General features: G+C 56.9%; 110 protein-coding genes and 1 other RNA gene (2 of these 111 running past the window's edge). 47 read left to right on the top strand and 64 right to left on the bottom strand.

Annotated elements, in window-relative coordinates:
* The 4 genes from ACIQT8_RS08370 to ACIQT8_RS08355 form a co-directional block, all read right to left on the bottom strand.
* Positions 1-957, bottom strand: partial view of a HAMP domain-containing sensor histidine kinase gene (locus tag ACIQT8_RS08370; protein ID WP_138791980.1) — the 5' portion only. Its footprint begins 378 nt before the window's first position; 957 of the gene's 1335 nt are visible here — the first part of the coding sequence; it begins with the start codon at positions 955-957; its stop codon lies beyond the left edge, outside the window.
* A 6-nt stretch (positions 958-963) separates the two neighbouring features.
* Positions 964-1617: a response regulator transcription factor gene (locus tag ACIQT8_RS08365; protein WP_400964707.1), complete on the bottom strand. Its 654-nt coding sequence runs from the start codon at positions 1615-1617 to the stop codon at positions 964-966.
* Between the two features lie 66 nt (positions 1618-1683).
* Entirely contained in the window at positions 1684-3351 is a 1668-nt protein-coding gene (locus ACIQT8_RS08360) for a phosphoethanolamine transferase (protein ID WP_400964706.1), read from the bottom strand.
* Positions 3352-3531: 180 nt separating this feature from the next.
* Entirely contained in the window at positions 3532-4443 is a 912-nt protein-coding gene (locus ACIQT8_RS08355) for a LysR family transcriptional regulator (RefSeq protein WP_138791983.1), read from the bottom strand.
* Between the two features lie 184 nt (positions 4444-4627).
* Here ACIQT8_RS08355 and ACIQT8_RS08350 point away from each other — a divergent pair, with 184 nt between their 5' ends.
* From ACIQT8_RS08350 to ACIQT8_RS08325, 6 genes are all read left to right on the top strand, one after another.
* Positions 4628-6754 carry a TonB-dependent siderophore receptor gene (locus ACIQT8_RS08350; RefSeq protein WP_400964705.1) on the top strand — a complete coding sequence of 709 codons (2127 nt, stop codon included), beginning with the start codon at positions 4628-4630 and terminating at the stop codon, positions 6752-6754.
* 31 nt (positions 6755-6785) lie between these two features.
* Positions 6786-7688 carry an iron-siderophore ABC transporter substrate-binding protein gene (locus tag ACIQT8_RS08345; protein WP_400964704.1) on the top strand — a complete coding sequence of 301 codons (903 nt, stop codon included), beginning with the start codon at positions 6786-6788 and terminating at the stop codon, positions 7686-7688.
* Positions 7685-9652, top strand: a complete 1968-nt coding sequence (fhuB, locus tag ACIQT8_RS08340; RefSeq protein WP_400964703.1) for a Fe(3+)-hydroxamate ABC transporter permease FhuB — start codon at positions 7685-7687, stop codon at positions 9650-9652. The genes ACIQT8_RS08345 and fhuB overlap by 4 nt, the downstream gene beginning before the upstream one ends.
* A 30-nt stretch (positions 9653-9682) precedes the next feature.
* Entirely contained in the window at positions 9683-10492 is an 810-nt protein-coding gene (locus ACIQT8_RS08335; protein ID WP_262527661.1) for an ATP-binding cassette domain-containing protein, read from the top strand.
* A 236-nt stretch (positions 10493-10728) separates the two neighbouring features.
* Positions 10729-11256: a DUF992 domain-containing protein gene (locus ACIQT8_RS08330; RefSeq protein WP_138791988.1), complete on the top strand. Its 528-nt coding sequence runs from the start codon at positions 10729-10731 to the stop codon at positions 11254-11256.
* A gap of 99 nt (positions 11257-11355) precedes the next feature.
* Entirely contained in the window at positions 11356-11760 is a 405-nt protein-coding gene (locus ACIQT8_RS08325; RefSeq protein WP_138792262.1) for a cytochrome c family protein, read from the top strand.
* Positions 11761-11767: 7 nt separating this feature from the next.
* Here ACIQT8_RS08325 and recX read toward each other — a convergent pair whose 3' ends face one another.
* Both recX and ACIQT8_RS08315 read right to left on the bottom strand, forming a co-directional pair.
* Positions 11768-12331, bottom strand: a complete 564-nt coding sequence (gene recX / locus ACIQT8_RS08320) for a recombination regulator RecX (RefSeq protein WP_400964855.1) — start codon at positions 12329-12331, stop codon at positions 11768-11770.
* Positions 12332-12466: 135 nt separating this feature from the next.
* Positions 12467-13696: a PQQ-dependent sugar dehydrogenase gene (locus tag ACIQT8_RS08315; RefSeq protein ID WP_400964702.1), complete on the bottom strand. Its 1230-nt coding sequence runs from the start codon at positions 13694-13696 to the stop codon at positions 12467-12469.
* A 204-nt stretch (positions 13697-13900) separates the two neighbouring features.
* On the opposite strand from ACIQT8_RS08315, the gene ACIQT8_RS08310 reads away from it, so the two are divergent.
* The gene (locus ACIQT8_RS08310; protein ID WP_138791991.1) at positions 13901-14086 is read left to right on the top strand and encodes a hypothetical protein; all 186 of its coding nucleotides are present in this window, start codon (positions 13901-13903) and stop codon (positions 14084-14086) included.
* Here ACIQT8_RS08310 and ACIQT8_RS08305 read toward each other — a convergent pair whose 3' ends face one another.
* From ACIQT8_RS08305 to ACIQT8_RS08295, 3 genes are read right to left on the bottom strand one after another with little or no spacing between them, the layout of a single operon-like run.
* Complete coding sequence (locus tag ACIQT8_RS08305) at positions 14087-14713, bottom strand: class I SAM-dependent methyltransferase (RefSeq protein ID WP_400964701.1); 627 nt, start codon at positions 14711-14713, stop codon at positions 14087-14089. It lies immediately after the preceding gene.
* A 9-nt stretch (positions 14714-14722) separates the two neighbouring features.
* Complete coding sequence (locus ACIQT8_RS08300) at positions 14723-15391, bottom strand: pseudouridine synthase (protein WP_400964700.1); 669 nt, start codon at positions 15389-15391, stop codon at positions 14723-14725.
* 40 nt (positions 15392-15431) lie between these two features.
* A complete protein-coding gene (locus ACIQT8_RS08295; protein ID WP_400964854.1) occupies positions 15432-16019 on the bottom strand; it encodes an IMPACT family protein in 588 nt (195 codons plus the stop codon).
* A 54-nt stretch (positions 16020-16073) separates the two neighbouring features.
* On the opposite strand from ACIQT8_RS08295, the gene ACIQT8_RS08290 reads away from it, so the two are divergent.
* Positions 16074-17333: a TIGR03862 family flavoprotein gene (locus tag ACIQT8_RS08290; RefSeq protein ID WP_400964853.1), complete on the top strand. Its 1260-nt coding sequence runs from the start codon at positions 16074-16076 to the stop codon at positions 17331-17333.
* Here the strand turns inward: ACIQT8_RS08290 and ACIQT8_RS08285 are convergent.
* The 10 genes from ACIQT8_RS08285 to ACIQT8_RS08240 all read right to left on the bottom strand — a co-directional run bounded on the left by ACIQT8_RS08285 (position 17327) and on the right by ACIQT8_RS08240 (position 29824).
* On the bottom strand, positions 17327-18271 hold the full coding sequence (locus ACIQT8_RS08285) for a 2-hydroxyacid dehydrogenase (RefSeq protein WP_400964699.1): 945 nt from the start codon (positions 18269-18271) through the stop codon (positions 17327-17329). The two genes, ACIQT8_RS08290 and ACIQT8_RS08285, sit on opposite strands and share 7 nt — an antisense overlap.
* Positions 18272-18403: 132 nt before the next feature.
* Positions 18404-20752, bottom strand: a complete 2349-nt coding sequence (locus ACIQT8_RS08280) for a polysaccharide biosynthesis tyrosine autokinase (protein WP_400964698.1) — start codon at positions 20750-20752, stop codon at positions 18404-18406.
* Between the two features lie 113 nt (positions 20753-20865).
* Entirely contained in the window at positions 20866-21771 is a 906-nt protein-coding gene (locus tag ACIQT8_RS08275; RefSeq protein WP_400964697.1) for a UTP--glucose-1-phosphate uridylyltransferase, read from the bottom strand.
* A gap of 50 nt (positions 21772-21821) precedes the next feature.
* Complete coding sequence (locus ACIQT8_RS08270; RefSeq protein WP_400964696.1) at positions 21822-22817, bottom strand: glycosyltransferase family 2 protein; 996 nt, start codon at positions 22815-22817, stop codon at positions 21822-21824.
* Positions 22817-23761 carry a glycosyltransferase gene (locus ACIQT8_RS08265; RefSeq protein ID WP_400964695.1) on the bottom strand — a complete coding sequence of 315 codons (945 nt, stop codon included), beginning with the start codon at positions 23759-23761 and terminating at the stop codon, positions 22817-22819. Before ACIQT8_RS08265 ends, ACIQT8_RS08270 begins: the two co-directional genes overlap by 1 nt.
* Complete coding sequence (locus ACIQT8_RS08260; RefSeq protein WP_400964694.1) at positions 23761-24756, bottom strand: glycosyltransferase family 2 protein; 996 nt, start codon at positions 24754-24756, stop codon at positions 23761-23763. The genes ACIQT8_RS08265 and ACIQT8_RS08260 overlap by 1 nt, the downstream gene beginning before the upstream one ends.
* Positions 24757-24772: 16 nt before the next feature.
* Positions 24773-25954: a glycosyl transferase family 1 gene (locus ACIQT8_RS08255; protein WP_400964693.1), complete on the bottom strand. Its 1182-nt coding sequence runs from the start codon at positions 25952-25954 to the stop codon at positions 24773-24775.
* 73 nt (positions 25955-26027) lie between these two features.
* Complete coding sequence (locus ACIQT8_RS08250; protein WP_400964692.1) at positions 26028-26819, bottom strand: glycoside hydrolase family 16 protein; 792 nt, start codon at positions 26817-26819, stop codon at positions 26028-26030.
* A gap of 4 nt (positions 26820-26823) precedes the next feature.
* The gene (locus tag ACIQT8_RS08245; RefSeq protein WP_400964852.1) at positions 26824-27972 is read right to left on the bottom strand and encodes an acyltransferase; all 1149 of its coding nucleotides are present in this window, start codon (positions 27970-27972) and stop codon (positions 26824-26826) included.
* A 373-nt stretch (positions 27973-28345) separates the two neighbouring features.
* Positions 28346-29824, bottom strand: coding sequence for a lipopolysaccharide biosynthesis protein (locus tag ACIQT8_RS08240; protein ID WP_400964691.1), 1479 nt, complete (start codon positions 29822-29824; stop codon positions 28346-28348).
* A 119-nt stretch (positions 29825-29943) separates the two neighbouring features.
* On the opposite strand from ACIQT8_RS08240, the gene ACIQT8_RS08235 reads away from it, so the two are divergent.
* Positions 29944-30909 (top strand): glycosyltransferase family 2 protein, encoded by a 966-nt coding sequence (locus tag ACIQT8_RS08235; RefSeq protein ID WP_138792004.1) that lies wholly within the window; start codon positions 29944-29946, stop codon positions 30907-30909.
* Between the two features lie 51 nt (positions 30910-30960).
* Positions 30961-31911 (top strand): polysaccharide pyruvyl transferase family protein, encoded by a 951-nt coding sequence (locus tag ACIQT8_RS08230; RefSeq protein ID WP_400964690.1) that lies wholly within the window; start codon positions 30961-30963, stop codon positions 31909-31911.
* 56 nt (positions 31912-31967) lie between these two features.
* Here ACIQT8_RS08230 and ACIQT8_RS08225 read toward each other — a convergent pair whose 3' ends face one another.
* Together ACIQT8_RS08225 and ACIQT8_RS08220 are read right to left on the bottom strand one after the other, a co-directional pair.
* Entirely contained in the window at positions 31968-32960 is a 993-nt protein-coding gene (locus tag ACIQT8_RS08225; RefSeq protein ID WP_400964689.1) for a glycosyltransferase family 2 protein, read from the bottom strand.
* 125 nt (positions 32961-33085) lie between these two features.
* Positions 33086-33370: an exopolysaccharide production repressor protein gene (locus ACIQT8_RS08220; protein WP_262528527.1), complete on the bottom strand. Its 285-nt coding sequence runs from the start codon at positions 33368-33370 to the stop codon at positions 33086-33088.
* Positions 33371-33517: 147 nt separating this feature from the next.
* On the opposite strand from ACIQT8_RS08220, the gene ACIQT8_RS08215 reads away from it, so the two are divergent.
* On the top strand, positions 33518-34009 hold the full coding sequence (locus ACIQT8_RS08215) for a DUF6074 family protein (protein WP_400964688.1): 492 nt from the start codon (positions 33518-33520) through the stop codon (positions 34007-34009).
* A gap of 101 nt (positions 34010-34110) precedes the next feature.
* On the opposite strand, the gene ACIQT8_RS08210 is transcribed toward ACIQT8_RS08215, so the two are convergent.
* Both ACIQT8_RS08210 and rpsU read right to left on the bottom strand, forming a co-directional pair.
* Positions 34111-35001: a tetratricopeptide repeat protein gene (locus tag ACIQT8_RS08210; protein WP_138792008.1), complete on the bottom strand. Its 891-nt coding sequence runs from the start codon at positions 34999-35001 to the stop codon at positions 34111-34113.
* 121 nt (positions 35002-35122) lie between these two features.
* Positions 35123-35338 carry a 30S ribosomal protein S21 gene (rpsU, locus tag ACIQT8_RS08205; RefSeq protein ID WP_138792009.1) on the bottom strand — a complete coding sequence of 72 codons (216 nt, stop codon included), beginning with the start codon at positions 35336-35338 and terminating at the stop codon, positions 35123-35125.
* 317 nt (positions 35339-35655) lie between these two features.
* Between rpsU and ACIQT8_RS08200 the strand changes: the two genes are divergently transcribed.
* From ACIQT8_RS08200 to ACIQT8_RS08185, 4 genes are read left to right on the top strand one after another with little or no spacing between them, the layout of a single operon-like run.
* Complete coding sequence (locus tag ACIQT8_RS08200; RefSeq protein ID WP_138792010.1) at positions 35656-36909, top strand: sarcosine oxidase subunit beta family protein; 1254 nt, start codon at positions 35656-35658, stop codon at positions 36907-36909.
* Between the two features lie 18 nt (positions 36910-36927).
* A complete protein-coding gene (locus tag ACIQT8_RS08195; protein WP_400964687.1) occupies positions 36928-37242 on the top strand; it encodes a sarcosine oxidase subunit delta in 315 nt (104 codons plus the stop codon).
* Positions 37239-40199 (top strand): sarcosine oxidase subunit alpha, encoded by a 2961-nt coding sequence (locus tag ACIQT8_RS08190; RefSeq protein WP_400964686.1) that lies wholly within the window; start codon positions 37239-37241, stop codon positions 40197-40199. The genes ACIQT8_RS08195 and ACIQT8_RS08190 overlap by 4 nt, the downstream gene beginning before the upstream one ends.
* Positions 40192-40746, top strand: a complete 555-nt coding sequence (locus ACIQT8_RS08185) for a sarcosine oxidase subunit gamma (protein ID WP_400964685.1) — start codon at positions 40192-40194, stop codon at positions 40744-40746. Before ACIQT8_RS08190 ends, ACIQT8_RS08185 begins: the two co-directional genes overlap by 8 nt.
* 10 nt (positions 40747-40756) lie before the next feature.
* Here ACIQT8_RS08185 and ACIQT8_RS08180 read toward each other — a convergent pair whose 3' ends face one another.
* From ACIQT8_RS08180 to ACIQT8_RS08130, 11 genes are all read right to left on the bottom strand, one after another.
* Positions 40757-41797 carry a DUF2332 domain-containing protein gene (locus ACIQT8_RS08180; RefSeq protein WP_400964684.1) on the bottom strand — a complete coding sequence of 347 codons (1041 nt, stop codon included), beginning with the start codon at positions 41795-41797 and terminating at the stop codon, positions 40757-40759.
* A 35-nt stretch (positions 41798-41832) separates the two neighbouring features.
* Entirely contained in the window at positions 41833-42558 is a 726-nt protein-coding gene (locus ACIQT8_RS08175) for a transporter substrate-binding domain-containing protein (RefSeq protein ID WP_400964683.1), read from the bottom strand.
* 37 nt (positions 42559-42595) lie between these two features.
* Positions 42596-43084: a MaoC family dehydratase gene (locus ACIQT8_RS08170; protein WP_138792015.1), complete on the bottom strand. Its 489-nt coding sequence runs from the start codon at positions 43082-43084 to the stop codon at positions 42596-42598.
* A 57-nt stretch (positions 43085-43141) separates the two neighbouring features.
* Positions 43142-45097: a glycogen debranching protein GlgX gene (gene glgX, locus ACIQT8_RS08165; RefSeq protein WP_400964682.1), complete on the bottom strand. Its 1956-nt coding sequence runs from the start codon at positions 45095-45097 to the stop codon at positions 43142-43144.
* Positions 45098-45175: 78 nt separating this feature from the next.
* Positions 45176-46804 carry an alpha-D-glucose phosphate-specific phosphoglucomutase gene (locus tag ACIQT8_RS08160; RefSeq protein WP_400964681.1) on the bottom strand — a complete coding sequence of 543 codons (1629 nt, stop codon included), beginning with the start codon at positions 46802-46804 and terminating at the stop codon, positions 45176-45178.
* A 3-nt stretch (positions 46805-46807) separates the two neighbouring features.
* The gene (gene glgA / locus ACIQT8_RS08155) at positions 46808-48250 is read right to left on the bottom strand and encodes a glycogen synthase GlgA (RefSeq protein WP_400964680.1); all 1443 of its coding nucleotides are present in this window, start codon (positions 48248-48250) and stop codon (positions 46808-46810) included.
* A gap of 5 nt (positions 48251-48255) precedes the next feature.
* Positions 48256-49518 (bottom strand): glucose-1-phosphate adenylyltransferase, encoded by a 1263-nt coding sequence (glgC, locus tag ACIQT8_RS08150; protein ID WP_138792019.1) that lies wholly within the window; start codon positions 49516-49518, stop codon positions 48256-48258.
* A gap of 27 nt (positions 49519-49545) precedes the next feature.
* The gene (glgB, locus tag ACIQT8_RS08145; protein WP_400964679.1) at positions 49546-51753 is read right to left on the bottom strand and encodes a 1,4-alpha-glucan branching protein GlgB; all 2208 of its coding nucleotides are present in this window, start codon (positions 51751-51753) and stop codon (positions 49546-49548) included.
* Positions 51753-54215 carry a glycogen/starch/alpha-glucan phosphorylase gene (locus tag ACIQT8_RS08140; protein WP_138792021.1) on the bottom strand — a complete coding sequence of 821 codons (2463 nt, stop codon included), beginning with the start codon at positions 54213-54215 and terminating at the stop codon, positions 51753-51755. Before ACIQT8_RS08140 ends, glgB begins: the two co-directional genes overlap by 1 nt.
* 324 nt (positions 54216-54539) lie before the next feature.
* The gene (locus ACIQT8_RS08135; protein ID WP_138792022.1) at positions 54540-55310 is read right to left on the bottom strand and encodes a class II glutamine amidotransferase; all 771 of its coding nucleotides are present in this window, start codon (positions 55308-55310) and stop codon (positions 54540-54542) included.
* 1 nt (position 55311) lies between these two features.
* Complete coding sequence (locus ACIQT8_RS08130) at positions 55312-56025, bottom strand: aspartate/glutamate racemase family protein (protein WP_400964678.1); 714 nt, start codon at positions 56023-56025, stop codon at positions 55312-55314.
* Between the two features lie 171 nt (positions 56026-56196).
* Between ACIQT8_RS08130 and ACIQT8_RS08125 the strand changes: the two genes are divergently transcribed.
* The gene (locus tag ACIQT8_RS08125; RefSeq protein WP_138792024.1) at positions 56197-56658 is read left to right on the top strand and encodes an Lrp/AsnC family transcriptional regulator; all 462 of its coding nucleotides are present in this window, start codon (positions 56197-56199) and stop codon (positions 56656-56658) included.
* 52 nt (positions 56659-56710) lie between these two features.
* Here the strand turns inward: ACIQT8_RS08125 and ACIQT8_RS08120 are convergent, their stop codons facing one another.
* Together ACIQT8_RS08120 and ACIQT8_RS08115 are read right to left on the bottom strand one after the other, a co-directional pair.
* The gene (locus ACIQT8_RS08120; protein ID WP_400964677.1) at positions 56711-57613 is read right to left on the bottom strand and encodes an NAD(P)-dependent oxidoreductase; all 903 of its coding nucleotides are present in this window, start codon (positions 57611-57613) and stop codon (positions 56711-56713) included.
* Positions 57614-57692: 79 nt separating this feature from the next.
* Positions 57693-58448, bottom strand: coding sequence for an SDR family oxidoreductase (locus ACIQT8_RS08115; RefSeq protein ID WP_262527702.1), 756 nt, complete (start codon positions 58446-58448; stop codon positions 57693-57695).
* A gap of 210 nt (positions 58449-58658) precedes the next feature.
* On the opposite strand from ACIQT8_RS08115, the gene ACIQT8_RS08110 reads away from it, so the two are divergent.
* From ACIQT8_RS08110 to cydX, 7 genes are all read left to right on the top strand, one after another.
* The gene (locus ACIQT8_RS08110) at positions 58659-58841 is read left to right on the top strand and encodes a hypothetical protein (protein ID WP_400964676.1); all 183 of its coding nucleotides are present in this window, start codon (positions 58659-58661) and stop codon (positions 58839-58841) included.
* Positions 58842-58851: 10 nt separating this feature from the next.
* Positions 58852-59424 carry a GbsR/MarR family transcriptional regulator gene (locus ACIQT8_RS08105; protein WP_400964675.1) on the top strand — a complete coding sequence of 191 codons (573 nt, stop codon included), beginning with the start codon at positions 58852-58854 and terminating at the stop codon, positions 59422-59424.
* A gap of 8 nt (positions 59425-59432) precedes the next feature.
* Positions 59433-61223, top strand: coding sequence for a thiol reductant ABC exporter subunit CydD (gene cydD, locus ACIQT8_RS08100; protein WP_400964674.1), 1791 nt, complete (start codon positions 59433-59435; stop codon positions 61221-61223).
* Positions 61220-62911 (top strand): thiol reductant ABC exporter subunit CydC, encoded by a 1692-nt coding sequence (cydC, locus tag ACIQT8_RS08095; protein ID WP_400964673.1) that lies wholly within the window; start codon positions 61220-61222, stop codon positions 62909-62911. The genes cydD and cydC overlap by 4 nt, the downstream gene beginning before the upstream one ends.
* Positions 62912-62986: 75 nt before the next feature.
* Positions 62987-64564, top strand: a complete 1578-nt coding sequence (locus ACIQT8_RS08090; RefSeq protein WP_400964672.1) for a cytochrome ubiquinol oxidase subunit I — start codon at positions 62987-62989, stop codon at positions 64562-64564.
* A 5-nt stretch (positions 64565-64569) separates the two neighbouring features.
* On the top strand, positions 64570-65727 hold the full coding sequence (gene cydB / locus ACIQT8_RS08085; protein ID WP_400964671.1) for a cytochrome d ubiquinol oxidase subunit II: 1158 nt from the start codon (positions 64570-64572) through the stop codon (positions 65725-65727).
* A gap of 21 nt (positions 65728-65748) precedes the next feature.
* Positions 65749-65871 (top strand): cytochrome bd-I oxidase subunit CydX, encoded by a 123-nt coding sequence (gene cydX, locus ACIQT8_RS08080; RefSeq protein WP_400964670.1) that lies wholly within the window; start codon positions 65749-65751, stop codon positions 65869-65871.
* Positions 65872-65929: 58 nt separating this feature from the next.
* Here the strand turns inward: cydX and ACIQT8_RS08075 are convergent, their stop codons facing one another.
* The 8 genes from ACIQT8_RS08075 to ACIQT8_RS08040 all read right to left on the bottom strand — a co-directional run bounded on the left by ACIQT8_RS08075 (position 65930) and on the right by ACIQT8_RS08040 (position 72392).
* Positions 65930-66889, bottom strand: a complete 960-nt coding sequence (locus ACIQT8_RS08075) for an asparaginase (RefSeq protein WP_400964669.1) — start codon at positions 66887-66889, stop codon at positions 65930-65932.
* Positions 66890-66967: 78 nt separating this feature from the next.
* Positions 66968-67156, bottom strand: coding sequence for a hypothetical protein (locus tag ACIQT8_RS08070; protein ID WP_262527718.1), 189 nt, complete (start codon positions 67154-67156; stop codon positions 66968-66970).
* Positions 67157-67236: 80 nt separating this feature from the next.
* Entirely contained in the window at positions 67237-67653 is a 417-nt protein-coding gene (locus ACIQT8_RS08065; RefSeq protein ID WP_400964668.1) for a DUF3597 domain-containing protein, read from the bottom strand.
* Positions 67654-67665: 12 nt separating this feature from the next.
* Positions 67666-67917, bottom strand: coding sequence for a GlsB/YeaQ/YmgE family stress response membrane protein (locus ACIQT8_RS08060; RefSeq protein WP_138792035.1), 252 nt, complete (start codon positions 67915-67917; stop codon positions 67666-67668).
* A 134-nt stretch (positions 67918-68051) separates the two neighbouring features.
* A complete protein-coding gene (gene nadC / locus ACIQT8_RS08055) occupies positions 68052-68909 on the bottom strand; it encodes a carboxylating nicotinate-nucleotide diphosphorylase (protein ID WP_262527720.1) in 858 nt (285 codons plus the stop codon).
* A 1-nt stretch (position 68910) separates the two neighbouring features.
* A complete protein-coding gene (locus ACIQT8_RS08050; RefSeq protein ID WP_400964667.1) occupies positions 68911-70452 on the bottom strand; it encodes an L-aspartate oxidase in 1542 nt (513 codons plus the stop codon).
* Positions 70449-71420: a quinolinate synthase NadA gene (gene nadA / locus ACIQT8_RS08045; protein ID WP_400964666.1), complete on the bottom strand. Its 972-nt coding sequence runs from the start codon at positions 71418-71420 to the stop codon at positions 70449-70451. The genes ACIQT8_RS08050 and nadA overlap by 4 nt, the downstream gene beginning before the upstream one ends.
* A gap of 69 nt (positions 71421-71489) precedes the next feature.
* On the bottom strand, positions 71490-72392 hold the full coding sequence (locus ACIQT8_RS08040; protein ID WP_400964665.1) for an NrtR DNA-binding winged helix domain-containing protein: 903 nt from the start codon (positions 72390-72392) through the stop codon (positions 71490-71492).
* A 188-nt stretch (positions 72393-72580) separates the two neighbouring features.
* Between ACIQT8_RS08040 and ACIQT8_RS08035 the strand changes: the two genes are divergently transcribed.
* On the top strand, positions 72581-73078 hold the full coding sequence (locus ACIQT8_RS08035; protein WP_138792040.1) for a thermonuclease family protein: 498 nt from the start codon (positions 72581-72583) through the stop codon (positions 73076-73078).
* 66 nt (positions 73079-73144) lie between these two features.
* On the opposite strand, the gene pyk is transcribed toward ACIQT8_RS08035, so the two are convergent.
* On the bottom strand, positions 73145-74584 hold the full coding sequence (gene pyk / locus ACIQT8_RS08030) for a pyruvate kinase (protein WP_138792041.1): 1440 nt from the start codon (positions 74582-74584) through the stop codon (positions 73145-73147).
* The gene (locus ACIQT8_RS08025; protein ID WP_178340659.1) at positions 74584-75066 is read right to left on the bottom strand and encodes a DUF1036 domain-containing protein; all 483 of its coding nucleotides are present in this window, start codon (positions 75064-75066) and stop codon (positions 74584-74586) included. The genes pyk and ACIQT8_RS08025 overlap by 1 nt, the downstream gene beginning before the upstream one ends.
* A 194-nt stretch (positions 75067-75260) precedes the next feature.
* Between ACIQT8_RS08025 and ACIQT8_RS08020 the strand changes: the two genes are divergently transcribed.
* The 3 genes from ACIQT8_RS08020 (at position 75261) to ACIQT8_RS08010 (ending at position 76781) form a co-directional block, all read left to right on the top strand.
* Positions 75261-76049: an N-formylglutamate amidohydrolase gene (locus tag ACIQT8_RS08020; protein ID WP_400964664.1), complete on the top strand. Its 789-nt coding sequence runs from the start codon at positions 75261-75263 to the stop codon at positions 76047-76049.
* Between the two features lie 18 nt (positions 76050-76067).
* The gene (locus ACIQT8_RS08015; protein ID WP_400964663.1) at positions 76068-76373 is read left to right on the top strand and encodes a DUF1244 domain-containing protein; all 306 of its coding nucleotides are present in this window, start codon (positions 76068-76070) and stop codon (positions 76371-76373) included.
* A 150-nt stretch (positions 76374-76523) separates the two neighbouring features.
* Entirely contained in the window at positions 76524-76781 is a 258-nt protein-coding gene (locus ACIQT8_RS08010) for a DUF2312 domain-containing protein (protein ID WP_138792045.1), read from the top strand.
* A gap of 57 nt (positions 76782-76838) precedes the next feature.
* Here the strand turns inward: ACIQT8_RS08010 and ACIQT8_RS08005 are convergent, their stop codons facing one another.
* From ACIQT8_RS08005 to ACIQT8_RS07985, 5 genes are all read right to left on the bottom strand, one after another.
* Positions 76839-77459 carry a hypothetical protein gene (locus ACIQT8_RS08005; RefSeq protein WP_400964662.1) on the bottom strand — a complete coding sequence of 207 codons (621 nt, stop codon included), beginning with the start codon at positions 77457-77459 and terminating at the stop codon, positions 76839-76841.
* Positions 77460-77557: 98 nt separating this feature from the next.
* Positions 77558-77683, bottom strand: coding sequence for a type B 50S ribosomal protein L36 (gene ykgO / locus ACIQT8_RS08000; protein ID WP_003497670.1), 126 nt, complete (start codon positions 77681-77683; stop codon positions 77558-77560).
* Positions 77684-77807: 124 nt separating this feature from the next.
* Positions 77808-78899 carry a 5-(carboxyamino)imidazole ribonucleotide synthase gene (locus ACIQT8_RS07995; RefSeq protein WP_400964661.1) on the bottom strand — a complete coding sequence of 364 codons (1092 nt, stop codon included), beginning with the start codon at positions 78897-78899 and terminating at the stop codon, positions 77808-77810.
* 8 nt (positions 78900-78907) lie between these two features.
* A complete protein-coding gene (purE, locus tag ACIQT8_RS07990; protein ID WP_178340680.1) occupies positions 78908-79375 on the bottom strand; it encodes a 5-(carboxyamino)imidazole ribonucleotide mutase in 468 nt (155 codons plus the stop codon).
* Between the two features lie 48 nt (positions 79376-79423).
* Complete coding sequence (locus ACIQT8_RS07985; protein WP_138792049.1) at positions 79424-79627, bottom strand: YdcH family protein; 204 nt, start codon at positions 79625-79627, stop codon at positions 79424-79426.
* 233 nt (positions 79628-79860) lie between these two features.
* On the opposite strand from ACIQT8_RS07985, the gene ACIQT8_RS07980 reads away from it, so the two are divergent.
* Positions 79861-80037 carry a YdcH family protein gene (locus ACIQT8_RS07980; RefSeq protein WP_138792050.1) on the top strand — a complete coding sequence of 59 codons (177 nt, stop codon included), beginning with the start codon at positions 79861-79863 and terminating at the stop codon, positions 80035-80037.
* Between the two features lie 118 nt (positions 80038-80155).
* On the opposite strand, the gene ACIQT8_RS07975 is transcribed toward ACIQT8_RS07980, so the two are convergent.
* Complete coding sequence (locus ACIQT8_RS07975; protein WP_400964660.1) at positions 80156-80920, bottom strand: sulfite exporter TauE/SafE family protein; 765 nt, start codon at positions 80918-80920, stop codon at positions 80156-80158.
* Between the two features lie 104 nt (positions 80921-81024).
* Here ACIQT8_RS07975 and ACIQT8_RS07970 point away from each other — a divergent pair, with 104 nt between their 5' ends.
* The 6 genes from ACIQT8_RS07970 to ACIQT8_RS07945 all read left to right on the top strand — a co-directional run bounded on the left by ACIQT8_RS07970 (position 81025) and on the right by ACIQT8_RS07945 (position 87741).
* Complete coding sequence (locus ACIQT8_RS07970; RefSeq protein WP_400964659.1) at positions 81025-81678, top strand: thiamine phosphate synthase; 654 nt, start codon at positions 81025-81027, stop codon at positions 81676-81678.
* Between the two features lie 8 nt (positions 81679-81686).
* Positions 81687-82787, top strand: a complete 1101-nt coding sequence (locus ACIQT8_RS07965) for a tetratricopeptide repeat protein (RefSeq protein WP_400964658.1) — start codon at positions 81687-81689, stop codon at positions 82785-82787.
* Between the two features lie 163 nt (positions 82788-82950).
* Entirely contained in the window at positions 82951-83751 is an 801-nt protein-coding gene (locus tag ACIQT8_RS07960) for an inositol monophosphatase family protein (protein ID WP_262527739.1), read from the top strand.
* Positions 83752-83952: 201 nt separating this feature from the next.
* Complete coding sequence (locus ACIQT8_RS07955) at positions 83953-84975, top strand: flagellar motor protein MotA (RefSeq protein WP_400964657.1); 1023 nt, start codon at positions 83953-83955, stop codon at positions 84973-84975.
* Positions 84976-84977: 2 nt separating this feature from the next.
* On the top strand, positions 84978-86009 hold the full coding sequence (locus tag ACIQT8_RS07950; protein WP_400964656.1) for a peptidoglycan -binding protein: 1032 nt from the start codon (positions 84978-84980) through the stop codon (positions 86007-86009).
* A gap of 85 nt (positions 86010-86094) precedes the next feature.
* A complete protein-coding gene (locus tag ACIQT8_RS07945; RefSeq protein ID WP_400964655.1) occupies positions 86095-87741 on the top strand; it encodes an FAD-binding dehydrogenase in 1647 nt (548 codons plus the stop codon).
* A 3-nt stretch (positions 87742-87744) separates the two neighbouring features.
* Here the strand turns inward: ACIQT8_RS07945 and ACIQT8_RS07940 are convergent, their stop codons facing one another.
* Positions 87745-89544: an ABC transporter transmembrane domain-containing protein gene (locus tag ACIQT8_RS07940; RefSeq protein ID WP_400964654.1), complete on the bottom strand. Its 1800-nt coding sequence runs from the start codon at positions 89542-89544 to the stop codon at positions 87745-87747.
* Between the two features lie 261 nt (positions 89545-89805).
* Here ACIQT8_RS07940 and rpmE point away from each other — a divergent pair, with 261 nt between their 5' ends.
* A complete protein-coding gene (gene rpmE / locus ACIQT8_RS07935; protein WP_003497640.1) occupies positions 89806-90027 on the top strand; it encodes a 50S ribosomal protein L31 in 222 nt (73 codons plus the stop codon).
* A gap of 142 nt (positions 90028-90169) precedes the next feature.
* Here rpmE and ACIQT8_RS07930 read toward each other — a convergent pair whose 3' ends face one another.
* The 3 genes from ACIQT8_RS07930 to ACIQT8_RS07920 form a co-directional block, all read right to left on the bottom strand.
* Positions 90170-90685 carry a DUF1465 family protein gene (locus ACIQT8_RS07930; protein ID WP_400964653.1) on the bottom strand — a complete coding sequence of 172 codons (516 nt, stop codon included), beginning with the start codon at positions 90683-90685 and terminating at the stop codon, positions 90170-90172.
* A 416-nt stretch (positions 90686-91101) separates the two neighbouring features.
* Entirely contained in the window at positions 91102-91293 is a 192-nt protein-coding gene (locus ACIQT8_RS07925) for a DUF1192 domain-containing protein (RefSeq protein ID WP_138792060.1), read from the bottom strand.
* Complete coding sequence (locus ACIQT8_RS07920) at positions 91290-92573, bottom strand: MFS transporter (protein ID WP_400964652.1); 1284 nt, start codon at positions 92571-92573, stop codon at positions 91290-91292. The genes ACIQT8_RS07925 and ACIQT8_RS07920 overlap by 4 nt, the downstream gene beginning before the upstream one ends.
* Before the next feature lie 134 nt (positions 92574-92707).
* Between ACIQT8_RS07920 and ACIQT8_RS07915 the strand changes: the two genes are divergently transcribed.
* On the top strand, positions 92708-92863 hold the full coding sequence (locus tag ACIQT8_RS07915) for a hypothetical protein (protein WP_178340657.1): 156 nt from the start codon (positions 92708-92710) through the stop codon (positions 92861-92863).
* Positions 92864-92934: 71 nt separating this feature from the next.
* On the opposite strand, the gene ACIQT8_RS07910 is transcribed toward ACIQT8_RS07915, so the two are convergent.
* From ACIQT8_RS07910 to tkt, 5 genes are all read right to left on the bottom strand, one after another.
* The gene (locus tag ACIQT8_RS07910; RefSeq protein ID WP_400964651.1) at positions 92935-93960 is read right to left on the bottom strand and encodes a class I fructose-bisphosphate aldolase; all 1026 of its coding nucleotides are present in this window, start codon (positions 93958-93960) and stop codon (positions 92935-92937) included.
* Between the two features lie 192 nt (positions 93961-94152).
* The gene (locus ACIQT8_RS07905; protein ID WP_400964650.1) at positions 94153-95355 is read right to left on the bottom strand and encodes a phosphoglycerate kinase; all 1203 of its coding nucleotides are present in this window, start codon (positions 95353-95355) and stop codon (positions 94153-94155) included.
* 74 nt (positions 95356-95429) lie between these two features.
* Positions 95430-97310: a potassium/proton antiporter gene (locus ACIQT8_RS07900; protein WP_400964649.1), complete on the bottom strand. Its 1881-nt coding sequence runs from the start codon at positions 97308-97310 to the stop codon at positions 95430-95432.
* Between the two features lie 304 nt (positions 97311-97614).
* Entirely contained in the window at positions 97615-98625 is a 1011-nt protein-coding gene (gap, locus tag ACIQT8_RS07895) for a type I glyceraldehyde-3-phosphate dehydrogenase (RefSeq protein WP_138792065.1), read from the bottom strand.
* Between the two features lie 59 nt (positions 98626-98684).
* Positions 98685-100667: a transketolase gene (tkt, locus tag ACIQT8_RS07890; RefSeq protein ID WP_138792066.1), complete on the bottom strand. Its 1983-nt coding sequence runs from the start codon at positions 100665-100667 to the stop codon at positions 98685-98687.
* A gap of 330 nt (positions 100668-100997) precedes the next feature.
* Between tkt and ACIQT8_RS07885 the strand changes: the two genes are divergently transcribed.
* From ACIQT8_RS07885 to ACIQT8_RS07855, 7 genes are all read left to right on the top strand, one after another.
* The gene (locus tag ACIQT8_RS07885; protein ID WP_138792067.1) at positions 100998-101270 is read left to right on the top strand and encodes a DUF4164 domain-containing protein; all 273 of its coding nucleotides are present in this window, start codon (positions 100998-101000) and stop codon (positions 101268-101270) included.
* 11 nt (positions 101271-101281) lie between these two features.
* On the top strand, positions 101282-101662 hold the full coding sequence (locus tag ACIQT8_RS07880) for a cell division protein ZapA (protein ID WP_400964648.1): 381 nt from the start codon (positions 101282-101284) through the stop codon (positions 101660-101662).
* Positions 101663-101791: 129 nt separating this feature from the next.
* A non-coding RNA gene (gene ssrS / locus ACIQT8_RS07875) (6S RNA) lies at positions 101792-101949 on the top strand.
* A gap of 213 nt (positions 101950-102162) precedes the next feature.
* Positions 102163-103425, top strand: coding sequence for a hemolysin family protein (locus ACIQT8_RS07870; RefSeq protein ID WP_178340679.1), 1263 nt, complete (start codon positions 102163-102165; stop codon positions 103423-103425).
* Complete coding sequence (locus tag ACIQT8_RS07865) at positions 103425-104021, top strand: 5-formyltetrahydrofolate cyclo-ligase (protein ID WP_400964647.1); 597 nt, start codon at positions 103425-103427, stop codon at positions 104019-104021. The genes ACIQT8_RS07870 and ACIQT8_RS07865 overlap by 1 nt, the downstream gene beginning before the upstream one ends.
* Positions 104022-104111: 90 nt before the next feature.
* Entirely contained in the window at positions 104112-104936 is an 825-nt protein-coding gene (locus tag ACIQT8_RS07860) for a TIGR00282 family metallophosphoesterase (protein ID WP_138792071.1), read from the top strand.
* Between the two features lie 127 nt (positions 104937-105063).
* On the top strand, positions 105064-105903 hold the full coding sequence (locus ACIQT8_RS07855) for an MBL fold metallo-hydrolase (protein ID WP_400964646.1): 840 nt from the start codon (positions 105064-105066) through the stop codon (positions 105901-105903).
* Between the two features lie 37 nt (positions 105904-105940).
* On the opposite strand, the gene ACIQT8_RS07850 is transcribed toward ACIQT8_RS07855, so the two are convergent.
* Positions 105941-106444 carry a pyridoxamine 5'-phosphate oxidase family protein gene (locus ACIQT8_RS07850; protein WP_138792073.1) on the bottom strand — a complete coding sequence of 168 codons (504 nt, stop codon included), beginning with the start codon at positions 106442-106444 and terminating at the stop codon, positions 105941-105943.
* A gap of 192 nt (positions 106445-106636) precedes the next feature.
* Here ACIQT8_RS07850 and ACIQT8_RS07845 point away from each other — a divergent pair, with 192 nt between their 5' ends.
* On the top strand, positions 106637-107383 hold the full coding sequence (locus ACIQT8_RS07845) for a YebC/PmpR family DNA-binding transcriptional regulator (protein ID WP_138792074.1): 747 nt from the start codon (positions 106637-106639) through the stop codon (positions 107381-107383).
* Between the two features lie 66 nt (positions 107384-107449).
* On the opposite strand, the gene ACIQT8_RS07840 is transcribed toward ACIQT8_RS07845, so the two are convergent.
* On the bottom strand, positions 107450-108451 hold the full coding sequence (locus tag ACIQT8_RS07840; protein WP_400964645.1) for an LLM class flavin-dependent oxidoreductase: 1002 nt from the start codon (positions 108449-108451) through the stop codon (positions 107450-107452).
* A 130-nt stretch (positions 108452-108581) separates the two neighbouring features.
* The gene (locus ACIQT8_RS07835; RefSeq protein WP_400964644.1) at positions 108582-110891 is read right to left on the bottom strand and encodes a methyl-accepting chemotaxis protein; all 2310 of its coding nucleotides are present in this window, start codon (positions 110889-110891) and stop codon (positions 108582-108584) included.
* Between the two features lie 245 nt (positions 110892-111136).
* On the opposite strand from ACIQT8_RS07835, the gene ruvC reads away from it, so the two are divergent.
* The 3 genes from ruvC to ruvB all read left to right on the top strand — a co-directional run.
* Positions 111137-111649: a crossover junction endodeoxyribonuclease RuvC gene (gene ruvC / locus ACIQT8_RS07830; protein ID WP_400964643.1), complete on the top strand. Its 513-nt coding sequence runs from the start codon at positions 111137-111139 to the stop codon at positions 111647-111649.
* A 32-nt stretch (positions 111650-111681) separates the two neighbouring features.
* Positions 111682-112299: a Holliday junction branch migration protein RuvA gene (gene ruvA, locus ACIQT8_RS07825; protein WP_400964642.1), complete on the top strand. Its 618-nt coding sequence runs from the start codon at positions 111682-111684 to the stop codon at positions 112297-112299.
* A 70-nt stretch (positions 112300-112369) separates the two neighbouring features.
* On the top strand, positions 112370-113182 hold the 5' portion of the coding sequence (gene ruvB / locus ACIQT8_RS07820) for a Holliday junction branch migration DNA helicase RuvB (RefSeq protein WP_400964641.1). It continues 228 nt past the right edge of the window; the window shows 813 of its 1041 coding nt (coding positions 1-813); its start codon is at positions 112370-112372; its stop codon lies off the right edge, out of view.

Genomic DNA, 113182 nt, shown 5'->3' with positions numbered 1-113182 from the left:
GCGTGCGCCAAGTGCCGATCTGCTGATATCGTCGACAACCAGTTCCACGACCGGCATGATATCGCTGCTGGTATCGGTGACGCCGATCTTCGCCTCCGCACGGGACATCTGCAGCAGTTTTTCCGCCAGATGACCGAGATGGCTCAGCGACTTTTCGATATTCTCCACACGGGGAGACAGTTCAGCAGGAATATCTGCACGCAGTCGCTGCGTTTGCGCCAGGGCGCCGGCAATCGGCGTGCGCAATTCGTGGGCGCTGTTTGCCGTAAACTCTCGCTCAGCCTCGATGGCTGCGCGCAGCCGCTCCAGCAGCAGGTTGACCGAGCGAGCGATAGGATGAAGTTCTGCGGGAAAAGGTTCGGTTTCAAGCGGCGCAAGGTTGCCGCCATCCTTCTTGCCGATCTCGTCGCGCAGGGTGCGTATCGGATAGAGTGTTCGTCTGACGACAACGATCACGGCGATGATACTTGCGGGAATAAGAATGAGGACGGGCAAGAGCAGTGCGGTTCCTGCCTCCTGTATGGCTTCGCGGCGATTGGCAAAAGCATCGGCAACCTGCAGGACATAGTTTCCGTCCGGGGTTGCCACTGAATAGATGCGTTGAGTCGAGGTTTCGGAAAAACCGGGGTCGAGCGAAACCTCGAAGGGCTCGGTCGAGCTGTCATGCGAATGCAAGACGACCTGTCCTTCGCGGTCCCGTACCTGATAGGTTAGATATTCCGATCCCTCCGAGGAGCGAAGTTTTTGCAGGGCGGGTGCCGTGTTGTTCTGTCTGAGGTCGTCGACCAGAAGAGGCAGCAGCCTCTCTGCCGTTTCCTGCACACCGGAATCGAAGATTTCCGCGAATTCATCCTGCATCACCATGATCCCGAGGCCACTGGCGAGAAGCCACGACGCCGCAACGACGCTTGTGACGGCGACGACGATTTTTCGGGTCATGCTGACGGGTTTGGACATGCTTGCCTACCTAATGGTGTAACCCACGCCGCGAACGGTCTCGACGCGGTCATGGCCGATTTTTTTGCGCAGACGGCTGATATAGACCTCGACCGTATTGCTTTCGATTTCTGCACCAAACGCGTAAAGCGCGTCGTGCAATTGCGTTTTCGAAATGACCGCGCCCGGGCGCTCGACAAGTTTTTCAAGAACGGCCCATTCTCTGGCACTCAGCGTCTGCGCCGTTCCGTCAACCACGATGTTCCGCCCGACCTGATCGATTTCGATACCTGGCAACCGAATGACTGGCGCGGAACGCCCTTCGTAACGCCGCGAAACCGCCAGCATGCGGGCCGAAAGCTCGTAGAGATCAAACGGTTTGACGAGGTAATCGTCGGCACCCGCGTTCAAGCCTGCAATGCGGTCGGAGACCTGGTCATGGGCAGTCAAAATGATAACGGGTGTGGCGTCGTTACGATTGCGCAAGGCCTTCAACAGGGTGATGCCGTCGCCATCAGGCAATCTCATGTCGAGCAGAACGAGCCCATAGGCCATGGTCAATGTTGCCGCCATGGCGTCGTTCAACGTCTTGAACCAGTCGACTGCGTGTCCCGCTGCCGCAACATGGTCCCGCAACGCCTCTCCCAAGACGTGATCGTCTTCAACAAGCAGAACTCGCAAGACAGCTCCCTTTATAGCGCTGTCCTGCGTATCGCTTTCGCAGGACAAGCGTCAAGTTCTGTCTGATCAACTGCTCTGACGTGTCGTGCACCCGCTGAAAATATCGAGTGACGGATCGTAGACGGAGGTGGAGATGTTCATCATGCCCAGGATGCTGTGGAAGTAGTCGTCATGGGAACGGCCACCCTTTGCTGCATCCTTGGCAAGGCAGGCTCTGTCCAGACCCATTGACCTGGCGAAGTCATCATCGAACCAGACGAGGAATGGAACGTGGGTCTGCTGATCCGGTGCCAGCAGATAGGGCGCGCCGTGCAGGTAGACACCGTTCTCACCAAGCGATTCACCGTGATCCGAGGCATAGATCATGCCGGTCGCCAGCTTGTCGGATCGTCCTTTCAGCTTGTCGATTACTGTCGACAGAAAATGATCGGTATAGAGAAGGGTATTGTCGTAGGAATTGACGATCTCGCTATCGGTGCAATTGCCAAGCTCTGCGGTACGGCAATCCGGCGTGAACTTCCGGAACTCGTCGGTGTAGCGCAGGTGATAGGTCGGTCCGTGGCTACCCATCTGGTGAAGGACGATGACGCTGTCCTTTCGAATGTTGTTGAGCCAACTGTCCAGTTTGTCAAAGAAGATGTCGTCGCGGCATTCACCGCCTGTGCAGAAGCGGGGATCATTGGTCGATGGCAAGTCGAAATAGGCGATACGGTCGGCGACATTTTTGCTGCCTGTATTGTTGTCCAGCCAGCTTGCATCCACACCCGCATGGACGAGAACATCCATGACGTTTTCGTTGGCGAGCGCCTTGCTATGGCTATAGCTCGAACGGGGGAATTTCGAGAACATGCAGGGGATGGAAATGGCGGTCGCGGTGCCACAGCTCGTCGTGTTCGGAAAATAGACCACGTCGCGCTTTTCCAGTTCGGGATTGGTGTCGCGCTCATATCCGTTGAGCGAGAAGTTGGCCGCGCGCGCCGTCTCTCCTGCGACGATAACGGTGACACGCGGTTTATGGATGCCGCCCAGCGCAGGAAGAATTTTCGCATCCTGGCCGATTGGGCTCACCGTGATCTCAGCCTCTTTGCCGGCCTGTGTGAAATAATGGATTGTCGACAGGATCGGAGACAGCGGATTGACGCTCTTTACGATATCCTTGTGCTGACGGATGGCAGTGGTGAAGTTCTTGGAATTGGCGAAGCTGATAATGCCGACGAGAAGGAGGCAGAGCAAAATGCTGACCGTGTTCCAGAGCAATTTGTCGAGGATCGGTCGATGCCCGACCCTGACAGCTATGATGACGATGGACGGCACAAGTCCGTAGATCGCAAGATGCAGGATAAAGCCAGGCGTCATCAGGTTGCCGGCCTCGGCTGGCGTTGTTTCCATAGCGTTGCGGATCATGTCGCTGTCAATGACGATACCATAACGATCCATGAACCAGGACGCAGCGGCCGCTGCGATCACCAGAAAGATCAGAAACGGCTTGATGAGATATTTGGCGGAAAAAATCGTTATCAGAGCGCCGAGAAGAGCCGCCATGGCAATATAAAGCGCCGCGATGGCAACCGGATAGGCCGACAGATAGGTGTGTATTTTCGACCAGAATGTCTGGTTCGTGCAAAACAGCAAATACACGCCCGTTAGCAAGCTAAGCGGCACGCTGCCGATTTCGGGACGATACGATTCAGTTCCTGTTGCTTTCGCCGTAAATAGAGCCACTGTCAGGTCCACCAGATTTCACATGAACCGACGACAGCGAAGAGCGTGAAAAAACACGTGCAAGTGCAGCACCGCATCGGCCTTGTATGGCGGATGCGGGATTTAGCTGACATGAACCTGAAAGCCTTGTCATGGAGGCGTCATATCCTGGCGGTGCGCCTGACGGTTTGGTTCAAAAGATGCCGTCTGACATCATTGCCTGTTGTGCAGGATGAAGGCCCGAACGGCAGGAGAGGCTTCGGTTTTGCGATAGGCAATTGCCAGATCAGACGTTGTTGTGCTGGATGAAAGGGGCACGTAGTGGACACCCGGCAACCTCAGGCAATCGAGCGAACGCGGTACGAGTGCAATTCCAAGGCCGATAGAGACCATGCAGGCGATGGTGGTGTAATCGCGCCCTTCAGGGCTGATGGACGGCTGGAAGCCGGCCTCGTTGCAGGCTTCGATGGTGTTGTAATGGAAGCCAACATCGGGAGGTTGACGGGGTGTGATGAAGGTTTCCTGTGACAGGTTCTTCAGATCGACCTGGCGAGCGAACGCGAAAGGATGGGTTTGCGGCAGTGCCGCCATCAGAGGCTCACGCAGAATGACGTTGGTCGCTACACCCTCCGGTATCGGCGCCGGCGGACGTATGAAGGCGATATCGAGATTACCGTCGGCAATCTTGGATAGCTGCAGCCGCATTTCCATCTCGATGAGTTGCAGTTCCACATCGGGATGAGATGCGCGAAAGCTGGCGATAGACTGAATGAGCAGGCCGGAGTAAGCGGCGGAAGCAACATAACCGATGGTAATGCGGCCCGTTTCCCCGCGATCGACGCGTTTGAGGGCTGCCAGTGTGGCATCGGCATCTGCCAGAATCTTTTTCGCATCTTCGTAGAGAAGCTGGCCCGGGGCCGTCAGTTGCACGGATCGGCGTGTCCGGTCCAGCAATGGCATTCCGACGATATCCTCGAGGTTCATGATCTGCTGGCTTAACCCCGGCTGCGCGATGCCAAGCTTTATGGCAGCACGCTCGAAGTTGCGCTCGTCCACCAGTGCGGTGAAATACCGTAAGTGTCGGAGTTCGAAGGTCTCGGCCCGAGGTCTTTGCCGTTTGGTCATGGTTGTGCGGTTTTCAGATTAGAATAATTTCAAGCTATTATCGAAACCATTTATCATAATCAACGGTGATGAAAAAACCGGTTTTGGCTTATTGGATCATAATCGACCACTTGCTTAATAAGATGACTGAATTAGTCCAGAAAAGCGCCCGTTTTTTGGGTGCGCAGGTGAAAAGGGTCTCGGGGTGAAGGCGAAGTCGAAATACAGTTCTGTCCTGGCGGGCAATTGCGCTCTGATCGCTCTCTGCGCAGCTCTGCCTGCCGTCGCTCAGGACGCCGGTTCGACGACGCTCCAGACGATTACTGTTGATGGTAGTGGCAAAACGCAGGACCCCAAAGCGCCAGTCAAGGGATATGTGGCAAAGACGAGCGCAAGCGCGACGAAGACGGGCCGCTCCTTGATCGAGACGCCGCAGTCCATCTCTGTCATCACCAGAGACCAGATGGACAATCAAAGTGTCCGCAATCTCAGCGAAGCATTGAATTACGTTCCAGGTGTTGTCTCTCAGCCCTCCGGTTCCGACCCGCGGTTCGATGCGCCTCGAATTCGCGGTTTTGCAGGAAACCAGTTGCAGTTCCTCAACGGCCTTCGTCTCATGCGTACTGCAGGTGCACCTTCTTACGAGGTGTATGGTCTGGAGCGTGTCGAGGTTATTCGTGGGCCTGCATCGGTTCTTTATGGACAGGGTAACCCCGGCGGTCTCATCAATCTCATCAGCAAACGTCCCACCTTCGAGCGCTTTGGAGAAGTCGGCGCACAAGTCGGCAGTTACGACTATTACCAGTCGATGTTCGACATTGGTGGCCCGATCGCTGACAGCGACACTTTTGCCTATCGACTAACCGGCGTGGCGCGCAACGCGCACACGCAAACCGACAACCTGCAGAACGACCGCTATTTCATCGCGCCCGCAGTCACCTGGCAACCCGACGAAGATACGAAACTGACGGTCCTTGGCGCCTATCAGCACGATAACCCAAGCTCGCCATCCGGTCTGCCTCCAGCGCTGACCTATCTGCGCCCCGGTAATATGCTTGACCGTAGTTTCTATGTCGGTGATCCGTCGTTCGATACGTCCAGCCGCAAGTTCACGAATATCGGCTATGAGTTCGAACACCGCTTCGATGACACCTTTACGTTCAGACAGAATGCCCGTTACTCCAATTTCGATTGGTCCTATCGGGCACTTGGGATGTCTTCGACCAATAGCGGGATGATCGGCAACCTCATTCGTCGCAATGCGACGTTCCAGGACGAGTTGCTGAACACCTTTAACATCGACAACAGCCTGCAGGTCGATTTTTCGACCGGGCCGGTCGATCATACCGTACTGGCCGGGGTCGATTATCGCTACTTCGACAACAATGTGAAAACCGAATTCTGGGCGGCAACGTCGCTCAACCCCGATAATCCCGTTTATGGCGGTCCGATCAGCCTGACGTCACGCACGCTTTATGCCGACGTGAAAACCGATATCTCCCAGGTCGGCCTTTATGTGCAGGATGAGATGGCCTTTGAGAACTGGCGCGTCACTGCTGGTCTGCGGCAGGACTGGGCAAGCACCAGCGGTACGACATTCAATGGCACCACGTATCGATCGCTCGACAAGGATGACCACAAGCTGACAGGGCGTGCCGGCGTGAGCTATCTCTTCGACAATGGCATTGCGCCTTATGTGAGCTATGCCACGTCGTTCGAACCCGTGCCGCAACCCGCCGTCGGTGACGCACCCAAGCCGACGACCGGCGAACAATGGGAAGCTGGCATCAAGTATCAGCCTGAAGGCTGGGACGGTTTCTTCTCCGTCGCGGCTTATGACCTGAAACAGAAAAACGTAACGACGACCGTTGGCGGCGTGACACAGCAGATGGACCAGGCGCGCGTTAAAGGCATCGAACTCGAAGGCGTGGCAACACTTGCTGACGGCCTCGATCTCAGGGCAGCTTACACCTACATGGACACGGAGGTTGCAGGCCGCGTCAACAACGGTAAGGAACTCGATAATGCGCCGCGCCATGCCGCGAGCCTCTGGCTCGATTATACGTTCCCGGAAGACACCGCTCTTGAGGGTTTCGGCATCGGCGGTGGCGTGCGTTATATCGGTCAGCGTTACGGTGACGCCGCCAATGCCTTCGATATGAAGGCACTCGCACTGCTCGATATCGGGGTTCACTACGAGAAAAACGGTTATCGTGCCTCGCTTGTCGTGCAAAACTTGACTGATAAAGAATATATTTCTAGTTGCTCCACTTTCGGATGCTATTACGGTGACGGAAGAACCGTCATGGGCAAGCTGACCTATCGTTGGTAAGGCTGCCGCAACACGCGAAGCAACTAGGGGCATGACAGTCAGGTATCGATACATGTCCTCGTTGTGGGGGCGGCGGGAATTTCTCGGATTGCTCGCTGCTTCGGCTTTCGTACGGCCGCTTCAAGCCCAAACAGCGCTGCGTATCGCGGCGATCGACTGGGCCATGCTGGAAACCGTCGTAGCCCTCGGCGTCACGCCTGTGGCGGCGACAGAACTGATCCAGTTCAGAAAAGATGCCGTCGAGCCGCCTGTTCCGGCTGAAGTGACTGACCTCGGCCTGCGTGGCGCGCCGAATTTCGAGCTTTTGCACCTTTCCAGGCCCGACCTCATTCTGATCTCGCCTTTCTACACTCGCTATACCGGGCGGCTGGAAGCGATCGCCCCCGTGTTCTCGCTGCCGTTCTATGTGAAGGGCGAGCCGCCTTTCGCAAACGCGCTATCGGCCGTCTCTGCGCTTGGTGAGAAACTCGGAAAAATCAACGAGGCCCAAGAGGTTCTGGATGAGACGGCACGTTCCCTTGAGACTATGCGGGAACGCCTTGCCGCATTCGCTGCGCGCCCGACCTACATTATCAACATCGGTGACGCACGACATTTCCGGGCTTTCGGCGCAGACAGCATGTTCGGTGACATTCTCGACAGGCTGGGTCTTCCCAACGCATGGAAAGACCGCTCGCAATTCACCTTTGCCGCTCCGGTGCCGCTTGAGAACCTCGCAGAAACACCTGAGGCGCGCATTGTCATCGTTTCCGATGTCCCTGTTGAAGCGCGTCAGAGCCTTCGCAACAGCGTCATCTGGCAGTCGCTAACGCCAGTTCGAGAAAACCGAGTGACGATGCTCGCAAATATCAATCCATATGGCGGTATCACAGCCGGCATGCGTTTTGCGCGCCTTCTGACAGAAGCACTGACGACGCGGCAGGGGGCATTGTGACGGCGCGTTCCATCCAGCTTTTCTGCGGTCTCGCTGTTGCGCTGGCATGTGCGCTTTCCCTGCACGCCATGGTCTTGCGTTTGCCCTTCGGTCTTTGGCCATCCTTGCCGTTCGATCCGTCGTCGATGTCGCTCGATCAGATCATTGTTGCGTTCAGTCTTATGCCGCGCGTCGTGGTGTCCATCCTTGCCGGAGCCATGCTTGGCCTTTCCGGTGCACTGTTTCAACTATTGCTCCGCAATCCGATTGCAGATCCCTCCACGCTCGGTATCTCCGCCGGAGCGCAACTCGCCATCGTTATCGCAACCCTGTTTTTTCCCGAAGCCTTGGACGGAAACCGCTCACTGGTGGCATTGCTCGGGGCTGCTTCGGCAGCGTCAGTCGTCTTTCTGCTTGGTTGGCGCCGTTCCTTCGAGCCGGTCACCATGGTGATCGCCGGGCTGCTGGTTGGCATTACCGCCGCGTCGGTTTCGGCTGCTTTGACACTGGCGCAAGGCGAATATCTGATGTCGCTTGTCGTCTGGAATGGCGGCGCACTCAGCCAGCAGGACTGGTCGGCGGCAGTTGCGCTGTCGTGGCAGCTTCTTGCAGGGCTTGCCGTGACATTCCTGCTGATGCGGCCGTTGACCCTTCTCGGGCTCGGCGATTCCGGTGCACAATCCCTCGGCGTGTCGCTTTTCTCCGTGCGTCTGGCGGTTGGGGCGCTGGCGGTCGTTATGGCGGCATTCGTTTCTTCCGCTGTCGGTCTTGTCAGTTTTATCGGGCTTGCGGCGCCGGCCATCACGCGGGCGCTCGGTATACGGCGTTCGTCGGCGGTCTTGCTGGTTTCGCCTCTTGTCGGCGGATTGCTCCTGTGGCTTTGCGATGGGGTTGTACAATTTGTTGCGACGTCCACATCCGAGGTATTCCCGACTGGCGCCGTGACGGCGTTGATTGGTGGCCCGCTGCTATTATGGTTGCTCCCGAAAATCCGCGCCACCGAGGTTCATCGCGGCGGCAATGACGAGCCGACGAAGAGGCGCGGACCTGCCGCATTGCTGCCAGTGCTCGCAGTGCTGGCCGTTCTTGTCTTTGCGGCGCTTGTCGTCACCAAAGGGCCTGAAGGCTGGGCACTTCTGGCGTCGTCCGATCTGCCAGATCTGTTGCCGTTCCGTTGGCCGAGACTGGTGGCTGCTTTTTCCGCAGGCGGCCTTCTGGCCATGGCCGGGGCTCTCTTGCAAAGGCTGACAGGTAACCCGATGGCAAGCCCTGAAGTTCTGGGCGTCAGCGGCGGTGCTGGCCTTGGCTTTGCTGCAGCCATCACGCTGTTTCCAGCAGGTGGCATTTTCGAATTGTTTGTAGGCGCAGGTGTCGGTTCTGCCGCCGTCATGATCCTGGTCATGTTCTTTGCTGCGCACCGATATCTGACACCCGAGAAAATCCTGCTCGCCGGCATTGCCATCAGTTCCTTGTGCTCGGCGGTGTTATCGGCACTGCTGTCCATCGGCGATCAGCGTGCCTGGCAGATTCTGTCATGGCTCAGTGGCTCTGGATCGACGGCGACACCTGCCTCGTCGATCTTCCTGTTCGTTCTGTCCGCCGTTTTGCTCACTGCTGCGTTCTCGGTGACGAGATGGCTGGCAATCCTGCCGCTGGGCCAAGCCGTGCCGCAATCTCTGGGGTTGCCGCTTATTGGTGCGCGCGCCGGTGTCGTTGCCGTCGCGGGCATTGCGACAGCAGCTGCTTCACTGCTTGTCGGCCCTTTGAGTTTCGTCGGCTTGATGGCGCCACACATCGCCCTTCGTGCCGGTTTCGTCACCCCACGACATCACATGCTTGCATCGTTCCTGTTTGGCGCGACCTTGATGGTGTTATCCGACCTGGGGGCGAGGACGATTACGTTTCCCTACGAGCTGCCGCTCGGCCTCTTCGCAACGCTGGCAGGGGCACCCTACCTGATCTGGCTGGCAGGTCGGCGACAATGATATTCACGTTCACATCCGGAGATAAGACCCATGGCTCAGGCTGCACTTGCCATACAGTATGATGAGACGCCGCTTTTTTCGTTGGATGCGGTTTCGATGGAGGTGCCGGGTCGGGTGCTTTTGCATCCCCTGACAACGCAATTCGACAGTGGCAAGACGATTGGCCTCATTGGTCACAACGGCTCTGGTAAATCCACGCTGCTGAAGCTTCTCGCCCGAATGCATGAGCCCTCATCGGGTAAAATTGCCTTCGAGGGCAAGGCGCTCGGCGATTGGGGCAACCGCGAGTTCGCGCGGAAACTTGCCTATCTGCCGCAATACACGCCTGCGGCGTCAGGTATGCTGGCCAAGGAGTTGGTGGCACTCGGCCGTTACCCGTGGCACGGCGCGCTAGGACAATTCACAAAGGCAGATCAGGAGAAGGTCGACGAGGCGATAGAACTCACCGACACGGTTGCCTTCCGCGACAGGCTGGTCGACACTCTTTCCGGCGGTGAACGTCAGCGGGTATGGCTGGCGATGCTGGTTGCGCAAAATGCTGAAAGCCTTCTCTTGGATGAGCCGATTTCGGCGCTCGATATGGCCCACCAGATTGAGGTGCTGTCTCTTGTTCAGCGTCTGTCACGGGAGAAAGGTCTTGGCGTTGTCGTGGTTCTGCATGACGTGAACATGGCCGCTCGTTTTTGCGATGAAATCGTCGCTCTGCACTCGGGCAGATTGATCGCGCGTGGCACACCGCAGGAGATCATGAACCCCGAGACATTGGAGAAAATCTATGGGGTGAAGATGGATGTGATGACGCATCCCGCCACCGGTTTTCCCGTCGCCCTTCCGCTCTGATTTGCAACTGGGCATGGCAATCCGGGGATAGACACCTCGGCATCAATGTCTGCCCTAACACTGCCTTAATGGCCCCCTACCGCCTTAAAGACATTGTTAACTGTTTGGGTCTCCTTGTCCCCAATTCGGTTGTTTTGGATCGATTTTGAGGAACAAACGTTAACAGTGCGGAATTCAGTATCCGGAGTGGGCAAGAAGGGCTGCTGCGGGTAGGAATAAAACAAGGAGAAAACCAGATGAAAAAAGCTGTTGCCGTAACCTTTGCCGCATTGACGATGGGTCTTGGCGGTGCCGCATCTGCGCTGGCTGCGGACCTTGCGAGATACGAGCAAGCTCCTCAGGAGCAGGACGATCGCAATGGTGTCAAGATCGGTTACCTGAGCTGCGATATCGGTGGCGGTGTGGGTTACGTGATCGGTTCCGCAAAGGAACTGGACTGCACGTTCCAGTCCACCATGGGCGCGCGCCGTACCGATCACTACACCGGCGCTATCCGCAAGATGGGTGTTGACCTAGGCTTTACCACACAGGGTCGTCTGGTCTGGGCGGTTTTTGCTCCGACAGCAGGCTATCACCGTGGTTCGCTCGGTGGCCTCTATCAGGGTGCAACGGCTGAAGCGACTGTCGGTCTTGGCGTTGGCGCTAACGTCCTCGTTGGCGGTACCTCCGGTTCCATCCAGCTTCAGACTGTCAGCGTGACGGGCCAGGTCGGCCTGAACCTTGCCGCGACCGGTACGTCGGTAACGCTGACGGCCATCAACTAATTTGCGCGGGCGCTCGAAGCAAGGCTTCGGGCATTCTGTCGCAGCATGCACAACGCCCTTTTCATTGCGAGATGAAGAGGGCGTTTGTATTATGAGGATATGAAATTTACTGCCTCATCTGTCGTCTCTGCGTCAATCGCCTTTCTTCTGAGCGCGGCTGTGCCTGCTTTTTCAGAAGGTGATGTCAGCAAAGGGGAGCGCGTATTCAGCCGCTGTTCCACCTGTCACAGTGTCGACGCTCCCCGCACCCGGATGGGGCCACATTTGATGGGTGTGGTCGGCAGGCCAATGGCATCTGTTGCCGATTATAATAACTACTCGCAGGCGATGAAGGATGCGGGTAACGCGGGACGGGTCTGGTCAGAGGAGGAATTGGCCAAATTCATTGCCAGCCCCAAAAAAGCTGTGCCAGGGACGTCAATGCGCTTCTTCGGCCTCTGGAGCGAAACGGAAATCGCCGACCTGATCGCTTTTTTAAAAGCGCACCCTTTGCCAGCGCAATAGTCCGACGTCAAAGCGGCGCGTCGTAGAGAATATCTTCCGCTTCTTCATGCGTCATGGCGAAAACCCGGGCACCGATCTCAAAAGAAAAACCGTTGCGCGCAAAAGCTGACAGTTCCTTGTTCTTTCGTTTTTCATCCAGTTCAATACGACGGTAGGGACCGAATGCCCGTTTGCGGGCAAAAACCACTGCCGCGACAAGGTCATTGGTTTCGTCGAGAGCAGCTTCCGCAGTCTGCCGGTCGACGCCTTTGATCGTTAGTTTCTGTGCAAGGCCGCGTTTGGATTTGCCACTGCGCAGACCACTGCGAACCGTGATCTCAGCGAAGGCGGTATCGTCAAGAGCCTTGATTTCGTAAGCGAATTTGACGGCAAAATCGCCGAGAGCCTTCGTCTGCTGGACACTGATATCTTCGAACTTTTCCTTTGCCTTGCGGGTAATCGCGTCGCGCAATTGCCGCTCAGTCATCATCCGTCGTTCCAGGCGATAAATCGCGGAATTGCGCGCCCACGACAGCATGCGGCTTGTCGGCTCCAAGTTTTCTGGTTCTGGCGTGTCATCGGTGTCGGCAATCAAGGCGGGGCCGGAATCGTTTGGTTCACTTCATCTGACGATATACGGGAAGGGCGATCGCATGTCAGCGCTTGATACGCGAAAGAGATACGGGCCGCTATTGGCAAGCGGCCCGTTCTCATGAAGGAAAGTTGGTTAGCTGGACTTGGCGATCCGCAGGATCTGCGAATTACCGCCGCCGCGCTGCTCGGTCACGGCATAAACAGCACCATCGGGGCCGACCTTCACATCGCGAATGCGTGCATCCAGTGGCAGCCTGTTCTCGGTCGCAACCTTATCGCCGTCGATTTTCAGGATCACCAGTCCCTGGCTTACCAGTCCGCCGACAATGAACGCACCCTTCCATTCCGGAATTTGCTCTGCGTCGTAATAGACCATGCCAGATGGGCCGATAACAGGGTCCCAATAATAGGCAGGCTGTTCCATGCCGTCCTTGGAGGTCGCACCCTCGCCGACGGCGCGTCCGCTATATTCGACACCGTAAGTGATGACGGGCCAACCGTAGTTCAGCCCCGCTTTGGGCATGTTGAGTTCATCGCCACCCTTGGGGCCGTGTTCAACGGTCCAAAGCCTGCCCTGTCCGTCCAGCGCGGCCGCCTGCAGATTGCGGTGGCCATAACTCCAGATTTCCGGGAGGGCGTTCTTCTGGCTGGCGAACGGATTGCCCTCGAATGCCTTGCCCTCGGTATCGATCCGGAAGACTTTTCCGAGGCCGCTCGACAGGTCCTGCGCCTGAACGCGCGGTGTTGCATCGGAGCGTTCGCCGACTGTTACATAGAGCGCATTGTCTGGCCCAAAGACGAGCCTGGAGCCAAAATGCTTGTCGCCGTCATAGGTTGGCATCTGGCGGAAGATGACATTGACGTTTTCGAGTTTTGCTGTTCCGCCGTCCTCACTCAGCTTTGCGGATGCGACAGAGGTTCCGTTGCCGCCGTCACGGGGCTCAGAGAAAGAAAAGAAGATCGTGCGCGAGGTTTCAAAGTCGGGTGCAAGCGCAATGTCCAGAAGGCCACCCTGTCCGTCGGACGCAACGTCCGGCACGCCGTCAATCGCGGCACCGGCCTTGCCATCGGCGACAATATGCATCGCGCCCTCCTTGGCGGCGACTATAATGCGGCCATCTGGTAGAAATTCCATCGACCACAGATGCGGCAAGCCGTCTGCGACAACGGATGTTTCGACGTCTGGCTGTGCGGTTGCCTGAGGTGCTCGAGTTTGACCTTCAAAAGCCGGTTTTTGATCTGGTGCGTTGGCCCGTCCGGTCTCAACGGGCGAAGCAGATTGCGCATAGGCTGCGCTAGAGAGCGAGGCTCCCACGACTGCCCAGAGCATGGTCGAGGTCAAAAATCGTTTGTTGTGGAACATGGATCTCCCTTCCGTCATTACCGTCAGCAAAGAACCATATGGGAGGCATTTCGTTTCAGTCGATGCATTCAAGAAAACTTGATGGCATCGTGTTCGGAAAAGGAGGGGTTTTACGCGTAATGGCGCTACTTCTCATCCATTCGAAATTGCAGGGAACTGCAATGGGTTCACGTGCGTTTCTGCTCTGATACGATGGAGGGAACCATGCAGGTCATCGATAACAAAAACCTAGACGGTAGCGGGATAAAACCGATCCTCAACGTTGCCGAATTCTGCCGACGTTACCGTCTCGACAAGACGGAAGAAACGCGCCTTCGCAAGCTGTTCGGCGATTTCGCCACGCGCCATGAGCTTCTCATGAATGCCCAGCGTAAACCGGTTTCGCGTTGATCAGTCTTCTATGTCGGTCGTTTTTCCGAAGATCATGAACACATCGTATCGGGTGTTTTTACCAAGTATCTGATGCGAGGGTTTTCGTATGCCTGGCATAGGATCGGCCCGCAGCGGCCACTTCAGTACAACCCTTTTTGTAGCGTGAGCCAGAGCCACTTCCATCAGCTGTACCTGGTCCGGATCAGCGCCGACGAGTTCGCGAAGCACGCGCATCTCTTTCTTGACGAGTGCCGTATTGTGTCTGGGCGGGTGCATCGGATCGACAATCACCACCTCCGGTGAAAGCTCTTTCAACAATTCCCTGGAATCACCATGCAGCAACGTCATGCGGGCCGCGGTTTCGGCATAGGCACCGCCAGCTTCAAGCGCGCGTCTTATGCCATCCTCAAGGTGGGCGTGCATGCCCGCCGAGCGCTCGATGAGCGTGACATCGGCGCCAAGTGAAGCGAGCAGGAATGCATCTCGCCCAAGGCCGGCTGTCGCATCGACAATCCTCGGCGTACGCCCTTTGGTGAAACCTGCAGCTTTTGCCAATGCTTGTCCGCGCCCTTCACCAGAGCGCAACCGATGACCGACCGCGCCACCGACAAAATCCACCACGAAGCTTTCGTCTTCTTCTTTCATCCGTCGCTCTCAGAAGGGGCAGGGCACAACATAGCGAACGTCTCGGCCATCCGGGTGCCGGAAGGCCACCTCCTCGGCATGCAACATCAGTCGGGAAGCGCCCGCCAAGGCTTCGCCATCGGCATAAAACTCATCGCCAAGGATGGGATGGCCGATCGCCTTCATGTGAACGCGCAATTGATGAGTACGGCCTGTCAGAGGGTGAAGCCGAAGCCGTGTGGCGGGCAGGGGCAGCCGTTCCAGCACGTGCCATTGGCTTTGCGCGGTTTTACCGTGCTCGTAGTCGACCCGGTGACGAGGCTTGTTGTCGGGATCGATCGCAAGTGGCAGATCCACTTCGCCGTTCTCGCCCTGAACGTCTCCCCAGACCACAGCGATATAGGATTTCTGCGTTTGCCGATTTTCAAATTGTGAGGCGATCGCAGCATGGGCCTGTCGGTTGAGCGACATCAGCACGATGCCGGATGTGTCCTTATCCAGCCGATTTATCATCAAGGCCCTGGGAAATTTCTTCTGCACCCGCGTGAGCAAGCTGTCGGACAGGAGAGGGTCGCGTCCCGGTACCGACAGAAGTCCGCTTGGCTTGTCCAGCACAAGAAGATCGTCGTCGCGGTAAACGATCGTCAGGTAGGGTTCGAGCGGTGGATTATAGATTGGGTTCGAAAGCATGGACGACATTTTCGTTCTTTATCACGAAACCACCAACCGGCCAGAGTGGTCAGTCCGGAATATGCAAATTGACCCGCCCGCTCGTAAGGTCGCTTAACAATCGTCCAAGCTTTTCAGCCTCTTCGTTTGGCACGGAAAGCCGCATATCAGCCCCGGTGGCAGTGAAATCCTCGGTGTCGACTTTGAGATCACGGATTGCTGAAAGCCTCGATTTAACCAGAGCCAGATCGGAAAACGGGCAACTGAGGGTCGCGGTGAGATAGGCTATCACCGGCGATTTTTCACCGAGCCTCAAACACGCGGCTGCTGTGCCGCCATAGGCCCGGATCAGGCCGCCACTGCCAAGAAGAATGCCCCCGAACCAGCGCACGACAAGCACCGCGACATTGTCGAGTTCCTGTCCATCAATGGCCTGGAGGATCGGTTTACCCGCCGTTCCGGAGGGTTCGCCATCATCGCTAAATCTGTAGATCTGTCCTGTTCGCCAGGCCCAGCAATTGTGGTTCGCAGCAAAATCGGAATTCTCAGCCAGAAAGGTCTTTGCATCCTCCTCGCCGGTGATCGGCGCGGCAAACGCAATGAAACGGCTTTTTTTGATATCCTGCGAAAAGGTGACGGGCTGGTCGAGTGTGAACATGCCCATGCAATATCGCATATATTCCGGCGCGCAAATCGGTATAAGGCAGCGATGATGGATGGTGACGGAGATAAGCACGTGACTGGCGTAAGGCAGATCGCAATCGTCGGCGGTGGACCGGCAGGTCTGATGGCAGCCGAGATGCTGTCGGCTGCGGGCCATGCTGTCACGGTCTTTGAAGCGATGCCGACGGTCGCAAGAAAATTGCTGATGGCGGGGAAATCCGGCCTTAACATCACCCATTCCGAGGACTACGAAAACTTCGTTCACCGATTTGGTACGGCCGAACCGCGTCTGCGTACCGCACTCGATGCTTTTACGCCTGCCATGCTGCGTGACTGGGCGCTGGGTTTGGGGCAGGAAACCTTTACAGGAACATCGGGCCGTGTCTTCCCAACGGTGATGAAAGCGTCGCCACTGTTGCGAGCGTGGTTGTCACGGTTGGAAATGCAGGGCGTTGTCATCAAGACGCGCCACCGTTGGACAGGATTTTCGGGCGACAGTCTTCGGTTCGAAACACCGGCTGGACCGATGAACGCCACGTTCGATGCCATTTTGCTGGCGCTCGGTGGAGCCAGTTGGCCACGCCTTGGCTCGGATGCTGCCTGGGCTCCGTGGCTCGCCGAGAAGGGTGTTGTCGTCTCTCCCTTCCGCCCGGCCAACTGCGGTTTCGACGTCGACTGGAGCGAGACATTTCGCGAGCGTTTCGCCGGTGACGCTTTGAAATCGGTTGTCGCCATTTCCAGTGCTGGTGCGTTTCCGGGCGAGTTCGTCGTCACCAGACATGGTCTTGAGGGCAGTCTCGTTTATGCACATTCGGCCGCACTTCGCGATCAATTGGACAAGACCGGAAAAGCTTCCCTCATCGTCGATCTGGCGCCCGGCCGAACGGTGGAGCGGCTTGGACGCGATCTGTCCAGGCTTGGTCGCAAGGAAAGCTTTTCCAACCGGTTGCGTAAGGGAGCCGGGCTTTCAGGGGTAAAGGCTGCACTGCTACGAGAGCTCTTTCCTGACATTTCCTCTCTACCGGCAGACCTTGTGGCCGTGCGGATCAAGCATGCCGAGATCCCACTGGCGCGGACAAGGCCGATTGACGAGGCTATTTCTTCTGCCGGCGGGGTCGCGTGGCAGGGCGTCAGAGACGATTACATGCTGGAGACGCTCCCCGGCGTCTTCGTCGCCGGGGAAATGCTTGACTGGGAAGCACCGACTGGTGGCTACTTGTTGACCGCCTGCTTTGCGACCGGAAAAGCCGCCGCCAACGGCATTGCGACATGGTGCAGGCAGGGTCTCTCAGACCGCGCGGATCAGTAACCGCGCGCCATATCCACTGTCTCAGGCAAGACACCTGTGGTCCGCCACTTGCCGATATTGGCAGCAACGATCCTTGCCGAACTTTCGCGGCTGGTGGGCGCGGAAATATGCGGCAAAACGGTCACTTTCGGGTTTCGCCAGAGCGCAGACGACTGCGGTAATGGTTCCTGATCGAAGACATCGAGCACAGCATGCGACAGCTTGCCGGTATCGAGTGCTGCGGTGAGATCATCGGTTACGATGACAGGGCCACGCCCGAAATTGATGATCTCTGCACCGTCCTTCATCACGCCGATGCGGTCGGCGTTAATAAGGCCACGTGTATCGTCTGTAAGCGGTACCAGGCAGACAAGAATATCGCTTTTTGCAAGCAGGCTGTTCAATCCGGTTTCGCCAGTCAGCGTTTCCACATTGGCAATTGATTTTGGCGATCGGCTCCATCCTGCGACATTGAAGCCGGCGTCCAGAAGTCGTTCGGCGGCAACAGCACCGAGAGCACCAAGTCCCAGCAAACCGACGGTGACATCTTGCGGATGGCGGTAATCCAGGTCCTTCCAGATGGCATTCTGCTGATTGTTGCGATAGGCGGGCATATCGCGCTGCAGATAATAGGTCCATGCCAGCACTGCTTCCGCCATCACGCGTGACAATTCAGGATCTTTCAGCCGAACGATCGGTGGTGCCTTTTGCCCGAGTTCGAGGACCAGCCGCTCAACGCCTGCCCACAGACTGTGAATCCATTTAAGCCCCGGTAAAGCTGCGATATCGGCTGGGTCAGGATTTGCGACGATTGCCAGTTCCACCGCCTGTTTCTGTTCTTCACTCAGTTCGGAAAAGGAAAGAATGGTTTCCTCCGGCATGGCCGCGCGAAGGGCGGTTTTCCAGATGGTTTCGGATTCCGAATCCGATCGGGAAACAAAGGCAATGGGTGTCGGCATGAGAAATTCTGTCCTGCTCATTGATGCGATTTGATTGGGCACCATCAATGCGCAATTTGCGCGCCAAATCCACACGCAAAAATGAAATCCGACAAAGAAACGGCCCGGTCAGGTGCCGGGCCGTTCTGGTCTTTATGCTGGTTCCTTGGCGGGCTGTTTGGCGTCGCCGTAATACGCCGCAAATTTCTCGTGATAGTGCTCCGAACCGCCCGGTCCAGCGTAGCGTTGCAACTCGGTCATGTCGGTCTTGTTCAACACGATACCGAGCGTCTTATTGGCGATTTGCGGTTCGTTGGCCATCACGTTCTGTACCATCTGGATCGGCGTCTTGCCCCATTCGGTCACGAACACGAAACCATCCACCTGCGATGCGAAAGCCTTTGCATCGATCACTGGAACGACCGGTGCCAGGTCGACGATGATGTAGTCACACGCTTCGCGTGCGGCATCGATGAACTTGCGCATGCCAGATGACGACAGAAGTTCACTGGAATGGGCGAACTGGTTGCTGGTTGAAACAGGAAGAATGCCCATTTTCGTACGGCTATCGACCTTGACCGCCTGCGTCCAGGGAACCTCGTCGAGGACCACTTCCACAAGACCAGCAGATTGACGCGTGGTGAGCATGCGGCTGAGACCCGGGTTGCGGATGTCGGCGTCCACCACCAGTGTGCGTTTGCCAGTTGATGCGATCAGCCCCGCGAGGTTGAGCGCGACGACAGATTTACCTTCGTTCGGCAGGCAGGAAATCACGCCAATGACCCGGCATTGGCGCTCCTGAATGACAACGTCCGCCGTCAGCTTCACATTGCGAAGCGTTTCGGCAAAGCTCGAGCGCGGGCTATCGACGGCAAGACGGAGCATCTTCTGGAACGAGACCTGCCCGTTGGCGTCGATGGTTGCATTTTCACCACCGGGGGTCGCGGCGCTGTTTCCTGGCTTGGCAGCCTCGACACCACGCTCACCGATGAATGGCAGGTAGCCCAGGAAACGCATACGCAGATTGTCGCGCACATCGTTGCCAGTGTGGAAGAAGCGGTCGCGGAACTCGAGCAGTGCTGCGACCCCGCCACCCAGCATCAAGCCAAGAATGACCGAAAGCGCCATCGTCATGGTTTTCTTCGGGCTGGAAGGCGAGGTCGGAAGTCCGGCTTCTGAGATGACGCGGGCCTTGGCAATCGGGAACGACTGCTTTTGCGCGGCTTCTTCGAAGCGTCCGAGATAGGACTGGTAAAGCGTGCGCAACGCCGTGGCACGCTGATCCAGTTCACGCAGTTGGACCATCGTCATGTTGGTCTGCGAGTTACGTCCTGCGACGCGATCGATGTTTTCGCGAAGCGACTCCACGCGGGAGTTGGCCACGTCATATTCATTCTTGAAGCTGCCGGTAAGCTGCTGCAGTTCCTGGAAGATCTGACGCGCAACTTCTTTCTTCTCACCGTCAAGCGCGACCGCCTGCGGGTGATCGGCGCCGAACTGCTCGACGATCCCCTTCTGACGGTCGGAGATGGTGATGTAACGCTTGCGAAGATCCTGAATGACGGTGTTGTCAGTGTCACGGGCCGAAACGACCGCGTTGTCCACGGCGGCATCTGGGCCGCGGTCGATGATCGACCTATATTGGTTGTAGCGTGCGGAAGCGGTAGCGGCATCGGCCTGTGCGGCAATAAGCTGGCCGTTGAGATCGGCAAGCTGGCCTTCCGAAATCAGTTCGCCGCGCGAGGAGATGATGTTGTTGTCTGCCTTGAATTTTTCAACGGCAAGTTCGGCGGCCTGGGCACGCTGATTGAGGTCGCTGAGGCGTTCCTGCAACCAGACAGAGGCGCGCTCACTGGCATCGAAGTTGGCGTTGAGCTGCTCCGTCAGATAGGCCTGTGCATAGGTCTTGGCAATCTGTGCGGCGAGCTGACGGTCGGTGGACCGCGTCGAGATTGCGATCACGGAACTGCGTCCAACGCGTTCGACGGTCAGCGATTGCTGGAGAACGGCGGCGGCCTTTTCACGGCGTCCAGCACGGAGTGCGGCTTCGGAGACTGGCGGCTCGCCCGGCGTAAGCAGATTTACAATGCCACGCACGGACGATTTCACCAGTTCGGCCGGCGACATCGGCGGATTGACGATTGTGTCGTTCTCATCGAACTTCGCCTTGTCGACGACGGTCAGCGCCATTTCCTTGGATTTCAAAATTTCCACGGCGCTGGCAATACGGTTGTCGACGATCTGGGCTGCCGGGACCGGTGATTCCTCTTCCGCATAACGAGACAGGCTTTCATCCAGAAGGACCTGCGTCATCGCGGTATAAACAGGGGTTGCAAGCACCAGATAAAGGCCAGCCAACACCATGCTGGCGACCACACAGGCGGCAATCACGTTGGCGCGACGCATCACGGCCGCCCAGAGGCGATCGAGGTCAATGAAGGTGTCGGCATCCTTGCCCTGATCGGCAAAATTGATGTTGGATTTAAAGGTCTTGTGGTGCATGGACCTACCTTGTGAACTAAAAAATGGCGCGGGAAGCCAAGCCTTGCTCGCCTTCCCGCCTCCCGTTGTCTCGGCGCGGTCAGGGATCAGAAATCCCACCGCGCGTGGTGATGTCAGGCCGCCTGAACGCGGCTTTCATGGTTGGCGACCAATTCCTTGATCGAAGCCAGAACCTGTTCTTCCATATCCGCACGGAGCAGCGAAAATGCGACGTTGGCGGCAATAAAGCCCTGCTTGCTGCCGCAGTCGAAGGTACGACCAGTATATTTCTGAGCGTGGAACGCCTGCTTTTCAGCCAGTCGTTTCATGCCGTCGGTCAACTGGATCTCGTTGCCTGCACCGCGCTCCTGCCTCGCGAGAATGTCGAAAATCTCTGGCTGCAGAATGTAGCGGCCATTGAGATAGTAATTCGACGGTGCCTTGGACGGTTCCGGCTTTTCGATCATTTCGGTGACGGAAAAGCCGTGGCTGACCTTCGCGCCCACGCCAACAATGCCGTAGGAGGAGGTTTCCGCCGGAAGGCATTCCTCGACGCCGAGGATGTTGCCGCCGACTTCGTCATAAAGCTCCATCAGGCCGGCTATGCAGCCGCGTGCGCCGTAAGAAACCATGTCAGGCAGAAGAAGGGCAAAAGGTTCGTGGCCAACCAGTTCGCGAGCACACCAGACGGCGTGGCCGAGACCGAGCGGCACCTGCTGGCGGGTATAGCTGACCGTGCCTGCTACCGGCAGCATCTTCTCAAGCTGGAGCACCTGCACCGTCTTGCCGGAGCGGGTCAGCGTGTTGATCAGTTCCGGTGCGCTGTCGAAATAGTCTTCGATCGCGGTCTTGTTGCGGCTCGTGACAAAGATGATGTGCTCGATACCTGCCTGCATGGCCTCGTCAACGGCATATTGCACGACGGGCCGATCGACGATCGTCAGCATTTCCTTCGGCATTGCCTTCGTTGCGGGCAAAAAGCGCGTGCCGTTTCCGGCAACGGGAATAACGGCTTTTCTGACAGTTTTCTTCATGTCCATCGCGTTCTCCTTCATCAAGGTTTTGATCTGTCCCCAGTCCCTTGCAAACTTTATGAAATCTGTCTTTTCACCCCTGTGTTTGCTGCGGGCGAAAAAAGTGCCTCCCGCAAGCGTCGTAACCGTACGGCGACCGGCATTCTCAAATGACCGATGACCGCAGGATCTTTGATGGTCGTTTTCAGGACGCCAAGAATAGACCGGCGCTTGATGTCCTCGACCAATGTCAGAAAGTTGAAGGCAAGGCTCAGGCTGCGACTTCTGGCCTTTTGCGCATCCATGGCGGCGGGCAGCAATGTGTAGTGGCTGAGAAAATCTCGGTCGGCCTTCATCATCGCTTCGACGTGACTGATTTCCAGCACGCGCGAAATCGAGCCCTCGCGGATGTTGTAGATATAACCAGGCTTCGGCTCGATAACGCAGAGGCCGCCAGCGGCCAGTGCCGAAGCAAGCAGGATGTAGTCTTCGCCAATGCGAATTTCCTCACGGAAACGCAGTGCGTTGTCGTTGAGAAAATCCCGGCGGAACATCGGTTTCATGTAGCCGAAATTGAAGGTCGTCCGGAAAAGAACGTTTGATCCGATAAACTGCTCAAGCGTCAGAACCGGCATGTTTTCGAGCATGTCTTCCGGAAACATCGTATCCATCGGGCGGTCGTCCAGATAGACGACGTCGAGATTGTCGACGGCGATAGCGGCATTGGCAGCTTCTGCCCGAGATACCATGCAGGCGGTGCGCTCCGGGCGGATGACGTCATCAGCATCGAGCACTGCAATCCAGCGCCCTGTCGCAGCATCGATGCCTGCGTTACGGGCGCCGCCCGGACCACCGTTTCGTTCAAGTGCAATGAGCTTTACGCGCGGATCGCGGCCACCGATTTCAGCGACGATGGATCGCGTTTCATCGCTGGAACAATCGTCCACAACGAGGATCTCCAGGTCGACATCCTTTTGCTCAAGCGCGCTCTGAATGGCCGCGGTAATGGTGTCGGCGGCATTGTAAGCGGCAATCACGAAGCTGACGTCCGGCTGCGAAATCTGGTTGTCCATCAGATCGCCTCCACCGTTCCGTATTGGCGGATTTCGCGTACGCCGAACGCGCCGCTGGCTGAGCCCAGATGTAATGCGCCGCGCAACGCATACCGATTGCGACGAACCGCATCGAAGCTGCTGAGTGCAGCAAATGTCGCACAATAAAGCACCTTGGAGCCAGCCGTCAGCATCTGCATGACACGCCGGATGCCCGGTTTCTTTTCCGCAAGCACGCGGCCATGGGTCTGTCCCGAGCGGAAGCGGCGTTTGGCGAGCCACATGAAGCTGGCCCGGCTTTCCGGAACGGGTTCTGACAGCATGGCATTTTCAGCGAAGGCGATCTGCCCGCCTGCTGCATGCATGTAGGAGAAGAAATGTGTGTCCTCGCCACCGCTCTGGCCAAGCGCGAGGGCAAATCGTCGGCCCTTTACCGGCGGTGCATCCATTTTCAGAAGTGTGTTGCAGGTGTAGCCAGTGATGATGTTGCCATTGACCCAGACGGGCACAGTGGAGTGAAAATCGCCGCGTTTCATCCAGCCAGGAGCATTGTCGCGATAGACGGCGGTAACCGGCCCGAGAACCGCTTCGGCGCCCGTTTCATGCGCTTTTTGCAGAAGAGCTGAAAGCCAATGAGGCGGTGCTGTTTCATCGTCATCGATAAATGCCAGGTAGTCGGCCTTGCATTCGGAAAGGCAGGCATTGCGGGCAATCGAAATGTTCGACTTGGGGCAATGCACGTAGGTGATTTCGAAAGGCGCTGTCTTGCGCAGCCGTTCGACACTGGCTTGCGCACTCGGTTCCGCGTCATTGTCCGCGACGATCAGGCGAATTTTCACATCCTGAGGAACGTCCAGTTCGAACAATGACAGAAGTGTGGCGACCAGTGCGGGGCGTCTATACGTGCAGATGCCAATGTCAACGGTGGTCACAGAATTCGGTTGGATGACGGTTGTGTCGTTCATCAGGCAGCCTTTTTTCCCCGGAATTTCAGGAGTTCCAGCCAGAAGCCGGTGGACCAGGCGAAGTGCATCACCATGGCTGAGAAGGCCGCGAGTGGGCCGTATGGGTTTTTCTGACCTATAGCCATCCACAAGCCATAACCGAGACATGCGGCAATCCAGAGGCCAAGCGGAATAAGAGCGACCCAATGATAGAGGGACAGCAGGGCAAAGACGAAAACCGGCAGCACGGCCAGCGGGATCATCTGGCGGATTTTCGGAATGGAGCGGTGCTTCAACAGGTTCTTTGCGCGGCCACGGCCATAAGCCAGATATTGTTTGAAGAGCGGCAGGACACTGGAGCGTGGATAATAGGTCATGCGTGTCTTGTCGGTCATCCAGATGCGGAAGCCTGACTTGCGCAGACGGAAATCCAGTTCCGCGTCTTCATTGTGGCTGAATGTTTCATCGTAACCGCCCACGGCATCGAAAGCGGCGATCCGCATCAGCGCGTGGTGACCATGGTCGATCCAGTGACCTTTGGCACCTTCCCGGTGTTTGGAGCCGCCATTACCGAGCTTGGAGTTCTGCGCCATGGCCGTGGCCTTCTGGAAAAGACCATGGCCCACGGTGTCCATCGCAACCACAACGGAATCGGCACCGGTGCGTTCCGCGTCCTCGATGAGACGCAGGCAGTAATCGTCAGGATAATCGCCATGTGCATCGATACGGATGAGGTAGTCGTAATCCTGGCCGAACGTCGAAACGGCAAGGTTGATACCCGCACTCTGGATACGTTTGGGATTGGGAAGCAGCGTCACGCGCTCATCGTTTTTGACAAATGCATCCACGATGTCGCGGGTCCCATCCGTGCTGCCACCATCGGCCACCACGACCCGGAAATTTTTTCCGTCCATCATGCCAGTAAACTTATGCAGCAGCGCCTCGATCGTCTTTGCCTCGTTGAGGCAAGGAATAACGATCAATGTCCGGATCTTGGAATTTACGCGACTTTCCATGACTTGCCCCCACGCATTACACAGTTGAAAAGGCCGCTTCACTGGCATGGCCCGAAGCGGATTTGGTCAGGTTGGAAAGTTTGTGGACCAGGAGACGGCAATCGTCTCGGTCCGTCAGCCACTGTTTTTCGTCCTGCGCAGCAAGTGTCTCGAACGCGGCAGAGTAGGTTTCCGGCGTCATCGCACTGAAAAGCGCGGCAAGGTTTGTAGGTGTCGCGTCCGGCAGGGTGAAGCCGATATTGCGTTTCTGGATGAAACGGGCGGTTTCTGTGCCTGTTACGGCAATGGGAAGCGCGCCATGAAGGCAGCCCTCATAAAGCCGGTTGGGCAACAGCCAGCTCGAGTTCTGGCCCTCTTCGAAGAAATCGATAGCCCAGGTGAACTGCACTTCATTGTAGATCGAAGCCAGTTGCTCGGGGTTTTTGTAAGGACCGTGGAAATGAAGGTGCGGTGTGTTTTTTACACAACCATCAAAATCCGAAAATTCGGAATAGGCGGGGCGGCCACGCAGAATGACCTCGACCTTTCCATCCATTTCCCTGGCGAATGCGGCAAGTATTTCCAGCGATTTGCGGCAGCGCAGTGCACCGAACCAGCCGATTTTCCATGGTTGGCCGGCTTCAGGAAGACGAGGGCGGGGTTTTTCCCGTGTGACGGTATCGAGTGCCAGAACCTTGTTTTCCTGCAGCAGAACGGGCAAATCGAGGCCGGAAATCGGCTTGAAATAATGCTCCACAAAAGCCGGAGAACTGGTCATCAGAAGTTTTGCGTCGCGTGCGAAATAAAGCTGTGCGGCGTTGAGGGCCTTGCCCACCTTGCCTTGGTTTAAAAGCAGGCGGTGAATGTCGAGGCATTCGTAAACAAGCGGTACGTCGCCTCCGTAGAGCGCGAGCGCGCGTTTTGCCAGTGCCAGCATTTCCAGATTGCGCGCGATGACGACGTCAGGGCGTGCAATCCCTTGCAGTTTCCCGCCGAGCGAAAGGCTAGCAAGCACCACGGCCTTCACACGCTGCGGAAATTTTCCGTCTGCGGTCTCGCCGAGTGCGATTGGGCGAACCCCTTCGATATCCGTGAGCTGGTTTTCTCCGCGGCGGAAACCCGCCAGCGTAACCTGCGCGCCGCCTGCAATCAGTGTCAGAACCCGCCGTCGAATGGCGGGATCAGACAGATCGTGCGCGAGATAAAGAACATGGGTCATAAAATCGTCCTGGCTGGGATCTGGACCTGAAAGACGTCGAGGCTCATGCTTGGGCACCAAAAGTCGCTTGCGCTCAATTCAACGCGCAAGCGATCGACTCGGAGAATTGGCATTTGTCGCCGAGCGCGGTGAAGGCGACGCGGTCAACCGTCATTTGTGTGGCGCCCGAATATGAAAAGGCGCCCATCCAGTCCTTGAGCGTATCGGTGCCCCACAGGCTGAAGAAAATCTTCTGCGCATTTTGCGGAATTTTTTTCGGGTCGGTCACTTCATGCACGAGCGTGCCGTTGACGTAATAACGCAGGCGTTCCGGCTCCCAGACAAAAGCGAAGTCATTGAAGCCGGCATCTGCGCCACCGGCCACGGGAACGAGCTTTTCATTGCCGCCCTTACCGGAAATATACTGGTTGAGCTGCACCTTCGCCGAGTTCTTGCCCAGCACTTCGAAGTCGATTTCGTCGTGCGGCTTTTTATCGGTCGGGCCGATATAGGTGAAGAATGCCGAGTTGAGGCCGGAGCCGGTCGCAGCCTTCACACGCGCCTCATAGGTTCCGTAGCGGTATCGTCCCTTGGTCTGGATTTCGCCGCAGGAATACTCGCGGTCGCCGACTTTTCCCTGCTGAAAACCGAGCTGAAGTTGGCCATTTTCCACGCGGGCAAGCTTTTTCGACCAGGTACAGTTCTGGTGCGCACCATTTGACCAGCCGTCCGAGACGTACCAGAAGCTACGGTCCATGGCGTCGAAGTTCTCGACGAAGGAGGCACCGTTGCCTTCCTGAGCCTGGCCTGGTGTTGCAAGTGGCATAGCAAGCAGCAATGCGGAAAGAAGAAGGTGCGGTCGAACGCGCGTCGCAAATTGTGTCATCGGTTCACCTCTGGCGTTGCGAGTAAAGTGTTTCTGACCGGGTGGGCATTGGCGGAGATGCCGGCTTTGTCGCGGAATCGCCAGTGATCTTGCGCTTGCCGCTGCGGCTCCCGGTCAAAAGGGCGTAGAGAGCTGGCAGGTGTTTGCGGACCTGCGTGTTGCTGACGACGAGGATGACAAAAGCCACCAGTGTCGCGCCGACATAGAAGGCAGGATAGAAATCAGGCCCTGCCTTGTTCCAGACCATCCACATCAAAACGAGAAGCGGATAGTGGGCGCAGAAAATCCAGAAGCTCAGGCTTCCCGTCTGCGCAAGACGCTGCCCAAGCCTGCTGCGGATCAACAGGGCGGAAGATGCCCAGAAGCCGATGGCACCGAAAACGGCCAGCAGGTTGCGTGACAGGCTCAGCCAGAAGGTAAATTCCGGTCCGGTGAAATATAGGCCGGTGGCAAGGGCCGCAGAAGCAACGAGTGTCAGAAGCATGATCGGCAAAGCAAAAGGATCAAGCGCTTTGACATCAACCCGATGCAGGGCGAGCGCGATACCGAGCGAGAAACTGAACAGAATCGATTTTTTCTGGACGATGAAGATCGTCACGTCCGGAACGGCGGTGATGAGCAGCAACACGGCAAGTGTCGGTAGCGCAAAACGCCGCATCAGGAATGCCAAGATAGGAGACAACAGAATGCAGGCGAAAAGATCGCGTAAAAAATAGAGCGGTACATTCACGGGCAGCGTTTCGATGGCCATGCCGTGACTGACGATTTCGCGCGGAGTGGCGTTCCAGATATCCGGAAAATAGCCGACGCTGAGGTCAAAATGCTGGAGCAGCATGATCGCCAGAAACAGCGCTCCGTTCCACAGCAGAAACGGCAGCAGCACCGTTTTCGACTTGGACCGTATCGTAGCAGGATAGTCGAATTCACTCATTCCGCGACGGAACAGCAAATAGCCGGAGATCGCGCTCAGGCACGGCACACCGATCCGAAACAGGGCGTCGCCGAGAAAAACGCGAAGCCAGTCGAAGAAGCCATAGAGACCCAGAAACGGGCTCGTGTCGGGATCGTGCGGCACATGGACAAACACGATTCCGGATATCAGCAATATACGCATCAGGTTGATACGGGAGGATAGGTTCTGATCGACCGTCACATCAGTCACCCCTATTTATGCGGCGTCCACCCACGCCGCGTTGCAACCAGAGCGAACCTAAGTCCGCCTGGCAAAGTCTGTTTTCGACTTGAGGGTAAAATGTGGCGACGCAGGAAAAAGACAAGCTAAGATTTTGTGGGTAATTGTCTGTCTTTTTCCGATTTTTATAGGAAAAATTATATTAAGTATCTGAATTAAAACGTTTTGTTTTTATTTTTATTGCAGGTCGAAAATTGCTGTCGCGCAATGAATTATCATCCGTCATAATGTTGCAATGCAAAAAACACACCTGTTTCGTCACGCTTCTGTGAAGGCGTGCGCCGCGAACAGGGGGTGTTCGCGGCGAAAATGGGGCGCAGGCAAGATGCTGTTTTTAACTCTGGGTTGCGGGTTCTCGCGTACGTCGCGCTTTGACCATGCCGAGAATTTTTTGCAGCAAGGCTCGTTCTGTCAGGATAACGAGGACACCGTAGATCAGCCCGCCTGCGGCCGCGCCGACGAGAACCTGCAGGGTTGCTCCCTGAATGCGATCACCCATAAACTCAAGCAGATAACGCACACAAATCGCCATCACCAGCGCCGAGATCATAGGCCTGCTGCTGACATAAAGACCGCTGAAAAACGGGGTGTCGCTGGCCTTGAAGACCGCCCAGGAATAGGCGACGAGGGTGACGGCGTTGACAATGCAAAGCCAGACCATAGCGTCGATCAGGGTGCCGTAAAGTGCTGCGATCCAGACCGCCGCCGTGGTGACAACGGCGCGAATCGTCGCCGACCAGAACAGGACACGTCCGTACCCGGCGCCTTTCAGATAGGGAATGAAAGTGCTGCAGGGCGTCAGGATCGCCTTCGAAAGGGCCAGCAGTCCAAGGACGGGCCAGGCATAAGCCCAGTTCGGGCCGAAGATCACCAGCATGGCGGGTTCGGCGACAGCCCAAAGACCGAACATCATGGGGGCGAGCAGCACGGTCAGCACCTGCGTGCTGAACATCAGCGCATCGCGCCGCCGCTGCGGGTCGTCCATCATTCGACTGAAAGCCGGAAAAAGCACGCCCATGACGGCAGACAACACGACCTGGTTGGGTATGCTGGCGAACCGGTTGGAAGCAGAATATGCGCCCGCGTCGGCAAGCCCGAGATGTCTGGCAATGATGACCATCGGCGACTGAAAGGTGACGAAATTGGCGATTTCGGAGCCCATCAGACCAGAGCTGAAACCAAGAAGCGGCACCAGTCGACGTGGTTTCATGACAAAGCGTGGGCAATAATGAGACACGGCATAAAGGCCGATCAGTCGTATCAGGGCCGCGGCAAAAAGCTGGATGATCAGCGCCCAGACGCCGAAACCCATGAAAGCGAGAGCCACAGCAACCACCGCAGCAATGCTTTCCGAAAGCATGCTCCAGACGGCGTCCTTGCTGAAATTCATGCGCCGGGCAAGAAGCGAATAAGCGACATCGCCCGCCAATTGCAGCGGAATGAGAAAGGCCATGATGCGCAGCAGATAAGCACTTTCCACGGCGCCGAGCAGTCCGCCGAAGAACTCTGCCCAGGTGTATAGGATGGCAGCCATGGTGCAGGAAATGGCGAGATTGGCCCAGAAGACAGTATGGATCGTGTCCATATCCTCTTCTTTTTCGACGATCAGAGCGGAGGTCAGCCCCGCTCCGGCTATCATGGTCAGAAATTGTACGACGGTTAAGCCGACAGCAACAACGCCGAATTCTTCGGGCGACAGCAATCGCGCCAGAATGGGAACCGTGACAAATTTAAGCCCGAATGTCCCTGTTTTTGACAGGACGCTCCATCCGACATTCGTGGTGATAGATTTTATATTTGGAGCTGGGGGCATACGTGCATCCTGTTTCTGGAGGCCGGCGAGGGAGGAAAGCCGGTTGGGAGTTGCCGATACCATCGGGTCCGCTGAACAATCGGACCCGAAACTTCTTGATCAACGCAAGGGGCGAAACAATGGCAAGATTTACAGTCGTTATTCCCTATTATCAAAAGCAGCATGGAGTCCTGGGTCGCGCCCTGGCATCGGTGTTTGCGCAGACCTATCAGGACTTCGATCTTGTCATCGTCGATGACGAGTCGCCATACCCGATAGAAAACGAACTCGCTGATCTCACGACAGCCGAGCAGGACCGGATCACCGTCATCAAGCAGGCGAATGCCGGCCCTGGCGGTGCGCGCAACACTGGCCTGGATAATGTTCCGGCGGCAAGTGCCTATGTTGCATTTCTTGATTCCGACGACATCTGGATACCAGATCATCTGAAGAATGCAGCCCACGCGCTCGATACATATGAGGGCGAATGCTATTGGGCTTCCATGCAGGCAAGTGACGAATTTTATTACCATTTCGCCATTTCTGAGCTGGAAAAAAATGAAGGTGCGGCGCGCCTTTCGGAGCGGCCATTGCTGATCGAGCTACCCGATCTTGCGAGTGTCATGCTGCGGAACTGGAGCTTCCTGCATCTTTCCTGCATGGTCATCGGTCGGCGGCTTTTCGAAAACATCCGTTTCGATCCGGCGCTCAGGCTGGCGGCTGAAGACGTGCTGTTTTTTTGCGATTGCATCCTGGCATCGCAACGCACACTGTTGTGTGACGATGCCGGCGCAATGCGTGGTATGGGCGTCAATATCTTCCACAGCATCGACAACACCTCGCCGGAATTTCTGCGGCAGCAGTTCAATACATGGGTTGCGCTCGACACGCTGGAGGGTCGTTTTTCCCGACGCCCTGATGACGTTGCCTCGATCGCTTCCTATAAAAACACGGCACGCAAACAGGCGCTCTGGAGCCAGGCAGGCAAACTGAAACAGCGCAAAGTTCCCGAATTCGGGTTGCTTCTGAAGTGGGCGATTCGCGATCCGGCAATTCTTCGGGCCGCGTTTCAGCTTGGAGCAGGCAAAATTGTCGGTTCTCGCTGAGTGAATTTTCGCCCGTAAGAATTTATATGTTTTTTATCGAGGAGTAACCTCATGAAACCTTACCACTGGGAATCGCATCACGGCAATTTCGGTGACGATCTCAATCTCTGGCTCTGGGATTTCCTGCTTCCGGGCCTGCGCGACGTTCATGACGACGTTCTGCTTGTCGGTGTCGGCACCGTGCTAAACGATGTCCTGCTACCGACCAGACAGCGCAAGCTCGTTATTGGCAGCGGATATGGGTACGGCGCGGTGCCGGATGTCAGTACGGGGCTGTGGGACATTCGTTGCGTGCGCGGCGAAAAAACTGCTGCAAAGCTCGGTCTCGCTCCTGAAATGGGCATTGTAGATCCGGCTGTCATGGTCACCGAGATGCCTGACTTCAAAGGTCTGCCCAAGGTGCACAAGAAAACCTTCGTTCCTCACTGGGAATCGGCGGAGTTCGGCATGTGGGAAACGGTATGCGAACCTGCTGGCCTTACCTATCTCGATCCGCGTGGCGAGGCGAAGTCGGTCATCCGCGCCATCGCACAGTCTGAATTCATCGTCGCCGAATCGATGCATGGCGCGATCCTTGCCGATGCCTTCCGTGTGCCGTGGGTCGCCGTCACGACATCGACTTCGATCAACAGCTTCAAGTGGAGCGATTGGGCAGGCACCGTCGACGTCAAATACGAGCCGCGTTATGTGCCGGTGTCGACACGTGCCGAGGCAGCCAAGAAGGGGTCACGTTTCTGGGGCATGAATTTCCCACCACCAGCACCGGTCGCCGTCGTTGAACACGAGGTTGCGGTTAGGGATGAGGGTGATGTGCTGGTGCGCGAGCAGCCGGTGCAGAAACCGCTCCGCAAGCTAGCCAAGCAGGTGCTTGCCGCACCCTCGACGCTGGCGCTCTGGCAGGCCAGCCGGGCGGAACCTCGTCTTAGTCCCGATGGCAGGCTGGAGGAACGCAAGGAGCGTTTTGCAGCGGTGCTCGAAACGATCAAGCGCGATTATCTTTAAATTCGTCTGTAGGAATCAAAGAAAAAGCCGGTGGGGTAACCACCGGCTTTATTGCGTCAGGATATGGGGGTTCCGGTCAGCAGGTACCGAATGTCGCTGATCTGTTGCGGGGATCGGCGGAACCGCGCCGTCTTGTCCTTCCAGATGCCGCTTGTGATGGCGGGGACGGCAGGCAAACGGCTGAGCGCATGGCCAAGCGCCCCACCCATGCCCTTCTGCTTTTTCGTATCGAGGAAATGGCGCAGCTCAAACTTGCTGCGAATATGCCTCTCATGCTCGCGCAGAACAGCTTTTTCTGCGGCAGAAAGATTGGCGGCGGCAAGGATAGCCCTGTCGGCCTCGTATAGCAGACGCAAATCCTCCGTGCGATGTCGGCCACTCAGGGAGTTGCCGCGTACGATTGCGCCATAACCGCAGTGACGGATCACCTTGTAACGGGCGCCGGCGGCAAGGGCTCTGACATAGAGCTCATAATCTTCGCCGAGACGCATGGCTTCATCGTAACGCAACGCATTCCTGTCGAGAAACGACCTGCGGATGACCGGTTTCAGGAAGCCGGTTTCGCCGCGTTCGACACCGGGCCTGGATATGTTGCCTTCGACGAACTCCTTCAGCGACAAAAAATGCGACTGCGGCTCGAAGCTTTCTGGAACCATCGAGGATGCACCGGCGACTGTCTGCTGAATGAAGGCGATGTTGTCAGCAACCATGTCCCAGTCATCTTCTGCCAGCATGGCGGCAAACCGGCCCTTGAAGAAGAAATCGTCGGCATCGAGAATGCTGATAAGCGGTGCAGAGGAAATGGAGATTGCATGGTTGCGCGCAGCCGACGGGCCACGATTGGTGTCGAATCGCGAAACCTTCAGGCGGCCGGTGCCATCGTCCGTGGCATGGGCCACATCACTGGTTTTATCGGAAGATCCATCGTCTATCACCACAACCTCAGCCACTTCCGGCTCGGCAAGAGCTGAGCGGATAGCAATGGCAATCGTGTCGGCCGCGTTCTTCGCAGCGATAATGACGCAAATGGACTGGGAACCGTTGGCCATTTCATACCCTTCTGCTTCTGCGTTGTGGTGAGGATTTGGCCAGCAGAAAGTGTCAGGGGTGTGGATGCAACCGATAAAAAATTAGGGGTGAGTTTAGAGAGGGGGCTGAATGGTTCAGAGCGGCGCTACATGTCCGTCAATTTGGCGCCGGAATGCGGAACACCCTTGATGCTGTCTGAAGACGCATTTTCAGCACTTCGTTCTCTCTGAAAAGGAGAGGCGTCTCGGAGCTGCTTTTTTTCACGCGCTACAAGAACAAGAATACCGATGAAGTAGCCGACTTGAAGAACAACGGCAGCAATCAGGGTTTGAATAAACGCCGTATAAAACGAGCCATGAATGAAGTAGGTCGCAACCGCAAAGACGAGCAAGGCACCGATCATGCTGACGAAAACACGCGGTGCATACATGGTGCTCTCCTCCCGAGAACGATTGCTCCGTTTTTGGCTGCGAGATTTCATGGCTTTTCTTGACTGAAATATACGATGAGACAGGTGCTGTTTCAACACACTTATACTTCTTCTATCTTCGGGGGCATGAAATTTTGGTAATGTGAATTGGTAAATTCAAACGTAACGGTCGGCGATGTGCTTTGTCCGGCCGTTAATTTCGCGCCGACGCCGGAACCTCAAAATGTAAAAATCCGGTCGAAAATGAAACGTTTAGGCGAAGCTGCACCTGCAGAAGCCACGCATTTCAACCTTTCGCGCCTGCCTCCAGACTTCGTTAACCATATCGCCTTTAAAAAGTCGGGATTGATTCCTCGAAGAGTAGGTGCCCGCGTGACGACGAATTCGGAAATAATCGCCTTCCCGGCCAAAAATCGCATTGCTGATGTAAAACGCTGTGCTGTTATGCTCGATCGTCTGCACGGGGCGGAAGCCAATGATTTCTGGCGAAACGAGTGCCGGGAACTCGCCGCGCACCTGACCCGGATCGGCTATGAGGATGCCGCGATGCGTCAGGAAATCATGGAATTCCAGGAGGCCGTTCAGGCTGAGCTTTGGGCCAATGTACTGGCACCGGAAGCGCGTCGCGACAGCAACTGAGCTCCAATCCGCGCCTCGAGCCCATCGGCGGATATTCGACAGTATTCAAACAAAAAAGCCCGGAATATCGTTCCGGGCTTTTTTGTTGGTTTTCGTAGATATCAGGACGCGCCGCGCGTACGCGCAATGCCGTCGAGAGCCGGTTTGTACTTCGGGTCAAGACGTGCGGCATGGGAATAAGACTTGGCAGCCTTGGCAGTCTCGCCGCGGCGTTCGTAGACCAGTGCCTGGTTAGCCCAGGATTCGGCTATCTTGTCGTCCAGAGAAATGGCGTGGTTGAAATCGGCGAAAGCATTTTCGTCGTCATTGAGTGCAACGTAGGAAAGGCCACGGCCGTTGTAAGGCTCCGGCGACGTCGACGACAACGAGATGGCCTTGGAAAAGTCCTCGATTGCCTGCGCGTGCTGATTGCGAAGCTGATAGATCAAGCCGCGGTTGTGCCAGGCGCGTCCGTCGGTCGTTTCCAGTTCGATTGCACGCGAGAAATCGTTGAAAGCCTCGTTTACACGTCCCGACTGGCGATAGAGATTACCGCGTCCGATCAGGGCAACGTCATAGCTTGGATTGATCTGCAGCGCCGAATTGTAATCCTGCAGGGCCTGCTGCTGCTGTCCCGAGTTACGATAGACAAGGGCGCGGTTCGCATATGCCTGATAGAAGCGCGGGTTGAGCTGGAGGGCCTTGTTGAAGTCCTCGATCGCGCGGCGCGAATCGCCGGAGCGGCCGTAAGCGGAGCCACGAACGTTGTAGCCTTCCGGATCTTGCGGATTGGCGTTGATGACCGATGTCAGCGAGGCGATGTTTTCCTGCGAACCCTGGGCGCGGTCGATCCGGAATACGTCTTCCGTCTGCTTGGACGTGGCGCAGCCTGCAAGGGTTGCAAGCATGGCGCATAGAATGACTGGGGAACGGAACCGTTTGTTGTTCTTTATCGACACCCGGTGCGTGGAGACATCGGAGTTTTTCACAACACAAGCATCAACAGCGGTCATTCGATATGGGTTCCCTCGCACGCCGGTCTCTTTGGACGTCCCCGGCTTCAAACAGAAAAAGCGGCGGCGACAATATCGCCTCCGCCCAACAAGCACTCAAAAACGTCTAAAAGACGGCCTATCAGCGGCCAGCAACCAGACCTTCGCGCTGTGCACGCTTGCGTGCCAGCTTGCGAACGCGGCGAACCGCTTCAGCCTTTTCACGAACGCGCTTTTCTGAAGGCTTTTCAAAGTGATCACGCATCTTCATTTCACGGAAAACGCCTTCGCGCTGCAACTTTTTCTTCAGAACGCGGAGCGCCTGATCAACGTTATTATCGCGGACTAGTACCTGCACGTGAAACACATTCCTTTGGTTTTGGCTATGTTGCTGTGGGAATCTGGGACATTCGCACGCAAACAAGAAAAGTTTGGTTTGGCCACGAAGGCCGTACGATTGAGCGGGCGTATAACAGATAGTTCACCTTAAGTCCAGCTATAAGTCCAAAAGCGCCGGAAAACGCGGCTTTTTGGCACTTCAGCGAGGCATGTCAAAACAAAAGCATGGTCGCGTCGCAAAATGAATATTGCCTGCGATTTCGATTTGTCATGTGTATGATATCGCCGGGCCGGTGTGTCCGACCTTCGATCGTTTTGTCTGGGAGCAGTCTGCGAATGCGCAAATATTCCGTTTTTGCCGTGGCCCGTGAGGCCCTGCGCGGCCACAAGGGCTGGGACGCGCAATGGGCGTCGCCGGAACCTCGCAAGGAATATGATGTCATCATCATCGGTGGTGGCGGTCACGGTCTTGGTGCCGCCTACTACCTTGCCAAGGAGCATGGCATCACCAATGTCGCCGTGCTTGAAAAAGGCTGGCTTGGTGGCGGCAACAGTGGACGCAACACCACCATCATCCGCTCCAATTATCTTTATGAAGAGAGCATGGACATCTACGAGCATTCCCTGAAACTTTGGGAAGGCCTGAGCCAGGATCTCAATTACAATGTGATGTATTCGGCGCGCGGCGTGATGATGCTGTCGCACAATATTCACGACCAGCAGTCGTTCAAACGCCATATCAATGCCAACCGGCTCTATGGAATAGATAATGAATGGCTGACACCGGAGCAGGCCAAGGCATATTGCCCCCCACTCGATATCTCCGGCAATGCTAGATATCCAATCAATGGTGCAGCATTGCAGAGGCGCGGCGGGACAGCACGTCATGACGCCGTCAACTGGGGTTATGCCCGTGCGGCCTCCGATCGCGGAGTCCACATCATTCAAAACTGTGAGGTGACTGCGATCCGCCGTGGGCCGGATGGCGCCGTAACGGGTGTTGATACCAATCGCGGCTTCATCGGTGCAAAGAAGATCGGGGTATCGGCTGCAGGTCACTCTTCTGTCGTTATGGCCATGGCGGACGTGCGGGTGCCGTTGCACTCCAATCCGCTGCAGGCGCTGGTTTCTGAGCCTTTGAAGCCGATTTTTCCCTGTGTCGTCATGTCAAATACGGTGCATGCCTATATCTCGCAGTCGGACAAGGGCGAACTGGTCATCGGCGCTGGCACCGACCAGTACAACTCCTATTCCCAGACAGGCGGCTTGCAGATCATCACGCACACGCTCGATGCCATCTGCGAGTTGTTCCCCATCTTCCGGCGCGTGAAAATGATGCGTCAATGGGGCGGTATCACCGACAACACACCTGATCGATCGGCGATCCAGAGCGTGACGCCGGTGCCCAATCTTTTCGTCAATTGCGGCTGGGGGACGGGTGGCTTCAAGGCAACACCTGGCTCAGCGCACCTGTTTGCGCATCTAATCGCACGTGGTGAGCCACACAGGCTCGCGGCCGGGTTGACGCTCGACCGTTTCCGGACCGGTCGGCTCATCGACGAGGCAGCGGCTGCTGCCGTGGCGCATTGAAGCAAAGGGGAAAACAAGATGCTTCTTATTCGTTGCCCCTATTGCAGGGAAGACCGCTCCGAGTTGGAGTTCCGATGGGCGGGTGAAGCCCATGTCGCCCGACCTGAAAACATCGCCGATATTTCCGACGAGGCTTTCGCGGAATTTTTCTTCATGCGTGACAATGACAAGGGCCTGGTTTTCGAGCGCTGGCGCCACATTCATGGCTGCGGTCGCTTCTTCAATGCTGCGCGAGACACGGTCAGCGACAGATTTTACATGACGTACAAGGCAGGCGAACCGAAACCGGACCGGGAAACGGTTTTGAATGCGCAAAAGGGAAGTCACGAATGAGCGGCGCTTATCGTATCAAGGGAGCAGGTCGTCTCACGCCGGCCAGAACTGCGCGCTTCACCTTCGACGGGAAGATCTATCAGGCGTTGGAAGGCGACACGGTTGCGTCTGCGCTGCTGGCGAATGGTGTGCACCTGATTGGCCGTTCGTTCAAATATCATCGTCCGCGCGGCTTTTTGTCTGCAGGTCCGGAAGAGCCGAATGCACTGATCGATGTTTCCCGCGACAGCCTGCGCAAACAGCCCAATGTGCGTGCGACCGTGCAGGAAGTTTTCGATGGCGCCATCATCGCGTCGCAGAACCGCTTCCCGTCCTTGTCGTTTGATGTCGGGGCGATCAATGATTTCTTTTCACCGATGTTTGCAGCGGGCTTCTATTACAAGACCTTCATGTGGCCGAAGGCTGCCTGGCACAAGATTTACGAACCTCTGATCCGTCGTGCTGCCGGTCTTGGCAATGCGCCGACGGAGCCGGATGCGGATCACTATTCATCCCGTTATGCTCATTGCGACGTGCTGGTTGCCGGTGGCGGTGTCGCGGGCCTGACAGCGGCGCTTGCTGCTGCAAAGACGGGTGCGAGCGTCATCCTCGCGGATGAAAATGCGGAAGTTGGCGGGGCGCTGCGTTTCGATACGGGAACGGTCATTGATGGTTTGCCTGGCTTTGACTGGGCGCAGAAGGTTTTTGGCGAACTCCGGTCCATGCCGAATGTGCGTGTTCTGACCCGCACCACGGCGTTCGGTTATTACAACCACAATTTTCTGGCTCTGGCGGAACGCGTCACGGATCATCTGGCCGTTCCGGCGAGGCACCAGCCGCGCGAGCGTTTGTGGCAGGTCCGCGCCAAGAAGGTCATACTGGCCGCAGGCGCGATCGAACGCCACATGGTGTTCGCCAATAATGACCGCCCTGGTATCATGCTGGCGTCGGCGGCACGCACCTACCTCAATCACTACGGTGTGGCGATCGGCGAGAACGTTGGCGTTTATACCGCGCATGATTCCGCTTATGAGACGGCATTCGATCTGAAAAAGGCGGGAGTGAAGATTGCCGCTATCGTTGACTGCCGTGAGGCCCCCGATCCGAAGCTTCTGGATGAAGCGAGGGCATTGGGCATCGAGGTGCTGGCGGGGCACAGCGTCTATGACACGGCAGGGCGCTTGCGCGTGTCGTCCATGACGGTCGGTCGCAACGGTGGATCGAACAAACGCAAGATTGCAATTGATGCGCTTGCGGTTTCTGCCGGGTGGACGCCATCTGTCCATCTCTTCTCACAATCGCGCGGAAAACTGAAATTCGATGTTGAGAACCAGCGGTTCCTGCCGGATATCCACGCTCCACAATCCGTTTCGATTGGTGCCTGTGCCGGGACCGACGAGCTGGACGAGTTGATTGCCGAAGCCTCTGCCGCAGGCGGCAGCGCTGCGGAATTTTCCGGCCAGAATGCACGAAGCTGGGCGGGCGGCATGATCGGTGCTGCGGAGGGCGCTGGTGAAGATACGGGCGTCAAGGCATTCATCGATTTCCAACATGACGTTTGCGCCAAGGATATCCGTCTTGCGGTGCGCGAAGGCATGCACTCCATCGAGCACATCAAGCGGTTCACCACAAACGGCATGGCGTCCGATCAGGGCAAGCTTTCCAACATGCACGGCCTTGCCATCGCCTCCGAAGCGCTGGGCAAAGACTTGCCAAAGGTGGGCCTCACCACGTTTCGTCAGCCATACACGCCGGTAACCTTTGGTACTCTCATCAATCATTCACGTGGCGCGCTGTTCGATCCGACCCGCAAGACACCGATGCATGATGAGGAGGCTGCGGCGGGTGCCGTCTTTGAGGACGTTGGCAACTGGAAGCGTGCATGGTTTTTCCCTCGTGCGGGCGAAGACCTCCATGAGGCAATCAATCGCGAGTGCAGGACAGTGCGCGAGACTGTTGGCGTCTTTGATGCTTCAACACTGGGCAAGATCGAGGTGGTTGGGCCTGATGCGGCAAAGTTTCTCAATCTCATCTATACCAACGCCTGGGACACGCTGAAGCCAGGCCGCTGCCGTTATGGCATCATGACCCGTGAGGATGGCTTTGTTTATGATGATGGTGTTGTCGGGCGTCTGGCCGAAGACCGCTTCCATGTAACAACGACAACAGGTGGTGCACCGCGCGTGTTGCAACACATGGAAGACTATCTGCAGACGGAATTCCCGGGACTGAATGTGTGGCTGACGTCTGCGACCGAACAGTGGGCGGTGATTGCCGTGCAGGGCCCGAAAGCCCGCGATGTTATTGCGCCCTTCGTTGAGGGGATCGATCTATCGTCGGAGGCCTTCCCACATATGGCGGTGGCAGAAGGCAAATTTTGTGGCGTCCCAACGCGGCTTTTCAGGGTTTCCTTCACTGGCGAACTCGGGTTCGAAATCAACGTGCCTGCCGATTATGGTGCGGCAGTGTGGCAAACGATCCGGGAACGTGCGGAAGCGGTGGGTGGTTGCCTCTACGGTACTGAAACCATGCATATCCTGCGTGCCGAGAAGGGCTACATCATTGTCGGTCAGGATACGGATGGCACGGTTACACCTGACGATGCCGGTCTCGGTTGGGCGGTTTCCAAGAAGAAGACTGATTTCGTCGGTATACGCGGCCTGAAACGCCCCGACCTTATGCGTTCCGGACGCAAGCAACTGGTTGGTCTTCTGACAAAGGATCCGCAGATTGTGCCGGAGGAAGGCGGACAGATCGTTGCTGACCCGAACCAGCCCAAGCCGATGACTATGCTCGGACATGTGACCTCCGCCTACTGGTCGGAAAACCTCGGCCGCTCAATTGCCTTTGCGCTTGTGGCAGACGGACGGGCGCGTGTAGGCGAGACCCTCTACATTCCGTTGGTCGATAAAACGATTGCCGCAGAAGTCACCGATATGGTGTTCTTCGACAAGGAAGGAGCCCGCCTCAATGGCTGAGACGCATCACGCAAAACGCAAGCTCGTGCTTGAGGATCTTCACGGTGGTTCGCCTGTCGTTTCGCTGAAGCCGGCTGCTCCCGCGTCCCGCATATCGCTTCGGGCGAAGAGTGAAACGGTTGCGGCTCTGTCGGGGGCGTTGGGACTTGCGTTGCCGGAAACATCCAAGACGTCGTCCACTTCGGGCCTGCGTTCGGCACTCTGGCTTGGGCCAGATGAGTGGCTGGTGATCGATCAGGCTGAAAGCGATCTGACAGCGGTGTTGTCTGGAGTTTCCGGCCTGTTTTCGACGACGGACATTTCTCACCGCAATGTTGCGATTATCGTGTCCGGTCCAGGCGCCGAGGCGGCGCTCAACGCCGGTTGCCCGCAGGATCTGTCATTGAACGTCTTCCCAGTCGGCGCCTGTTCACGCACCATTTTTGGCAAGGCTGAAATCGTCTTGCTGCGTGTTGCGGACGATACGTTCCGGCTTGAGTGCTGGCGTTCCTTCGCAGAATATGTTGGCGGTTTGCTGCAGGAAGCGGCAGGGGACGTGGTGGTTTAAAGCCGCCACGTCAGGCACCCCAACCACGCCAATCGATCCATCGCCCATGAAAATCGGCGCGACCGATTTCACGCTTTTCGCCCGAAGGCCAGAGTTGCAGTGTCAAGGAGGCGCCGCCGCGTCTGGTGTCGGCCTCCATCTGCAAACGGGCCAGCGGCGTATCATCTGTTGCGCGTTCGCCGGCTGCCGCAAACATGTCTTCGCCGATCTGCTTTCGCTCTTCCGGCAGATATTGCCAGGCGATTGAATGGAAAACCACGTGAGCTGCGTCATGAAACGATTTGGAAAGTCGTTGCTCGAGCCAATCCAAAGCGTCGGCTTTTTCGATCCCTCCACTGGTTTTAACGGCGATCCGCAAGGCACTTGCGGTGCGTTCAAGCCGATCGGGCTGGTCGGCCCAGATATAGGACATCAGTTGCAACCGATCTTCATGGGAAGAGGGATCAAGCGGACTGATGTCACAGCCCGCACGTTCGAGAATAGTGATCGGGGCAATGCGTGGCGATGGACCTCGCCATTCCGGAATCAGAACAACCTCCGAGTTTTCACCCCATTCAAGCCCGCCGAGACGGTAACGGTAGCGGTCGAACTGCAGGTTCAGTCCCGCACTGGCACCGACCTCGGAAAGTACCAACGATTTGACAGTCAATCGCGCAATCTCGAAAAAGCCCGGAAGCAACGCAGCTGACCTGCGCACTTCGTTCGTTTGTGGTGGAGATTTCAGGCGATCGAGAATAAAGGGGGCGTGAAACCGTAGAGCGCTTTCACATGTATCCCAGAGGGCATCCTCGTCATCCATCGCGATGGCGGTGAGAGGTTCGATCTTCTCGAGCAGGACAAGTGCATGCAAAGCACCAGCAAGGCGCAACGGAAGCGAATCCCCTGTTGAGTCAGGGTCGCTCACCCATGACAGAACTGTGGCTCCGACCTCCGTTTGACGATCCAGCCGCGCAGCGATCAGATTGCACAGCCTTGCCGTGAAAGGGGAGCCAAGACTGTCGCAGGCCTTGGCCTGTCGAAGGAAAGCTCGTCTCACTGCCTCATCATGCATGCATCCGTCTCCTTTGAGTACACGGACATCTTCTCTCAAGCGTTGCCGCTGACGATCGGGTCGACCTGCTCGTCTTCGAAACCGAACCTCCGCATCATCCTGCGATGTTCAGGTGATCCGAGATAGTCGGTGAGCGCTGCATCTATCGTGTTGCGAAGCATGGTGTCGGATAACCGGAAACCGAATGCTCCCCGTGCCGCGGTTTTCTCGGCCGACGGAATTGAGATCGTTTCCAATTCGGACCTGAGTTGCGGATGTTGTTCGAGGAAACCGGTATGCGCCATTGCAACACTGGCATAAGCGTCCGCACGGCCATCACGTACGGCCTGCATCGCCTCGTCGTAGGTTTCGCAAACGATGGTTCTATTCGCAGGGACGCACGCATCGATGGTTGCCCGATGCTGGAGCTGATCACGGATAACGACCATTTTGCGGGAGGCGTCCTGCGCGACAGATCTGTAGCCCGTCAGCTTCGCAGGATTGCCCTTTTTGATGAGGAGCCCATCCGGCAGGGCCCATATGGGGCGACTGAAAGTAGCGATCTTTCGCCGTTCTGCCGTGTCGAAGAGGCCAGTTGTGATGTCCCAGCGATGCGCCGCCAACCCTGGCAGGAGTTGAGAAAATTCGGTTTCGATGAACTCGATAGTGTCTATCCCGAGCGTGTTCAGAACTGTGCGGATCAGTTCCACATCACAGCCGCTAACGTCCCCATTGTGAGACAGGTAGTTGAACGGAGGCTCTATCAGATAGGCAAATCGCATAGCGACCTCCGTTGGTTCCTTGTTCATCTCGCCTGCGTCAGGCGTCGTCCGGCCGGTCTTTTGGATCAAACTGAGTGATCGTCGTCCATCGGGCAGTCAGCGCTGGTTTCTTCTCGTTTTCGATTTCCACAGTAACGTCATAAGTAGTCATCAGCATGGCAGCGCCGCGAAAGCGGGCTTCAGCAAGGGTGAAACGGCCGCGGATGCGTGCCCCGCTTTTGACTGGCGAGACAAAACTGATCTTGTCGAACCCGTAGTTGATGCCCATTGTCTGCTCGCGGATGCGCGGCAACGCATCGTAGTTCATCGCTGAAAGCAGCGAGAGTGTGAGAAAACCATGCGCAATCGTGCCACCGAAGGGGCTCTCTGCTTTTGCCCGTTCCGGGTCCGTATGGATGAACTGCTCATCGAGCGTCGCTTTTCCGAAGGCATCGATCATCCTCTGATCGACGGTGATCCAGTCGGAAACACCAATTTCGGTGCCGACAAAATTCTTCATCTCCGCAAGCGCTATGTCCTTGGCCATGTTTCCTCTTTTACGCCGGTTCGTTGTCACGTTTATAGAGGTTGGCGGGGTTGCCGATCAACTGCGCAGATAAAACACAACCGAACGAGCGGGCAGGAAGGCAGGATTGCCAAAATCCGTGCCGATGGCGCGCCAATCGTCACCTTGCAACGTGAACGGCACGATCTCCCGGCTGCGATTGATCAGCACGGCGAGTTCGCACTCCGCGTCTGTTTCGCGATCGATCGAGGAGAGCACCATGGCAAAGGCTGGGCCCTGCGGATTTTCCCAATCCGCAACGGACATGGTCTCCCCAGTTGCGGCCAACCACGAAACATCGCCATAGCCGCTAAAGAAATCCGTGTCGGCGAATACGGAAAACCGTTTGCGAAGAGCTGAAATAAACGCCGTGTGATCGATCAGCTCAGGGTCAAGCGACGCCCAATCGACCCAGGTGATATTGTTGTCCTGACAATAGGCATTGTTGTTGCCGTGCTGACTGCGTCCACCCTCATCACCGGCGGTGAGCATGATTGCGCCACGGCTGACAAAGAGTGTGGAGAGGAGAGCCTTTACATCTCGGATGCGCGCATCCCGAACCTGCGGATCGTTGCTTAGTCCTTCGAAACCATTGTTCCAGGAATAGTTTTCGTTATGGCCATCGCGATTGCCTTCGCCGTTGGCCTCATTGTGCTTGTTTTCGTGGCTGACGAGATCGAACAGCGTGAAACCATCGTGGGCTGCAAGGAAATTGACGCTGCGGGTTTTTGTCCGGTTATGGCGGGAAAAAATGTGGGAAGAACCAGACAGTGCATCGGCTACTGCGCCGGTTGTGGAAAGATCGCCGCGCCAATAACGGCGCATATCGTCACGCGCCCTGTCGTTCCATTCCAGAAAACTCTCCGGGAAGTTGCCAAGCTGATAGCCACCGGGCCCGATGTCCCAAGGTTCGGCAATCAGCAGCCGGTCATGAAGCGCCGCGTCCGAATGCATGGCTGCGAGCGTTGCGCTTGCCATATCAAAGCCCTTGGCCGTTCTCCCAAGAACTGGCGCCAGGTCAAACCGGAAACCATCTATGCCGGCATTCAGGACGAAATGCCTCAACGTGTCCACGATGAGTTGACGGATGTAGGGATCGTCGCAGGCGACCGTGTTACCTGTGCCGGTATCGTTCACCAGTGTGCCAGGGTCGTCAGGCTGGTGGCGAAAGGCCGTGAGATTGTCTAGGCCGCGCAACGAGAGTGTCGCGCCAAGGCGGTCACTCTCGCCGGTATGATTAAAGACGAGATCGAGGATAACGCCGATCCCTTCGCCATGCAGTACAGCGACCGTATCCCGCAACTCCTGCACACCGCCGGGGCAAAGGCGAGGGTCGATTGCCATGAACCCGATAGGGTTATAACCCCAGGCGTTTGCAAGGCCGAGTGGGGGCAGATGCCGCTCGTCAATCCAGGCGGTGATCGGCATCAACTCGATGGCGTCGACACTAATCCTCTTCAAATGGGCAATGATGGCGGGGTGGGCGAGGGCCGCAATCGTGCCGCGTTTTGCCTTGGGCACATCTGGATGGAGCGCTGTAAAGGCTTTGACGGACAGTTCGTAGATCAGTCCGCCAGGTGAAAAATGCACCGCTTTGCGTTTAACCGGTTCATGACGGCCAAGAATTGCCTTGGGCATCACCGGCGCCGTGTCTTGTCCAAACGCATAAAGGGCGGGGTCATGACGGAAAGGGCGATCAATCTCCGTGGCGGACGGATCGAGCAGCAGTTTCGACGGATCGAACCACAAACCGTGGTCGGGTGCGTAAACGCCGTGAGCGCGGTAGCCGTAACGCAACCCGGGTTGGACATCGGCCACAAAAAGCTGGTGTAGATCGTTTTCGCCCCGCCTCATCGGCAGCCGGCCCGTCTCCGTGTTGCCGGTCTCATCGAACAGACAAAGCTCGATCTGTGAGGCATGCCGGGAATAGACCGTGAATTCCGCTCCGTCTTCCGTCAGATGAGTGCCTTGATGGAAAACGGCCGATTTCTGCATGGTCATATTCTCCGGGCGATGGATGTCTCCTCCCCCCCCCCGAAAGGAGGGAGGAAATTGAGGACGCTCAGGTCGTTTTCAGGTAATCACGCTCGGGGCGTCGCGACCGGTATGCGCCTTGATGCCAGCAATCGTATCGGCGACAGCAATCAGGTCAGCCAATGCCTCCTGCGTTTCGATGCCATGGCGCGCCGCGTCCGGTTCGTAACGTTCGACATAGAGACGCAAGGTTGCACCCGCCGTGCCCGTGCCAGAGAGGCGCAACACGATGCGAGAGCCACCTTCGAACAGGATGCGGATGCCTTGGTTCTTGCTGACCGACTGATCGACTGGATCATGATAGGCGAAGTCGTCGGCCGCCTTGACCTTCAGATTTCCGTAGCTGGTGCCCGGAAGCGTTGCGAGTTTTTCGCGCAGCGTCGCAACCAGCGTGTTGGCCGCGTCGGAATCGACTTCTTCATAGTCGTGACGGGAATAGTAGTTCCGGCCGTATTCTGCCCAATGCTTCGTGACGATGTCCTTCACGCTTTCTTTGCGCGCGGCAACGATGTTCAGCCAGAAAAGCACAGCCCAGAGACCATCCTTTTCGCGAACATGGTTGGAGCCGGTTCCGAAGCTTTCTTCACCGCAAACCGTCACTTTACCCGCATCGAGAAGGTTGCCGAAGAACTTCCAGCCGGTCGGGGTCTCGTACATGCCCAATCCAAGCTTCTCGGCAACCCGGTCGGCTGCAGCGCTGGTCGGCATTGAACGCGCGATGCCGGAAATGCCCGCTGCATAACCGGGCGCAAGTTTGGCATTGGCCGCGATGATGGCAAGCGAGTCTGATGGCGTGACGAACATGCCTTTGCCGACGACCATGTTGCGGTCGCCGTCACCATCGGAAGCCGCGCCGAAATCAGGGCCTTGCGGGCTCATGACGTCGTCGTAAAGCTCCTTGGCATGCACGAGGTTGGGATCTGGATGATGGCCACCGAAATCCGGCAGCGGGATTTCATTACGGACGGAACCTTTCGGTGCACCGAGGCGCTTCTCGATGATCTCGACGGCATAAGGACCGGTGACCGCGCTCATGGAATCGACGACCACCTTGAAACCGCCCGCGATAAGCTGGCGGATGGCGGCGAAGTCGAACAGCTCTTCCATCAGGAGCGCGTAGTCGGCGACGGAATCCATCACCTCAACGGTCATGCCCTCGACCTTGAAGCTGCCGATCTTGTCGAGGTCGACATCCGCAGCATCGGAAATCTTGTAGCTGTTGATGACTTTTGAACGGGCAAAGATCGCATCGGTGATCTTTTCTGGCGCCGGGCCACCGTTGCCAATGTTGTACTTGATGCCGAAATCTTCGTTTGGTCCGCCCGGATTGTGGCTGGCGGAAAGCACGATACCACCGAAGGCCTTGTATTTACGAATGATGTTGGAGGCCGCAGGCGTCGAGAGAATGCCGCCCTGACCAACCAGAACCTTGCCGAAGCCGGCGGCGGCGGCCATCTTGATCGCCTTCTGGATCACTTCGCGGTTGTAGTAGCGACCGTCGCCGCCGATCACTAGCGCCTGGCCTTCAAAGCCTTCGAGTGAATCGAAAATCGACTGGATAAAGTTTTCCGCGTAATTTTCCTGAGCGAAGACCGGCACCTTCTTGCGCAGGCCGGATGTCCCCGGCTTCTGGTCCTGATAAGGTGTCGTCTGGACGGTTTTTAGCATGTTTCAATGGCCTTTCGAGATAAGCTGGTTGTAAAGCGCGGCATAAAGGCCGGCGCTTTTTTCCCAGGAAACATCGGATTTCATTCCCTGCTTCTGCATCTGCATCCACAGTTTCGGATCTTGGTAATAACGGACGGTTCGGCGGATCGCCTGCCTCAGACCGTCCAGGGTGATGGGAGAAAATTGCACGCCCGTCGCCGCCTTCTGGGCAAGAGCCGCATGGTTGGCATCGATGACTGTGTCGGCGAGTCCACCGGTTCGTGCCACGACCGGAATGCAGCCGTAACGAAGGGCGTAAAGCTGGGTCAGTCCGCATGGCTCGAAGCGTGAGGGAATGATGATCGCATCGCAGCCGGCCTGCATCAGATGGGACAAGGGCTCGTTATAGCCGATCGCAACTCCAACGCGGCCCCGATGGCGCGATGCCGCAGCAAGGAGCGCGCCTTCGAGGGCGACATCGCCGGCACCAAGCACGACGAGGCGCCCGCCAAGCGACACGATGTCGTCAACAGCTTCCGCCATCAGGTCCAGACCCTTTTGCCAGGTCAGGCGCGAGATGATGCAGAAGAGAGGGCTGTCATCGTGATCGATCCGGAAATGTTCAGCCACCGCCTGCTTGTTGAGCTGACGGTTTTTAAGGTTGGCGGCGGAGTAATTATCGTGGATCAGATGATCCGTTGCCGGATTCCAGACGTCTGCATCGATGCCGTTGACGATGCCGTGCAGCGCGTGGGAGCGACTGGCGATAACGCCTTCCAGCCCCATTCCGAATTGCGGCGTCAGTATTTCTTCCGCATAGGACGGGCTTACGGTGCTGAGGGCGGTGGCCGCCTGCAAACCGCCTTTCAGGAAGCTGACGTCGTTATAATATTCGATGCCGTCGACGCCGAAGGCATGCACAGGCAGACCGAGCTGGCTGAAGATGTTGGCGCCGAACTGACCTTGAAATGCGATGTTGTGGATGGTCAGCAGGCTCGGAATTTCAGGCGTTTCGGCGTAGCGCATATAGACCGGCGCCATCGCGGCCTGCCAGTCGTGAGCATGCAGAAGGTCAGGACGCCAGCCGGGAAGCTCTCCGGCGCCGATCCGGGCAGCGGCGAGCGACAATGCAGCAAAGCGCTTCCAGTTGTCCGGGTAGTCCTTGCCGGTCTGGTCGAGATAGGGGCCGCCGGAGCGTTCATAATAGGCCGGGGCATCGAGGATCAGCAGGTCGAGGCCTTCGTGATGAACTTCCAGCACATCGGCCTTTTCACCCAGAAGATCGGTGAATTCATAACATTTGACCGGATCTTTAACCGTGCTTTTGACGGCCGGATATCCGGGTATCAGCGTCCGGGTTTTAATGCCGAAGGCGTCGAGAGCAATGGGAAGCGCGCCGGCAACATCGGCGAGCCCCCCGGTTTTGATCAGGGGGTAAATTTCGGATGAAACCGAAAGAATATTCATGGGTGCTACAAATCCAGCTTGTCGATCATCGATTGGGTAATAAGGCAAATGCCGTTTTCGGTGCGGCGGAAACGTTTCGCATCGAGTTCGGGGTCTTCTCCAACAATCAATCCTTCCGGAATGACCACGCCATGGTCGATGACAACATTCTTAAGCTGGGCATGTCGCCCGATTTTCACACTCGGCAGTACTACGGCATTCTCAAGGCGGGAGTATGAATTGGCGCGAACACCTGTGAATAACAGGCTGCGCTGAAGCGCTGCGCCAGAGATGATGCAGTCGCCCGATACGACGGAAGATACCGCCGAGCCACGACGATCTTCATCGTCATGCACGAACTTGGCCGGCGGCGTAATTTCCGCATAGGTCCAGATCGGCCAGGATTTATCGTAGATATCGAGATCCGGCACCACGTCTGTCAGGTCGACATTGGCCTGCCAATAGGCATCGATGGTACCGACGTCGCGCCAGTAGGGGCCATGCTCGAAATCGGAGCGAACGCAGGAGGAGGCGAAACGGTGCGCGACGGCTTTGCCGTGGGCAACGATGTAGGGAATAATATCCTTGCCAAAATCGCGGCTCGATGTTGGATCGGCAGCATCGCGGCGAAGCGCGTCCATCAGAAACTTCGTGTGGAAGACATAGATACCCATCGAGGCCAGCGCGAAGTTTTCATTGCCTGGAATGCCCGGTGGATCAGCAGGTTTTTCGATGAAATTGATGATCTCGTCTTTTTCGTTCACGTGCATGACGCCGAAGCCTGAGGCTTCCTTGCGTGGTACCTCGAGGCAGCCGATCGTCACGTCTGCACCCGAATCGACATGCTGCTGTAGCATGTATTCGTAGTCCATCTTGTAGATGTGGTCGCCGGCCAGGATGACCATATATTCGGGGCCATAGGGCTCGATGATATCGATGTTTTGATAGACTGCATCGGCCGTGCCTTCATACCATTGCGTTTCGGAAACGCGTTGGGAGGCGGGCAGAATATCAAAGCTTTCGTTTCGTTCGGGACGGAAGAAGTCCCAGCCGCGCTGCAAATGGCGGATCAGCGAATGTGCCTTGTATTGCGTGGCAACGCCGATACGACGGATACCGGAGTTGAGCGCGTTTGACAGCGCGAAGTCGATGATGCGGGCCTTGCCACCGAAGTAGACCGCTGGTTTTGCTCGCCGGTCCGTCAGTTCTTTCAGGCGGCTTCCTCTTCCGCCTGCGAGGACATAGGCCATTGCATCACGCGCCAAGGGCTGAACTCTCTTTTCTGACATGTCTTGTCCTCCCGTTTGTTGTTCCCGTCAGTTTTCCGGCTCGAGCATGATGGTTGCCAGCGGTGGCAGCACGATCATCGCTCCGATTTGCCCGCCGGCATCCACAGCCTGGACGCGTCCGCCATTTCCTTTGCCGCTGCCGCCGTAGATTTCGGCATCGGTGTTGAGAATTTCCCGCCAACGTCCGGCAGAAGGTAGCGGCACATAATAGCTTTCCCGATAAACCGGCGTCAGATTGCTGATCACCGCGACTGGCTTCTCGCCGGGTGCCTTGCGCAACCATGCGAAGACGGAGTTGTCGTGGTCCTCGACGACCAGCCACTGGAACCCGTCTGGTTCGCAGTCGCGCGCATGCAATGCCGGTTTGGAGCGATAGGTGAAATTCAGGTCTCGCACGAGGCGGCGCATGCCCTCGTGCATCGGGTATTGGCGCAGGTTCCAGTCAAGCGAACCCTTCTCGCTCCATTCGCTCCACTGTGCAAATTCCTGTCCCATGAACAGCAGCTTCTTGCCGGGGTAACCCCACATGAACGCATAATACGATCTGAGGTTCGCAAATTTTTGCCAGTCGTCGCCGGACATCTTGGCAATCAGCGAGCCCTTGCCATGCACGACTTCGTCATGGCTGAGCGGTAGCACGAAATTTTCACTGAAGGCGTAAAGCAGTCCGAAGGTCAGTTCCTGATGGTGGAATTTGCGGTGCACCGGTTCACGCGAGAAATAGCTCAGCGTGTCGTGCATGAAGCCCATGTTCCACTTGAAGCCGAAGCCCAGGCCACCTTCATGAACGGGCTGTGAGACTTTGGGCCAGGACGTGGATTCTTCCGCAATCGTCATGACACCGGGATGGGTGCCGTACACCAGCGAGTTCATTTTCTGCAGGAAACGGACGGATTCCAGATTTTCACGGCCGCCATATTCGTTCGGTATCCACTCGCCTTCCTTGCGAGAATAATCAAGGTAGAGCATCGATGCCACGGCATCGACGCGCAATCCATCGAGATGGAATTTCTCGGCCCAGAAAAGCGCGTTGTTGATGAGGTAAGACATGACCTCAACGCGGCCGAAATTGTAGATCGCGGTGTTCCAGTCCGGATGGAAGCCCTGACGTGGATCGGCGTGTTCATAAAGCGCGGTTCCGTCGAACCAGCGCAGGCCATGTTCGTCTGTGGGGAAATGCGCCGGCACCCAGTCGAGAATGACACCAATACCAACCTTGTGAGCACCGTTGACGAACCTTGCAAACCCTTCCGGATCACCAAATCGGGCAGAAGGCGCGTAAAGGCCTGTTGTCTGGTAGCCCCACGAAGGATCGAATGGATGTTCGGAAATCGGCAGAAATTCGATGTGGGTAAAGCCCATATCGGTGCAGTAGGGGATCAGTCTTGCTGCAAGTTCGTCCCAGCTCAGGAAGGTACCGTCATCGCGTCGTTGCCATGAACCGGCATGCACCTCGTAAATACTGATCGGCTGGCGTCGCTGGTCGACTGTTGCCCAATGTTCGCGGTGCGCGTGGTCTTCCCATTGCTGAGTAAGTTCCAGGGCTGTCACCGAGGCGTTTTTGGGACGAAGCTCTGCTTTTCGTGCAAAGGGGTCAGCCTTCAGCGGCAACAACTCGCCATTGGCGCCGACGATTTCGAACTTGTAAGCGCAGCCTGCATAAACATCAGGTGCAAAAATCTCCCAGATGCCGGTGTCCTTGCGAAAACGCATGACGTGTCGGCGGCCATCCCAATTGTTGAAATCGCCGACAACGGAAACCCGCCGGGCATTGGGCGCCCAGACCGCAAAGTGAAAACCTTCAACTCCTTCGAGTTTCAGCGGGTGTGCACCCATCTTGTCGAAGAGGCGCAGATGCGACCCCTCGCGAACGAAATAGTCGTCCATCGGACCAAGAACGGGGCCGAAGCTGTACGGATCGGTTACAGCCCATTCCGCATCATCGCGACAGGCACGGTAGCGGATCGGCTGGCGCGACGGCAGGTCGACCAAGCCCTCAAAAAAACCATCGGTATCGATGCGCTTCAGCTCTCCGGCGATATGACCGTCCAGCCGCATCACCGTCACTTCTTCGGCGCCTGGAATAAAACAGCGCGCAACGAAATTTCCCGGCGTTCCGTGAACGCCGAGAATTGCAAAGGGATTGGAGTGCAAACCGCTCTTGATTGCCTCTATTTCAGCCTGTGTTACCTCACCAGTTTTTTTCTCGTCGGCCGAATTGAGCGGTTTTTTCATCAGGCTCTCCAGATTTCTGACGCATATTGCCGGATTGTCCGGTCGGATGAGAACCAGCCCATGCGTGCGGTATTGCGGATGGTTTTGGAATACCAGGCTGTGGGGTCGCCCCAGATCGTGTCGACCTCGCGTTGTGCCCGCGCATAGTCGTCGAAGTCGGCGGTGACCATGAACCAGTCGCTGTTATAGAGACCGTCCATCAGTCCGGAGAAACGTGAGCGGTCATCGGGCGAGAAAACACCGGAAGCGATCGATGAAAGCGCCTGAGACAGTTCCGCCGAGCCCTCGATGATGGCGCGTGGATTGTGACCGTCAGCACGTGTTTTCGCGACTTCTTCGGCGGTCATGCCGAAAATGACGATATTATCGGCACCAACGTGATCGCGCATCTCCACGTTCGCCCCGTCAAGCGTGCCGATGGTGAGGGCGCCATTCAGAGCGAATTTCATGTTGCCGGTGCCGGATGCTTCCATGCCGGCAGTGGAAATCTGTTCCGAGAGGTCGGCGGCGGGAACCATGATTTCCGCCAGCGAGACGTTGTAGTTCGGAATGAACACGACTTTCAGCAGCCCGCGCACGGCCGGATCATTGTTGATGACACGAGCGATATCATTGGCGAGTTTGATGATGAGCTTGGCGTTGTGGTAACTTGGTGCGGCCTTGCCGGCGAAGAACTTCACGCGCGGCACCCAGTCAAGCTCCGGATGAGAGCGGATCTGGTCGTAAAGCGCCACCGTTTCCACGAGATTGAGAAGCTGCCGCTTGTATTCGTGAATACGCTTGATCTGGATGTCGAAGATTGCGGATGGATCGACACGGATGCCCATGCGCTGTGCAACCGTGTTTGCCAGTCGAACCTTGTTCAAACGCTTCACTTCGGCAAACTTGTCGCGGAAGCTCGAATCTTCCGCGAATCTGTCCAGCGCCGTCAGCTTCTCCGCATCGTCGAGGAACTCGTCGCCGATTGCCTCGCGGATGAGCCCAGTCAGGCCGGGGTTACATTGCATCAACCAGCGGCGGGGCGTGATGCCGTTCGTCTTGTTGTTAATGCGGTCGGGATAAAGATTATGGAGGTCTGCGAAGACCGTTTCCTTCATCAGATCGGTGTGCAGTGCCGAAACGCCGTTGATCGAGTGGGAACCGATGAAGGCGAGGTTGCCCATGCGGACCCGTCGCTCGCCAGTCTCATCGATAAGGGAGATGGCGCGGATCTGTTGATCGACCATCTTCTTTTCCTTGCGGGCAAACACCAGCGTATTGGCGTTGATCGCATAAATGATCTGCATGTGGCGTGGCAAAAGTCGCTCGAGCAGCGGGACCGGCCAGCTTTCCAGCGCTTCGGGAAGCAGCGTGTGGTTGGTGTAGGAGAAGGTGCCCTGCGTGATTTTCCAGGCCTCCTCGAACTCCAAGCCATGGACGTCGCAGAGCAAACGCATCATTTCGGCAATGGAGATGGCCGGATGGGTGTCGTTGAGCTGAATGGACACCTTGTCAGGCAGCGATGTGAAGTCCGGATACTGCTGTAAATGGCGACGCAGGATGTCCTGCAGGGATGCGGACGAGAAGAAGAACTCTTGTCTCAGACGTAGTTCCTGACCGGCTGGCGTGGCGTCTGCGGGATAGAGAACACGCGTCAGGCTCTCGGCTTTGTTGCTTTCGCGCAGTGCGCCGATGTGGTCGCCTGCATTGAATGCAGCGAGCAGGATCGGGTCAATAGGTTGAGCCGACCAGAGACGCAGCGTGTTGACGCGGGTGCCGCGCCAACCGACAACAGGTGTGTCCACTGCCATGGCAATGACGCGCTCTGCAGGCTTCCACACGAAGCGCTGCGGTTCTTCGTATCCGCCAATGGTTTCGACTGAGCCACCAAAGCCAATTTCGTAGGAGCTTTCGCGGCGTTCGAATTCCCAGGGGTTACCGTGAGCAAGCCAGGTTTCTGGTAGCTCAACCTGCCAGCCATCGGCCATCTGCTGACGGAAAAGCCCGTGCACATAGCGGATGCCATAACCATAGGCGGGGATGTCGACCGTTGCCATGGATTCCATGAAACAGGCGGCCAAACGTCCAAGGCCACCATTGCCGAGGGCAGCATCCGGCTCCAAACCCGCGATGACATCAAGATCAACGCCGAGGGACGACAAGGCGTCCTTGATTTCATGCATCAGGCCGAGATTGGAGATTGCGTCGCGCATCAGACGACCGATCAGAAACTCCAGCGACAGGTAATAAACGCGCTTGGAATTGTCCTGGTAGGCCTTGCGGGTGGATTCCATCCACTTGTCGATGATGCGGTCGCGAACGACGAGGATTGTGGCCGTCAGCCAGTCGTGAGGCTTGGCAACCTTGACGTCCTTGCCGATACGATAGGTCAGTCGCTCGATGATTTCGTTGGCCATGATCTCCGGGTTGGAGCTGCGCGGCGCGGGACGAGGGAGGTCGTTGGTGGCGAGTTTGTTGATCATTGGTCGGTCAGCACCTTGGTGGGAGGAGAGGGTCTGATTGTGTCGATCCGGCTTACCTGTAACGGTGCCAGTTTATGCATCGATATGGAGGTGTGGCAACAGCGTTTTTTTTGGAAAGATGAAGAGCTTAATATTGGAAAAGAAAGCTTTTTCTCGTAGGCTCGCGAGATTATGCCCGGCCGGTGCGTTGGACGATTTCAGTTCCGCCACCTTGGCGCATCTGTCCGGAAAATCATTGGTGGAGTGAAAAAACGGCGGACGTAACGCTTTGCGGATGCCCGTTGTGCCGGAACTTTATCGTCCACAGAGCTGTCCGGCATCCCATCATGCCGGTTCGAAGTTTTCGGCAGTCATTCCGCAGGCGCTGATCCTGACGACGGTATTGGGTGGTACGACACACCAGGGTGCGGCGTCGAAAGAAAAAGGCTCGGAACTGATGGCGATACCGTCTTCAAGCGCACGCCAATAGAGCGATGGCGGCGTCGCGTCGCTCGACCAGCGGAATGCGTGCAGGCAGTCCCCATCCATGAGCACCGCGCTGAAGCGCAATGCCGAGGTAACGCCGCCGGCAATCATCTTTTCCCGACAGAGTTTAAGGGCTCTGGCGATTGCCGATACCGGATCTTCTTGCAGGTTATGGCCGGCCGCAATCAGGAAGATTGCTTCGCTGTCGCCGGTGCCGCGTCTGGCAGAATAGATGTGATCTGGAATGAGAGAATCGACATCCCGCCTTATCCGCTCATAACCGCCGATCTGGCCGTTATGCATGAAAAGATGTCGGCCAAGGGAGAAGGGATGGCAATTGGCACGGGACACTTCGCCTGACGTCGCTGAACGGACGTGCGCCATGAACATTCCGGAGCGGATCTGATGGCAGAGGGCTGCAAGATTGGCGTCAGACCAGGCAGGCCGCGTATCACGAAAGACGCCGGGCGCGCCGCGTTCTCCATACCAGCCAATGCCACAGCCGTCGCCGTTGACGACGGTCTTGGCTTCTCGCGCCGCCATTGATTGGCTGACAAGCGAGGCCTCTGGCTCGATCAGAAGGCTGTCGAGCCAGACAGGTTTGCCCGAATAGGCGAAAAGGCGGCACATTTTACGCGGCTTTGTGAAGTGCGCCGCCTTCCAGTGCGAACCTGACGGCCGCCTTTGCGTGAATTTCCGTCGAGTCGTAGCCCGGCAACGGCAATGAGTTCGGATCGATCAGAAGTGAAATTTCAGTGCAGCCCAGGATGATCGAGTCGACACCCAATCCACGCGCCTTCTCAATGATGTCGAGATATGTCTGACGTGACGTTGCTTTGACCTCGCCACGGCATAGTTCGCTGAAGATGATGTCATGGACAGCAACCCTGTCTTCCAACTCCGGCACGAAGACCTCGATGCCATTTTGGCGCATGCGGTCGGTGTAGAAACCATGCTCCATCGTATAGCGTGTTGCGAGAAGCAGCGGCTTGCTGCGGCCGTCAGCTTTCAGAGCTGCAGCGGTCTCGTCGATGATGTCGATCAGAGTGACGCCTGACATCTTTGCCACGGTGTCTGCGACAAGATGCATGGTGTTGGTGCAGATCAGTACACAGTCCGCACCTGCATTGGCCAGGCGGGCGCCGGCCGCACCGAGGAGCGCGCCAGCCTCATCCCAACGATCTGCCTTTTGCAGCGCAACCACCTGGGAGAAATCAAGCGAATGCATGACGAGATCAGCCGATACCAGGCCGCCGCAGCTTTCGCGCACTGCCTCATTGATGAGCCGGTAATAGGTTGCCGTCGATTCCCAGCTCATGCCGCCGATCAGGCCGATCCGTTTCATTATGTCTTCCCTCGGTATAATTCTCGATTGGCGCCCATGATGCCATTCATCTTATGGGAGTTTGATGCGTTGTTCGCCGCGTAATTACTGGTTCACGCATTCTATTTGCTCATTGAATTTAAAATGTGCAATTGATTTGCGCCATGAAGAAATCTGACGCATCATCGAAACATGATTGATGACCGTGACCGTCGCATTCTTGCGATTCTCCAGCAAAATGCCGAAACGCCGCTCGCCGATATCGCCGAGCAGGTTTCCCTGTCGCCATCCGCCTGCTCGCGGCGTCTGACCCGGCTGCGGAGTGAGGGTTACATTACCGGCACAATGGCGCTGCTGGACAGGAAAAAGGTCAATCTGCCGACGACGGTTTTCCTGCTTGTGAGAACAGGACTGCACGGCGAAGAGTGGCTCGAACGCTTTCATTCGGCGGTCAGCACAATTCCCGAAATCGTCGAGGTCCACAGGCTTACCGGCAATTTCGATTATATTCTCAAGCTGGTTCTGCCGAACGTCGAATATTACGACACGGTCTACAAGCAGATCATCCGGCGTGTCGAACTCTACGACATGTCGGCCTACATCTCGATGGAAACGGTCAAGCTGTCGACAGCTTTACCGACGACGCACATTTGAGAGCAACGCTTTTTCAGGGTTGTGGCGCCTCCAGTGGGGCCTCCTGGAACTCCTATTGTGGAAATTGCCGTTTCGCGCCGCTGAAGAATTCCATCAGGGCAGCCTGATCTTCTCCACCCAGTCCGGCCGCCGTCAACATGCGGTGGACTTCCGCGCAGACGGCGGTCAGCGGCATGGCCGTGTTGGTTCGGCGTGCCAGATCCTGCGCGCCGTTCAGGTCTTTGACCATGTTGTCGATGCGACCGGTGCGGCGGTAATCCTTCTCGACGAAGCGCGGCATGTATTCCTGCAGGATGGCGCTGTCAGCGCGACCACCTTTCAGCGCCTGCGGGATTTTTGCGGCGTCGACGCCGGCGTCGAGGGCGAGTTGTGTGGCTTCAGCTACCGCAAGGAAGTTCAGTCCGCACAAAACCTGGTTGATAAGCTTTGTGGTCTGCCCGGCGCCGCTAGGACCCATATGGGTAAAATTGCTCGCCACGTGGCGCAGAACACGGTGGGCATCAGAGACATCGGTCTCGCTGCCGCCAGCCATCAAGGTAAGCTGGCCGATAAGGGCTTTTGGAGCGCCGCCGGAGAGCGGGCTGTCAACCCAGCGAAGGCCCTTTGCGGCAGAGTCGGCCGCCAGTTCCTTGGTCGCCTCTGGATCGATGGACGACATATCAATGATGAGTGTTCCGGGCTTTGCTCCAGCCGCAACCCCGTTTTCGCCGAAGACAGCGATACGGATGATTTTTGGCGAGTTGAGGCTGAGAATGACGACATCGGATGCCGACGCCGCATCGGCCGCTGTTGATGCTGCATGGGCGCCGCGTCCCGTCAGCGCCGCGACCTTTTCTTTATCGAGATCGAAGACCGTCAGATGATTTCCCGTTTCTAGCAGCCGGGTACCGATGGCGCCTCCCATGGCGCCCGCGCCGATCAAGGCTACTCTGCTGGTTTCGGTCGTCATTGTCATGGGCCTCCTCCCAAAGCATCATGATGGAAACGTCTCCGCCGAAATGCTGGATCAGCTGGCGCGGCGGAGACGAGGGGTTTTAGAGCGAAACGCTGATGCCGCCGTCCACGTAGAGAATATGTCCGTTGACAAATGTGGATGCGTCCGACGAGAGGAAAATGCAGGCGCCGACAAGCTCGTCTACCTTGCCCCACCGTCCGGCGGGCGTGCGCTTTTCGAGCCAGCCGGTAAAGGCCGGGTCTGCCACGAGTGCGGCGTTAAGCGGCGTGTCGAAATAACCCGGCGCGATGGCGTTGCACTGCAGGCCGTACTTCGCCCAGTCGGTTGCCATGCCCTTTGTCAGGTTTCCAACGGCGCCTTTCGTGGCGGTGTATGGGGCGATGCCCGGGCGAGCAAGGGCAGTCTGGACGCTGGCGATGTTGATGATCTTTCCGCGTCCACGGCCAATCATGTGGCGGGCAGCCGCCTGTCCAGCGTGAAAAACCGAGGCGATGTTGGTCTGCAGAAGGCGCTCGAAGGCGTCGGCAGGAAAGTCTTCAAGCGGTGTGCGGTGTTGCATCCCGGCATTGTTGACGAGAATATCGATTGCGCCGACTTCGGCCTCGAAGCGATCGATCGCTTCACGAACTGCCGCGTGGTCAGTGGCGTCGAATGCAAGAGTTTTAGCGCCCTTGATGCTTTCAGCCGCAGCTTTGAGTTTTGTTTCGTCTCTGCCGTTCAGGACAACTTCGGCGCCTGCTTCCGCCAGACCCTTCGCCAGCGCAAGGCCAATGCCCTGTGAAGAGCCCGTAATCAGGGCACGACGGCCGGAAAGGTCAAACAACTTAAGGCTCACAATTTCCTCCACGGATTTCCTAGTGTGTTATCGGTAACATTCGCTTGCCCGTTACGGCTTTGTCAAGGTCAGAACCCTGAAATTCAGTCGTGCCGTCCGCGCAAATCCCGCCTTCAAGGCATTTCCTGAATAACCGCAGTACATCTGGCGTGCAAAGTCATTGAGTGAAAAAAATCATCTGTTGGCATTGCGGCGGCATGGGAAGACCAGATGATATCGGTATCATGCGAATTCTTGCGGGCTCGTATCGAGATTATCGGCAAGGCCCTGTCATTCAAAGCCTTCAGCGGCCTGCCGTTTGTCTGTGTGACGCTTTTTGACGCAGTTCAAAAAGGAGATTTGATGTCGTTTGTTTTTTGTTATATCGAAGTTTCAGAAATTACTGAAAATTAGGAAATAAAGCGTGTCTGCAAATCTCTCGCCTCTCGTCCAGTCATTTGTGCTGCATTTCGGCGAAATGGGCAGTCGATGGGGAATCAATCGCACGGTCGGGCAGGTCTATGCTCTTCTTTATCTATCGCCGGAGCCGCTCTGCGCAGACGATATCGTCGAGGCGTTGGCGATCTCTCGTTCGAATGTGTCGATGAGCCTGAAAGAGCTTCAGGCCTGGAACCTTGCAATCCTCAAGCATCTGCCCGGAGATAGGCGCGACTTTTTCACGACTCCGGAAGATGTCTGGCACATCCTTCGTATACTTGCGGAAGAGCGTAAGAAACGCGAAATTGATCCGACGCTTAGCGTATTGCGCGAAATTCTCATGACGACGCCTGAAAGCGAGAGCGAGCGCCACGCCCAAAAGCGTATCGAGGACATGAAGGTGCTGATCGAGCAACTGACTGGCTGGTACGACGACGTCAAAAAGCTCGAAACCGAGAGACTGGCATCGCTTTTGGCATTGGGCGCGAAGGTCACCAAGCTACTGGATACCAAGGATAAGATTGTTTCGCTTGCCAAACCGCGCGGCAAAAAGAGGTAACGGGATCAATGACCGCTTCCACATCCGCATCGCCTTCCTCTGCTGTCGCTGATCCCGGTCAATTTGCTCGAGAAGCGACGAACAATGCTCATGACACGGCGGGACGACGGGTTTCGGAAGCCGGGATCGCGAACGTTGGACAGGAAAAGAAACGTGCCCCATCGCAAGGCAGGTCCGTCGCATTTTTGCATGCCGTCGTCGCCCTTATCTGGTTGCCGCAGGCAGCATTGCTGGCTCTCTCCGTCGGTATGATCGCTGATGCGGCGCCGATGATATCGATCGTGCCCGCCGCCTCTGCGGTTCTCGTCCTCGGGGTTCTCAAAGCATGGCTGGAAAAAGCGGCATCACGCCGATCGTTTCAGGCTGCCCGTCGCGTACTTTCTCAAGAGAGAGCGGAAGCGCTTGCTATTGTGGCGACAGCGTCTCCCCTCGATTCATCCCGTACGACGTCCGGGGAGGCGGCAAGTGTAATTGCAGAGAGTGCGGAAGCACTCGTCCCCTACTTGTCCCGGTTTCTACCGGCGAGAATGAAGGCGACGGTCGTGCCCATTGTTTTCTTCGTCGCTATCTTCCCATTCTCCTGGGTTGCCGCACTGGTGCTGCTTTTCGCCATGCCGACGATACCTCTGTTCATGGCGCTGATCGGCTGGCAGGCCAAAGCGGCAAGCGAAAAGCAACTGGCCGAGACCGGCAACATGAACGCCTTCTTGCTGGATCGCTTGCGCGGACTGCAAACGATCCGGTCCCTGGAGGCCGTCGATCTAACTGCCCGTAGACTTAGGGGTGATGCCGAAAACCTCAAGAAGCGGACGATGGCAGTTTTGCGGATTGCTTTCCTGTCATCCGCGGTCCTTGAGTTGTTCGCGGCTCTTGGGGTTGCAATGACCGCTGTTTATGTCGGCTTCCATCTGCTCGGTTTTCTGGAATTCGGGGCCTGGGGGCAGCGGTTGACGCTGGCAGAAGGCCTTTTCATTTTGCTTCTGGCACCCACCTTTTTTGAACCGATGCGCGAACTGTCTGCCGTGTGGCACGATCGCGCTGCGGGCGAGGCGGCAATGGATGCACTGCGCAAGTTCAGGAACAATGCGGTCTCAGTTGTTGGAAACTGTCAGGACGCTACGGAACGTTCTATTGCGAGCGCACCGACCTTGGAGATCAAAGGGCTGTCTTTCGCTTATCCGGGCGGGCCGTACGTCATTTGCGATTTTGACCTGTCCGTTCGGGAGGGTGAATCCGTTGCGCTCCTTGGCCCTTCTGGCTGCGGAAAATCGACCATACTCTCTTTGATCGCTGGTTTTGCTGCTGCCGATACGGGCTTAATCGAGATCGGTGGCACGCCACTGAATGCCGATACGGCTGACGCATTGCGCCAGACGGTTGGATGGATCGGCCAGAAGCCTTTTTTTACGGCCGGCTCGCTGAAAGCCAATGTTCGCTTTGGTCGTCCTGATATCACCGATACAAGCGTTGACCGTGCGTTGCAGGAAACTGGGCTCGATGCATTGGTATCTGCGCGCCAACACTGTCCCGTCGGTGATGGCGGTCATGGAATCTCCGGCGGCGAGGCTGTGAGGCTGGCCATAGCGCGGGCGGTTGCCGACTCTGCAACAAAGCTGTTGCTGGTCGATGAGCCGACGGCGCATCTCGATCGCGAAACTGCGGAACGGATTGCTGACAGCCTCTGTCGGCTCGCCAAAGACAGGACCCTGATCGTGGCGACGCATGACCCGGTTCTTGCGAGGCGTATGGACAGGGTTGTGGATCTGGCTGCCCTCAGCCAAGGGGAGGAGCGTTCATGATGTCGCGTCTTGCCGTGTTGAAGCCCATCACCCAGCTTTTTTGGTCGTCACGTCGGACAATGTTGTGCGCAGGTGCTGCGCTCGCCGCGACAACGGTCATGGCTGGTATTGGACTTCTGGGCGTCTCAGGCTGGTTCATCACGGCCACGGCAATTGCCGGTCTCGCACCAGCGACAGCCTATGCATTCGATGTTTTTGCGCCATCAGCGGCAATCCGGCTGCTTGCGCTGTCTCGGACCGCCGCACGATATGGCGAGCGTCTGACAACGCATGAAGCAACGCTTTCTGTTCTCGCAGCACTCCGGGAAAAGCTTTTTCGTGGCTGGGCCGCGCCCATGGCTGCAAAGGCGCTCGAGGCCAGGCCGGTTCGCCTGCTGAACCGTTTGACGGCCGATATCGACGCTCTGGATTCGCTTTATTTGCGCGTTCTCGTACCGGGAGCCGTTGCAATTCTGGCAGCGATTGCGACGGGGCTAGGGCTTAGCATTATGCACCCGCTCGCCGGGCTCGGTGCAGCTATCTTCCTGCTGGTCGCGGGCCTTGGAATCTCTATCAAAGCCTCCTTAAAGGCAGAAAAATTCGCTCGCCGCCGTGCGAGTGGTCTTGAGTCTTTGCGGGCGCGCACCGCTGACATGGTCAGCGGTCAGGCGGAGTTCTTGACGACGGGTCGCCTGTCGGCACAGGTGGCGGCTGCGTGTGACGCGGACGATTATCTGAGAAGATGCGACGATCAATTAAATCGGATTGAAGTTGCAACGGGCTTTTCGTTTGGGATCAGCTCAGCCGTTCTGCTGGCGACTACACTGTTGGGAATGGCCTGGCTGGCCGAACATGGTGTGATCGATGCGCCCGCGGCAGCCTTGGGATTGCTCGTCTGTTTTGCCGCCTTGGAGCCTTTTGCTGCTTTGCGAAGGGGAGCAATGGAACTTGGAAGAACATTGTTCTCCGCCCGACGGATTGCCCCACGCCTTTCTGCCGCTGATACGGTGTTTTCTCCCTCCGTGCCTGCAACGGGCATGGCCGTCGAATTTGCAGGTGTGAAACTGACGCTTACTGGCAATTCCCGCCCGGTTCTTGATGATGTCGATTTAAACATCAAGGCCGGTGAAACGGTCGCAATCTTAGGGGCGAGCGGTGCTGGAAAGACAAGCCTGCTCAATCTGATTGCCGGCGAACTGATACCGGATACCGGATACGTCAACGCTTTCTCTTCGTCGCTTCTCACACAACGAAACGAACTGTTTCGCGACAGCCTTGGAGACAATCTCCGGCTTGCCAAACCCGACGCGACCGATCGCGAACTCTGGGACGTCCTCGATGCTGCGGGTCTTGGTACCCTGGTCAAGCGCTTACCCGAGGGGCTTGAAACTCGTCTGGGCGAGGGCGGGCAGGGCCTGTCCGGTGGGCAATCCCGCAGATTTGCGCTTGCGCGGTTTCTGTTGAGAGACAGGCCCCTCTGGCTTCTGGACGAGGTGACTGAAGGCCTCGACGGCAAAACAGCGCGCGACGTGCTCGCAAGGCTGTTTCAACACGCGACGGGAAAAACTGTCGTGATGGTGACGCACAATCGGCGTGAGGCTGAATTCGCCGATCGCATTGTGGTTCTGAAAGAGGGGCATCCGTTTGATGAATGTCAAAGCGGTACCCCAGGCTACGGCGTAGTGTTGCAAACATTGCGTCCGGACTGATCGATTTTTTCAGGGTCGGTGCTGTTTTTGAAACAGGAGACTGACCTTTTTTGAAGAAAAAGGTGGGGTAAACACATGGAACTCGACATCGTGGCGCTATCGCGCCTCCAATTCGCAGTTACTGCCTTATATCATTTTTTGTTCGTCCCTCTGACACTTGGTCTGTCGGTGGTGATCGCCATCATGGAAACGGTCTATGTCATGACCGGCCGGACGATCTGGCGACAGATGACGAAATTCTGGGGAACACTGTTCGGCATCAACTTCGTGCTCGGTGTATCCACCGGCATCGTCATGGAATTCCAGTTCGGTATGAACTGGAGTTATTACAGCCACTATGTTGGTGACATCTTCGGGGCGCCGCTCGCCATCGAAGGCATGATGGCGTTCTTTCTGGAAGCCACCTTCGTTGGTCTCTTCTTTTTCGGCTGGGATAAACTGTCGAAGGTTGGTCACCTGATCGCGACCTGGTGCGTTGCGCTCGGTTCGAATTTCTCTGCACTATGGATCTTGATTGCCAATGGCTGGATGCAAAATCCTGTCGGTTCGGCTTTCAATCCTCAGACCATGCGCATGGAAGTGACGGATTTTTTCGAAGTTCTGTTCAACCCGGTCGCTCAGGCGAAATTCGTCCATACAGTCTCGGCTGGCTATGTAACGGCCGCAATCTTTGTCCTTGGTGTTTCAGCCTGGTATGTGCTGAAGGGACGCCATGTCGATCTTGCCAAACGCTCGATGACGGTTGCGGCCTCGTTCGGACTTGCTTCGGCTCTCTCCGTCGTCGTGCTGGGCGATGAGAGCGGTTATCTCTCAACTGAACATCAGAAGATGAAACTCGCCTCTATCGAAGCGATGTGGGAAACAGAACCGGCACCTGCTCCCTTCACCGCGATTGGTTTTCCCGATCAGGAAGCACGCGAAACCCATTTCGCCGTTCATATTCCCTGGGTCATGGGCCTGATCGGCACACGCTCGCTCGACACCGAAATTCCTGGTATCAACGATCTCGTCAAGCAGGCTGAAAACCGTATCCGTGACGGCATCAAGGCCTATGATGCACTGATGCAGATTCGTGCCGCCGGCAAGGGTACGCAGTTGCCTGAAGAAGTACGCGGCACCTTTGCGGAACTCGGGCACGAACTTGGATATGCATTGCTGCTCAAGCGCTACGTCGACGATCCGAGACAGGCGACAGACGAGCAGATCGCCAAGGCCGCGACAGATACCATTCCGCACGTCCCGACCTTGTTCTGGTCGTTCCGCATCATGGTCGGGCTCGGCATCTTCTTCATCCTGTTGACGGCAACATTCTTCTACCTGTCAGCCCGCCGCCGGTTGGATCACTATCCTATCCTGCTGAAGGTGGCCGTGTTTGCCATTCCGCTGCCGTGGATCGCTGCGGAAATGGGCTGGATCGTCGCAGAGTTCGGCCGTCAGCCGTGGATCATCGAAGGTGTGCTGCCGACCGCCGCTGCGGTCTCCAGCCTCAGTGCTTCGACGGTTCTGATTACGCTCCTGTGTTTCATCGCCATCTACACGGTTCTTTTCATCATCGAGATGGGGTTGATGCTCAAGGCGATCCGCAAGGGGCCTGATCCGGACAAGGAACCGGAGGCGCCGCTCGTTCCCGAAAAACTCGTCGCTGCGGAGTAAACAACATGATCCTGCACGAACTTATCGACTACGAAATTCTCCGCCTTATCTGGTGGTTGCTGCTCGGCGTCCTGCTGATAGGATTTGCGGTCACCGGTGGTTTTGATCTCGGTGCTGGTGCGTTGCTGCCTTTTGTCGCTAAAACCGACATCGAGCGGCGTGTCGTCATCAATTCCATCGGCCCAACCTGGGAAGGCAACCAGGTGTGGCTGATCCTTGGCGGTGGTGCCATCTTTGCGGCCTGGCCACCCCTTTACGCGGTGTCCTTCTCGGGTTTCTATCTGGCGATGTTCGCCACCCTGTTTGCGCTCATCTTGCGGCCGGTGGGGTTCAAATATCGCTCCAAGCGCGAGAGTGTAGTGTGGCGCACAAGCTGGGACTGGGCCTTGTTCGTCGGGGGCTTTGTACCTGCCCTGATCTTTGGCGTTGCGGTTGGCAACGTACTTCAAGGTGTGCCGTTCCACTTCGATGACGACCTTAGGATCTTCTATGACGGCACGACACTGTTCGAACTTTTGAACCCCTATGCCATTCTCTGCGGTCTTGTGTCCGTTGCCATGCTGCTGATGCATGGTGCGGCATGGCTGATGCTGAAGACGGACGGTGTCATCGCCGAACGTGCCAGGGCTTTCGGGAAAGTTGCGGCGCTTGCCACGACCGTTGTCTTTGCGCTTGGCGGCATTTTCCTGTGGCTCGGCGTTGATGGTTACCGCTTCACGTCCGAGATTGCCACCGGTGGTCCGTCCAATCCGCTTGGCAAAACGGTTGAAGTGGCAAGTGGTATCTGGTTCCAGAACTACACCACATATCCGTGGATGATGATTGCGCCAGCACTTGGCCTTGGTCTGCCGCTGATCGCTTTTGTTTTCATTCGTATGCGCAAGGCAGTGATGGCACTTCTCGCCAGTTCTCTGGCAATCTTCGGCATCATCTCGACTGTCGGCCTTTCGATGTTTCCCTTCATCCTCCCGTCCTCGGTCGATCCGAAGTCGAGCCTGACTGTCTGGGATGCTTCATCCAGTCATCTGACGCTGTTCATCATGCTGGTTGTCGCGGTGATCTTCGTGCCGATGATCGTTGCTTACACGACCTGGGTCTACCACGTGCTGTGGGGAAAAGTGGATGAAAAGTCGATCCGTGATGAAAGCGGACACGCGTACTGAGATCAAAGAAGGAGATCGAACATGTGGTATTTCGCCTGGCTGCTCGGCCTGCCTCTCGCCGCCATCTTCGCCGTCATGAACGCCATGTGGTATGAATTGATGGAAGAAAATGCCAGGAAGGCAGAGGTTCAATCGAAAGAGTAAATCTGTTCTTTCGAGACAGTATAAAAGGCGGCTTCCGATGTGGAGCCGCCTTTTTTCGTTAATGCACGTCGTCGACGGTTTCGTCGAATGCATCTCGGATGGCGTCAGCATCGGCGCCACTTGCCAGAAGAGCGGCCAGGAGAATACGTGCCTGGCCCGGCCGCAATGTGCGTGAATGGATGGCTCCTGCTTTTGCTAGGTCGTGCCCACCGCCCCCGCCACCATAACTGGGCGAAAGTGCGCCGTCGGGCACGCGACTGGAAATGATGACCGGCAGACCCTTGGACTTGCATTCGCGAACCGCCTCGACAATCAGCCGATTGGCATTGCCCGATCCCAGGGCCTGCAGCACGATGCCGCGTGCACTTGCCTCCACACTTGCCTTTATCTGTGTGGCGTCGCAGCCGGGATAGATGGCGATCATGTCCACCCGGACTGGATCAACCCGACCAGATAATTGGAATTTTGTTCTCGTTGTTTCGCCACGGGCATTTCGAAATGCGTCGGCCTTGTCGCTGCTGAATTTGTATGCGCCCCATGCCGATACAGTCCTGCCACCAAAGGCGATCTGAACACCACGCGCAGCATTGACGGCGTCTGACGCGAGCGAAATTGCATGGTGAAGATTACTTGGACCATCAGAACAGGCATGGTCGGCAGCAAATTGTGCGCCGGTGAAAATCACGGGCTTTTCGATGGCGTTTTGCAAATGAACGAGAAGTGCGCTCTCTTCCATCGTGTCGGTGCCATGCATCACCACGACACCACGCACCTCGCCGTCAGTGATTTGCTGTTTCACGGCATCGCTGATCGATTGCATGTCGGCGAAGGTAAGGCTGGAGGAATCTTTCGACATCAGATTGACCGTTCGAAGACGCGCATCGACCTCGGGAAGAACGGAAAGAAGGTCATCACCTGTCAACGCGGGCTTAAATGCTCCGTCCTCGCCACGTTTGCTTGCAATGGTGCCGCCGGTTGCGATCACCGTGACGAGTGGTGTTGATTGCGCCTCTTTCACTAAAAACCTCATCCTGTTGAACTCTGGCGCTTATAGCATGTTCACAAGATGGCTCCACTCTTTGTGGTTGAGCACGTTTCAGTGGATGGAGATGCTGCGCTTGTCAGCTTCCTCTTTGATGATGTCTTCGACGACCGCACGTTTCAGATGCGGATTTCCCAGAAGATAATCTTCTGCAATCTCGAAGATTGATTTCGGATTCTCGGTCTTGTGAAGGGTGTCGAGGTCTCTGCCTATCTGTTCGCGCAGGCTGTCGTAGTCGTCCATTTCTTTTCTCCTTGCGGGACATGGCCGGACCGACTGGTTAGTTGAAAAGGCCAGGGGTGTTACCCCTGGCCTCCGGCATGTCAATCAAGCAACTCGGCTGGCAGCTTGCCGCCATTTTCCGAAAGTTTTTTAATGACGGCTTTGTGAAGCCACATATTCATCGCGGCGGAATCTGATGTGTCGCCGGGATAATGCAGTTCGGCGGCCAGTTCTTTGCGGGCGCTGAGGCTGCTGTCGAGGTCGAGTGCCTTGAGAAGGTCGACGATGGAATGTTTCCAGTCGAGTTTCTGACCGTTTTTCTTGACGGCAGCGTCCAGGATGGCGGCAACATCGACTGTTCCGGCTGGGGCGGGTGCAGCACCTGTTGCGGTTGGCTGCGCAGGTGCCGGTGCCGCAGGCGCAGGGCTGCCCGATGGTGCAGGCGAAGGCGCTGCCGTTTCAGTGGCGGCCTCGGCCTTTCCGAAGATGGCGTTTTTGATTTTGTCAAAGAAGCTCATTTCATTCTCCCTTTAGCGGCGAATCGCTCGCCCTACGGCGATCAGTATGCACGCGCCTATGAAACCTGCGATAAGGTATCCGAGCCATCCCCCAAGGGAAACGCCCACAAGTCCAAGCAGAAAATTCGCGACAATCGCACCGATGATGCCGAGAATAATATTCATGAAAACACCCATGTTGCTTTTCATGAACTGTTCGGCAAGCCACCCTGCAATGCCGCCGATGATAATGGCCGCAATCCAGCCAACCTGTGCATCTTCCATAACACGCCTTTCCTCTCTGATAGCGATCCGCTGATAAAGACAGGTTTTTGCACGCATTCGTCCCCCGCCTAGAAGCACGGACCTCATGGCAAGGCGATAACGGATATGTGAGACGTTTGTTCCGGTATCCGCTCTCAACAGTTGTGGGAAAAATCTAGGCCGATATCGAGCACCGGCGCGCTGTGCGTCAGCCATCCAACGGAAATCAGGTCAACACCGGTTTTCGCGATGGTGGCAGCCGTTTGCGGATTGATACGGCCCGAGGCTTCTGTGATGGCTTTGCCAGCGACGATATCAACGGCTTCACGCAACATCTCAGGGCTCATGTTGTCGAGCAAAACAGCGTCGACGCCTTCTTGCATCGCTTGCCTCAGTTGGTCGAGCGTATCGACTTCCACTTCAATTTTGACGAGGTGGCCGACACTAGCCTTTGCGCGGCGAATTGCTTCGGCCGTGCTGCCTGCAACAGCGATATGATTGTCCTTGATGAGGACTGCATCGTGAAGAGCAAAGCGATGGTTCATGCCGCCACCTGCACGGACGGCATATTTTTCCAGGGCGCGAAGGCCGGGTGTTGTCTTGCGGGTGCACGCCACTGAGGCTCTTGTTCCAGCAATGGCTGCTACGATACCGGCCGTAACCGAGGCTATGCCTGAGAGGTGGCCAAGAAAGTTGAGTGCGGTGCGCTCGCCGGTCAAAAGGCCGCGCGATGGGCCTTCTATTGTCGCGATGATGTCGCCGGGATCGACCGCTGAGCCGTCATTCACCTGCCTTTTCATCGTAATGGCTGGGTCGACAAGCTGGAATGCAAGTTCTGCGGCATCCAGGCCCGCGATGACACCCCTGTCGCGCGCAGCCATGACAACTGTTGAACGATGGTCTGCAGGGATCACGGAATCAGAGGTTATATCGCCTGCAAGCCCCAGATCTTCCATCAGGGCAATGCGAACCGGTGCTTCAATCACAAGACGTGGCAAGGGGGAGAGGGGCATGTCAGGCACTCCGAGCGATGGTGTTGGAAGAAATATCTCGGGCAAACGACAGGATCTCGTCGAGGCAAAGACTGCGTCTTTCCGCAATTCCCTTCAGTGGAAAATCATCGCGAAAATGCGCACCGCGCGATTCCTGGCGCAAGGCGGCAAACACGGCAATCGACAGGCCGACGATTGCCGGGTCGGAGGCTGGGCCGTTCTGCTCGGTCAGTTGCAGAAGGCCGGCGATCGCCGTTTTCAGGCCGGCTGCATTTCTGGTGATGCCGAGATGCCGGGAGACAAGCGGGCGAACAATACGTGGATCGGCTTCCGCAAGGGAACCGATTGCGCTTACACCGGCAGGCAGAGGCGCTGAAAAAGAGCATGCATCTTGTGCGGCGCGCATGCCCATGACGGCTGCCTCGAGCAGCGAGTTACTCGCAAGCCGGTTTGCACCATGCAATCCCGTGCAGGCTGCTTCGCCCGCCACCCAGAGGCCGGGCAGGGAGCTGCGGCCATTCCGATCCGTCGCGACGCCGCCCATGTGGTAGTGCACCGCAGGCCGCACCGGGATCAGGTCGCGGGATGGATCAATGCCCGCCTCTTTGCAAAGCCGGTCAATCGAGGGGAACCGTGTTGAAAACCGCGATCCAAGCGCCTTGCGTGCATCGAGGAAAACCCGACCGCCGCGGACAATCTCCCGTTCTATGGCGCGTGCGACGATGTCGCGTGCAGCTAGCTCCTGACCCGGAATATTTGCCATGAAACGTTCGTTTTTTTCATTCAGGAGCGTGGCGCCTTCACCGCGTACGGCTTCGCTGACGAGAGCCAGGGGGCGCCGCGCCGAGGCTAGCGCGGTGGGATGGAATTGGACAAATTCCATATCGGTGAGCATGGCGCCGGCCCGTGCCGCGAGCATGATGCCCTGCCCGAAATTTGCCGTTGGATTGGTCGTTGCATCGTAAAGCCCGCCAATCCCGCCGGTTGCCAGGATGACCTTGCCGGTCAAAAGGGTGAAGGTGCCTTTTTCACCTGCGCAATGGAGGCCGGCCACGATGCCATCGTCTGCAATCAGCCGGCGGACATCCACGCCAGCCATGACTTCGATGGAGGGCGTCTGCAGCACTGCTGCGGTGAGTGCTCGAATAATGGATGCGCCTGAGCCATCTCCCTCGGCATGGATAATCCGCCTGCGGCAATGGGCGGCCTCCAGTCCGAACAGCAATTCGCCTTGGGCGTCGCGATCAAAATTCACGCCATTTTTTTCCAACGCCGCAACGATCGATGGAGCGGCTGCGAGAATATCCGCAGCCATTTCTGGAGCAGACAGGCCATCGCCTGCCGCCAACGTGTCGGCCAGATGAAACGCGACGTCGTCGTCCGGAGCCAGACTGGCGGCGATCCCACCCTGTGCCCAGGCGCTGGATGTTTCACGACCCAGTGCGCTTCGTGTCAGAAGGACAACGGGTTCAGGCGAGACTGTCAGCGCGGCCATCAGTCCGGCAATACCGCTACCAACGATAACGGTTTTTCCGGTGTGCTGCCTTAGACGTTCCGGCGTCATACTGCCAACATCCTCTCAACCGCGCGGCGGGCAGCGACAGCAACCTCGGCATCTACCATCACTTCATGCCTGTTTTCCTCGAGTGCGCTTCGGATGTTGGCAAGCGTGATGCGCTTCATGTGTGGGCAAAGATTGCAGGGGCGGATGAATTCCACGTCTGGATGATGGACGGCCACGTTGTCGCTCATCGAGCATTCGGTCAAAAGCACGACGCGGGCAGGTCGCGCCTGGCCGACATAGTCCGACATGACGGCGGTCGAGCCAGAAAAATCGGCAGCGTCGACGACATCTGGCGGACATTCCGGATGCGCCAGCACCGTGACGCCCGGATAGCTTTCGCGCAGTTCGCGTATATCGTCGGCGGTGAACAGTTCGTGGACTTCGCAGTGGCCTCGCCAGGCAATGAGCTCCACCTTGGTCTCGCGAGCGACATTCTGTGCGAGATATTCGTCCGGCAACATCAGTACGCGTGGGACGCCAAGCGATTCAACCACCTGGCGGGCGTTGCCGGATGTGCAGCAAATGTCTGAGGCGGCCTTAACCGCTGCTGATGTGTTGACGTAAGTCACGACCGGAACGCCGGGATAGGCCTTGCGTAAAAGAGCAATGTCTTCGGGCGTGATGGAATCCGCCAGGGAGCAGCCTGCGGCCATATCGGGGATAAGCACTGTTTTGCTGGGGTTCAGCAGTTTGGCCGTTTCGGCCATGAAATGAACGCCGGCCAGAACGATGACATCCGCCTCCACTTCCATCGCCTTGCGCGCAAGCGCGAGACTGTCTCCGACGATGTCGGCAACGCCGTGGAAGATCTCCGGCGTCTGATAATTGTGGGCGAGAATGACGGCGTTGCGCTTGCGCTTCAGCTCCAGAATTGCCTCGACGTCATCTTGAAACCCCATCCATTCGGCTTTGGGAATGACGCGGCTGACGCGGTCATAAAGGGCTGCGGCGGAAATTCGTTCGTTCATGGCGCTCTCCCAAATATACTCATATTGAGCATATGTCGGGCAAAGAGATATTCTCAATTAGAGCATATGTCAATTGCGTGAGAGAGGCAGCTTTGTTCCGGAGAGCGCGCGCTCATCAAGGATGGTCTGTTGGAAGCGGAAAAGCTTCGCGGGACGTCCACCCGTTTCGCTGGTCACATCGCCTGTTTCCTCGACCAATTGCTGTTGTTCGATCAGGCGACGGAAATTTTGCTTGTGCAAAGTCAGTCCAGCGAGCGCCTCGATGGTCCGTTGCAGTTGCAGGAGTGTAAAGGCATCGGGCATCAGTTCGAAAACAACCGGGCGGTATTTGATCTTGGCACGCAGGCGTGCGATCCCGGTTGCAAGAATGCGGCGATGATCGGCAAACATCGCCTTGCCGAAATTGATATGTGGCTCCGTCTGCGCTTCGGTTACGAGCCCGGCCTCGTAGAGAAGTTCATAGCGCTGCAGCGTGAGATCCTCGTTCCAGCCGCCGCCGTCCATTCCGAAGGTGAAATCGGCACGCAAATGGCGCTGGCTCTGGCGTTGAGGGTCGGAATCTGCCCAGGCGCGTAGCTTTTCAACGAGTTGATCCAGCACCGCCGGGCGGCCGCGCCGGTGATCTTCCCAAGGGAAATAATCGTACCACCCCCACCACGACGGTCGTTTGCTGTCGCTTGTTTCCTGTTCCCGGACCAGTCCAAGATAACCGATGGAGATTGTCCTCCCGCCGAGAATGTCATTGTTCCGGTCTCGGTCGGCAAAGGTGTAGAGCTGTTCCAGGTAACCAACCGGATAATGGGTCTGTTCATGGATCCATTCGCGAAGCCCGCTTTGCAATGTCCTGTGGCCAAACTCGAACGGCCCGGAAGGCAGAGCCTCTCCCGTCCTGACGGTCATCACTCGCGGTTCTTCTGCGGTAACAGCGGTGACGACGGCAATGAGTTCGGCGTGGGCGAGCCCGATTGTCACGGTTATTCCTTATCGCATCTGATTGATTTACTCACCTTTTGGCACAGGAACGTTGCCGCGCCAACTGCGGCTGCTTGTTGTGCGAGGGCAAAAGTACGGCAACTTTTGTATGCGGCCTTTTAATGTAATCATTGCAATTGCTGTTATGCTTTGTCCGTTAACCTGCTGTCCTTGAACATCACGGAGAGATTGTGCGGCAATTTGCAGTTCTGCTTTTCCAGATTGCGATCGTTATCGGCTTGGGAATTGCAGGCATTCGCACTGCATCGTACTTGAATGGCGAGGTTTCCGAGCCGGCGGCACGTCTTGCCACTCATACGGAGATGGTATGGACGACGGCACCAGTGCGCGTGAATGTCGAGACACAGAATTTCGAGCGTATTCCCACCCCGCCCGATCCCTTTCCCTTGAAAATGCATGCCGACCAAAGTTTTCGCGTCACCTCCAACAACGGGTTCGTCTTCAAGGAACAGGAGTATCGGCTTGATGGCGTCGAGACCGTGGAGCGCAACAAAGTCTGTCTCGATCTTGAAGGACGACGGTTTGCCTGCGGGCTGAACGCGTTTAAGAAGCTGGAAAATCGTATCCGGGGAAAATATCTGGAGTGTCGCGTGGTCGGGCAGGTCGAGCAGGTGTCGCTGGTCGAATGCCAGATAAATGGCCAGGACGTGCGGGCAATCCTCTGACGTACAACGCTCCAAAAAAAAGCCCACCAAATGGCGGGCTTCTTCGTTGATATCGGGACGTCGGGATCAGACGCCGCTCTGGCCGTCGGAGCCGATATAGGCAATGCGCACCATGTTGGTTGCGCCTGGCGTGCCGAGGGGAACGCCCGCCGAAATGATGATGCGGTCGCCGGGCTTGCCGAAACCTTCGGAAACAACAATGCGACATGCGCGGTTGACCATGTCATCCAGATCATTCGCATCGCCGGTGACGACGCAATGCAGACCCCATACGACCGATAGACGGCGCGCGGTCTGAATGATCGGCGACAGCGCAATGATCGGAACCTGAGGACGTTCACGCGAAGCGCGTAGACCCGTCGTGCCCGACGATGTGTAGGTCACGATCGCAGCGAGCTTCAGCGTTTCGGCGATCTGGCGTGCGGCCAGCGAAATCGCGTCCGCACCCGTGGCTTCCGGCTGGGCGCGCTGTGCGTAGATGATGTTCGAATAATGCGGGTCCTGTTCCACGGTGCTGGCAATGGATGCCATGGTGGAAACGGCCTCAACCGGATAATCGCCAGATGCGGATTCGGCAGAAAGCATGATCGCATCTGCACCTTCGAAAACGGCGGTTGCAACGTCGGAGACTTCGGCGCGGGTCGGAACCGGTGCGGAGATCATCGATTCCAGCATCTGTGTCGCAACGACCACCGGCTTGCCGGCGCGGCGGCAGGCGCGGGTCAACTGCTTCTGAATGCCCGGAACGGCTTCAAGCGGCATTTCAACGCCGAGGTCACCGCGGGCGACCATCAAGGCGTCTGAAAGTTCGATGATTTCCTCGATGCGTTCGATAGCCTGCGGCTTTTCGATCTTGGACATCAGGCCAACGCGACCGCGAGCGATCTTGCGAACTTCTGCCAGATCTTCCGGACGCTGAACGAAGGAAAGTGCGACCCAGTCGACTTCATTGGTGGCGAGAACAGCGTCAAGGTCAACGCGGTCCTTATCGGTCAGAACGCCGACGCCGAGCAGCGTATCGGGGAGGCTGATGCCTTTGCGATCGGAAATCTTTGTGCCGGAAACGACTGTGGTCACGATGCTCTTGCCGTCGCTCTTTTCGGCGCGCAAATGCAGCTTGCCGTCATCGATCAGCAGCCGATGGCCAGGCTTGACGGCCTCGAGAATTTCCGGATGAGGCAGGAAAACGCGGGTGTTGTCGCCGGGCGTGTCGTTGTTGTCGAGCGTGAAGGTCTGGCCTGGAACGAGATCGACCTTGCCTTCAGCGAATTTTCCGACGCGCAGCTTGGGACCCTGCAGGTCGGCAAGAATGCCGATAGGACGGCCGTTGCGGCTCTCGACCGAGCGGATGCGCTGAATGAGCGTCCGCATCACGTCGTGGCTGGCATGGCTCATGTTGATGCGAAAGAGATCGGCGCCGGCAAGATGCAGCTTCTCGATCATTGCCTCTTCGGAGGAGGCGGGACCAAGGGTAGCAAGAATTTTGACTTTGCGATTACGCTTCATCAGTTTTGACTTTCCTGTGTGCCTGGCGTGTCGGAAAGCTGGACCATCCAGCTACCCTGTCTGCCCGTGTCGTATTCCTTGAAACCCATTCTCTGGAAGCTGCGCGCGTAGCAATCGTCCACACCGCTGATCTTGAACTCGTTTTCCGCCACGCACATGTTGACGTCACCGGTCCATCGGCCGCCACGGGCGGCATCTTCGGCATAGAGATAATAATAGCGGGACTGCAATTCGCCCTCTATCAGCGTTGCGCAGGTGGAGGCAGGAACCTGCCACCAGCCTTCGCTGACCCAACCCTCTTGCGCCCTGTAGCCGATAGCGACACCGACGAGGTTTTGCGTGCTGTTGCAGACGCGAAAATCCGCAAGAGCGGGCTGCGCAATGAAGAGCGGGGTTGCAAACAATGCGGCTGCGGAAAAAAGACGAGCAAGATTCCGATACTTGCGGGGAAGAGCGAAGAATGACTGAGTCACGGCTTCCATCCGGATTCCATGGTTATAATGAACACACTTCTTGGCGCGGTCGCCCAAGAAAGTCAACGCGAGTTTAATCGATTATATTGGTTGTCGGATCGTGAGTGCGGTAGGGTAGATAGCGGTTTTTCCGCCTAAACTTGCGCGCGGCCTCAAGCCATGCCATCAAGTTCCTCTCCTCAATCCTGTCCCAGAAAACATCGATGAACGACTTCATACCCTATGAAATCATAGAAGGCCAATATGACAAAGGCATGGTTCTTCTGGCAGACCATGCAATGAACCTTCTTCCGCCACAGTACGGTAAACTTGGCCTACCGCAAGCCGCTTTTGAACGACATATCGCATTTGATATCGGGATAGAAGGGTTGACGCGATCACTTGCCGCCCGGCTCGGCGTTCCCGCAGTCATGGGTCGGTTTTCGCGACTGCTGATAGATCCGAATCGCGGAGAGGATGATCCGACGCTCATCATGAAGATTTCCGATGGTGCCATCGTGCCCGGCAATCATCCGATCTCAGATGAAGAGTGGCAGCAACGGATAGAGACCTATCATCGCCCCTATCACAATGCCGTTGGTCAGGTGCTTGGCAAAGTCGAAACCGTCACCGGGAAGGCGCCGCTGGTGCTGTCGCTGCATTCCTATACACCGTTCTGGAAGGAGACGCCGCGTCCCTGGCACGCGGCGGTTTTGTGGGATAGCGACCATCGCGCTGTTCACCCGCTTCTCGCTGGTCTTCGCGCCGCCAATGATATCCTTGTCGGTGACAACGAGCCCTATGACGGTGCGCTGAAGGGCGACACCATGTATCGCCACTGCATGATCAAGGGCATTCCCCACGCGCTTCTCGAAGTTCGGCAGGATCTGATCGGCAACGAGGCGGGCATAACCACTTGGGCGGGGCGGCTTGCTCCCATTTTTGCCGTAATGAACGACGATCCCGCTCTGCACGAATATCAGGTGTTTGCGTCGCGGACCGGGCCATATTGACGGATTTCGGAGTTTGCCATGACCATAGATAAAGACTTGCAACAAATGGAATTCGAGGCGGCGGCTTTCCGTCGCCTCGTGCAGCATCTTCGCGATCGTCACGATGTTCAAAACATCGATCTGATGAACCTCGCAGGCTTCTGCCGTAATTGCCTGTCCAACTGGTACCGGGAGGCTGCCGAGAATGCGGGTGTTGAAATGAGCAAGGATCAATCCCGCGAGATCGTCTACGGCATGTCCTACGACGATTGGAAGAACCGCTATCAAGGCGAGGCAAGTGCTGCTCAAAAGGCTGCATTTGAGGAAAACAAGCCAAAGGAATAACGCTGTATCGCAGGAAACGACTTGACGTAACGCCTGTCAGTGGGCAGTTCACAGGCCGGAATTTCTGCCGCACGACTGATGGCAACAGGCGAAGGCTTCGCCGACTGAACGAACAAGGCTCATGAAAGAGCCGCCACTACAAAGGAAAGAATGATGGACGAAACAGCGACCACTGAAACCGTAGCCGCCGCCGAACTGCGCCAGTTCATCGAGCGCGTCGAGCGTCTCGAAGAAGAAAAGGCCGCTATCCAGGGTGACATCAAGGATGTGATGGGCGAAGCAAAGGGACGCGGTTACGATACCAAGGCGATCCGCACCATCATTCGCCTGCGCAAGAAAGACGCCAACGAGCGTATCGAGGAAGAAACCATCCTGCAGACCTACATGGCTGCGCTCGGAATGGAATGATCTCCGCTTTTGCAGATCCATAAAAAGAAATCGCCGCTTATGCGGCGATTTTTGTTTTTAGCTGCGTGTTCCCGCCAGCTTCTCCGAGAGATCGCTGGCTTCCTTGCGGGCTTCCTTGTCTGCCGGATAGACCGCGAGATATTGCTCCCACGCCTTGAGGGCCAGTTCATCGCGGCCGGACGCTTCGAGAATGTTCGCGAGGCTTGCCAGCGCAGGAAAGTGCCTCGGTTCTTTTTCCAGCGTCAGATTGATGTCGGCCATGGCCTTGCGGGTATCGCCATCGGCAAAGTGTACCATGGCGCGGCGGTAAGGCGCCTGCGCAAAGTCGGGGTCGAGCAGGATGATCTGGTCGAGGAAGTCGTATGCGGCGGCATTTCGCTTTTCGTCAGACGCTTCCGAAGCCCATTGCATCAGCAGATTGATCGTGGCGCTGCCGGAATCATTCCATTCGGCGACAATCTGATTGGCGAGATTGCGCGCCTTCACCGCGTCTCGTTCTTTTTTGAGCGACTCAAACAGCGTATCAACGGTTTGGGCAGGGGCTGGGGCGATCTCTTCTATCGCCGGGGGCGTGGGCTGAGACACCTGTTGCGCTGCTGCGTGGCCGATCGACAGCGCGCCGATCAGCAGAAGGCTCTGGGCAAAAACAACAGACGTGCAAAAACGATTTGGGCGCATTCGGATAGATTAATCCGCGCGCGCCCAATATCAAATGCAAACTTTGTATCTATCAACAATGTGATCCGCGTAGAAAACGCAAACCGCAGAGCGATCAATCAGCCCTGACGAGCCTTGAAGCGCGGGTTCTGCTTGTTGATGATGTATACGCGGCCCTTACGGCGAACCAGGCGGTTATCGCGATGACGGGCCTTAAGCGCTTTAAGCGAATTCTTGATCTTCATTTTACTGGTCCGCAGTTTTGCACGGCTTCCACCGCGCTTAATCAAAACAATCAAAAGCGCGCAACGGGGCGCGCTCTTTTCGGTTGGCAGGCAGATACCAGTGCGGCCCCTGCCTGTCAACTCGTCACAGTGGTTTTCCCTGAAAAGACTCAGGATTTCCCGCATTCTTGAGTTGCGTGACATGGCCCATCTTGCGGCCGGGCCGTGCCTCTGTCTTGCCGTAAAGGTGCACAAGGCAGTCCTTTTCAGAAAGCCAGCGGGGGACGTCGTTGACGTCGTCGCCAATCAGATTGGTCATCACGCAGTCGGAGTGACGGCCAGTGCTGCCAGGCGCGAGGCCCGCGACGGCGCGAATATGCTGCTCGAACTGGGAAATGACGCAGGCTGCTTCCGTCCAGTGACCGGTATTGTGGACACGTGGAGCCATTTCATTCGCCACCAGTGAGCCATCCGGCAGGACAAAGAACTCGATGCCGATGACGCCAACATAGTCCAGAGCGGCAAGAAGCTTTTCAGCTGACTGCACAGCGGTCAGCTTTGCCGCGTCGGAAAGATTGGCCGGGATTGTGGACGTGTGCAGGATTCCGTTCAGGTGAACGTTTTCTGCAGGGTCGTAACAGGTCACGGTTCCATCCTTGAACCGCGCCGCGATGATCGAGACCTCCCGCTCGAAAGCGACGAAGCTTTCGAGAATCAGCGGTACGCCACCCAGTGCATCGAAGGCGCCGGTCAGATCCTCGCCGCCCTTGAACAGGCGCTGGCCCTTTCCGTCGTAACCCATGCGTCGGGTCTTAAGAACGCCTTTGCCGCCAAATTCGACCAAAGCGGATTCGAGTTCGGTCTGGCTGTCGACAGCGCGAAAACCCGCTGTCGGAATACCGCAATCGTTGAGAAAGCGTTTTTCGGTCAGGCGGTCCTGGGATGCGCTGAGAGCCTTTGCCGGCGGATAAACCGGTACGGAGGCGGCGAGCCTCTCGGCGGCGGAGACCGGCACGTTCTCAAACTCGTAGGTTACGACGTCGCAAAGGCTAGCAAGTTTGGCGAGTGCCTTTTCGTCATCGTAAGCCGCCACGATCTGATCGTTGCAGACCTGTGCGGCGGGACAATCCGCCTGCGGTTCGAGAACGATGGTCCGGAAATTGAGGCGTGCTGCCGCCATCGCCAGCATTCGGCCGAGCTGACCTCCGCCGATGATGCCGATGGTAAGGTTGTTCATGTTTCCGGTCACTGCGGATTGTCCATGGGGTATTCGGCAACGGCGGCTGACTGGCGCGCACGCCAGGCATCGAGCCGGTCAGCGAGATCCTCGTCGCCAAGGGCCAGAACGGCTGCTGCGAGCAGAGCAGCATTGATAGCGCCTGCCTTGCCGATGGCGAGTGTTCCGACCGGGATACCGGCTGGCATCTGCACGATCGAATAAAGGCTGTCCTGTCCCGACATGGTCTTGGACTGGACCGGGACACCAAACACTGGAAGTGGTGTCATGGCTGCGGTCATGCCGGGAAGATGGGCAGCTCCGCCTGCGCCTGCGATGATGACCTTGAAGCCTTCATCCTTTGCGCCGGTTGCGAAGTCGTAAAGACGATCTGGCGTTCGGTGTGCGGAAATGATGCGCGCTTCGTATTCCACGTCGAGGGCATCCAGAGTATCGGCGGCGTTCTTCATGGTTTCCCAGTCGGACTGGCTTCCCATGATGATGGCGACGGGCGGTGTTTCTGCTGTCACTTGGCTTGCTCCGGCTCAGGCAATGATATCGGGTATGACCTGGTCTTCGAGTTGGGACATCTTGTCCTTGACGGCCAGTTTTTTCTTCTTCATGCGCTGTATCCGCAATGCATCGCAGCTGGTCTGGATCATTGCGTTGATCGCTGCATCATAGTCCTCATGCTCCTGGCGCAACCGCGCCAGCGCGAGCCTGATGTCCGCCTGGTCCTGATCGGGCATCCTGTCATCCCCATTTATGCCAGCCGGATCGCCTCCGGCGCTTATGTGATCTGTTCTGGAGCCTCTATCACCAAATCGCGATAACGGGAAGTTTCCCATGCGACCAAATTGCCCAGATATTGTCATGATTTCGCCTTCGACAAGATTGTTAATCCATGTCACAGTGCTGTCGTAAACCTGAAACTCCAGTGATGGAGAGCTGGAGGTAGGTTCAAAAAGGAAGGACGTGCCGCATGACCATTCAGGCTCATATTGCATCGCTCGAAAAGAAACACGGCGCTCTGGAGGAAGAGCTCGAAAGTATTCTTGCTTCCCCGTCTTCGGATGACACGGAGATCGCCGATATCAAACGTCGAAAACTGCGCCTGAAGGACGAATTGCAGAGGCTCAAGGCTTCAACAAGGCATTGATTGACAGACTGCCGCCGCCTTCAATGTTGTAAGGACGGGCGGTTAGACAATTCAGGCTCTGGCTGCATCAAGGTGCGGTCGGAGCTTTTTAATTTTCTCCATATCAATTTTTGCCGTGTCAGATCGGTAATCCATCCCAGAGCAGCTTCAAGGCCGCAAGCAGCGCCATCGTGTACATCAGCGGATAAAAAACCGCAGGTTTCAGATATTTGACGATTTTTGCCCCTGCTATCGTGGCGAGCATTGCGACCGGAAGCAGCAGAGCTGACGTTTTCATGTTGCTGGAGTCGAGCGCCCCCAGAGCGAAATACGGGATGAGTTTGATCGCGTTCATGATCGCGAAAAAGCGAACGCTCATGCCCGTGTAGGTTTTTGGGTCCAGCTTCAGCGGCAACACATAGATCTGGAAGGGAGGTCCTCCCGCATGGGCAACAAAACTGGCGTAGCCCGACAGGGTCGACCACAGCGTTGCCGGTCCGCGTCGCTGCGGTTTTGCAGGAATTTCCTGGCCTTTTCTGCTGAGGAAACTCTCATAGAAATAACGCAGCACGAAGAGGATCGTCACGGTTGCAACGATGAGACGCATGGTGTCAGCCGAAATCATGCTGGAGGTTGCCCAGCCGATTGCAATACCGGCAATGGCTCCCGGCAGCATGATGAGCAATGTTTCGCGATGATTATGATGGCGCCAGGCCCAGAGAGCCACGATATCCATCACGATCAGGATCGGCAGAAAGATTGCCGCCGCCTGCACGGGCGGCACAGCAAGTGCCATAATGGGAACGCCCATGAGGGCAAGCGCACCGCCCAGTCCGCCCTTTGAAAGGCCTACAAGGATGACGGCGGGAATGGCGGCCATAAAAAAATGAAAATCTGTCAGCATGGATGGACGGTTGATCCTTTCGCCGGTCCGGTTTATCGGATTTGTCATATCAAAACGAGTGCAGATTGCGCCGAAAGCGTCTTCTGCCTGAAATGGACGAACCCATGACCACAACCGAAGACCGTTGCCGCCTTGTCCTCATCGTTCCGCAAGCGGACGACATGCAGAAGCAGGCCAAGGCCGTTGAAGAGGCGCTGCGTGGCGGCGATGTGGCCTCGGTCATCATTCCGCAATATGGCCTGGATGACGGTGCCTTTCAGAAAGTGGCTGAGTTGATCGTGCCGCTGGTGCAAAAGTCCGGCGCGGCAGCACTGATTGCCGGTGACAGCCGCGTGGCGGGTCGCGCCAAGGCCGATGGTTTGCATGTTACCACCGGGGGCGAGGCGCTGGCCGAGGCGGTCGAGAAATTTACCCCCAAGCTTATTGTTGGCGGTGGCAATGCCGATGACCGCCACAAGGCGCTGGAACAGGGCGAAGCCAATCCAGACTACATCTTCTTTGGCAAGCTGGAAGGTGACATCAAACCAGAGGCGCACCCGAAAAACCTGGCGCTCGGGGAATGGTGGGCATCGATGATCGAAATTCCGGCCATAGTGATGGGCGGTTCGGATATCGCATCCGTTGTGCCTGTTGCCGAGACCGGCGTCGAATTTGTTGCCCTGCGCAGTGCCGTGTTTGACCATGCTGCAGGACCTGCCCAGGCGGTTTCTGAAATCAACGCGCTGCTTGACGAAAAAGCGCCACGGTTTGACGGTTGATACGAGCGATGTTTACACGCGCTGCTCATCTTTGCCTTTCCGTTTCGCTTCTGGCGCTTTCCTTGAGCGCAGCGGCTTTCCCGGCTTTTGCGCAGTCCGGTCCGGCGACGGAGAAAAATCCTCTCGCTCGTCAGTTGGAAGATGAAGCGCAGCCGACCCGCCAGGGGCGTGTGCTGTCGGAAGAGCAGAAAGATTTGCAGCCGTCGCAGGGTGTCAACGTCTATCAGCGGATGGGTGCCGAACTTCCTGTCCTGCCGCCGGAGAAGGAATTTACCGGCAAGGTCGATGAGGCGTACGGGCATTACCAGCGTGGTGAATATGTTCAGGCCCTGGACAAGGCGCTCACCCGCGCCCAGAACGGAGATGCGACCGCACAGACGCTGGTTGCGGAAATGATGTCGCGTGGTCTGGGGATTGCACGCGACGAAAAGACCGCCGCGTTCTGGTATCAACAGGCAGCCGAGGGCAGCGATCCCGTTGCCATGTTCAAGTTCGCCCTCATTCTGATGGAGGGTAAATTCGTCACGCGCGACAAGGCCAAGGCGGACGATTTCATGCGCCGTGCTGCCGAGGCGGGGAATGCATCTGCCCAGTTCAACTGGGGCCAGATACTCGTTTCGGAAAACCCTGGTGCCAAGGGGTTGATGCTGGCATTGCCCTTTTACGAAAAATCCGCCGAACAAGGCATTGCAGATGCGCAATATGCCGTCTCGCAGATCTATTGGTCGGTGAAGGATGTTCCTGCTGAAAAGAAGGCGAAGGCGCGCGACTGGCTGATGCGTGCTGCCAAGGCAGGTTACGACACAGCGCAGGTCGATCTGGGAATCTGGCTGGTGAATGGTTCTGGTGGTGAGCGCAACCTGGATGAGGGTTTTCGCTGGCTCTACGGTGCGGCGCAGCGTGGCAACGTCGTTGCGCAGAACAAGGTGGCGCATCTCTACATTCAGGCGCTCGGTACTCGGCCTGACCCTGTTGAAGCCGCTAAGTGGTACGTGCTGTCGCGGCGGGCAGGCCTGAAAGACCCTTCGCTGGAGGATTTTTATCTCGGGATCACTGACGAACAGCAGAAAAAGGCAATCGAGGCCGCAAATCGCTTTCGGCCGATGTAACGGCAAGGAGAAGCGCCCTGTCGGCGCGCCTTGAGGCTTTTAGCCTTGAATTTCGGCGCGTTTTGTGGTCTTGAACCGCAAACTCTCAATTCAAGAATAATAATAGCCTTTCCTGCCCGGCCAGTTTTCGGGTGGTCCGGCAGCTTTCCAGGAAACGAACTCGATGGCCCGTTCAGCCCTTCTCAATGTCATGGTTCAGGCCGCCCTCAAGGCGGGAAAGTCATTGGCGCGTGACTTCGGTGAAGTGCAGAACCTGCAGGTCTCGGTCAAAGGTCCAAGCGATTTCGTGTCGCAGGCCGACCTCAAGGCGGAAAAGATTGTCCGCGACGAGCTGATGAAGGCTCGTCCGACCTATGACTTCCTTGGTGAAGAAGGCGGCGAAGAAAAGGGCACCGACGGCGCACATCGCTGGATCGTCGATCCGCTTGATGGCACCACGAACTTTCTGCACGGCATTCCGCACTTTGCTGTATCCATCGCTCTCGAGCGTAACGGTGAAATTGTCGCTGGCGTTATCTTCAATCCGGCCACCGATGAGCTTTACACCGCTGAGCGTGGCGGCGGCGCGTTCCTGAACGACCGTCGTATTCGCGTTGCCGCACGTAAAGTTCTGACCGACTGCGTTATCGGTTGTGGTGTTCCGCATCTTGGCCGTGGCAATCACGGCAAGTTTCTTGTCGAACTTCGTCACGTCATGGGCGAAGCCGCGGGCATTCGTCGCATGGGCGCTGCATCGCTTGACCTTGCTTATGTCGCGGCTGGCCGCCTCGACGGTTTCTGGGAAGCTGAACTGTCGCCGTGGGATATGGCCGCTGGTCTCGTCCTGATTCGCGAAGCTGGTGGCTTTGCAAGCGACGCAAAGGGCGGCTCGGCGATCTTCGACACCGGCAGCGTGGCAGCCGGCAACGAATATATCCACAAGGCACTGGTCGAAGTTGCCAACCGTCCGATTCCCGGTCGGTAATACGTTTCCCTGAAAATCCTGAGGTTTTCGGAAGGATTTGCAGCGCTCGGCGATCATTCGCCGGGCGCTTTTCTTTTGTCTGGCGGCGTTTCAATCCAAGGAGGTGAAAAGCCTGTGATTTTACACCGGGTTTTCACTTCAATTCGTCGCAATTTTCAAATAGCTTCCGCTGAACAAGTGACCAAAGGGAACGCAAACGTCATGGCGGATTCGGAGTTGCTCGATCTTGGTGTCGAGAAACCGGTGACCACTCGGCAGTACAGCCACAAGCTGTCCAGCCCCACACCATTCCTCTGGACGATGGTCCTTTTTCTGGTCCTCGTTGGTTTCCTGGCCTCTATCCTCTATCGGCAGGCCCATACCGCTTTCATGACGAACCCGGGGCTGAACGGCTTCATTCTTGGTGTTCTGGTTATCGGCATCATTCTGGTCTTCACGCAGACCATGAGCCTGCGTTCGGAAGTGCGCTGGTTCAACGCCTTCAGGGCTGCAGGCAGTGTGGAGAAAGCTGGTCGTGCTCCGAAGCTTCTCGCGCCGATGAGCACGTTGATTGGCAAGCGCGGTGATGTGCGTCTCTCGACTGTTACGCAACGCACGATCCTTGATTCGATTGCCACCCGTCTGGATGAATCCCGCGACACGTCGCGATATCTTGTCGGGCTTCTGGTTTTCCTCGGTCTTCTCGGGACGTTCTGGGGCCTGATCGGCACCATCGGTGCAATCAGCGACGTCATTCAGTCGCTCGACCCGAGTGCTGGCGACAGCACCGATATCCTCGGCTCGCTGAAGGCCGGGTTGACGGCACCACTTTCCGGTATGGGCACGGCGTTCTCGTCGTCGCTGCTTGGTCTTTCTGGTTCACTCATTCTCGGTTTCCTTGATCTGCAGGCAGGCAGAGCTCAGAACCGCTTCTATACCCAGCTGGAAAACTGGCTGTCTTCCGTTACCGATACGGGAGCGGATGTTGTCAGGGATGTGAAGGCCGAGCCGGGTACAGCCGTCAGCACCGAACGTTCACTCGCCGCCATGACCAGCCTTGCAGAAGGCATACAGGGCCTTGTGAAGAACATGCGAAGTGAACAGCAGATGTTGCGTGACTGGATTGAAGCGCAACAGGAAGAATCGAAGTCTCTTCGCCGTACGCTCGATCGGCTGTCGGCGCGTGTCGACGAGGACGCAAAGTCTTCTTCCGGCCGTATACGCCACGATAACGGGAGCGAGTAGCCATGGCGCTCGCGCGCAATCGCCGTCGCGACAGAGGGGTCGATTACTGGCCGGGCTTCGTCGATGCGCTCTCGACGCTGTTGATGGCCATCATGTTTCTGCTGACGGTTTTCGTTCTGGCACAGTTTGTTCTGTCGCGGGAAATCACCGGTAAGGACGAAGTCCTGACCCGCCTTAACAGTCAGATTGCCGAGTTGACCGAACTCTTGGCTATGGAGAAAGGCAGCAAGCAGGATATCGAGGATACCCTGGCGAACCTGCAATCGACGTTGGCCGCATCCGAGAACGAGCGGTCTAGGCTGCAGTCGCTTCTTGACGCCGGCAGCGGAAACAACGCCGCAGCAAATTCACGCATCGGTAGCCTTACAGGCGAGCTGGATGATCAGAAGCAGGCAAATACCCGCGCTTCTGCACAGATTGAGCTGCTGAACCAGCAGATTGCGGCGCTTCGTGCGCAGATCGCTTCGGTCGAATCGGCTTTGCAGGCATCCGAGGCAAAGGATGCGTCTTCTCAGGTCAGGATCGCTGATCTTGGGCGAAGGCTGAATGTGGCGCTGGCGCAGCGCGTGCAGGAGTTGAACCGCTACCGTTCGGACTTCTTCGGCCGGTTGCGTGAAATTCTCTCTGACCGCGAAAATATCCGTATCGTGGGTGACCGTTTCGTATTCCAGTCTGAAGTTCTGTTCCCCTCTGGCGGCAATGAACTGAACCCGGAAGGGCAGGTGGAAATGGAAAAGCTGGCTGTCGCCCTTCTTGATCTCGCCAAGGAAATACCTGCTGAGATTAACTGGGTCCTGCGTGTCGACGGGCACACGGACAATGTGCAGCTCTCCGGTTCCGGCCGTTATCGTGACAACTGGGAGCTATCATCGGCGCGTGCGACCTCCGTCGTCAAGTTCCTGATCTCGAAGGGTGTCCCGGCAAATCGTCTGGTTGCGGCAGGTTTTGGTGAATATCAGCCTATTGCCGAGGGTGATAGCCAGGAGGCGCGCCAGCAGAACCGACGTATCGAACTCAAGCTGACCGAACGGTGAGTGTCACACACCGTGTGATTGTCTTTTCGCTGATATAAATTTACGTTCTCGTAAAAGTAAATCCGTCACATCTGGGAGGAGACTGATGGAGCGGTTCGACGTGATCGTCATCGGGGCGGGGCTGGCCGGACTGGTGGCTGCGACAGAAGCCTCTGAACGTGGGCTTAGCGTATGTGTTTTGGATCAGGAGGGGGAGCAGAACCTCGGTGGACAGGCATTCTGGTCACTTGGAGGTCTGTTCTTCGTCAATAGCCCCGAGCAGCGTCTCATGCGGGTGCACGACAGCATCGATCTGGCGCGACAGGACTGGTTCGGTTCTGCCGGTTTCGACCGGGCCGAAGATCATTGGCCGCAGCGATGGGCCGAAGCCTATCTCGATTTTGCTGGCGGGGAGAAACGACCCTGGCTGCATGGCCTGGGTATGCGGTGGTTTCCGGTCGTTGGTTGGGCGGAGCGGGGAGGCGCTTTCGCACATGGTCATGGCAATTCTGTTCCACGTTTTCACGTTACCTGGGGAACAGGCCCGGGCGTGCTGGCCCCCTTCATTAAGAAGGCGCAGGCGCTCGTCGAAAGTGGCCGGCTGACGTTTCGCTTTCGCCATCAGGTCGACGCGCTGGAAAAGAGCGGAGGCACCGTCACGGGTGTCTCAGGCACAGTACTTGTGCAAGATCCTGTCCTGCGCGGCCAGACAAGCAGCAGAGAGCCGATAGGCAGCTTCACGATGGCCGCCTCGGCTTTAATCGTTACCGCTGGCGGGATTGGTGGCAACCACGACCTGGTGCGGCGCAATTGGCCGACTGATCGTCTCGGACAACCACCGGCGCAAATGGTCTGTGGTGTACCAGCGCATGTGGATGGCAGAATGATTGCCATCACCGAGGCGGCTGGCGGTGATGTCATCAACCGAGACAGAATGTGGCATTATACCGAAGGCGTGAAAAACCATGACCCGATCTGGCCCAATCACGGCATCCGCATTTTGCCAGGGCCATCGTCCTTCTGGTGTGACGCAGATGGCAATCGGCTGCCCGCACCCGCCATGCCGGGTTTCGATACGCTTGGGACGCTAAAGATCCTGAGGCAAAGAAACAGCGACTATAGCTGGTTCATTTTGACCAAGGCGATCATCAAGAAGGAATTTGCTCTTTCAGGATCGGAGCAGAACCCGGATCTGACGGATAAAAACATCCAGCTTCTCCTCAAGCGGCTTGGTAAGGAGCCACCGGCGCCGGTCAAGGCATTCATGGAGCGCGGTGAGGATTTTGCCGTCTCTGACACACTGGAAGATCTCGTGGTGGCCATGAACAGGATCAGCGGCGAAAACAGGCTTGATCCGGCTTATATCCGCCAGCAAATCGAGGCCCGTGACAGGGAGATCGAAAACAGCTTCGGCAAGGATGCCCAGATAACGGCGATCAACGGAGCAAGGAGCTACCTCGGCGACAAACTCATGCGAACCGCCCGACCGCACCGGTTGCTCGATCGCGGGAAGGGGCCGCTGATTGCCGTGCGGCTGCATATCCTGACCCGTAAGACACTGGGCGGCCTGCATACCGATCTGCAAGCGCGCATTTTGGATCGGGCAGGCGAGCCGGTTGCGGGGCTTTATGCCGCCGGCGAAGTCTCCGGTTTCGGTGGTGGCGGCATGCACGGTTACAACGCGCTGGAGGGCACGTTTCTCGGCGGCTGCCTGTTTTCTGGTCGTGTTGCCGGACGCAACGTTTTGTCGTGACCCTTACGCCTGGGCGCGCAATTCATCCGGCCCGGTCTGGAACTGCAACTGTGCAAGACGCGCATAAAGGCCGTTTTGGCGGATCAGGCTCTGGTGTGTGCCTTCCTCGACAATGCGGCCTTCATCCATGACAAGGATGCGATCGGCCTTGAGCACGGTAGCGAGGCGGTGTGCGATGACGATGGTGGTGCGGGTTTTCATCAACTCATCAAGCGCCTTCTGCACCAGCATTTCGCTTTCGGCGTCAAGCGCGGAGGTGGCCTCGTCAAGCAAAAGGATTGGCGCATTGCGAAGAATGGCGCGGGCAATGGCTATCCGCTGCCGCTGGCCACCGGAAAGCGTCACGCCACGCTCACCAACCTGCGTGTCATATCCGCTTTCCAGCCTCTCAATGAAGCCGTCTGCCTGTGCCGCTGAGGCCGCAGCGCGAACTTCATCACGCGTCGCTTCCGGACGACCAAACGCGATGTTGTCATGGATCGAGGATGCAAAAATTACCACGTCCTGCGGCACGCTGGACATGCGCGAGCGCACATCGGCAATGCAGGCACTTTTGATGTCGGTACCGTCGATGGTGATGCGACCTTGTTGTGGATCGTAAAATCGCGTCAGAAGAGAAAAGACCGTGCTTTTACCCGCGCCGGATGGCCCGACGATCGCCACCGTTTCACCGGCACCAACCTTGAAAGACAGGCCGGATATGATCGGCCTTTCGGTTGCCAGCGGATAAACAAAGCCGACGTCGTGAAATTCGGCCTCCCCGCGTGGCGGTAGCGGCATCGAAACAGGTGCTGCGGGTTCGGCGACGGCGGAGCGCTCGTTCAAGATTTCAGAGAGTCTTTCGGCCGCGCCACCTGCTTGCGCCAGTTCACCCCACACTTCCGAAAGCTGACCCAGGCCGCTGGCGGCAATAACCGAATAAAGAACGAACTGGCCGAGCGTACCTGCTGACATGCTGCCGCTCAGAACGTTCTGGGCGCCGTACCAGAGAATGCCGACGACGCTTCCAAAGACGAGGGCGATGGCGACGGCTGTCAGGATTGCGCGCGCACCGATGGCTGCCCGGGCGCCTTGATAGGCCGCTTCGACGGATTGACCATAACGGGCGTTCGCAAGAGGTTCGGCATTGAACGATTGCACCGTTCGGGTGGCTCCGATGGTCTCGGAGGCGTAGGCTGCGGAGTGGGCCAGTGTATCCTGTGTTGTACGCGAGCGCGCGCGCACCGATCGCCCAAATGCAATCAGCGGGAATACGATGAAGGGGATGGCCAGCAACGCCAGGCCTGAAAGTCCGGGACTGGTGTAGATCATCATGGCGACGGCACCGAAACACATGATGATGTTACGCAGCGCCACGGAGGCGGAGGAGCCAAAGGCGGAGCGAATCTGCACCGTGTCGGCAGTAAGGCGCGAGGTCAGTTCACCGGATCTGTTGGCATCGAAAAATTGCTGGGATAGCGATGTCAGGTGCGCGAAGACGTCATGGCGAAGGTCGGCAACAACCCGTTCACCGATGCTCATGACATAATAATAGCGCATGGCACTGGCGAGGGCCAAAACAACGGCAATCGCAAGAAGCATGGCGAAGTAGCTGTTGATCATGCCGCTGTCCGAAACCTGAAAGCCATGATCGATGATGCGGCGGACGGCGAGCGGCAAAGCAAGGGTGGTGGCCGATGAGAGAACAAGCGCGAAAAGGGCGATTGCCATCAGACCGCGGTAGCGCTTGAGATAAGGGAAGAGACCGAGAAGCGGCTTCAGGCTTTTACGGTTTGCCGCTTTCTGCTCCTGTACGTCTGCCACTTCTTGTCTTCTCCTTTGTCAGCGCTTGCCAATCGGCCTTTGGCAGGGAATTCGGATTATGCAATCCGTTCTTGCCAAATGGGGCTATCTCCGTTCACAAGGAAACAGCAGGCTCTTGTTATCTCGGCGACCTTCATGTATAGGCTCCGCATCAAATTGGGAAGCCATAGCCCATCTGGACTATGGCTTCATTTATTGAATTGGCTCAGTTGACGCAATTGCGGCAAATGGACCGCACGTCACTTAACCAGGAAGATTGTCATGAAGGCTGATATCCATCCCGATTATCACACGATCAAGGTGGTCATGACCGATGGCACCGAATACGAAACCCGCTCGACCTGGGGTTCGGAAGGCGCAGTCATGAACCTCGAAATCGACCCCAAGTCCCATCCGGCATGGACGGGCGGCAACCAGCAGCTTATGGACCGCGGTGGTCGCGTTTCCAAGTTCAACAAGCGTTTCGGTGGCCTCGGCCTCTGATCCCTTGTGGACGGATTATTTAAAAAAGCCCGGCTCTGCCGGGCTTTTTTATTTGCCTGTTTGTGTTCACAGGCGTGTTGCGCAACAAAAAAAGCAGGCTTGAAAGCCTGCTTTTTAAATCGTCTATATTTTTTGTTTTTTCTTAGTTGATTGTGAATGCCGTGCGCAGAAGGTTGAGTTGAGCCTGGACGCTGTTTTCATTGTCCGGCACCTTGGCAGCTTCTGCGGGGCGATAGATTTCGCGGTCGAGCAGGGCAACGCGATTCTGAAGTCGAAGCGAGCGTTCGATCAGATCACGGAAGGATTCCGGCAGGTCGTTCCAGCCGGGAGCGTGGCGATCAACATTAAAGCTGTCGAGGCGAACCTTGTTCTTTTCGCTGATAACCTGATCCTTGGTCATCTCGCCGTTGTTGACGGCGCGCTGCAGAAGCAACCAGGATGCCATCTGCATCAGGCGGGTGGTGAGGCGCATCGATTCTGCTGCGTAAAGCACCGACGCCATACGCGGGAGAACCTTCGAGGCAACGCGGCCAGCACCATCGAGATAGCTTGCCGTTTCCTCAACCAGTGTCATCCCTTCGTTATAGAGGGTCTTGAACTGGTTGGAAGCAGCAGCGCGCCCTGCAAAGCTAATGGTATTCAACACCTGTTCGGACATGTTCTTTAATCCCTGCTCACGCACCACACTGTCAGGCAACGACGATCCGGATATTTTGTTCCGGTCTTTAGTGTTTTCAGGATGATATCATTACCTGAAATGCGCAAGGCAATTATTAAAGAAGGGTTAATACCCACAGTTTTGCGAAAATGCCATCGACCAAAAAAAGAGCCGCAAAAGCGGCTCTCAAGGTAAAACAGGGAGAAAAATCAGACCAAATCGCCAACTGGAGAAGATGCCTGAAGTCCAGAAGAACTGGACATGTATAGTAATCTCTCAGAAAGCTTAATTTTGTGTTAATGGTAAACGAAAGACTGCCTCAGAATTTTAATTCCTTCCGGCGCGACAGCGCTGGCGACGAAGTCTTTCCTTCATTCTGCTTCTAAGCTTCCACGGTTGCCAGACGTCAGGCAGGCTTAAGTCCGGAAGAGATTCTCTGCCGCTTGCCTGCCTGCGGATTTCCTTTTCCGCTCCTCGTCGAGTCGGTTGATCTCTGCTTGAAGCAACCCGATCCGAGTCGTCAGTTCGTCGACCGAGAGAAGGCTGAGGTCGCTGCCGATCTCGTGCGCCTGTGGTTTTTTCGGCCTGTCATCGTCAAAGAGGCTCATATGCCCGCTCCTTTTTCAACATAGTCGCCGTCCTCGGGATATTGCGGCGCGCGCGGGTCGAGCGCAATACTTTCCGGCGTGACAAGCGGCGCTGGAGTGGTCGGGATACTCGTGAAGTTATCCTTCTCCTCCGTCGACAGGGCGGCACGACGGTAGCTTCTCATGATCGCGTAGGCCGTTATGAGTGTGTGGGCGAGGGCGGTTACCAGGAACAGAGCGTAGGGGCCGTAATGGGTCATGACGGCGCCACCCAATGTTGGGCCGATGATCGTGCCAATACCGTAAAGCAACAGCAGGCCGCCCGATACCTTGACGAAATCCTGGGAGGCCGCGAAGTCGTTGGCATGTGCTACGGCAATCGGATAGAGCGCGTTCGCGGCGGCGCCATAGACCGCAATCATTGGAATGAGCAGATAAACGTTATGGGGCTGGACTGCTGCGACAGCAAGACCGGCCATCGCTCCGAGACCGGCAAGCCCAGCCAGCACGTAACGACGATCGATGCGGTCTGAGAGACGACCGGCCGGGAACTGTGCCATGGCGCCGACGAAAATCGTGACAGAGACCATGATGGCAATCATGGTTGGATCAAGCCCCGCCCGCGCTCCGAACACCGCACCCAGCGTACCATAGGCGCCGTTGGCTATGCCGATCATCAGGATGCCGACAAATGAGACGGGCGAATTGCGATACAATGCCGGTAAATCCAGCCTCACCTTTTGTAGAGGCTGGGGGGTCGCTGCTTTCGACAACGTGGCCGGCAGAATGGCAACGCAGTAGATGATGCCGCAGATCATGAAGAGCGACGTGTCGCTGATATTGCCCATTGGGACGATCATCTGGCCCGCCACGACACCGAGCAGCGTGATCGCGATGTAGAGCGAGAAGATCATGCCACGTGTCTCATTGGTGGCACGCTCGTTCAGCCAGCTCTCGATAATCATCGATGTCCCGGCCGTGCAGAAGCCCGTCAGAGCACGCAGCCCAATCCACCATTCGTCGTCAACGACAAGGCCAGTCATCAGTACAGTGAGGCAAACAACGGCGACGAAGGAGCCGAAAGCTCGTACATGTCCCGCCCGACGCACGATGGCGGGTGCGACAAAGCAGCCAATGACGAAGCCCGCCGCCCAGGACGTTCCGAGAAAGCCAAGGACTTCGTTCGAGTATCCTTCCGCAGAGCCACGTACGGGTAGGACCAGACCTTGCAGGCCGTTGCCCAGAAAAAGAAACAGAGTGCTGGATAAAAGAGCGAATACGGGTAGAAGGTTTCTGCTCATAGAGACACTCTCATGCGTTCGGTCGTACAGGTCGGGCGTTCACACGGATGCTACCCCAATGGGTTGCACTCTTCTGGTGAACGGTAAAAATGTCCAGCCTGTGACGATCCGGAAATAAAGAAAAGGCTGAACAAATGGCAAAGGCGATCGGCCTTTTTCTACTCTTGGCGATGATCGTGCAGATTATCAGGCCAATTGGCCTGCCAGGACTGCGAAAACGCGGCGATTTCTGGAAGATTGCCATCGTCGCCTTTGTGATCTGGACAGCGACGCTTCTTTTGCGTCCTTGATCAGAATGGCGTGTGCCAATAAAAAAGCCGCCCCGAAGGGCGGCCTTTATCTTTTCCTGGATCAGAATGTCTCAGGCGGCTTTTTCGAGTTCCTGTTTCCAGGTGCCCTTGGCTGCCAGCGTGTTCATCATGGCACGGTGCGTGAAGGCGCGCTGGCCTGCTGCAACGTTTTCCTGCTTGCCGCCCCAAACCTTGAGTGCGGTGTCCTGAAGTGCACGACCGTAGGAATAGGTCAGTCCCCACGGCAGGTCGTAACCGGAGTTCATGGCGGACAGGTGGGCTGTCGCTTCTTCGGAGGACTGCCCACCCGAGAGGAACGCGATACCGGGAACGGCCGAAGGCACGGTTGCCTTGAGAACCTTGACCGTCTTCTCAGCCACTTCTTCGACAGATGCCTTGCGAGCGTTTTTGCCGTCGATGATCATGTTCGGCTTCAGGATCATGCCTTCCAGGTTGACGCGGGCGTCAAACAGATCGGCGAAGACCGTCTGCAGAACCCACTGGGTCACTTCCGCGCAGCGATCGATGTCGTGGGTCCCCGGCTCGCCGTCCATGAGAACTTCAGGTTCGACGATAGGCACGATATCAGCCTGCTGGCAGAGTGCGGCATAGCGAGCGAGAGACTGGGAATTGGCCTTGATGGAGCCCCAGCTCGGACGCTGCTCGCCGATGGTGATAACACCGCGCCACTTGGCAAAACGGGCGCCTGCTTCATGGTACTTGCGCAAGCGCTCGTAGAGGCCGTCCAGGCCCTCAGTTATGAATTCATGTGGGTGGAAAGCCATCGGCTTGGCGCCAATATCCACCTTGATGCCAGGAAGGCTGCCTGCAGCCTTGATGATGTCGACGAAAGGCGTGCCGTCTGCAGCTTTCTGGTAGAGGGTTTCCTCATACAGGATGACGCCGGAAATACACTTCTTCATGGCGTCGTCGGAGCGGAACAGCATCTCGCGATAGTCGCGGCGGCTGGTCTCGGTGGATTCCAGATTGATGCTGTCGAAACGCTTTTTGATCGTTCCTGTGGACTCGTCTGCAGCGAGGAGACCCTTGCCGTCAGCGACCATTTTGAGTGCGATGTCTTCGAGACGTTCGGTCATTTGCTATACTCCCAAGGCACAATACAATTCCGGATAACAGAAGTTCCAATGCAGGGAAATGGCATGCTAACTCATTGAAACGATTGAAATCATTTCAATCGTTTGAAACTTTTCCTCCCATTTTTACCTGCCAAAAAAGAAGCCGGACAAGCACTGCTTGTCCGGCTCTTTCGTCAGGCAAGTTGTAGAAGTTTACTTGTCGCCAGAAAGGATGGCAACGCCCGGCAATTCCTTGCCTTCCATCCATTCGAGGAAGGCGCCACCGGCCGTCGAGACATAGGTAAAGTCGTCGGCAACGCCGGCATGGTTGAGGGCTGCGACAGTGTCGCCACCGCCTGCGACCGACACGAGTTTTCCAGCCTTGGTGCATTCGGCGGCGTGCTTGGCCGCAGCGACCGTTGCCGCATCGAACGGCTCGATTTCGAACGCACCGAGGGGGCCGTTCCACACCAGCGTCTCGGCACGGGAAATCCATGCCTTGATGCTTTCGACGGATTTTGCGCCGACATCGAGTACCATGGCATCGGCAGGGATGGCATTGATTTCGACGGTTTCGCTAGCAGCGCCAGCCTTGAACTCGCGGGCAATCACGCCGTCTTCCGGCAGAACAATTGCACAGCCCGAGGTGGCGGCCTCGATCATGATCTGCTTGGCAGTGTCGGCCAGGTCGTGCTCGCAGAGGGACTTGCCGACATTCGTGCCACGCGCAGCAAGGAAGGTGTTAGCCATGCCGCCGCCGATGACGAGTGCATCGACTTTCTTGACGAGGTTCATCAGGAGATCGATCTTGGACGAAACCTTCGCGCCACCGACGATTGCCACGACCGGGCGGGCAGGTGCGCCCAGACCCTTTTCAAGAGCTTCCAGCTCCGCCTGCATGGTACGACCAGCATAAGCGGGAAGGTGGCGTGCCAGGCCTTCCGTAGAGGCGTGCGCGCGATGGGCGGCGGAGAAAGCGTCGTTCACGTAGATATCGCCATTGGCTGCCAGTGCCTCGACGAAGGCCGGGTCGTTCTTTTCTTCCCCCTTGTGAAAACGGGTGTTTTCAAGAAGCAGGATGTCGCCATCGTTCAGCTTGGCGACGGCTTCAGCAGCAGGCGCGCCGATGCAGTCGGACGCGAAGGATACCGCGTGATCGAGGACTTCTTCGACGGCCGGAACGATCAGCGACAGCGACATGTCCGCGACAGGCTCTCCCTTCGGGCGGCCAAAATGCGCCAGCAGAATGACCTTTGCGCCTTTTTCAGAAAGCTCGAGGATGGTCGGAGCAACACGCTCGATACGGGTCTTATCCGTGACTTTCCCATCCGCGACCGGTACGTTGAGATCAACGCGCACGAGAACGCGTTTTCCGGTAATGTCTTTAAGATCGTTGAGGGTTTTGAAGGCGGGCATATGTCGATCCTGATTTTGTTAAGACGGGTAAGGTTGGCAGGAACATACAATGCCTGAAAGCCGACGCAAGCCGCTTATGCTTCATTTTCTCGCACATCGGTTGAAGCTGTGGAGGAGGGCAGAGCACTTTTCTGGGCCTGCGGATTGCGAGCGTTCCGACGGTGCTCCACGTGGGCGCGGACACGGCGGACGATTTCACCGAAGCTGATGAAGATCGGCAGGCTGGTCGCCGGCTCAACGGGTTCGAGCGAGACGCCGACCCCCGTTATCGCCTCATGTTCGTCCAGCGCGCGAACGATCAGGACGATGGAGCCAAGGCGTACACGATCGGCATAGTCGGCCTTTCCACTGAGACGGGATTCGATCAGTTCGGCGATGGTCATCGACTGTTCGGCGGCGGATAGAAGGCTCGGACCATAGGCGATTTCCAGTTCCTTGGCAGGGCGTGATGGCTGGATCGAGAAAGTGCCGAAAAACTCAGCATCGTCTGCCGCAACTGGTAGCGCGCTGGCAAACAGTCGGTCGATCAGGCGCGAATATCCGGGTGCAATAAAGAGATAAACGAGATCGTCTTCGCGCAGGCGCCCGGCATATTGGTATCGCATGGATTTACCGTCCCGCACGACCAGAGAGGGCATCGCCCATCGCGGAATGCGCTCGCCCTGTAAAATCGCGCTGCCGCTGGCGACGCGGTAGGAAATCAGTTCGTGATTGGCCGTGCCGGGAAGATCGACCTCCAGCTTGTCGACGTCGCCCATGCGAGGCGGCACGATCAGCCCAAGCCGAGTGGCCACCGGCTTGATCGTCCACCCCTGTAACAGAAGCGATACCAGGACGATGATGAAAGCCGCGTTGAAATAGATTTGCGCGTCATCGAGCCCCCCGAGAATGGGCATGATGGCAAGCAGGATAGAGACTGCGCCGCGCAAGCCAACCCAGGCAACGAACGACGTCTCCTGCTGCGTGTAGTTGAAGGGCATGAGGCTGAGCCAGACGGCAAGGGGGCGTGCCACAAAGATCAGAAAGAGTGCCAGCAACACGGCCGGAACGGCGATCGCCGGAAACTGCGATGGCGTCGCCAGTAGACCAAGCATCAGGAACATGATGATCTGCGAGAGCCATGTCAGACCCTCATGGAAACGGCGGATGGTTTCCTTGGCAAAGATTTTCCGGTTGCCGGCGACGATACCTGCCACATAGACGGCGAGAAAGCCGCTGCCACCGATGGTGCCGGTAAAGGAAAAGACCAGGAGTGCCAGTGCCAGCACAAAGATCGGCGCCAGGCCGCGGTCAGCAGCAAAACGGTTGACCACGGCAACGATCATCAACCCGCCCAACAGACCGAAGATCAGCCCAAGGCCCATCTGTTCGAGGAAAAGAATCACGAAGCTTCGGTCGAACCCGGCAAGCCCCTGGCCTTTGCTGATCACCTCGACAAGCGCGATGGTCAAGAATATCGCCATGGGATCGTTGGTGCCGGACTCGACTTCGAGCGTCGAACGCACCTGATCGCGGATATGTATGCCGCCGATGCGAAGCAGGAAGAAGACGGCTGCCGCATCCGTCGAGGCAACGATCGCGCCAAGCAGCAGGCCCTCAAGCCAGGATAGTCCGAGCAGAAGGGCGGCTGCACCGGCGAAAAACACGGATGTAAGGATCACGCCGACGGTGGCAAGCGAGATGGCGGGGGCTGCTGATATCCGGAAGGATTGTATCGATGTGCCAAACCCGGAATCGAACAGAATGACTGCCAGAACCAATGAACCCAGCATGTATGCGAGCGGGTTGTTGGTAAACTCGATACCAAGGCCGTCAACGCCGGCGGCAAGGCCGATCATCAGGAACAGCAATAGCAATGGCGCGCCGAAGCGGAATGCGATCAGGCTGGAAAACGCTGCAACCAGAACCAGGATCGTTGCCACCAGTAGCAAAAAGTAAAATGATTCCACGCCCATCGCCTCGCTTGAAACGGCTCCGGACCTTGGCAATGCATACGCTGCACGTTTGCAGTCAATGCGCCACGGTTGCAGACCTTCAGCGCTTTTGCGGGGTGGCGTTGAATGGCAAGGCAAGGCGGGGTGTATCGAACGATACGGCAGGAGGCAGTGCATTGCGCACGACCGAATCTCTGCTTCAATTTTTCAGGGTCAAAGTGGACCGCAACAAGGCAGGAAATAGGAAAGTTGGCGGCATTCGATTAAAAAAGAACCCGACCAGATTGCTCTGGTCGGGTTCCCTGATGACAGATCCGTTGAGGGATCAGATGGTCTTGGCAAAAGCCACAGCCGTGTCGGACATACGGTTGGAGAAGCCCCACTCGTTGTCGTACCAGGACAAGACGCGAACAAACGTGCCTTCCATGACCTTGGTCTGGTCGTTTGCAAAAATCGAAGAATGGCTGTCGTGGTTGAAGTCGCGGGAAACCAACGGCTCGTCGGTGTAGCCGAGAATGCCCTTCAGCTTGCCATCGGCAGCAGACTTGATCGCAGCGTTGATTTCCTCGACCGACGTGTTGCGCTTGGCAAGGAACTTGAAGTCAACAACCGAAACGTTCGGGGTCGGAACACGGATGGAGGTGCCATCCAACTTGCCCTTCAGGTGCGGCAGAACGAGACCGACGGCCTTGGCGGCACCGGTCGAAGTCGGGATCATCGAGAGTGCTGCGGCACGCGCGCGATATAGATCCTTGTGCATCGTGTCGAGCGTCGGCTGGTCACCGGTGTAGGAATGGATCGTGGTCATGAAGCCATGATCGATGCCAACCGCGTCGTCGAGAACCTTGACGACCGGCACGAGGCAGTTCGTCGTGCACGACGCGTTGGAGATGACGAGGTGATCCTTCGTCAGCTGGTCGTGGTTGACGCCGAAAACGACCGTCAGGTCAGCTCCGTCTGCCGGTGCAGAAACGATGACGCGCTTTGCGCCAGCGGTGAGGTGAGCCGCAGCCTTGTCACGTGCTGTGAAGATGCCGGTGCACTCGAGCGCGATATCAACGCCGAGTTCCTTGTGCGGCAGGGTGGCGGGATCGCGCACCGCCGTCACCTTGATCGGCTTGCCGCCGCCAACGATGATGGTGTCGCCTTCGACCTTTACGTCTGCCGGGAACTTGCCGTGGATCGAGTCGTAGCGCAGCAGGTGTGCGTTGGTTTCAACCGGGCCGAGGTCGTTGATGGCAACAACTTCGATATCGGTGCGGCCAGATTCGACGATGGCGCGAAGGACGTTGCGGCCGATACGGCCAAAGCCGTTAATGGCAACTTTTACAGTCATTTACAGTCTCCCGATGAAGAATTGTACGTGTCTTGCAGAATTGTGAGGGCTTGGGGCCCTCACGAAAGCTTTTCTTCAACTGCTGCGACAACGGCTTCCGCCGTGATGCCGAAGTGCTTGAAGAGATCCTTCGCCGGGGCGGAGGCGCCGAAAGAGTGCATGCCGACGAAAGCGCCGTCAGAACCGATGAAGTAGTCCCAGCCCTGACGGACAGCAGCTTCAACAGCGATATTGACCGATGCCTTGCCAATGATGGCGTTGCGGTAGGTTTCGGGCTGTTCCTTGAACAGTTCGAAGCACGGAACGGATACCACGCGGGCGGAAACGCCCTTGTCCTTCAGTGTTGCCGCTGCCTTAAGGGCAACTTCCACTTCAGAACCCGAAGCAAAGATCGAAACCTTTGCGTCGCTTGCCGAGACCAGTTCATAGGCGCCGTAAGCCGACAGGTTCTTCTCTTCATATTCCTTGCGCGACGGCGTCAGGTTCTGACGTGTCAGGGCAAGCGCAGACGGGCGATGCTTCTGCTCGAGAGCAATCTGCCAGCATTCGGCCGTTTCGGTTTCGTCGGCCGGACGGAAGACCAGAAGGTTCGGGATGGCGCGCAGGGCGGCAATCTGCTCGACTGGCTGGTGGGTCGGACCGTCTTCGCCGACGCCGATGGAATCGTGTGTCAGGACGTGAACGACGCGAATTCCCATCAGGGCAGCAAGGCGGATCGACGGACGGCAGTAGTCCGAGAAGATCAGGAAGCCGCCGGCGTAAGGGATGAGGCCGCCGTGCAGGGCGATGCCGTTCATCGCTGCCGCCATGCCATGCTCACGGATACCGTAGTGCAGGTAACGGCCGGAGAAATCCGTCGGAGTGATGGACTTCATCTGGCTGGTCTTGGTGTTGTTCGACGGTGTCAGGTCGGCAGAGCCGCCGACTGTTTCCGGCAGGATGCCGTTGACGATTTCGAGGGTATCCTCGGAAGCCTTACGGGTTGCAACCGTCGGGTTGTTCTCGATGATCTTCTTCTTGAAAGCATCGATGCTGCTGTCGAAGTTGCCTGGCAGGTCGCCAGCGAAACGGCGCTTGAACTCGGCCTTCTTGCCGGCTTCAGACGCTTCAAGGCGGGCTTCCCAGTCCTGACGTGTCTTGGTCGAGCGGAGACCGGCCAGACGCCAGGCGTCAAGCACATCTTCCGGAACGACAAACGCTTCGGCTTCCCAGTTCAGGTGCTTGCGGGTGGCAGCGATTTCTTCTGCGCCCAGCGGGTTGCCGTGAACCTTGTGGGTGCCCTGTTTGTTCGGGGCGCCGAAACCGATAACGGTCTTGCAGGCGATGAAGGTCGGGCGGTCCGACTTCTGGGCAGCTTCGATGGCTGCAGCAATCGCGTCCGGATCATGACCGTCAACTTCGATCGTGTTCCAGTGTACGGCCTTGAAGCGCGCAATTTGGTCGGTCGAGTCAGACAGGCCAACTTCACCGTCGATGGTGATGTTGTTGTTGTCCCAGAAGAGAACGAGCTTGTTCAGCTTCAGGTGACCGGCAAGAGCGATGGCCTCGTGGCTAATACCTTCCATGAGGCAGCCGTCGCCGCACAGGACGTAAGTAAAGTGACTCTGAAGGTCGGAGCCGAACTCTTCTTCGAGCTTGCGTTCGGCGATCGCCATACCAACGGCATTGGCAATGCCCTGGCCGAGTGGACCCGTGGTCGTTTCAATGCCAGTTGCGTGGCCGTACTCAGGGTGGCCGGCGGTCTTCGAGCCGAACTGACGGAAGCGCTTGATCTCATCGATCGTCATGTCCTCGTAGCCGGTCAAATAGAGCAGCGAGTAGAGGAGCATCGAGCCGTGGCCCGCGGACAGTACGAAGCGGTCGCGGTCTGCCCAAAGTGGGCTCTTCGGATCGAACTTCAGGTAGCGGGTGAAGAGAACGGTGGCGACATCTGCTGCGCCCATCGGCAGACCGGGGTGGCCGGAATTGGCCTTCTCCACTGCGTCCATGGCAAGAAAGCGGATCGCATTGGCCATCCGGTTGTGTTTGTCGCGAGAAATCATGGCTTTTCCGTCTGTTTCCGGGTGAAAGGAGATAGTTAGATGCAACTATCCAAAAAGCGGGTTGATCCATAGCAGGTGAAGCAGGCAAGTCAATAAATCCACGGCCATTTGCAGTTCGGTGATCGATAAAAATCGTTTTGAAAAACAGTCTGGCTCGCATCTATTCGATGCGCAGCACTGTTGCGCAGCTTTATTCATCCACAGAGCAAAGTGTCCCAATGCACTGGTTTGATTGACGGGATGGTAAATCGGGTAATAACCTCGTGAGCATGAAACAAAGAGCCCAAGGCCGAATGATTCGGCCAGTTGCGTGCGAGTTGGAAAAAAACGATGTCGGCTGAGAAGACCGTACAATCTGCACTGACGGAGCTGAGTGCTGCCATTACAAATCTCGAAAACGCCATCGATATGCGTATCGAGCGGGAGCGGGAGGCAGGTGACATCGATAATGAGGTAAAGCGGGTTCACATCGACCGGGCGCGGCTTGCCAACGAACTGGACCAGGCCGAGTTTCGTGCCAATCGCCTTGAAGAAGTCAATCGCGAGGTTTCTCGCCGCCTGGTGACGGCAATGGAGACTATCCGCGCCGTGCTGGATCGATAGGGGAGCGACCAATGGCTCAGGTTACTGTGATGATCGATGGCAAAGCCTATCGTATGGCATGCGAAGCGGGACAGGAGCAGCACCTGACCGATCTTGCCACGCGTTTCGATCAGTATGTCGGACATCTTAAAAGCCAGTTTGGAGAGATTGGCGATCTTCGGTTGACCGTCATGTCGGGCATTATGGTGATGGATGAGCTTTCGGAGTTGAGCCGCAAGCTGGAGAAGCTCGAGAACCAGGTCGCATCGCTGACCCAGAACCGTGATGGCATGGCGGAGCAAAAGGCGAAATCCGACGAGATGGTTGCCATTGCCATCAGTGATCTTGCTACGCGTCTCAACGGCGTGACGGAAAAGCTGCTGGCGCGGCCGAAACCTGCCGCTACCCACTGATTATCATTTGGTCGCCCGTACAAGCGGCTGCATTGGCCGAAAAGGCGTCGTTCCGATGCCGCGTTTCACAACGTAAAAATCCGCTGCTCACCCTCTGGCGGAACCTTTCGATCCGTCCTATATCTGGGGAGCGTTCTGCGCTTCCCGACAGGAACCACAATCCCTGGGGCCATACTCGATCCAAAGGGAGCTGTCCCTGACCAGTCCCGTGGGGCTGGACACACGGTGCCCACCTACTTTTGTAGGCACCCAGGATCGTAAATCTCCATCGGTCGCGTGGATCGCACTTCAGTTTTTTTGTGAAGTAGCCTCTTTATATCGTCGACAGTCTCTTTCATCGCTGCCTGGCTGAGATTTTTAATCCGCAATCATTGCATTGGCGGAACAATTCCCTATTATCCGGATTGGTATGTCTGTTCTGCCTTTTAAAAAAGGCGCTGCGGTCAAAACCGCGACGTGCCGTTCAACAGCCCAAAGAGCTAAACTTGTTTACTGAAATCTTGATCGTGGTCCTGCTCACCGTCGTGAACGGTGTGCTTGCCATGTCTGAGCTTGCCGTGGTTTCTTCGAGACCGGCAAGGCTCAAGGTGCTCGCCGCACAAGGCAGCAAGGGCGCAATGCTCGCCCTTAATCTTTCTGAAAATCCGGGACGTTTTTTGTCCACCGTGCAGATCGGTATCACGCTGGTCGGCATTCTCTCGGGTGCATTTTCCGGCGCCACGCTCGGCACGCGTTTTACCGCGTGGCTCATCGAGCAGGGCGTACCAGACCGCGCCGCTGACGCGCTTGGTGTCGGCTCGGTTGTTGTTGCCATTACCTATCTTTCGCTGATCGTCGGCGAACTTGTTCCGAAGCAGATTGCGCTTCGCGATCCGGAGAAGGTTGCAGCCCGCGTTGCTCCGTCGATGATGTTGCTGTCCAAGATCGGTGCGCCGCTGGTGTGGCTGCTCGACAAGTCCGGCAAAACCGTTCTTGCGCTGCTTGGACACAGCGGCGAGTCCAATGCGTCTGTTACAGACGATGAAATTCGAACCGTTCTTGCTGAAGCGCACAGTGCCGGCGTCATCGAAACCGAGGAATCGGCCATGATTACCGGCGTCATGCGTCTTGCTGACCGGAACGCCCGTGGCCTGATGACGCCGCGTCGCGACGTGGAAGTCGTCGACATTGAAGACAGCGCCGAGGAAATTCGCGAACAGCTTCGTGGCACGCAGCGTTCGCGTCTTCCTGTTCGTAACGGGGCCTCTGACGAAATCCTCGGCGTTCTTTTCGCCAAGGATGCATTTGACGCACTCGCCTCGGGTAACGAGCTGAACATCCGCGAACTGTTGCGTGAAGTACCGGTCGTGTCGGACCTCACCAGCGCTGTGGATGTCATCCAGTCGCTGCGCCGTTCGACCGTCCATATGGTTCTCGTTTACGACGAATATGGCCATTTCGAAGGTATCATCAGCTCAGGCGATATTCTCGAAGCCATTACTGGCGCATTCCAGGAAGACAATGACGAGGAGCCGGCAATCGTCGAACGTGACGATGGCTCGTTCCTGGTTGCTGGCTGGATGCCGGCGGACGAGTTCGCAGATCGTATGGGCTTCCAGATCGACGAGGATGCAGAATTCGAAACCGTAGCTGGCCTGGTGCTGGACGAATTCCGTCGCCTGCCGGAACTCGGCGAACACGTTACCCGCAACGGCTGGCGTTTTGAAGTGATCGACCTGGACGGGCATCGCATCGACAAGGTGCTCGTGAGCCGGGCTGCTTGATGCAGCCTGGTGTCGGGGAGAAGGCACGGCTGCGCGGCGAAAGGCTCGCCGCGCGGGATGCGCTCACAACAGACGAACGACATGTAAAAAGCCTGGCCATGTGTGTCTGTGGGGCTGCTAGGATCAATTTTGAGCTAGGCACGGTTGTTTCCGGATTTATGCCGATTCGCTCGGAAGCCGATATTCGACCATTATTGGAATCGCTGCGCCGCAAGGGTGCACGTCTGGCGCTGCCTGTTGTTCTCGACCGTGAGACGATTGTTTTCAGGACTTTCGAAGAAGGCATGCCTCTGACAAATACAGGGTTCGGCACGACCGGACCCGGCCAGGATGCTCAGATCCTCGATCCAGATATTCTCCTGGTGCCTCTCTCGGCGTTCGATAGACAGGGGCATCGTATCGGTTACGGTGCCGGTCATTATGACCGTGCGATTGCCCGCCTGCACAAGCAGGGGCGCAAGCCAACGCTTATCGGTGTGGCGTTTGATTGCCAGGAAGTGCCGTTCGTTCCGGCAGAGCCACATGATGTCCCACTCAACGCCATTCTGACAGAGAGCGGTTTGCGGCGGATTTATGCAGCTCCAGACGAGCGATAATGGGCAAAAGACGCTTTAGCCCTTTTTAAACGACGAATTTCCCATTAGACGGAACGAAATTTGACAAACTGGCGCCAGCGGGGCAGGTGAATGAGGCTTCTTTTTCTCGGGGATATGGTCGGCAAGACCGGACGGACGGCTGTTTGGGAAAAACTGCCAGGATTGATCTCCGACCTGAAACTGGATTTCGTTGTCGTCAACGGCGAGAATGCTGCCGGTGGCTTCGGGATTACGGAAGACATCTACCTTGAGACGATCAACGCAGGTGCCGATGTCGTGACGACTGGCAACCACGTCTGGGATCAGAAGGAAGCCGTATCGTTTTGCGAGCGACACGACCAGTTTCTGCGGCCTGCCAACTATCCCAAGGGAACGCCAGGAAAGGGCTCCGGCCTGTTTTATGCGCGCAATGGCGCGCGTGTTCTCGTGGCCAACATCATGGGCCGTGTGTTCATGCACCCAGAACTGGATGATCCTTTCAGCTCCGCCGAAACCATCCTGGCCGCCTGCCCGCTGAAGGAGCAGGCCGATGCGATCATTTTCGACTTTCATGCGGAAGCGACCAGTGAAAAGCAATGTTTCGGCCATTTCGTTGATGGACGTGCTAGCTTCGTGGTCGGAACGCATACCCATGTGCCGACAGCCGATGCGCAGATTTTGAACGGTGGAACCGCATATATGTCGGATGCTGGCATGTGTGGCGATTACGACTCTTCGCTTGGTATGGACAAGGAAGAGCCGATCAACCGCTTCATCTCCAAGATGCCGAAGGGCCGGTTTGAAGCAGCAAGCGGGCCAGCGACGATCTGCGGTGTTGGCGTGGAGATCTCTGACAGAACCGGGCTCGCCGAGAAAATCGCGCCCTTGCGGATCGGACCACGGCTCTCTGAAAGCATTCCAGCCTTCTGGGCTTGAGGAACGCTGTGCCGTCAGTGACCCGTCGATAATGACGACATTGTGAGCGTGGCGCCGGTTCTGCGAACTGGACGCTTGGCCAAGCTTGTCGCATCCTCTGGCATCGCAAGTTCAGGGGAGTGGCGTCATGCTGCGCGTGCTATTGCTTGCAATGTCCGGACTGGTTGCATTTGCTGGAGCCGCGCTCTCGCAAACAGCCGCCCGCCCACCTGTCAGTCAATGCCAGGCGATTGCTCAAAAAATTCCTGGCGTGACATTTGCCAGCTTCGCCCCAGCCGATATTCAGCTTGCTCAGGCAACCGCCAAGGAAGAGGTGAAGATCAGTTTTATCGGCCACTCGACCTACCTGATCGAGAGCCCTGATGGTGTGACGATCGCTACCGATTATAACGGCGTTTATCGCCCCCCTGTAACGCCTAACGTCGTGACGATGAACAGGGCGCATTCGACCCACTTCACCCTTAATCCCGATCCCGCCATCCAGCACGTTCTGCACGGTTGGAGCGATACCCCGGGTGAAAAGGCCGATCACAAGGTTCTCGTCGGAGACGTCTACATCAGGAATGTTGCAACCGACATCCGCAACCGCTGGGGTGACTACGAGAGTTTTCAGGAAAATGGCAATTCCATTTTCATTTTCGAAGTCGCCGGACTTTGCATCGGCCATCTCGGCCATCTGCACCACGAGCTGACAGACACCCACTATGCGGAGATTGGCAGGCTGGATATCCTGATGGTTCCGGTCGATGGTGGATTGACGATGGGCGCCGACAGCATGAGCCGGGTCGTGAAGCGGCTTCGTTCTGCATTGATCTTGCCAATGCACCGCACCGGCCCGCCACTGGAGCAGTTTCTGACGATGTTTGGGGAAAGCTTCAAGGTGGCCTACGCGAATGAACCCATCATCCGTGTGTCGATGCGCAATCTTCCCCGCCAGCCGCAGATACTCGTGCCACAAGGCATGTAGCGTACAACTGGCGAGGAAGACGGGGGAGCTTGATCAATCAGGCGAAGGCAAGATGCTGGCGGACCCCTACATCAGGCACCTTGTCGTCGGACATGTTGGCCTTGGCAATTTCCCAGCCGAATTTCAGCGTGCTGTCGGTCGACGCCCATATATCGGCGTCGTCTACATGCAGGGCAAGCATTGTCAGCTCAGGATCTGACTTGCCGTGTTCGTACCAGGCGGCTGTCACCGAGTTCCAGTATTCATCGACTTTTGTCTTGTCGTCGCGAATCTCGAGCACTCCAGAAAGGCAGGCGTGATAATCGTGATCCTTGCCGACGAGGCAGAAGTGCGCGCGAGAACCTGGTTTGATCGACTGAGCGAGGTCCGTATCCTTCTTCGAGAAAAACCAGATCGTATTGGTTTTAGGATCGGCGTGTGGTGCCATCGGCTGCATATGGCTATGCAGGCCTTCAAGCCCGAGCATGCCGGCATGGACCGAATTGATTTCGTCCCAAAGCTGACGGGCAGGGGCTTCGCGCGCTTCTGTCAGGCTGACCATGGTTATCTCCTTCCGGTTTGTTGTCTGTCGGAGAGGGGACAAGATGTCGTCTCACCGCACTCCTGACCAAAACGGCGTGCGGATCAATCGGTTCCTTATCTTCTTCAGGTCTGAAAACGCATCCGGGCTTGAACGATGGGCGTATCGCACTTATAAGGCCCGCAATCCCAAATTACGACAATCAGGTTTTCCATGGCTGGTCATTCACAGTTCAAAAACATCATGCACCGCAAGGGTAAGCAGGATTCGATCCGTTCGAAGATGTTTTCCAAGCTTGCACGCGAAATCACCGTTGCAGCCAAGTCCGGCCTGCCTGACCCGACCATGAACGCTGCTTTGCGTCTGGCTGTTCAGAACGCCAAGGCGCAGTCGATGCCGAAAGACAACATCGACCGCGCTATCAAGAAGGCCTCGGGCGCTGATGCTGAGAACTACGATGCAGTTCGCTACGAAGGTTATGGTCCGGGTGGCACGGCGGTTATCGTCGAAGCGCTGACCGACAACCGCAACCGTACAGCATCCAACGTCCGCTCGATCTTCAGCAAGGCTGGTGGAGCGCTTGGTGAAACCGGTTCGGTCTCCTTCTCCTTCGATCGCGTTGGCGAAATTACCTACAAGGCTGAAGTCGGTGACTCTGACAAGGTCATGGAAGCGGCTATCGAGGCCGGTGCTGATGATGTGGAATCCTCCGAGGACGGCCACACGATCATCTGCGGTTTTGAAGATCTGAACGAGGTTGCCAAGGCGCTCGAAGGCGTGCTCGGCGAAGCTGACAGCGTCAAGGCAATCTGGAAGCCACAGAACACGGTTCCGGTTGACGAGGAAAAGGCGCAGTCGCTGATGAAGCTGATCGACAACCTCGAAGACGATGACGACGTTCAGAACGTCTATTCGAACTTCGAAGTATCCGAAGAAATCCTGGCGAAGCTCTCAGCCTGATTTTTTCAAATGTCTGAATAACAAAGCCCCGGCAGCGTCTGCTCCGGGGCTTTTTTCTTGTGTATCCTATGCGGCCTTACGGATCGATGTTCGAACGTCCGCAAAAATCTCCACGGAACGAAGCCGCTTTTCAATGTCATGGATCGGCATGGAGACGATCAATTCATCGGCCTGCGTTTCGGCAAGGAAACCGTCGAGGTGACGTTCAATTGTGTCGGATGATCCAACGGCGGCGAAGCGCAGAGTGTGTTCCACCGAAAAACGCTCCATCTCGTTCCAGTAGTCATCCATGCTCTCCACCGGTCTGGGGAACTGGGTGCGAACGTTGCGACGCAGGTTCACGAACTGCTGCTGTGATGATGTAAAGAGATGCTGCGCTTCCTCGTCAGTATCTGCGCCCACACCCATCACGCCGACCATGACGTACGGTTTGTCCAAAACCTCGGACGGTTGGAACCGGTCGCGATAGATATGCAGCGCCTCCATCAGCATGTCTGGTGCGAAGTGCGACGCGAAGGAATAAGGAAGGCCAAGAGCGGCCGCCAGATGCGCACTATAGGTACTTGAGCCCAACAACCAGATCGGCACATTCGAATTCATGCCAGGAACGGCAAGGATCGTCTGATCTGGCTCCGGCGGACCGAAATAACGCTGGAGCTCCATGATGTCGTGAGGAAAGTTTTCTGCACCGGCATCGAGATTGCGACGAAGCGCGCGGGCTGTGCGCATGTCGGTACCGGGCGCGCGTCCGAGGCCAAGGTCGACACGTCCGGGCAGCAGCGCTGCCAGGGTGCCGAACTGTTCGGCAATCACCAGTGGGGAGTGGTTTGGCAGCATGATGCCACCGGACCCAACCCGGATATGTTTTGTTGCCGCCCCGACATGGGCGATGACAAGCGATGTGGCTGCACTTGCGATACCCGGCATGCCGTGATGTTCAGCAAGCCAGATGCGGTTGTAGCCGTGCTCTTCCGCCTCGATTGCCATGCGGCGGGAGTTTTCAAGCGCTTCACCGACGGTCTCGCCTTCGCCGATCGGGGAGAGGTCGAGAATGGAAAAAGGGATCATCCGTCGCTCCTAGAGAAAGTCCTGTTCCCGACCGATGTAAGTCGCTGGTGCGCCTTTACCATAGGCGTCGCGTAGAATTGATGAAGCGTTCAAAAAAATTGGGGCTCGCGGAGAGCCCCAATCGCAGATGTCAGCTTGCCTGGCGGTAGCGGACCTGTTCGGCCAAAGCAGTGTGGCCGCTGCCATCGGCAAGGACGAACTGTCCGAGCCTGCCGTCCATCTCGGTCGCCTCTGAAGCGAGATTGTGGATCGCCGCCGTTGTTTCCTCCACCATAGCCGCATTCTGCTGTGTCATTGCGTCGAGACCGCTCACGGTGCTGTTGATCTCCGCCAGCGTGTGCGCCTCCTCGCGAGTCGATTCCATAATCTCCTCGATGCGAGTGCTGATCGTCTGGACGTGCTGGCCGATGCCAGCCAGTGATGCGCCGGCCTTTTCGACAAGCGTGACGCCGGTAGACACCTCATCGGTGGAGCGTTTTAGCAGGCTGGTGATTTCTTTCGCTGCAGCCGCCGAGCGTTGTGCCAGTTCGCGCACTTCCTGAGCCACGACGGCGAACCCCTTGCCGGCTTCGCCCGCGCGAGCCGCCTCCACACCCGCATTGAGAGCTAGCAGATTGGTCTGGAATGCGATCTCGTCAATCACGCCGATGATCTGGTTGATCTGCCGCGAGGAGGTCTGAATGGCTTCCATCGCGGCGATTGTCTGTTCCATGACGTTGCCGGAGGCTGCGGCTTCCTTGCTGGCATCGCGGGCGATCCGGGTCGCCTGTTCAGCCCGCTCGATCTGGTCGCGGACGGCTTCGGTGATAGCCTTGATGGCACTTGCCGTTTCCGTAATTGATGCAGCCTGACGCTCTGTGCGTTCGGCGAGTTGGTCGGCTCCGACGCGCATCTCTTCGGACCCGCTTCGAACGGCGGCGGAATTGCCTCCAATGGCCTGCATGGTTTCGCTGAGCCGCGCCATGGCGGTGTTGAAGTTGTGGCGCAGACCTTCAAGCTCATGAGGGAAGCGGCTCTCGATCCGGTAGGCGAGATTGCCGTGCGCAAGACGATCGAGTCCCTCATCCAGGGAATGCACGACCATCTGCAGCGTGCTGGCTTCGGCCTCGCGTTCGGCAAGATGAGCGCGCCGCGCCGTTTCAGCTTCCTCGCGGGTGCGCGATGATGTTGCTTCAAGCTCTCGCTGCCTGATGAGTGTCTCACGGAAGCTGCCGAGTGCGCGTGCCATTTGGCCGATCTCGTCTTTCCTGTCCTGATTACCGATCTCGGCATCAAGATTGCCGGCAGCAACATCACCTGTCAGACCTGCAAGCTTCTGAAGCGGTGCAAACAGTCGACGCGCAAAGAACGCGGTTGCCGCGCACATGGCTGCCAACACACAGAGCCCGATTATGGCAAGCGTACCAACAATCGAGACAGAGCCTGCGTTCAATTCACTTTGGAGCATGCTTTCGACGGCAAGATATTTTTCACCGCCAAACGAGAATGGCCGGGCATAGGCGTTAGCGTCGCCGTCTGCGCGCGTTATCTTTGCTTCTGTCATTCCCGATGAAGTGAGAGCAGAGGTATAAAACCCGTAAGGACCGGCATCCAGCGCAGTCAGCGTGCTGCCGTCTACGCCGATGACCTTGCCATCCGCTGCGATGATCGCGGGTTGTTCGGAACTGTCTTTGGCGATGCCTTTGGCAAGGATCTGTGCAAACACCTCTTCCTTGACCTTGAAGAGAACGAGGCCCTTGAACGACTCGAACTTGACCACGGGTATGCCGAAATAGATGCCTGCTTCTTTTGTGGCTGCGTCGATCCGCAGTCCGGAGAAACTGGTCTGCGCTACGTCGTTCACAGCTTTTTTGGCGTTTTCAGCGCCACGCGAAAAGGCTGCCCCCAATCCGCTATCTGCCCATGCACCGCTGGTGACAGTTTCACCGAATGCGGGCCCCTTGAGATAGGAGTAATAGACCGTGCCATTAGGGTCGACAAAGAGAACATCGCTGAACGGCGTTCCCTGCAGGTATCCGGCGATATCTGTCTGGGTCTTTTCGTGGGTGGAATAATAAAAGCCGCTTGGGTTTTCCGGCTTGATAAGTTTTTCACGCTGACCGAAGGGGTTTTCCTTGACGAAAACACGTTGCAGTTCGGCTTTCGCATCGCCTGAGTTTTTCTGAACCGTACCCCAGCCGCTGCGCATCGACACGACGGCCATTTGCAACGATTCAATCTTGGCAATGGAATCCGCCTGTGTTTCAAGCTGTTCCAGACGCTCCTGCAACATGTCTCCACGGAAGACGAGAATGCTCTCCATGGATTTCGAAGCTTGTTCCTGAAGAACGCTGCTGCTGCTCTGGTAGCCGAGGAGGGTCAGTGCGGCTGTGGACGTTGCCATCAAAGCCAGGAAAATGATCAGAACTTTGGTCGATATGGAATGAAAACGGTTCAGCATGGCTGCTGTAGCCCCCAATGCCAGTTCGGCAGCCCCGCTCTCCTTAATGGCGGCACCGGCTGATCGATTGGCGAATTGTTTTGCTACGGCGCATCATGTCCGCAGCTCCCCTTTTGTCATTATTGCCGGAAACAATGCGGTACGGGATTTAAACAGAGGTAAATGCTGCACTGCAAATTTAACGGATGTTGTTGTTTTGTTCACTTATCGCTGGCAGGTTTGCTGCCGGAAAGATAGGGTGGCTTATGCAGAACGCGATTCGAATCATCGGGATCGATCCCGGTTTGCGGCGTACCGGCTGGGGCATCATTGAAAGCCTCGGCAATAGCCTGCGCTTTGTTGCCTCCGGTACGGTTACATCCGATGGCGACATGGATCTGGCCTCACGCCTTTGCCAGTTGCATGACGGACTGGCCGAGATCGTGCACAGTTACCAGCCTGATGAGGCGGCCGTGGAGCAGACCTTCGTGAACAAGGATGCTGTCGCAACGTTGAAGCTGGGCCAGGCGCGCGGTATTGCCATGCTGGTTCCAGCGCGGGCTGGATTGCAGGTTTCCGAATATGCGCCGAATGCGGTCAAGAAAGCAGTGATCGGGGTTGGTCACGGTGAAAAGCAGCAGATTCACATGATGCTGAAAATCCTGATGCCGAAAGCCGAGTTCAAGGGAAACGACGCCGCGGATGCGTTGGCGATTGCCATTTGCCACGCACACAATCGTGGTGGTGATAGAATGCGCCGCCTTCTGGCGGCGGGCTAAATTTTAGTGGTTTTATTTCGGCGGGCGGCGTCATGATTGGAAAACTCAAAGGGACTATCGATGAAATCGGCGGGGATTACGTCCTCGTGGATGTGCATGGCGTCTGTTACATTGCGCATTGTTCGGCGCGAACGCTGTCGAAAATCGGATCGGCGGGTGAGGCCGTTGTACTATTTATCGAGACCTATGTACGTGAAGATCAATTGAAGCTTTTCGGCTTTCTTTCTGCTCTGGAGCGCGAGTGGTTCAATCTTTTGCAGAGCGTACAGGGCGTGGGTTCGAAAGTGGCGCTTGCTGTCCTGTCCACCCTGTCTCCTTCTGAACTGGCGAATGCCATTGCGCTTCAGGACAAGGTCGTTGTTTCGCGTGCGCCGGGCGTTGGTCCAAAGGTCGCCGTTCGCATTGTGACGGAGCTTCGCAACAAGGCACCTGCCTTTGCCGGAGAGCCGTCGGCGTCGATCGGTCTGAAGCAGGAACTCGGAGAAGGGGCCGCCCCCGCACCGGTGGCAGATGCTGTCTCCGCTCTCACCAATCTAGGCTATTCCCGAGATCAGGCAGCAAATGCGGTTGCTGCCGCGCTCAAGAACGGAGGTGAGGGCAGCGATAGCGCCAAGCTTATCCGTCTCGGGTTGAAGGAGCTTTCGCGATAACGCGATGCCCGTGGTATAGGGAGTGGAACATGTCACTCCATGAATGTGCGATTAAGACGGAATACCCTTGATGAGCGATGCGGCAAGATTGATCTCGGCGGATAAACGTGGCGAGGATATCGACACAACCATGCGTCCGCAGTCGCTGGACGATTTTACCGGCCAGGCGGAAGCGCGCGCCAATCTCAAAATCTTTATCGAAGCCGCCAAAAACCGCGGCGAAGCGCTAGACCATGTCCTTTTCGTCGGCCCTCCAGGCCTGGGCAAAACGACCCTTGCGCAGATTATGGCCAAGGAACTCGGCGTTAATTTCAAGTCGACGTCCGGGCCAGTCATTGCCAAGGCGGGTGACCTTGCAGCACTTTTGACCAATCTCGAAGAACGCGATGTGCTGTTCATCGACGAAATCCACCGCCTCAACCCCGCCGTTGAGGAAATTCTCTATCCGGCAATGGAGGATTTCCAACTCGATCTCATCATCGGGGAGGGTCCGGCCGCACGCTCGGTCAAAATCGATCTGTCGAAGTTCACGCTCGTTGCAGCAACGACGCGTCTCGGGCTGCTGACGACGCCGCTGCGCGACCGTTTCGGTATTCCGGTCCGGCTTTCATTTTACACTGTCGATGAACTGGAATCGATCGTTCGTCGTGGTGCGCGCATGATGGGCCTCAACATGACGGACGAGGGTGCGCGCGAAGTGGCCAGACGTGCACGCGGCACGCCGCGAATTGCAGGGCGGCTGTTGCGCCGCGTGCGCGACTTCGCTGAAGTGGCGCGGGCGGAAGCAGTTACGAAGGAAATTGCAGACGAGGCTCTGACGCGCCTTCTCGTGGACAATATGGGTCTCGACCAGCTCGACATGCGCTACCTGACGATGATCGCC

This window comes from Agrobacterium sp. NPDC090273 (assembly GCF_044772305.1).
GTDB lineage: Bacteria > Pseudomonadota > Alphaproteobacteria > Rhizobiales > Rhizobiaceae > Agrobacterium.
Note: the sequence above shows the minus strand (reverse complement) of the source record. Positions and strands in the feature narration are given on the sequence as shown.

Excerpts from the sequence above, each read along its gene's own strand:
- ACIQT8_RS08355 (WP_138791983.1), bottom strand. The coding sequence starts at position 4,443 with ATGACCAAACGGCAAAGACCTCGGGCCGAGACCTTCGAACTCCGACAC.
- ACIQT8_RS08345 (WP_400964704.1), top strand. The coding sequence starts at position 6,786 with ATGACAGTCAGGTATCGATACATGTCCTCGTTGTGGGGGCGGCGGGAA.
- ACIQT8_RS08335 (WP_262527661.1), top strand. The coding sequence starts at position 9,683 with ATGGCTCAGGCTGCACTTGCCATACAGTATGATGAGACGCCGCTTTTT.
- ACIQT8_RS08330 (WP_138791988.1), top strand. The coding sequence starts at position 10,729 with ATGAAAAAAGCTGTTGCCGTAACCTTTGCCGCATTGACGATGGGTCTT.
- ACIQT8_RS08325 (WP_138792262.1), top strand. The coding sequence starts at position 11,356 with ATGAAATTTACTGCCTCATCTGTCGTCTCTGCGTCAATCGCCTTTCTT.
- ACIQT8_RS08315 (WP_400964702.1), bottom strand. The coding sequence starts at position 13,696 with ATGTTCCACAACAAACGATTTTTGACCTCGACCATGCTCTGGGCAGTC.
- ACIQT8_RS08310 (WP_138791991.1), top strand. The coding sequence starts at position 13,901 with ATGCAGGTCATCGATAACAAAAACCTAGACGGTAGCGGGATAAAACCG.
- ACIQT8_RS08305 (WP_400964701.1), bottom strand. The coding sequence starts at position 14,713 with ATGAAAGAAGAAGACGAAAGCTTCGTGGTGGATTTTGTCGGTGGCGCG.
- ACIQT8_RS08300 (WP_400964700.1), bottom strand. The coding sequence starts at position 15,391 with ATGTCGTCCATGCTTTCGAACCCAATCTATAATCCACCGCTCGAACCC.
- ACIQT8_RS08295 (WP_400964854.1), bottom strand. The coding sequence starts at position 16,019 with ATGTTCACACTCGACCAGCCCGTCACCTTTTCGCAGGATATCAAAAAA.
- ACIQT8_RS08290 (WP_400964853.1), top strand. The coding sequence starts at position 16,074 with ATGGATGGTGACGGAGATAAGCACGTGACTGGCGTAAGGCAGATCGCA.
- ACIQT8_RS08285 (WP_400964699.1), bottom strand. The coding sequence starts at position 18,271 with ATGCCGACACCCATTGCCTTTGTTTCCCGATCGGATTCGGAATCCGAA.
- ACIQT8_RS08280 (WP_400964698.1), bottom strand. The coding sequence starts at position 20,752 with ATGCACCACAAGACCTTTAAATCCAACATCAATTTTGCCGATCAGGGC.
- ACIQT8_RS08275 (WP_400964697.1), bottom strand. The coding sequence starts at position 21,771 with ATGGACATGAAGAAAACTGTCAGAAAAGCCGTTATTCCCGTTGCCGGA.
- ACIQT8_RS08270 (WP_400964696.1), bottom strand. The coding sequence starts at position 22,817 with ATGGACAACCAGATTTCGCAGCCGGACGTCAGCTTCGTGATTGCCGCT.
- ACIQT8_RS08265 (WP_400964695.1), bottom strand. The coding sequence starts at position 23,761 with ATGAACGACACAACCGTCATCCAACCGAATTCTGTGACCACCGTTGAC.
- ACIQT8_RS08260 (WP_400964694.1), bottom strand. The coding sequence starts at position 24,756 with ATGGAAAGTCGCGTAAATTCCAAGATCCGGACATTGATCGTTATTCCT.
- ACIQT8_RS08255 (WP_400964693.1), bottom strand. The coding sequence starts at position 25,954 with ATGACCCATGTTCTTTATCTCGCGCACGATCTGTCTGATCCCGCCATT.
- ACIQT8_RS08250 (WP_400964692.1), bottom strand. The coding sequence starts at position 26,819 with ATGACACAATTTGCGACGCGCGTTCGACCGCACCTTCTTCTTTCCGCA.
- ACIQT8_RS08240 (WP_400964691.1), bottom strand. The coding sequence starts at position 29,824 with ATGCCCCCAGCTCCAAATATAAAATCTATCACCACGAATGTCGGATGG.
- ACIQT8_RS08235 (WP_138792004.1), top strand. The coding sequence starts at position 29,944 with ATGGCAAGATTTACAGTCGTTATTCCCTATTATCAAAAGCAGCATGGA.
- ACIQT8_RS08230 (WP_400964690.1), top strand. The coding sequence starts at position 30,961 with ATGAAACCTTACCACTGGGAATCGCATCACGGCAATTTCGGTGACGAT.
- ACIQT8_RS08225 (WP_400964689.1), bottom strand. The coding sequence starts at position 32,960 with ATGGCCAACGGTTCCCAGTCCATTTGCGTCATTATCGCTGCGAAGAAC.
- ACIQT8_RS08220 (WP_262528527.1), bottom strand. The coding sequence starts at position 33,370 with ATGTATGCACCGCGTGTTTTCGTCAGCATGATCGGTGCCTTGCTCGTC.
- ACIQT8_RS08210 (WP_138792008.1), bottom strand. The coding sequence starts at position 35,001 with ATGACCGCTGTTGATGCTTGTGTTGTGAAAAACTCCGATGTCTCCACG.
- ACIQT8_RS08200 (WP_138792010.1), top strand. The coding sequence starts at position 35,656 with ATGCGCAAATATTCCGTTTTTGCCGTGGCCCGTGAGGCCCTGCGCGGC.
- ACIQT8_RS08195 (WP_400964687.1), top strand. The coding sequence starts at position 36,928 with ATGCTTCTTATTCGTTGCCCCTATTGCAGGGAAGACCGCTCCGAGTTG.
- ACIQT8_RS08190 (WP_400964686.1), top strand. The coding sequence starts at position 37,239 with ATGAGCGGCGCTTATCGTATCAAGGGAGCAGGTCGTCTCACGCCGGCC.
- ACIQT8_RS08185 (WP_400964685.1), top strand. The coding sequence starts at position 40,192 with ATGGCTGAGACGCATCACGCAAAACGCAAGCTCGTGCTTGAGGATCTT.
- ACIQT8_RS08180 (WP_400964684.1), bottom strand. The coding sequence starts at position 41,797 with ATGCATGATGAGGCAGTGAGACGAGCTTTCCTTCGACAGGCCAAGGCC.
- ACIQT8_RS08175 (WP_400964683.1), bottom strand. The coding sequence starts at position 42,558 with ATGCGATTTGCCTATCTGATAGAGCCTCCGTTCAACTACCTGTCTCAC.
- ACIQT8_RS08170 (WP_138792015.1), bottom strand. The coding sequence starts at position 43,084 with ATGGCCAAGGACATAGCGCTTGCGGAGATGAAGAATTTTGTCGGCACC.
- glgX (WP_400964682.1), bottom strand. The coding sequence starts at position 45,097 with ATGCAGAAATCGGCCGTTTTCCATCAAGGCACTCATCTGACGGAAGAC.
- ACIQT8_RS08160 (WP_400964681.1), bottom strand. The coding sequence starts at position 46,804 with ATGCTAAAAACCGTCCAGACGACACCTTATCAGGACCAGAAGCCGGGG.
- glgA (WP_400964680.1), bottom strand. The coding sequence starts at position 48,250 with ATGAATATTCTTTCGGTTTCATCCGAAATTTACCCCCTGATCAAAACC.
- glgC (WP_138792019.1), bottom strand. The coding sequence starts at position 49,518 with ATGTCAGAAAAGAGAGTTCAGCCCTTGGCGCGTGATGCAATGGCCTAT.
- glgB (WP_400964679.1), bottom strand. The coding sequence starts at position 51,753 with ATGAAAAAACCGCTCAATTCGGCCGACGAGAAAAAAACTGGTGAGGTA.
- ACIQT8_RS08140 (WP_138792021.1), bottom strand. The coding sequence starts at position 54,215 with ATGATCAACAAACTCGCCACCAACGACCTCCCTCGTCCCGCGCCGCGC.
- ACIQT8_RS08135 (WP_138792022.1), bottom strand. The coding sequence starts at position 55,310 with ATGTGCCGCCTTTTCGCCTATTCGGGCAAACCTGTCTGGCTCGACAGC.
- ACIQT8_RS08130 (WP_400964678.1), bottom strand. The coding sequence starts at position 56,025 with ATGAAACGGATCGGCCTGATCGGCGGCATGAGCTGGGAATCGACGGCA.
- ACIQT8_RS08125 (WP_138792024.1), top strand. The coding sequence starts at position 56,197 with ATGATTGATGACCGTGACCGTCGCATTCTTGCGATTCTCCAGCAAAAT.
- ACIQT8_RS08120 (WP_400964677.1), bottom strand. The coding sequence starts at position 57,613 with ATGACAATGACGACCGAAACCAGCAGAGTAGCCTTGATCGGCGCGGGC.
- ACIQT8_RS08110 (WP_400964676.1), top strand. The coding sequence starts at position 58,659 with ATGATATCGGTATCATGCGAATTCTTGCGGGCTCGTATCGAGATTATC.
- cydD (WP_400964674.1), top strand. The coding sequence starts at position 59,433 with ATGACCGCTTCCACATCCGCATCGCCTTCCTCTGCTGTCGCTGATCCC.
- cydC (WP_400964673.1), top strand. The coding sequence starts at position 61,220 with ATGATGTCGCGTCTTGCCGTGTTGAAGCCCATCACCCAGCTTTTTTGG.
- ACIQT8_RS08090 (WP_400964672.1), top strand. The coding sequence starts at position 62,987 with ATGGAACTCGACATCGTGGCGCTATCGCGCCTCCAATTCGCAGTTACT.
- cydB (WP_400964671.1), top strand. The coding sequence starts at position 64,570 with ATGATCCTGCACGAACTTATCGACTACGAAATTCTCCGCCTTATCTGG.
- cydX (WP_400964670.1), top strand. The coding sequence starts at position 65,749 with ATGTGGTATTTCGCCTGGCTGCTCGGCCTGCCTCTCGCCGCCATCTTC.
- ACIQT8_RS08070 (WP_262527718.1), bottom strand. The coding sequence starts at position 67,156 with ATGGACGACTACGACAGCCTGCGCGAACAGATAGGCAGAGACCTCGAC.
- ACIQT8_RS08065 (WP_400964668.1), bottom strand. The coding sequence starts at position 67,653 with ATGAGCTTCTTTGACAAAATCAAAAACGCCATCTTCGGAAAGGCCGAG.
- ACIQT8_RS08060 (WP_138792035.1), bottom strand. The coding sequence starts at position 67,917 with ATGGAAGATGCACAGGTTGGCTGGATTGCGGCCATTATCATCGGCGGC.
- nadC (WP_262527720.1), bottom strand. The coding sequence starts at position 68,909 with ATGCCCCTCTCCCCCTTGCCACGTCTTGTGATTGAAGCACCGGTTCGC.
- ACIQT8_RS08050 (WP_400964667.1), bottom strand. The coding sequence starts at position 70,452 with ATGACGCCGGAACGTCTAAGGCAGCACACCGGAAAAACCGTTATCGTT.
- nadA (WP_400964666.1), bottom strand. The coding sequence starts at position 71,420 with ATGAACGAACGAATTTCCGCCGCAGCCCTTTATGACCGCGTCAGCCGC.
- pyk (WP_138792041.1), bottom strand. The coding sequence starts at position 74,584 with ATGAAGCGTAATCGCAAAGTCAAAATTCTTGCTACCCTTGGTCCCGCC.
- ACIQT8_RS08025 (WP_178340659.1), bottom strand. The coding sequence starts at position 75,066 with ATGGAAGCCGTGACTCAGTCATTCTTCGCTCTTCCCCGCAAGTATCGG.
- ACIQT8_RS08020 (WP_400964664.1), top strand. The coding sequence starts at position 75,261 with ATGAACGACTTCATACCCTATGAAATCATAGAAGGCCAATATGACAAA.
- ACIQT8_RS08015 (WP_400964663.1), top strand. The coding sequence starts at position 76,068 with ATGACCATAGATAAAGACTTGCAACAAATGGAATTCGAGGCGGCGGCT.
- ACIQT8_RS08010 (WP_138792045.1), top strand. The coding sequence starts at position 76,524 with ATGATGGACGAAACAGCGACCACTGAAACCGTAGCCGCCGCCGAACTG.
- ACIQT8_RS08005 (WP_400964662.1), bottom strand. The coding sequence starts at position 77,459 with ATGCGCCCAAATCGTTTTTGCACGTCTGTTGTTTTTGCCCAGAGCCTT.
- ykgO (WP_003497670.1), bottom strand. The coding sequence starts at position 77,683 with ATGAAGATCAAGAATTCGCTTAAAGCGCTTAAGGCCCGTCATCGCGAT.
- ACIQT8_RS07995 (WP_400964661.1), bottom strand. The coding sequence starts at position 78,899 with ATGAACAACCTTACCATCGGCATCATCGGCGGAGGTCAGCTCGGCCGA.
- purE (WP_178340680.1), bottom strand. The coding sequence starts at position 79,375 with ATGGGAAGCCAGTCCGACTGGGAAACCATGAAGAACGCCGCCGATACT.
- ACIQT8_RS07985 (WP_138792049.1), bottom strand. The coding sequence starts at position 79,627 with ATGCCCGATCAGGACCAGGCGGACATCAGGCTCGCGCTGGCGCGGTTG.
- ACIQT8_RS07980 (WP_138792050.1), top strand. The coding sequence starts at position 79,861 with ATGACCATTCAGGCTCATATTGCATCGCTCGAAAAGAAACACGGCGCT.
- ACIQT8_RS07975 (WP_400964660.1), bottom strand. The coding sequence starts at position 80,920 with ATGCTGACAGATTTTCATTTTTTTATGGCCGCCATTCCCGCCGTCATC.
- ACIQT8_RS07970 (WP_400964659.1), top strand. The coding sequence starts at position 81,025 with ATGACCACAACCGAAGACCGTTGCCGCCTTGTCCTCATCGTTCCGCAA.
- ACIQT8_RS07965 (WP_400964658.1), top strand. The coding sequence starts at position 81,687 with ATGTTTACACGCGCTGCTCATCTTTGCCTTTCCGTTTCGCTTCTGGCG.
- ACIQT8_RS07960 (WP_262527739.1), top strand. The coding sequence starts at position 82,951 with ATGGCCCGTTCAGCCCTTCTCAATGTCATGGTTCAGGCCGCCCTCAAG.
- ACIQT8_RS07955 (WP_400964657.1), top strand. The coding sequence starts at position 83,953 with ATGGCGGATTCGGAGTTGCTCGATCTTGGTGTCGAGAAACCGGTGACC.
- ACIQT8_RS07950 (WP_400964656.1), top strand. The coding sequence starts at position 84,978 with ATGGCGCTCGCGCGCAATCGCCGTCGCGACAGAGGGGTCGATTACTGG.
- ACIQT8_RS07945 (WP_400964655.1), top strand. The coding sequence starts at position 86,095 with ATGGAGCGGTTCGACGTGATCGTCATCGGGGCGGGGCTGGCCGGACTG.
- rpmE (WP_003497640.1), top strand. The coding sequence starts at position 89,806 with ATGAAGGCTGATATCCATCCCGATTATCACACGATCAAGGTGGTCATG.
- ACIQT8_RS07930 (WP_400964653.1), bottom strand. The coding sequence starts at position 90,685 with ATGTCCGAACAGGTGTTGAATACCATTAGCTTTGCAGGGCGCGCTGCT.
- ACIQT8_RS07925 (WP_138792060.1), bottom strand. The coding sequence starts at position 91,293 with ATGAGCCTCTTTGACGATGACAGGCCGAAAAAACCACAGGCGCACGAG.
- ACIQT8_RS07920 (WP_400964652.1), bottom strand. The coding sequence starts at position 92,573 with ATGAGCAGAAACCTTCTACCCGTATTCGCTCTTTTATCCAGCACTCTG.
- ACIQT8_RS07915 (WP_178340657.1), top strand. The coding sequence starts at position 92,708 with ATGGCAAAGGCGATCGGCCTTTTTCTACTCTTGGCGATGATCGTGCAG.
- ACIQT8_RS07910 (WP_400964651.1), bottom strand. The coding sequence starts at position 93,960 with ATGACCGAACGTCTCGAAGACATCGCACTCAAAATGGTCGCTGACGGC.
- ACIQT8_RS07905 (WP_400964650.1), bottom strand. The coding sequence starts at position 95,355 with ATGCCCGCCTTCAAAACCCTCAACGATCTTAAAGACATTACCGGAAAA.
- ACIQT8_RS07900 (WP_400964649.1), bottom strand. The coding sequence starts at position 97,310 with ATGGGCGTGGAATCATTTTACTTTTTGCTACTGGTGGCAACGATCCTG.
- gap (WP_138792065.1), bottom strand. The coding sequence starts at position 98,625 with ATGACTGTAAAAGTTGCCATTAACGGCTTTGGCCGTATCGGCCGCAAC.
- tkt (WP_138792066.1), bottom strand. The coding sequence starts at position 100,667 with ATGATTTCTCGCGACAAACACAACCGGATGGCCAATGCGATCCGCTTT.
- ACIQT8_RS07885 (WP_138792067.1), top strand. The coding sequence starts at position 100,998 with ATGTCGGCTGAGAAGACCGTACAATCTGCACTGACGGAGCTGAGTGCT.
- ACIQT8_RS07880 (WP_400964648.1), top strand. The coding sequence starts at position 101,282 with ATGGCTCAGGTTACTGTGATGATCGATGGCAAAGCCTATCGTATGGCA.
- ACIQT8_RS07865 (WP_400964647.1), top strand. The coding sequence starts at position 103,425 with ATGCAGCCTGGTGTCGGGGAGAAGGCACGGCTGCGCGGCGAAAGGCTC.
- ACIQT8_RS07860 (WP_138792071.1), top strand. The coding sequence starts at position 104,112 with ATGAGGCTTCTTTTTCTCGGGGATATGGTCGGCAAGACCGGACGGACG.
- ACIQT8_RS07855 (WP_400964646.1), top strand. The coding sequence starts at position 105,064 with ATGCTGCGCGTGCTATTGCTTGCAATGTCCGGACTGGTTGCATTTGCT.
- ACIQT8_RS07850 (WP_138792073.1), bottom strand. The coding sequence starts at position 106,444 with ATGGTCAGCCTGACAGAAGCGCGCGAAGCCCCTGCCCGTCAGCTTTGG.
- ACIQT8_RS07845 (WP_138792074.1), top strand. The coding sequence starts at position 106,637 with ATGGCTGGTCATTCACAGTTCAAAAACATCATGCACCGCAAGGGTAAG.
- ACIQT8_RS07840 (WP_400964645.1), bottom strand. The coding sequence starts at position 108,451 with ATGATCCCTTTTTCCATTCTCGACCTCTCCCCGATCGGCGAAGGCGAG.
- ACIQT8_RS07835 (WP_400964644.1), bottom strand. The coding sequence starts at position 110,891 with ATGCTGAACCGTTTTCATTCCATATCGACCAAAGTTCTGATCATTTTC.
- ruvC (WP_400964643.1), top strand. The coding sequence starts at position 111,137 with ATGCAGAACGCGATTCGAATCATCGGGATCGATCCCGGTTTGCGGCGT.
- ruvA (WP_400964642.1), top strand. The coding sequence starts at position 111,682 with ATGATTGGAAAACTCAAAGGGACTATCGATGAAATCGGCGGGGATTAC.